Source organism: Lactobacillus sp. LL6 (assembly GCF_007570935.1).
In the GTDB taxonomy this organism is placed as follows: domain Bacteria; phylum Bacillota; class Bacilli; order Lactobacillales; family Lactobacillaceae; genus Lactobacillus.
Genome location: NZ_VLLR01000001.1, coordinates 1499462 through 1614804, shown reverse-complemented (window position 1 = coordinate 1614804; position 115343 = coordinate 1499462). Strand labels below are relative to the sequence as shown.

Here is a 115343-nt window from a genome sequence, read left to right as displayed (position 1 = left end):
ATGTTGCTAACAAGTTACGTCTTTTAAAATTAAGTCAAAAAGTTAAGGATGCTTTAGTTGCTGGTAAGATTTCTGCTCGTCATGGGCGTGCTTTAGTAAATCTTGATGAGAAAAATCAAGCAAGAGTTTTAGATGAAATTATTAATAAGAAATTGAACGTTACAGAAACTGAAGCTATTACTGCTGATGTTGATGCATACTTTAATCCAAAGCCTGAAAATAAAACAGCTGAAAAAACTAGTAAAAGAGCAACTTCTGCTACTAAGAAAACAGCAACTAATAAAAAAGAATCTAAGACTCGTGCAATGACTAAGATGCCTAAGGATCTTAAGGTTCAAATTAATACAATTAAGCGTGCCGTTAAGTTAGCTGAAGAATCAGGAATCGATGTTAAAGTTACTGAAAATGGCGACCCTAATGATTATAAGATAACTATTGAACTAAAGAGAAAATAGGAGGGCAGCATGAAAAATATGGTAAATGTAATTTCGGTTGCTAATCAAAAAGGTGGTGTTGGTAAAACCACAACCACTATTGATTTAGCGGCCTCAATTGCCGACCGTGGTTATCGTGTTTTGATTGTGGACATTGATCCGCAGGGAAATGCGACTTCTGGTTTAGGAATTGAAAAATCAGAAATTGACCAGGACATTTACAACGTTTTAATTGATGAAATCCCTTTAAAAGATACCATTCATCATACTTCCACAAAAAAGCTAGATATTGTTCCTGCAACTATTAATTTATCTGGTGCTGAAACTGAACTTATCAGTATGATGGCTCGTGAAACTCGTTTAAAATCAGCTCTTGATTCAGTAAGTCATGATTATGATTTCATTTTTATTGATTGTCCGCCTTCACTTGGCCAATTATCAATAAATGCTTTTACTGCATCTAATTCAATTTTGATTCCAGTTCAAAGTGAGTATTATGCATTAGAAGGATTAAGCCAGCTTCTTAATACAATTAGACTTGTGCAAAAACACTTCAATAAAGATTTAGGTGTTGAGGGCGTTTTGCTTACAATGCTAGATGCAAGAACTAACTTGGGAGCAGAAGTTGTAAAAGAAGTTCAGGGATATTTCAATAAAAAAGTTTATAAAACTATTATTCCTAGAATTACCAAGCTTGCAGAAGCTCCAAGTTATGGGCAGCCAATTACTGAATATGCACCAAAATCTCGTGGTGCTAAGGTGTATGATGATTTAGCAAAAGAGGTGTTAAAGGCGCATGGCAAGAGACTCAAAAAGTAATGAACCTAGAAAAAAAGGTGGCTTAGGAAGAGGTATTGAAGCTTTATTTGAAGAAACTGTCCCAGAGCCAGAAGCAGAAGAAGTTCATGAAATTTCACTTGATGAAATTCGTCCTAATCCTTATCAACCAAGAAAAACCTTTGATGATAAGTCATTAGAAGAATTATCTGCTTCAATTAAAGACAATGGTGTCTTTCAGCCAATTATTGTTAGAAAATCAATTAATGGCTATGAGATTATTGCAGGTGAGCGACGTTTTCGTGCATCAAAATTAGCTGGACAAACAACTGTCCCAGCAATTATTAGAAAATTTGATGAGAGCGAGATGATGGAAGTTGCAGTTTTAGAGAATTTGCAACGTGAGGATTTAACTCCACTTGAAGAAGCGCAAGCTTATGAAATGCTTCAAAAGAATCTTGGACTTACTCAAGAAGAAGTTTCAAAAAGAATGGGAAAATCTCGTCCATATATCGCAAATTATCTAAGATTGCTTACTTTGCCTAATAAGACTAAGCGTCTTCTTCAACATGGAGAGCTTTCTATGGGACAAGCGAGAACTTTGCTTGGTCTTAAAAATAAAGATAAGATTGATTCTTTGGCAAAACGTGTAGTCAAAGAAGGGATGCCTGTAAGAAAAGTTGAGGCCTTAGTTGCTTCTTTGAATGCTAAGAAAACTCGTAAAAAAGTATCTCAAAAATCTGCTTTTATTAGAGCAAGTGAAAGTCGTTTAAGTGAAAAATTTGGCTCAAGTGTAAATATCTCTGAGTCCAAAAAGGGTAAAGGACATTTATCTATTGATTTTGCTTCAGAAGAAGAGCTTAATAGAATTCTTGATATTTTAGGCGTTGATTTAGATGATTAAACAAGATTATAATTTGGCTGATACGGTTTTGATGAAAAAGCCCCATGCTTGTAAAACCAATGATTGGGAAATTATGCGTATGGGAGCAGATATTAAAATCAAGTGTTTGGGATGTGGAAGAATGATTATGATGCCAAGAGCAGAATTTTCTAAAAAGCTAAAAAAGGTTTTAACTAAAGCATCTGATCCTGTAAACTTGAAAAAGAAGTATTATATTCCTAAAGATCGTATTGCTAAACCAAACTTATTACAATAAAAATTATTAAAGAAAAAGAGGAAAAATATGTCACTAACTGCCGGAATCGTCGGTTTACCAAATGTTGGTAAGTCAACTTTATTTAATGCAATTACTAAAGCTGGTGCTGAAATGGCCAATTATCCATTTGCAACCATTGAACCAAATGTTGGTATGGTTGAAGTCCCAGATAGTCGTTTAGCAAGAATCCAAGAATTAATCCCTGCTAAAAAGATTGTTCATACTACTTTTGAATTTACTGATATTGCTGGGCTTGTAAAAGGAGCTTCAAAAGGTGAAGGTCTTGGTAACAAGTTCCTTGAAAATATTCGTCAAACTGATGCAATTGTTCACGTAGTTCGTGCTTTTGATGATGACAATATTACTTCAGTTACTGGTAAAGTGGATCCAGAAGAAGATATTAATACCATTAATTTGGAATTAGCAATTGCTGACCTTGATGCAGTTAATCGTCGTATTAATAAGGTTAAAAAGATTGCTCAACAAGGCGATAAGGATGCTAAAGCTGAAATGGCTGTTCTTGAAAAGTTGCAACCAGTTTTAGAAGAAGGAAATGCAGCTCGCTCAATTGACTTTAATGAAGATGAACAAAAAATTGTGAAAGGTTTATTCCTTTTAACTTCTAAGCCAGTTATTTATGTTGCTAATATTGCTGAAAGCTCAATGGCTGATCCTGAAAGTGATAAGTACTTCCAAATCGTTAAAAAACATGCTGAAAGTGAAAATGCAGAAGCTTTAGGAATTAGTGCAGCAACTGAAGAAGAAATTGCTGCAATGGATGAAGATGAAAGAAAAGAATTCCTTGAAATGGAAGGAGTAGAAGAATCAGGTCTTGATCGTTTAATCAAGGCAGCTTACCACATTTTAGGTCTTAGAACATTCTTCACTGCAGGTGGCCCAGAAACTCGTGCTTGGACCTTCCATGAAGGAATGAAGGCACCACAAGTAGCTGGTGTTATTCACTCAGACTTTGAACGTGGATTTATTCGTGCAGAAGTTGTTTCATATGATGATTTAAATAAATATGAAACTATGCAAAAAGTTAAAGAAGCGGGTCGTCTTCGCCTTGAAGGTAAGGATTATGTAGTTGAAGATGGCGATATTATTGAATTTAGATTCAATGTCTAGGAGAAAATATGGCAGAGGAAAAACAAGATAAAACTGCAAATATTAATCAAGATAAGCAAGAAAAATTAAAAGCCAAAACTGAAACCGAAGAAAAAGACAGCGAAATTAAAGCTGAATCTCCTGAAAAACTTCGTTCAATGCTCTCTAATAAGAACTCTGACTATGTTTTTCGTCTTCAAAAAGAATTAGTTTTACAAGGAAAAATGGATTCTGACCAAGCAACAGAAAAAGTTAATAAGCTTTTGCCAGAGATTGTGATTGCTCAGCGTCATGGTCAACCAGCAAATGGTTTATATATGGCTTCACCTAAAATTAAAGCGCAAGAAATGCTTCGTCCAAAAGATGAAGCCGAAATTGATCATCCATTTTGGCAACGTGCAATTGATGGGGCACTTTTATATATGGTATTCTTCATTGGGATTTTTGGTGTGATTGCATTATTTACTCCTAATACTAAAGATAATGGTCAAATGGGAATTGTGACTTTAGCTTCAACTGGTGCCTTGATGGGGTTATTCATGACTAAATACAATGATTGGATTATGCCAGTTGCTGGAAAACGTCAAAAGTTGCCATTTGGAAGAATGATCTTCGGAATTATTGGCTTACTTGCGATATTGATGGTGTGGATTTGGCTATTTAATTTACCAGGTCTTCGCACGATAAATGTAGTATTGCCAGGTGGAATTGATTTAGTAATTGCAGCTGTAATTTTTGGTATTCGTTACTTATTTAGAAAACAATATAAAATTACTGGTTCAATTTTTGCACCAACCCCTCGCAGAAAATAACTTGCTAATTTTTTAAAAGAGGTATACTCTTAAATATAAGTCTTTGAAAGGGATGAATAGATTTTAATAGTCTATTTGTCTCTTTTTTATGTAATAGAAAGGGGCATCTATTTGATAAAAACACTGAGTAAATCAATTCGCCAGTATAAAAAATTATCAATTCTTTCTCCATTATTAGTTATAGGAGAAGTAATTATCGAAATGCTTATTCCGTATTTAGTAGGTGTTTTGATTGATAAAGGAATTATGAAAGGGAATATGCCTTATATTCAAAAGATGGGGCTAATTTTACTTGGCTTGACAATTGTTTCATTATGTTTAGGAGCAAGTGCAAGCTATGTTTCAGCACATGCTGGAGCTGGTTTTGCAGCAAATTTACGTAAAGATATGTTTGATCATATGCAAGACTATGCTTTTGAAAATATAGATAAATTTTCAAGTTCAAGTTTAGTGACACGTCTTACTACGGATGTAACTAATGTTCAAAACGCTTATCAAATGTTAATTAGAATTGCGGTAAGAGCTCCAATGATGTTAATTGTAGGAATCATAATGTCAGTTATCATCAGTCCACGTTTATCGCTTATCTTTTTGGTAATTGCACCAATTTTTGTCTTTCTTTTGGGAATTATTATTAAATCAGTTTATCCATATTTTCCTAGGATTTTTAAAGGTTATGACAAAATGAATCAGGTCGTACGTGAAAACGTGCGTGGTATTCGTGAAGTTAAGACTTATGTTCAAGAAAAACCTCAAATTGAAAAATTTGAAAAATCATCAGGATTTATTTATAAATTATTCTCTACTGCACAAAAAATCTTGTCACTTAACGCTTTAGTGGTTGCCGCAGTTTTAAATATTGCAACTTTGGCTATTTGCTGGTTTGGTGCTAAAGAAATTGTAGGTGGAACTCTTCAAACTGGACAATTAATTTCAATGTTTTCATATTCAAATTCAATTTTATTTAGTTTAAATATTTTAGCTATGATTGCAACCCAATTGATTATGGCTGGAGCTAGTGGTCGTCGAATTGCAGATGTCATTAACGAAAAGCCTGCAATTGAGAACCCACATAAGCCTCTTAAAGATATTACTAATGGTGAAATTGTTTTTGATCATGTAGGTTTTAAATATGAACCTGGTGATAAAGTAGCTGCCTTAACTGATATTAATTTACATATTAAACCAGGTGAAACCATTGGTATTATTGGTGAGACAGGTTCTTCTAAATCAACACTTGTTTCAATGATTCCACGTTTATACGATGTAACAAATGGTGCAGTTCGTGTTGCAGGTCATAATGTTAAATCTTATGATTTAAAGACACTTCGTGATAATGTAGCTATGGTGTTACAAAAGAATATTCTATTTTCAGGAACTATCAAAGAAAATCTTAAGTGGGGTAATGAAAATGCAACTGATGAAGAAGTAATTGAAGCTGCTAAGATTGCCCATGCTGATAGTTTTGTTCGAGAAATGCCAGATGGCTATGACACAATGGTTGAACAAGGAGGAGCTAATGTTTCAGGTGGACAAAAGCAGCGTTTAACTATTGCTCGAGCCCTTCTTAAAAATCCTAAGATTTTGATTTTGGATGATTCAACTTCTGCAGTTGATACAAGCACCGAACGTCAAATTCGTGAATCTCTTGCAAAGGATATGCCAGAAACAACTAAGATTATCATTTCTCAGAGAATTGTTTCAATTAAAGATGCGGATCGTATTATTGTAATGGATCATGGACACATCCAAGATATTGGAACTCATGATGAACTTATGAAGACTAATGAACTTTATAGTTCAATTGCTAAATTCCAAGAAGAAAATTCAAAGTAAGGGGGGAGTTTTTTGAATCAAACAAATACTAATCAAATTAAAGGACATCGTTCTCAAACCCTTAAGCGTCTTTTAAAGCTTGTGCTAACGACTAGTCCATGGATGTTTATTATATCGATTATTTCAATTATTTTAGCAGCTGCTTCTAATGTTATTGGAACTCTGTTTATTGAAAAATTGATCAATAATTACATCACCCCTCTAGTTAAGCAAGTTCAAAATCATCAATCACCAAACTATGGTCCTTTAGCATATGCAATTGCTGTTATGTTTGGTATTTATGCGATTGGTTTTATTGCTAATTATCTCTTTAACATGTTAATGGGAGTTTTAGCACAAAAAGTTCAATATCGTGTTCGTAATGATATGTTTACTCATATGGAAAGTTTACCAATTGCATATTTTGATCAAAATGACTATGGCGATATCATGTCGCGTTACACTAATGATATTGATACTTTAATGCAAATGATTTCGCAATCAATTCCACAATTTACAAATTCATTCTTGAGTTTAGTTTTTGTAATTAGTGCAATGTTCATTTTGAGTTGGCAATTAACCATTTTTTCATTTATTGTCTTTGCTTTATCATTTGGTATTGTTCGCTACTTAACTAAAAAGTCTAGTTACTATTTTAGTGTCCAACAGAAAAAACTAGGTGAGATTAATGGTTATAACGAAGAAATGCTTAATGGTTTAAAAGTTATCAAAGTCTTTTCTCATGAACCAGAAAGTAAGGCTGGATTTGAAAAATACAATGAGCAGTTGAGAATTGCTTCAGGAAATGCCAACACTTTTGCGACTATTTTATTTCCAATCATGGGTAATATAGGTAACTTACTCTATGTTTTAATTGCTTTTGTTGGAGGTGCAGTCGCAATCAATAATTGGGCACCTTTGACGCTAGGTGCAATTGCATCATTTTTGCAACTATCAAAACAATTTAGTATGCCAATTGCACAAATTTCCCAACAGTTAAACTCAATTGTTATGGCTTTAGCTGGTGCTCATCGTATTTTCCAATTAGAAGATGAAGCTTCTGAAACTGATACTGGAAACGTAACTATTTCTAAAAATAAGAAAGTAGAAGGAGCATGGAATTGGAATGTTCCTCAAAAAGATGGCTCAATTAAAGAAGTTCCAGTACGAGGTCACATTGTATTTAACCATGTCAACTTCTCTTATGTTCCAGGACATCAAATTTTATACGATATTTCAATTAATGCAAAACCTGGTATGAAAGTTGCCTTAGTTGGTGAAACTGGTGCAGGTAAAACAACCATTTCTAATATGCTAAATCGTTTTTATGAGATTGATTCAGGCACTATTACTTATGATGGTATTGAAATTGATAACATTAAAAAAGATGACTTAAGACAATCACTTTCTATAGTTTTACAAGAAACTCACTTATTTACCGGAACGATTATGGATAATATTCGTTTTGGTAATCCTGATGCCAGTGATGATGAGGTTTACCAAGCTGCTCGTTTATCACATGCTGACGAATTTATTCATGAACTGGAAGATGGGTATGAAACTGTAATTGATGGAGATGGCGGAGATTTATCTCAAGGTCAAATGCAACTACTCAGTATTGCAAGAGCCATGATTGCAGATGAACCGGTTATGATTTTAGATGAAGCAACCTCAAGTATTGATACTCGTACTGAAAAAATGGTTCAAGCAGGAATGGATAACCTTCTTGCTGGTAGAACTAGTTTTGTTATTGCTCACAGACTTTCTACTATTGTAAATTCAGATCTTATTTTAGTATTGGATCACGGTCACATTATTGAATCAGGAAATCACGATGAATTACTTGCCAAAAAAGGTTATTATTATGAACTTTATACTGGTAAGAAGGAAATTCAATAATTTAAGTGCAACTATTAGGACTTAATGTGTGAATAGTGTTACGATGGTCATAAGAAAGAAGGCTGTTATTATGAAAAAAGGCAGTTTATGGCTTGTATCCGTATTATTAGTTCTTCTTGGCTTAATGGTTTATTGGGATCATAGTTTTAAAGATTTTGGTAAACCGGCGATGATTGTAACCACAATTTTGATTATTGTAACTATTTTGATTGCAATTTTTGGCACATTCAGCACTACTTTCAATTCTTGGATAGGTGCCTGGTGGGTCGTTCCAGATGGTATTTTATTTGGCTTTGCCAGTATGCTTGATTATGCGTCAGCAGCCAAGATTTGTTGTTTTGCACTTCTTATGATCGTCTGCATTTATGTAGAAACTAAACTTTATGATGATAAGAGGATTGGAAAATAGTTAGTATTAAAAGGTTGAGATTATTCTCAGCTTTTTTTATTTTTGTTAAAAATTTAAGCAGAATTTTGTGACTTTGCTTAAAAATAGTTAAAATAGTAAGCATAGACTCTGGTAAACTATACTAGGATGAATAATATTTTTAAGTAAAGAAGGAGGACAAATCCTCGTGAAAATCTTAGTTGTTGATGACGATAAAGAAATCGTTGAATTATTAAGCATTTATTTAAAAAATGAAGGTTATGAACCTGTAACTGCCTACAGTGGAAAAGAAGCAATTACTAAACTATCTACTACACCTGATATTGCCTTAATGATATTAGATGTAATGATGCCGAATATGACAGGAATTGATGTTATTAAAGAAGTAAGAAAAGATTCAGATATTCCTATTATTATTGTTTCTGCCAAAACTGGTGATATGGATAAAATTCAAGGCTTGATTACGGGTGCTGATGACTATGTGTCTAAACCATTTAATCCACTGGAAGTTATGGCACGCGTTAGATCACTTCTTCGTCGTAGTCAAAAGCAAGTCAAAGATGATGAGCCAGATATTTTAGAAGTTGGTCCGCTTGTAATTAATCGTGATTCACATGAAGTGAAGACAATTGATGGAAAGATTATTCAGTTAACTGCTTTAGAATTTGGAATTTTATATCTCTTGGCCAGTCATCCTAATCGCGTATTTTCTGCAGATGAGATTTTTGAAAGAGTTTGGCAACAAGAGTCAATTGTTTCTGCCAAAACTGTTATGGTTCACGTATCTCATCTTCGAGATAAAATTCAAAAAGCTACTGGCGGTGAAGATGTAATTCAAACTGTCTGGGGCGTTGGCTATAAGATTGAGGCATAATTTGTGAAAAAAGAGCGTGTAAAATTAACTGGCGCTGAAAAAAGTGAATTATTTGCTGAAGCAGTAGTCACAATTGTTTTATTACTTTTGCTTAACTTGTCCATTATCATCTTAATTCATCTTGCAATTTTACAAGATGAAAATCTAGTCAATGGTATTTATTTTTTAAAGAAAACTATGACTTTTGTCGGAGGACGACATTTATGGTCTTGGCAAAACTCTTTTATTTTAATTATGGCCTTAGGTGACTTAATTGTTTTGTATTGGAGATTGATTCGAAGATATCACCAAATGCAATTAAGACATGTTATTTCTGAGCTTCATTATATTGCAAATGGTCACTTTGATCATCGAATATCTTTTGTTGTAAGAACAGATTTACAAAGGGTAATTGATTCTATTAATTCATTAGTTGATAGTACTGTGAGTTCAATTAATGAAGAACGAGCTATTGAAAAAAGTAAGGATGAATTGATTACTAATGTTTCTCATGATATTCGAACACCTCTAACTTCAATTATTGGATATTTAGGTTTATTAAAATCAGGTGCTGCAAGTCCAGAAGACCAAATGAAATATATTAATATTGCTTATACAAAAGCTGAGCAAATGAAGTCTTTAGCAAATGACTTGTTAGAATATACAACCCTGAAGTCTACAAATACTACTTTAAATTTAGCTCCGCTTCACATTTATTCAATGCTTGAACAAGTTGAAGCTGGATTTGAACTTGAAGCTGAGAAAAAGGGAATTACTTTTGAAATAGAAGCTAGACCAAAAGATTTAACAATTAAGGCGGATCCAGAAAAATTAGTTCGGGTTTACAATAATTTAATTACCAATGCCTTAAAATACGGTACTGGTGCAACTAAGATAAAACTGGTTGCTAATTTAGTGAATAATGAACAAGTTGAATTAAGAATTGAAAACAATGGTGAGAAAATTCCTCAAAAATCTCTTGATAAAATTTTTGAAAGATTTTATCGAGTGGAAACTTCTCGTAATACCAAAACTGGTGGAACGGGATTAGGACTTTCAATTTCTAAAGGAGTTGTTGATCTCCACCATGGTACAATTCGTTGTAAATCAGATGACAATTGGACAAGTTTTATAATTCGTCTGCCATTAGATCCAAGCAAGTCAGCGCAACATTAATAGCTGTGCTATAATTTACTTATTCATTCAGCAATAACAAATTTGAGGAGATAAGGCTTATGAGTATTTCTCTAAATACCTGCATTTTAATTTTAAAAGAACACCACTTGCTAAAATCAAGTGCAGTTCAAGATACTGTCGCAACTAAAATGGAATATGTATCCTATGATTCACGCGACATTGAAACTAATACTTTATTTTTCTGTAAAGGTGCTGGTTTCAGACCAACTTATTTATCAATGGCCAAAGATAATGGTGCAATCTGTTATGTGGCAGAGCAACCATATCCAGAAGGAAAAGGGATGCACGCTTTAATTGTTCGTGATGTTTCTAAGGCGATGGCACTTCTTTCTGCTGCATTTTTTGGTTTTCCACAAGACGATTTGTTTGTTGTAGCATTCACTGGAACTAAGGGAAAGACTACTTCTGCATACTTTTTAAAAGGAATGCTTGATAAGATGAATGGTGGACGTACTGCCCTTATTTCTTCAGTAAATGATGTGGTAGGACCAAAACCAGAAGATACCTTTAAGTCAAGTTTGACTACACCAGAAAGTTTAGACTTATTCCGTGATATGCGTACTGCAGTTGATAATGGAATGACCCATTTGGTAATGGAAGTTTCAAGTCAAGCTTACAAGAAGAATCGTGTATTTGGACTTACATATGATTTGGGATTTTTCTTGAATATTACTCCAGATCACATTGGTCCGAATGAACATCCTAACTTTGCTGATTACTTACATTGTAAACTACAATTACTTGTAAACTCTCGTAAATGTATTATTAATGCGGAAACTGATCACTTTGATGAAGTATATGCTGCTGCAACCACTACTACAAATCCAGATAGCATTTACTTGTTTGCAAGTGAAAACTTTGAAAACCCTAATCTAAAAGTCCCAATTGATTTCAGATATGCTTCACAAGAAACTGATATGCGTGAAACTAAGTTCAAGCTTTTCTGTGCAACAGATAAGGCAAAGGAATTACCAATTAATGGTGACTATACTCTCCAAATGATTGGTGACTTTAATGAATCAAATGGGACTGCCGCAATTATTGGAGCTGGCCTTGCTGGCATGAGTCATGATGAATGTGCTAAGGGCATTCGCCATGTTACAATTCCGGGTAGAATGCAAAATGAAATGACTAAAGAACATGGAATGGTTGTGGTCGATTATGCTCACAATAAAGCTTCTATGATGGCTTTGATGCGTTTCATGCAAAAAGAATTTGATAATCCGAAAATCATTGTTGTTGTAGGTGCTCCTGGAGACAAAGGAGTATCGCGTCGTCCAGGCTTTAGTGAAAGTCTTAGCGCATATGCTGATAAGGCATTTCTTACTACTGATGATCCTGGATTTGAAGATCCACAATCAATTGCAGAAGAAATTGATTCAGGAATTGATCATTCTAAATGTGATGTTACTATTGAACTTGATCGTGAAAAAGCAATCCATGATGCAATTAGTATGGCTGGCAAGGATGATGTAGTTCTTATCTGTGGTAAGGGTGCAGATGCATTCCAAAAAGTTCGCGGAGTCGATAATCCATATCCATCTGATATTGTAGTTGCACAACGTGTAATTAATGAACTTGAAGGCAATCAAGAACATTTTAATTAAAGTGTGATAATATGAAGCATTTTTTTAGTATTATTGGTGGGATGGGAACTATCGCTACAGAAAGTTATGTTCGTCTCATTAACCACCGTGTAAAAATCAATCGCGATCAAGATTATCTTAATTATTATTTAGTTAATGATGCTCAAGTTCCCGATAGAACTGCTTATATTAAAGATCATTCAAAACCAAATTTCTTTTATGATTTAAAAGATGATGTAGAAAATCAGGCAAAAATTGGAACTGATTTTTATGTTATGCCATGTAACACAGCGCATTATTTTTATGATGATTTAAATAAGTTAAATGATATTCCGTTCTTGCATATGATGAGAATTGCTGTTCATAACTTTATTGAAAATTATCCAAATGAAGAAAAAATTGGTTTGATAGCAACAGAAGGATCAATTTATGATCATTTGTATGCTGATGAAATCAAGAAAGTTGGACGTAAGGTCGAGCTTGGTGGCCCAGAAATTCAACCAATGGTAAATGAATTAATATACTCTGACATTAAAGAAAAGGGACGCGTTGATCACGATTTGTATCATAAAATCTTGAAGACTATGCATGACAAATATGGGTGCAATGTTATTTTGCTTGGATGCACCGAATTGTCATTAGCTCAAGAAAAAGCACCAGACCATCCATATAACGTAATTGATCCGCAATCAATTATTGCGGATGTGTCAATTGAATTGGCATTGAAGATTCGTAATGGCATGGATCCAAAAGAGGCTTGCGCCAAATATATGTATAATTAATAAAACCCTCCAGTTTGAAGCTGGAGGGTTTTTGTGTGACTTTTAGGAATCTTTTAGTAGACTTTTAAAAAGTAATAAAATATTATTAATAAATAAGGAGGTCTTAATTATGTTAAAAACATTAGATGTTCCAACTACCAATATTTCTAATTTAAAAAAGAATCCTAAGCAAATTTTTAATGATGCACAAGCTGAGAAAACTGGTATTTATGTGTTTAATCGAGATACTCCAGCAGGAATTGTGATGTCAGTAAATGATTATGAGGGAATGGTAAAAAAATTAAATGACCTTGAAGAAAAAATTCTAGATTTACAAATTGAAAAAGAAGTTCAATTTAGAATACAAAATGATAGTGGTGAAAGATTCTCTGATAAAGAAGTTAGAGGAGAAGAAGTAGCTAATCAAAAACCAATAATTGATGAAGATGATGGCTGGGAATAATGTTTGAAATTAATTATTGGAAAGAAGCAAAAAAAGAATATCAACATTTAGATGGTTCTCAACGATTATTTGTTGATAAGGCTTTAGATAGATTAAAAATTCAAGGAATGCAAGCAGGAGCTCAATTGCATGGAGAGCTTCATAATTGTCGAAAATTGAAAAATAGAAAGATGGAATTACGAGTAGTATTCACTCAAGAAAACCAAAAAATAAGTATAATTTCAATAATTGCAATTGGTAAAAGGTCTAATGAAGAAGTTTATAGGGATGCTGAAGAAAGAATAAAGAAAAGACATTAATAAAACCCTCCAGTTTGAAGCTGGAGGGTTTTTGTATAATTAAATTTGATTGCGGATAAATAAAATTAATCCTAAAAATCCTGTGAAAAGCATAATTATATAAGTTAACCAAAGATGTGGCCAACAAATTGCCAAAACAATTGAACAAATCATAATGCCAATACTTGAGTTGCGCACCATTCTTTTATAGCCCATCAGCAAGCCTGTTAAAAGATCAAAAAGAAATATTTGATTTGCCATGTTAGTGTATAGAGCGAAGCTATCAAAAACATCAAAATTATTAGTAGGAGAAGCTAAATCTTGAAAAACAATTACTAAGCTTATAACGAAATATGTTGCAGAAGATAAAATTACGATTAATCCTAAAAAACGATAAAAACTTTTCTTAAATGTATAATGTGGTAGCAGGTTAGCCAGTTTATCAGCTAAAGATTCACGTTTTCGATAATGCTGAGAAACATATTGACCGGAAACTTTAAGGTGAAGAACATAAATCCAGCCGGTTAAAAAGTAGGCAATAATAAGAAAAAACTGACCTACGATAAGATGAGCAAAAAGAGAGAAGTTAAATAAAATAGAGTACAGAAGTAAAACGACGTAAGCTAGTTCAATGAATAAAGCGAAGTGGTTGATATTTTTAGTAAGAATATGTTTATTGGAGTTCATAGTTTTAAAGCCTTCTTAAACATTAAAATTAAATTAATAATATCATTAAATGATAAATAATCAAGAAAATAATTAATTTTGGTTAATTAACTTAGTTGGTAGTAGAATTGAGTTAGATATTAGGAGGTATAATTATGAGAAAACCTGATGAGGGTGTGGGGATGCACCAAGACCTCACCCCGGAAAACAATGAATTTATGACTAAGTTAAGATGGATGGTTAATCGTGATCCAGATTTATTAGGAAATAAAGATATAATGAAGTTTGTTGAACTTGCTCTCTTTAAAGCAAGTAAAAATGAACCCAGAGATGAAATTGCTAAAGAACTTGATGAAGAATTGTCAGACTATTTAGTTAAGACTGATTTTAAGGCGCCAGCAGGAGTTAAGAAATTGCAGGCAGAGCTTAAGAAATATACTGAAGTTTTATAGTGAAAGAAGTGCTGTAGTAGGCGCTTTTTTTGTTGTAAAGATTTTTTTCTATCGTTATAATTATTGCAAAACTAATTGGAGAAAATAATGAGAGATTTCATCTTAGCCGTTATTGGCTTTATAATTATAATCTTAATGCTTGCAGCAATCCTTGCACTTCCTAAAACACTAAAAGCAAAACAGGGTTCTGATTATATTTATGTCTATTACAAAATAGAAAATGGTAAACGCAAAAAGTATGAAATAAAATTTGAATCATTTTGGCAAGTTTATTGGAGATGTTGGGTGAAAGTTTTAGCTGGATTTGTTAACATGACAATTCCTTTATAAAAATAATGGACTGAAAGCAAAATCAGTCCAAAAATAAGCAAGATTGGTCCATTTTTATAAAAAGAACAGTTTATTTGTTAGCATTAACAGTAGTAGAAACGAAAAGGATAAAAATGTATAAAAAAATTATGTCTATAATTGCTCCACTAATAACTTTAACTTTGGGATTAAATGACTTAATTTATATATTAAATGGATATTCATTTATAGATAGCTTTATTAAATTTATTGGATTTTCAAATGGATTATCCTCGGTCCCTTATGCAATTAAATTGTGCATTAGTATAATATTAATATTTATAATGCTAAAATATGATTATATTTTTATTAGAGATAAAAACAAAAATTATAGATAGTGAAAGATAAAAGTGACTTTTAAGATGTTAAAAATTATTTTTGAATTAATATTAGCTTTTGTAGCAATATACTTAATTTCAGGTGGATGGATTGAAAATGTAGTTGAGTGGATTAAAAGAAATTCTATAAGTATAAAAAGTTTTTGGAAATATCAGATTAATAAATTTAAATAGAGGACTTGTATTATGTTACTGGGAAAAATCGGTATTGTAGTTATTGGCTTATTAACTATTTTAGGTGGCATTTTTACTTTTCATGAATCAAATAAATATTTTGCTTTAATAAAAACAAAAGGCACTGAAAATTTATTTTCTAGCTTAGGTTTATGGTCGGGATATGTATTTGGAATTTTAATAGTATTTTTAGGAATTGGTTTTATTTCTGCAGCATTTATAGTTAATTAAAAATAATATATTCAAAAATCAGTCAAACCATAAAAAGTTAGACTGATTTTTATCTTTTAATGCAAAATCAGTCCAAAAATGAGCAAAATCGGTCCACTTTCACAAAAGTAGAGTAAAACATGATATTATTTTTGTTGAAAAAAGTTAAGGATTTCAGAAAGAAAATTATTATGAAAAAGAAAACTGTAAAAAAGCAAGTTGTTAAGTTAACTGAAAAAGAACTTACTAAAGTTGTAGGTGGTAGAGGAGTAAGTTCAAGAATGTCAAAAAATAAATTCGCTCATGATATTTATAAAAGGATATTTAAGTGGAAGTAAATTATACCTTAGATGCTTTTATAGGCATCATTACAAGTTTTTTAGACATTGTGTACTTTCAAAAGATTACACAAGTCAAGCTAGATTTAAAACATAAAGGATTTCTTTTATTAATTGTTCTAATAGTTGGAGAGATTATTAATGAAAGTGTATCGGGAGCATTATCTACATTTTTAGCCGATATGTTTGTTCTTTTAGGATTGTTACTTTTGTATAAGAATAAATTAAACATTAATCTCTTAGTAGGTAGTTTGATTACTGTGTACTTTTTAGATTTAATGTTGGACTACATTAATTCAATTATTACTAGCTTAAGCAATTCGCTATATGTTCAGGATTTTAGTACGATTGTTTTAATTGCACTAGAGTATTGTCTTATATTTAAATATCATTCATTTTTTAAAGAACAATTAACTAATAAAAATAAAAAAGTTTTTATTTCCTTATTGATTTACTTATATATAATTGAGACCATTATAGGAATAATTTTGGGTAAAAGCAAAGTTATTCCACCAGTATCCAAGTTCTTAGCTGAAACTTTATTGATTCAAGGTGGATTTGCGATAGTAATATATATTTCACTAATAAGGTTACAAAAAAATATTCTGAACAAACAGCAACAAGAAAAATTACAAGAAGAACTACTCCAACAAAAGGAATATGCTGAAACTTTAGAAAAAGAAGAAGATAGTTTGCGTAGATTTCGACATGATTACAAAAATATGCTAACAGCTGTGAAGTACAGTGTTAAGAAGGGCAATTACGATGAAGCAATTGCTGAATTAGATAGATATTCAGAAGAAAATCTAGATAAAAATGCTTTGTTAAAATATAAAGATGTTAATCATGTAAAAGATGAATATGTTAAGAGTCTTTTAATTGCAAAAATATCTAAAATGGCAAACGATGGTATTAAATATAATTTCGAATGTCGAAAAGATATTCCATCTTTATTAGAAGATATTGAAAAACTAGACTTAATTCGTATATTAGGAATAACGATTGATAATGCAATTGAAGAAAACGAGAAGATTTTAGCTGCTTCTAATAAAAATGATACGGATATTCAGATAATGATGAATACATCAGAAGACGTTAAGTTAGAATTTGAAATTAGAAATAAAATTTTAACTGATGATATAAGTTTAGCCCAAATGAAGAAGCGCGGATATACAACTAAGAAAGATCATGATGGTGTAGGCTTAGCCAATATTGAGCAGATAAAACAAAAATATCCTGCAATGGAGATTTCATACAGTATTGAAGATGGATATTTTGACTTTTATATGGTAATTGAAGAGGATGAGAATTATGACGAAGATAATTATTTGTGATGATAATGAACACTTAGCTAATCAATTAGCAGACCAAGTAAATATTACTCTTCAAAATATTAAAGATGATAATCAAAAATATGAACAACTAGATACTGAAATTGAAGTATTTACTGATTCTTTGAGGCTTATTGGTTATACCGAAGTTGTGGATGTATCTCGTGCTATTTTTTTCTTAGATATTGAACTTAATCAGAATCAAAATGGTGTAGATATTGCTGAAAAAATTCGCAAAAATAATCCCGATGCACAAATTATATTCGTAACTGCATATGATAAGTATGCTCCATTAACTTATCGTAAGCGAATTGGGGCAATTGATTATATTAATAAAGTAGATTCTGAGAATGTCTTACCTCGTTTAAATGAAACTATTATTAATGCACTTAAAAATTTAGAAATAGCTAAAAAGAATGAGGGTAAATATTTTATTTATCAAATTAGACGCAGAACCCAACGACTTCCTCAATCAGAGGTTATCTATGTTATGAATAGTGGAATTCAGCACAAAGTTGTAATGGTTCATAAACATGGTGAAGCTGAATTTCGTGGAAATGTTAGCAAAATAGAAGCTGAAAATCCATTCTTAGTTAAAGTATCTCAATCTTGTTTAATTAATCCTGAAAACATCAAAGAAATAAATACTCTTAAAAGAACAATTATAGTTTCAAATGAAGAAACGATTAATTACACTAGAACATATTCTAAGGTTGTTAGGAGTTTGAAGAAGAAGTTAGAAAAATAGGAAATATTTATGCTGTTCAAATATAAATCAATCTATATCCCTCAAGTAGATGAAGCTGATTGTGGAGTAGCGTGCTTAGCAATGATTCTTAAGCAGTATCATTCTCGGGTGTCTCTTGCACATCTGCGACATTTTGCTCAGACCAATTTAGATGGAACAACTGCTCTAGGACTTGTGGAGACTGCAGAGCACTTTAATCTTAAAACGGATGCTATTAAGGCAGATATGTCGCTGTTTGACCTTGATGATATTCATTATCCTTTTATTGCTCATGTGTTAAAGCAAGGTGAGTTGCTGCACTATTATGTAGTTCTTAAAAGCGATAAGAATTATATTACAATTGCTGATCCAGATCCTGATAGAAGAGTAGTAAAAATGCCACGAGCTACTTTTGAGCAAGAATGGACTGGCATTGCACTATTAATGCAACCTAATGAAGATTTTAAGCCGATTAAAGAAAAGAAAAATAATCTACTGTCCTTATTTCCTTATATGTTCAAACAAAAGCGACTAATGATGAATATCATCTTAGCCGCTATTTTAATGACCATTATTAGCATTTCTAGTTCATATTTTTTACAGGGAATAATCGATACTTATATTCCTAGTAGAACTTATCAAACTCTATCTATTTTGGCGATTGGTTTATTAATTGCATATATTTTTAATTCGATTTTCTCTTATGGACAAGATTTGCTTTTAAATATTTTAGGTCAAAGATTAAGTATTGATCTTAACTTGCGTTATATTCGACATATTTTTGAATTGCCAATGGAATTTTTTGTAACGCGTAAGACTGGTGAAATTACTTCTAGATTTTCTGATGCAAGTAGAATTATTGATGCATTAGCTAGCACCGTTATTTCTTTGTTTCTTGATCTTTCAATTGTGATTGTAATGGGAATAGTGCTTGTAATTCAAAACGTTACTTTATTTGTTATTACACTTATTGCATTACCTTTTTATGCAATTGTAATTTTAGGTTTCACTAAGAAATTCGATAAATTAAATAATGAGCAGATGGAGAGTAACAGTGTAGTTAGTTCATCTGTAATTGAAGATATCCAAGGTATTGAGACTATTAAGGCGCTTAATAGCGAAGAAGTCCGTTATCGCAGGATTGATAGTCAATTTGTTGATTATTTAAAAAAATCGTTTAAATATAGTAAAACTGAAAGCTTACAGACAGCTCTTAAAACATTTATTCAACTTTCTCTTAATGTAGTAATTCTTTGGCTTGGTGCAAAGATTGTAATGAATGATCAGTTAAGTATCGGACAACTGATGACTTTTAATGCATTACTAGCTTACTTTATTGATCCCTTACAAAATATTATTAACTTACAGCCTAAGCTTCAATCAGCAAATGTTGCCCAAAATCGTCTTAATGAAGTTTATTTAGTTGAGAGTGAGTTTAAAAAGTCAGGTATTACTGATATTAAGAAGTTAGACGGCTTAATTAAATATAACCATGTTAATTATTGTTATGGATATGGACGAAACATCCTTACTAATATCCACTTAACCATTAAACCAAATGATAAATTAGCAATTGTTGGTATGAGTGGTTCTGGAAAATCTACAATGGTTAAGTTATTAGTAGATTTCTTTTCTCCGACTGCTGGAGAAGTGACATTAAATAATATCAAGACTACAGATATTGATAAGCACACTTTGCGTTCATATGTGAATTATGTACCGCAAAGTCCATATATTTTTTCTGGAACTATTAAGGAGAATTTATTATTAGGTAGCAGAGAAAATATTACAGATGAAGATATATTTAGAGCTTGTCAATTAGCAGAAATTGAACAAGAAATTATGAATCTACCGCTTAATTTTGATACTAAGATGGATGAAAATGCCAAGATTCTTTCAGGTGGTCAAAAGCAGCGTTTAACGATTGCTCGCGCATTGTTGTCTCCAGCGCAAGTATTAATCTTTGATGAAGTAACTAGTGGATTAGACACAATTACTGAGAAAAAAGTAGTTGATAATTTGATGAAACTTGATAAGACAATAATTTTTATTGCTCATAGATTAGCAATTGCAGAAAAGACTAATAATATTATTGTAATTGATCATGGTGAAATTGTTGAAAAAGGAACCCATGATGAGTTGATAGAAAAACATGGCTTTTATTATGAGTTGGTTAAGAACTAGGAGTAAAAATGAAAAGACAAGAGTATGAAAGTAATAAATTCTATTCTACTAAGTTCAAAAGTTTATCAACGATTATTATTTTGCCAGCAGCTATTTTGGTTTTCATCTTATTCATTGGGTCTTTTTTTGCAATTAAGCAAAATACTGTAACAGCTATAGGCTCAATTGAACCTAGAAAGGTAATAAAAACTAAATCCCAGTATTCTGAAGGACAAATTGTTAAAAAGAATAGTAAAGTTAAGTTAACTTCTGGCAATATAATTAAACTTCAAGAAGATAATATTGCACATTTAGATAGTAATGAAAAGTATTTAATTCCAAAAATTAAGGCAAACAAAAATTTGCATGTTGTTATGTATTTTCCAGAAAGTACTATTCCTTTAATTAAAAAAGGACAAGATGTACAAGTAAATATTGCAGCACAAGCTGGCACTACAAGATTAAGTGGAAAGATTGAAACGGTGACTGTTTATCCTACTGTAGTGAAGAAGCATAATATGTATAAAGTTGTAGGTAGTGTAAGAACTAAAAATGTAGAAAATTTGCGATATGGGATGCAGGGTGAAGCAACTATTATTACAAGTAAAGTAACTTATTTTGAATATTTAAAAGATAAATTAATAAATAAAAGATGAACTTTAAGCTAATACAGTCATTTTGATTGTATTAGTTTTTTTGTAAATATACTGATTCTGCACTTTAATGTAAAATCAGTACAAAAATGAGCAACTTTGGTTCACTTTTACTATTAAGGTAAGTAAGTTGGTATTATTAATCTTGTAAATAAGAGATGTAAAAATAGGAGGATTCAAATTATGAATAAGTTTGAAACAGTTGATGTTGCAGAATTATCAGAAAATGACTTAAAAAGAGTCACTGGTGGTTTTATTCCTGTGGCTGTTTGGGCAATTTGGGGCGGAGCTGCAGCAGCTGGATTTTCAGGTGGAATAGCTGTAGGTTTGAATAAAGTGAATCGTATAAATGACAGTAAAAAGAAAGGAAAGTAAAATGGATTCATTTTATAAATATAGGTACTGGATCTTGTTTACAGTACTATTTATTATAGGCTTTCTTAGTGGAATAGCTGTAGGATTAAATTATGTCAATCATTAAATAAGGAGATTAATATGGAAACAGTTAATACAACTAAATTTGTAAAATTATCGGAAAACGAATTATTAGGTATACACGGTGGAATTGCTCCCATACTGATTGGAGTAGGAATAGTTGGTGGTTTAGGTGGTGGCTTTGCGGCCGGCTATGGTTTAGCAAGAGCTTTTGGATAAAAATATTATGTTGAGTAAAAAATATGTAGAGTAGATATTTTTTATATTACTTACATATTTTTTATTTATTATAAAAGGAAGTTTTAGGGGTTATGCTTAATAATGAAAAAAAGATTACTAAAATAGTTGGAACATTGGTTGCAGTATATGGAATAATTTTAATCCCATTAATTGGTATGGATAACATCTCACAGTTTCGGTTAGGTGCTATTGCTTTATTAAGTGTAGGAATGATAATTTCTGTAATTATTGAAATCAAAAAAATAAATAAGGAATTTGATTAGAGAAAAATGCTCAAAAGAAAGGTTTAAACAAAATGACTTCAACAAAACCAAATATCATAAAATGGTTATGGATAGATAGTATTTCAATTTTGATATGGACGCTTTCTTGCATTTCGTTAGATGGATTACAAAAACTAAATAGTGAGATTGGTATATACTTGATAATTCTTACAGTTGTATCATTTATCTTGGTTGCCTTAGGGATGAGCAATTTAAAATTAAGAAATAAATTAGCTAAATATATGACTAATTGGGCTACATTAGTATATTTTGCTTATGTAATTTATATTTCATTTGACTATGGTCAAAAGTTTGATATTAAAAATATTATTGTAACAATAATATTTTTAATAGTAGAAATTGGATTAGTTATATTTAATTTTAAAAGAAAGTAAATTATTGTTATAATTATTTTCTCTTTAATAGTGACTTTTAATTAAAGACCTCAAAACTAATTAATTTGGTTTTGAGGTCTTTGTTAAATATTCTGTTAGGTATAAAAATGAAGCTTAAACAACAAGAAATTAAAGAATATTCTTGGATAAATAGTTTGGGAATATTAATTTGGACATTTGGATATTGCGCAAGTCAGGGATTACAAAAATTAAATAGTGAGATTGGAATATGTTTATTAATTCTAATGGTATTGCCAATTTTTTTATCGATAATGATAACAATCAATTCAAAAATAAGAAAATATGTAGCTAATAATACATCTAAAGAAATGTGGACTTTATATTGGTTTTATGTTGTAATTATTTGCTTAAATTATAGGCATGATTTTAGATTAATTAACATAGTTATTACAGTAATTGCTATGATTTTAGAAATACTGTTGTTCCATTCTTTAAAAGATGCAAAATCAGTCCAAAAGTAAGCAAAATCAGTCCATTTTGACAATTCTGATCAAATATTTAGTATAATAACTGTGAAAAACTAAATAAGTTCCTATATTTTTTGAATGAAATAAACGAGGTATTCATCATGGAACATATTATTTATTTAATTATTGGTATTATTGTTGCAGTTGGAGGAGTTTATGCTTTTAAGCGAACTCAAAGTTATTTGAAGTTAAATACTACTCGAGGCAAGACAACTGATAATCAGTTCTGGGGTTTTGCTTTATGGGCAGGCTACATTAGTGGAGGAATAATGATTCTAGCAGGCATTATTCTTGTGTGTGTAGGAATCTTTTAGATTAATGATCTTGAGGTGAGATTGCCCCAAGATTTTTTTGTAATAGCGAGCTTAAAGGGAAAAATATGGAAAATAAAAAGTTTAGTATCAAGATTTATCTAATTACAATGGTAATTTCTATAGTTGTGTTGAGTTTATTTTTATGGCTAGTTGGTGGTGCAGAACTAGCGTATTTTTCAGATACTAAGAAAGTATTAATTAATCTGGGAATGTCGTTTGGATTTAGTTTGTTCTTCGTACCATTAATAGTATTTAGTATTTTTAATTGGAAGAAAAGCGACAGTTTTTCAATCAAAGGTAAATTCGTAGAATTTTTAGTTGTATTTTTAGTCATATTAATGCTGGATTTCTTATGGTCGCATTTTTTAGGTGGAGAACCTATAACTTGGAGAAGCATAGTTATCGCTATTTTAGGATCGTTAGGAATGACATTGATTTTTTAAGGAGAAAATTATGGCAAAGCAAAAGAAATTATATTTAGCAATCAGCGCTACTGCGTTAGTAGTTCTATTATTATTGATTTTTTCACCAAATGGTATAGTACGCTTAATTACACCAACTGGAATTGGAGCTGCAATTTTCTTATTAATAGGTTTTGTAATTTCACTGATGTTTGCATTAAATGAAAATTGGCAAGTAAATATTAAAAATTATCGAGGAACGCTTGTATTGTATGCACTATTAACTGCATTAATGATTACAAAATACGGTACTCAAATGAGTAGAAGTAGTGCTGTTGCAACTTTCTTAGCAATAGTCTGCTTAATTAATGCGGCAATTTTAGAATACAGAAAAAGCCGTGAATAATTATTTCCTAGGAAATATGCAAAATCAGTCCAAAAATGAGCAAGATCAGTCCACTTTTACATTTTTGACCATTTTTCAAGTAAAATAATCAAAAAAGGAGAGGATAAAATGTTAAATTGCGTATTAAGTGGATTCATGATGCTTAGAAGAGGATTTGAAAAAGTTGATTTCGATTTTTCATCTTTAAAAATCACAGATCAAGATATAAAAAATATAATTATAGTTTTTGGAATACAAATAATTTTCATACTGGGACTATTTTGGATTGGAAGGAAAATGTAACAATGGGTGAATGGATTGATATTATTTTGCAAGTAGTAATTGAGTGTGGTGCAGAAGTTCTAGGCGCTATTTGGGATAAACTTACCAAATAGGAAGCAAAAATGACAAAATGTGAGTGTTTTGACTGCAATTAGAAATTGTTTGTTACAATGAAAAACAGTTGACAAAAGACTAGCTCTATATTACTGTATTATATAGATAGTACAGTATATAAAAAGGGATACATAACAGATTATGGAGGGGTAGAAATGCTTTACATTTTATACATTATTATTGGAATTTTGATTGTGCTAGGTGTTAATATTGCAGTTACTGCATTTTGGGCAATCCATGATACTTATAAGTATAGAAATGAAGACAAACTAGACTTCCAAGATAGCTTCAAGAAGTACTTTGCTAAGAATAATAATTTACCAACTAAGATGTAAGATTTGTTTAATTTTTAAGTCTAAATATTTGTCCTTCTTTCTCAAACGCGCAATACTTAAGGTAGAGCTTTTGATAGAAAGAAGGATTTTTCTATGAGTGAAGTTAAAGATTACATTGAAAAAAGAAGAGATAGAAGCAGTGAAAAGAGACAAGAGTTTGTTTCTAAAATGAAGGAACTTGAAAAACTTAATCTTAAAAGAGATGAATTAGTTGCTAAAATGAAGAAAGAATTTGGCGATAAGTTTACCGATGCTGAGATGGAAGAACTCTTGAGAAAATAATTGAATATCGAAAATCCGTTAGAGCATGAATGTTCTAGCGGATTTTTTTGCGCTTTTTTGAAGTAAAATGAATTATTTTGAACAAAAATGAATAAAGCTGAAGAAAAGTGATTGATTTTAAAGTTGAAACCGTCTACAATATTAAGCGAGGTGAAAAAAATGCTGACCGAAGAACGTCAAGCCCGTATTGCAGATTACATTAATCAAAATGGTCTATGTAAGGTTTCGGAGCTTTGCAAATTAACTGATACTTCTGAATCAACTATCAGACGTGATTTGATTCAGATGGAGAAGCAAGGGATGCTCAAGCGAGTTCATGGTGGTGCTCGATCAGTTAAGTCATTCTCTCGTGATGTGTCGCAGCATGTACGTTTTAGTTTGAATCATGAAGATAAACTGAAAGTTGCACGCTTTGCGGCAGAACACTTTGTTCATAGTGGTGATGACATCTTTATTGATGCTGGAACAACTACTTATGAAATGGTGCCATTTTTAGCAGGAATTGCTGATTTAACAATTGTAACTAACGGTGTTGAAACAGTTTTATGCAGCTTAAATCATGGTATCAATACAATTTTAGTTGGCGGTAAGATTAAGGATGATACGCATGCCAGTGTTGGACATAGTGCTCAGGACCAAATCAAGAGTATGAATTTTACAGCAAGTTTTATTGGAACCAATGGCATAGATAAAGATGGTAAATTATCTACGCCAGATCCTGAAGAAGCTGCAGTAAAGCGTACTGAAATTGCTCAAGCTGAACATGCTTATGTTTTGGCAGATAAGTCAAAGATAGGTGAGCAGAATTTTGCTGTTTTTGGCAATATAAAAGATACGGTACTTATTACGAATAAACTTAATCAACGTGAAAAAGCGGCTATGCCAGCCGATATAAAAATAGAGGAGGTATAAGATGATTTATACTGTCACTGTTAATCCAGCACTTGACTATGTTATGCAACTTGAAAAAGTTAATGCTGGTGAAGTCAACAGAACAAATAATTATTCATTTTTAGCAGGAGGTAAGGGAATCAACGTTTCTCAAATCCTCAATCAATTAGATATTGATAATACTGCTTGGGGCTTTGTTGGAGGCTTTACTGGAAAAGAATTGATTCGTCAATTGAATCAAAAGAGAATTGTTAGCGATTTTGTTACTATTTCAGATGTAACTCGTGTTAACGTTAAGATTCATGCTCAAAAAGAGACTGAAATCAATGCAGCTGGTCCACAAATTACTGATCAAGAAATTACTGCATTTAAGTCACGTTTAAGTGATCTTAAGAAAGGCGATATTGTAGTAATGAGTGGTTCACTTGCTCCAAGTTTGCCAACTAATTTTTATCAAGAACTTCTTCCTACCATTAAGGAAGCTGGTGCAGAATTTGTTGTTGATACTACTGGTCAAGCTCTTCTTGATACGTTGGAATACAAGCCATTAGTAATTAAACCAAATCACCATGAATTGGCAGATCTTTTTGATACTACTTTTGACTCAAGTGATGTAATGCTTGAATACGCACAAAAACTTCTTAAGATGGGTGCACAAAACGTTATGATCTCTATGGCTGGTGATGGTGGCTACTTGTTAACTCAAGATCATGTTTACCATGCAAAAGCTGCTGTAGGTACTGCTGTTAACTCAGTTGGTGCAGGCGACTCAATGATTGCTGGTTTTGTTGGTACTTACTTTAAGACTCATAACCCAGAAGAAAGTTTCAGAATGGGTATGGCTTGTGGTGCAGCAACTGCATTTACTAAGGATATTGCTGTTAAGAGCCAAATTGAAGCAGTCCTTCCACAAATTAAAGTAGAACAAATTTCCTAGGAAATAATCATATAAAAGAGAAGAAAGGTTTAGATAAATGAGAATCAAGGACATACTAAGCACCGATTCCATGATTATGGACCTCAAGGCTACTAATAAAGAGGATGCCATTAAAGAAATGGCTGACCTTGAAGTTGCAACCGATATTGTTAATAACGAAGAAGAATTTATCAAGTCTATTTGGGCTCGTGAAAATGAATCAACTACTGGTATCGGTGGCGGAATCGCTATGCCTCATGCGCGTAATAAATACATCAATAAAGCGCGTGTATTATTTGCAAAAAGTAAAGAAGGAATTGATTATGACTCCTTAGATGGTCAACCAGTTCACTTATTCTTTATGATTACTGCTCCAGATGGTGCTGACAATACTCACTTACAAGCTTTAGCTAAGCTTTCAGGATTGTTAGTTCACCCAGAACTTGTTGAAGCACTAAAGAAAGCTCAAACTCCAGAAGAAGTTATTAAACTTTTTGAAGATGCTGAAGCTAAGAAAGATGCCGAAGATAAAGCAGCGGCTGAAAAGAAAAAAGCTGAAGAAGCTAAAAAGGCTGCTAACCCTTCAAAAGAAGATGAAAAGCCTTTAATTGTTGGGGTTACTGCATGTATCAACGGTATTGCCCACACTTATATGGCTCAAGAAGCTTTAATTAAAGCTGGTGAAAAGCGCGGAATTGAGGTTCGTATTGAAACTAATGGTTCTGAAGGTGTTAAAGATAAATTAACTCCAGAAGAAATCAAACGTGCTAAAGGTGTTATTATTGCTTCTGATAAAAAGGTCGATATGCCACGTTTTGATGGTAAAGAATTAACTAACCATCCAGTTGTTGACGGAATCAACAAACCAGATGAATTAATTGACATTATCATGAATGATAAAGCCCCAATTTATCATTCAGAAGGTGGTTCAAATTCAGACTCCTCAACTACTTCTGAAGCTAAGCCTGGTGTATGGGCAAGCATCTACAAGAACTTAATGAGCGGTATTAGCCACATGCTTCCATTCGTTATTGGTGGTGGTATCTTGATGGCTATCTCCTTCATCGTAGAAAACTACGCTGGGGGTGCCAAATCTCCTGCCTTTATCTTCTTGAACAATGCCGGTAATATGGCGTTTGCCTTCATGGTACCTGTTCTTTCAGCATATATTGCTGAGTCAATTGGTGATTTGCCAGCATTGATGCCAGGTTTTGTTGGTGGATTTATGGCAACTGTTTATACTGGTGCATATGGTGGAGCATATACTGCTAATGTAATGGCAAATGCCAAATCACCAGCAGGATTTTTAGGTGGTCTTGCTTCTGGTTTTATTGCTGGTTACTTAATGGTAGGTCTTAAGAAGCTCTTTAGTAAGCTTCCAAAGAACTTAGAAGGTATGAAGCCAATGCTTCTTTACCCAATTCTTGGATTGCTTATCATTGCAGCAATTATGTACTACATCATTAACCCAATTTTCAGTGGTATTAACTTGGCTATTACCAACTTCTTGAACCACATGGGTACAGGTAACCTGGTAATTTTGACTATGATTTTAGCTGGAATGATGGCTATTGATATGGGTGGTCCTTTCAACAAGGCAGCTTACGTCTTTGCTTCAGGTGCTTTTGCTAACGATCCTCATTCCGCAACTGCTGCTGTTATGATGGCTGCCGTTATGGTTGGTGGTATGGTTCCTCCATTTGCTACTGCTATTGGTACTACATTCTTTAAGAATCGTTACACTAAAGAAGAACGTCGTGCTGGTGTATCAAACTGGATTTTAGGATTCTCATTCATTACTGAAGGTGCAATTCCATTTGCTGCTGCAGACCCTGGTCGTGTTATTCCATCATGTGTTATCGGTTCAGCTGTTGGTGGACTTTTAGTAGGTCTTTGGCACATTCAAGTTCCAGCTCCTCACGGAGGTCTCTGGGTATCACCGCTTGCTAACCACATTTTACTTTACTTTGTAGCTACTATTGTTGGCTCAATTGTGGCAGGTCTTATTATGAGTTTCTGGAAGAAACCAGTCAGCGAAGATCCAGATGAATAGAATTTAAAAAACGCTAAAGAATAATAAAATAATGCAAGTTATGTTTTAAATGACTATAATTTTAAGAAAAAACGTATTATAATATAGATATCTTGATGATCTCTACTTAAATCAAGATACTCTGTTATGTTTTGCGTCACCTTAGGGTGACGTTTTTTTGTACTCATTTTTGAATGAATCTAAATTAAAAATACAATTAAAACTAATTTAGAAAAAATGTTGACAATTCTAAATTAGAACGCTATTCTAAATGTAATTTAGAAAAACAATCAAATTTTCTAAATTAAAACGATTCTAAATTGGAAAAGAAATATGGAGAATTAAAAATGAAATTTAAAAAATTATTATCTGTTGCAGTACTTGTTGGTTTTGCCACTGTAGCACTTTCTGCTTGTGGTCAAAATCAAAAAGCAAGTAATGGCAAAATTAATATCGTAACCACTACTAATGTTTATTCTGATATTGCAAAAAATGTTGTAGGAAAATACGGTACTGCAGAAGCTATCATTACTAAGTCAAGTATGGATCCACATGACTTTGAACCAACTACAGCTGATGCAAAAAAAGTCGCAAATGCCAATATTATTGTAGAAAATGGCTTAGGTTATGACGATTGGATGAACAAACTTGCAAGTTCCGTATCTAAGAAGCCTGTTTCTGTTGGTGAAGATTTGATGAATTTAAAAAAGGGCGATAATCCTCATATTTGGTATAATTTATCTATGCCAACAAAGTATGTAGATTATTTGGTAAAACGTTTATCTAAAATTGATAAAAAACATGCCGCCTACTTTAAAGAAAATGGTGATAAATATTTAGCGAAAATTGCTCAAATTAAGAAAACAGCCAAATCAATTGATGGCAGAAATAGTAAGCCTGTCTTTGTAAGTGAGCCAGTTTTTGATTATGCACTTCAAGAAGCTGGTTATAAAATAGGCGATAAGTCATTTGAAGAAGCTGTTGAAAATGGCACTGATCCAAGTCCAAAGACTATTAATCAAATGACAAATGATATCAACAATAAGAAGATTGCTTTCTTTGTGAACAATACTCAAGCAAGCAGCTCAACAGTTAATACTTTTGTAAAATTGGCAAAGAAGAAGAATATTCCAGTATTGAACGTTCGTGAAACTATTCCAGATAATACAACTTACCTTAATTGGATGAGAGAAAACTATAATAATTTGGCAAAAATTTCTAAAGAATAAGATGTAAAGAAAAAAGGTGATTTAATGTGAAAGATGTCTTAGAAGTAAAAGACTTTACAATGAGATTTGATGCTAAGACAGTTTTTAAGGATTTGAATTTCAAATTAAAAAAGGGATCAATGACAGCTCTTCTTGGACCAAATGGTACAGGTAAAACTACATTAATCAATATTTTAATGAAATTATTAATTCCTACTAGTGGTAGTTTTAAATTTGAAAATGGAATTAGACTTGGTTATGTACCACAATTTAGGAATATTGATGCAGAATACCCATTATCAATTAAGGCATTTGTAGGTTTAAATGCGCCTCTTTTCAAAACAAGAAAAATTAGAGCTAGAATTAATCAGCAGCTGGAAGAAACTAATTTATTGAGCATTCAAAACACTCGTATGGGTGAGGCTTCTGGTGGTCAAAAGCAGCGTGCATATCTAGCTCAGGCTCTTCTTGATAATCCTAATATGATAATTTTAGATGAGGCAACTGCAAGTTTGGATCCTTCTGCTAAAGAGGAATTGATGAATTTGATTCAGCACTTAAATCAAGAACATAATATTACAGTATTATTTGTAACACACGATGTTCCTCTTGCTCGTAAATATATGAAAGACTATCTATATTTGAATCATGGTAGTATTAGACAAGGAAAAATGAGTGAATTTGAGGGGGATTACGAATAATGTTTCAATTTGAATTTATGCGTTATGCCTTCTTAGCAAGTACTTTTATTGCTATTACGTGTGGGGTAGTTGGAGTGTATGTTGTAGCAAGAAACTTCAGTTTTTTAGCTCATACTTTATCTGAAATTGGTTTTGCTGGGGCAGCTTTTGCGGTATTTTTAAATATGGCTCCTTTATGGGGAATGCTCTTTTTTACATTGTTAGGATCAATTGGGGTTGGAGAACTTTCTATGCATAGTGATCAAAAAGAAAGTTCAATAAGTGCAATTTCTGCTCTGTTTATTGGATTAGGGGTCTTATTTTTAGCGATTTCTAATTCTAATAGTCGCTATGCTACAAGCATCTTATTTGGTAGTATTATTGGTGTTGATAAACATGGCGTAATTCAGCTGGTAATTTTGTCTATTATTGTTTTGTTATTAATATTTATTGTTCAAAATCAGCTGAACTTTGATTCTTTTGATCATATTGGAGCTTTAGCTCACGGAATTAAAACTGGTATTATTGGAGTTGTATTTTTAGTAGCTTTGGCAATGTCAGTTTCAATTGGTTCACAAATTGTAGGTTCATTATTGGTATTTATTTTATTAACTTTACCATCATCAACTGCTCGTTATATTGGAAAAACAATCCCAGCAATGATAGCTTGGTCAGTTGGAATTGCTTTATTTGGTGTATGGGTCGGTCTATATTTAGGCTTTGTGACTAATTGGCCGGTAACTTTCTTTATTTCACTAATTGAAGTAGTTATTTATCTAACGGCATATTTTGTACATATAATTAAACACAAACTTTAATTTTTAAGCAGATTGGTTTTCCAATCTGCTTTTTTAACTTTAAAGAGATACTTATTATTAACTTTTGTAAGCGATTACTAGTATAATGAAAATGAAACAGGCATTTTATATAAAAAAGGGAGGAAAATTGTATGACACATTATTATGAAGGTTTTCCACAAAGTGATCGCAATCAATATTTACATATGGTCAACTTGGATCAATTAGAGCAAGATGTTAAAAAAGTTATGCCGGAAGGTGCATATTACTATATTGCTTCAGGTGCAGAAAATGAATGGACTTGGCGCAATAACACAGCTGCTTTTAACCATTATCAAATTGTTCCACGAGCATTAACTGATATGCAAGATCCTGTAACGGATACTGAGTTTATGGGAATGAAATTGAAAACTCCAGTAATGATTTCTCCAATCGCTTGTCATGGAATTGCTCATATGGATGCAGAAGTTGCTACTCAAAAAGGCGCAGCTGCTGCAGGAGCACTTTTTTCATCAAGTACTTATGCCAATAAGAGTGTAGCAGATATTGCAAAAGCGGCTCCAAATGCTCCACGATTTTTCCAATTATATTTAAGTAAAGATTGGAAATTCAATGAAATGGTCTTTGATGAAATTAAAAAAGCTGGTTATAAGGGTATCTTTTTAACGGTTGATGCATTGGTATCAGGATATCGTGAAGCAAATATTAGAACTCATTTTACTTATCCAGTTCCTCTAGCTTTCTTCCAAGAATATATGGGAGCAAAAGGAAAAGGACAAAGTGTGGCTCAAATGTATGCATCTAGTGCTCAAAAGATTGGTCCAGAAGATGTTCGCCGAATTAAGGAAGCAACCGGTCTACCGGTTATTGTAAAAGGTGTTGAATGTGCTGAAGATGCTTTTAAAGCCATTGGTGCAGGTGCAGATGGTATTTATGTAACAAATCATGGTGGTCGTGAAGTTGATGGAGCACCAGCAACTATTGATGTATTACCAAGTATTGCTAAAGCAGTAAATCATCGAGTTCCTATCGTATTTGATGGGGGAGTTCGTCGTGGCTCACATGTTTTTAAAGCTTTGGCACTTGGTGCAGATATCGTCGGGTTTGGTCGACCATATCTTTATGCACTAGCTTTAGGTGGTGCAAAGGGTGTTGAGAGTGCAATTAATCAACTTAACAAAGAACTTAAAATTGATATGCAGTTAACAGGCTGTAAAACAATTGATGATGTCAAGCATGCCAAGATTGATCAATTCCGTTATTCTGCAGATAATCTAGATTCAAATACTTCTTTTGATAGAATGAAACCATATCCAAAAACTAGTGAAAATCAAATCAAAACTGGTTCACAAGCAGATGCAACTAGTGGTGCATCTGAACATTAGATGATTTTTATCAAAAAATAAACCGTTCCTAACGCAGGAACGGTTTTTTGATGTGAGAAATTACTTTCCTTAATATGTTATATCTGTAGTTGGCTAAGTAGTCAAATAAAATCTGCATAAATTCCAAAAAAATTTAAATAATTTTATCTAAACCTATCTATTATGTCTGATTTTTTAGTTTTCTTAGTAAATCATTGGTTTTATTAACTTGATGAATTAAAGCAATAAAATTTTGGGGATGGTGAACATCATCTAAAAACTTATCATAATTGAGGATTTCTTCGTTAAAGTTATCCATTACTTCTAATGCTTCTGGGCTGGAGTCTTTGAGATAATTAGGAAATCCGTATTGCTTAGTGTCAGTAGTTATTTCAAAAGCGACCTTATGATAATTTTTAATCAAATATTGGCATTTATCAAAATGCTTTTCAATGATTTCAGCCCACTGTTTTTGGTTTTTCTCAATTTCAGCAATCATCTTCTCAAATTCAACGTGAACATTATATCCAGTCCTTAATAATGCTTTGTCAGTTGTTTCAGCCATCATAAAAACTCCTTCCTTTTTAAGACTTTATCACCTTAACTGTAACCCGATTTAGTTAATAAGGTACAAAAAAGCCTCGAGAATTATTTCCCGGGGCATAAAATTAGATTTTCTCAATTAAGTTTTCAAATTCATCAAGGCGCTTTTCAAAAGTATTGAAAGCATCTTCTAAATAATCAGGCTTAGTCATATCAACGCCAGCTTTTTTCATAATTTCTACTGGATAATCACTTGAACCAGATTTTAAGAAACTAATATAAGCATCGAGGTCTTTTTGACTGCCATTTACAATTTTATTGCTAAGAGCGGTTGCTGCCGCAAACCCAGTGGCATATTGATAAACATAAAAGTTGTAATAAAAATGAGGAATTCGGGACCATTCTTTAGCGATATCGCCACCAGGTGTTACACTGTCGCCATAATAACGTTGATTTAATTTTCCATAAAAGTCATCTAGCACATCAGCAGTCAAAGGCTCTCCTTTGGCATCTGCTTCATGGATAAATTGTTCAAACTCCGCAAATTGTGCTTGTCTGAAAAGAGTTCCCTTAAAGGAATCAAGATAATGATTTAAAATAAAGGCTCTTGCTTGAGGTTCTTGAATATTATTTAAGAAATACTCAGTAAGGATATTTTCGTTAGTTGTTGAAGCAATTTCTGCTACAAAAATTGGATAATCTCCGTAAACATACGGCTGAGTGTTACGAGTGTACCATGAATGAACTGAGTGACCTGTTTCATGTACTAAAGTATAAAGTGAATCTAGGGTGTTTTCCCAGTTTAAAAGTTCATAAGGGTCTGTATCATAAGAGCCGCCAGAATATGCTCCAGTAACTTTATTTTGGCTTTCTACACTGTCTATTATTCGATTGTTGAAAATATAATCTACATGGCTTAAATAATCTTCTCCAAGAGGAGCTAACGCTTCTTTGGCCATCTTTTTTGCATCATCAAACTTAACTTCAAGTAGTGGCTGTCCTGTTAAAGGCACATACATATCCCACATTTGCAAATCTTTAAGTCCAAGTATTTTTTTGCGTAATGAAACATAACGATGAAGAAGATTTAAATGCTTATTTACTTCTTTTAATAAGGTATCGTAAACAACAGTAGGCACACCATTTGAATTTAATGAAGCATCTCGAGCGCTATTATAATGATGAACTGAGGAGTAGTAGTTATGTTTTTTTACAACGCCAGAAAGAGTAGATGCTAGTGAATTTTCAAATTGACCGTAGCTAGCATACAAAACATCAAAAGCATTTTTTCTTATTTTTCTGTCTTGGGATTGGATAAGTAAGGAGTAAAGACCGTCGGATAACTGTACCATTTCACCGTCTTCATCCTGGACATAACCGTATTCCATATCAGAATTTGTAAGAACGTTAAAGGTGTTTTCGGAAATACTTAGAGCATCCATGGCATTTGCGACAAGTTTTTCTTGGTCAGCTGGTAAAGTATAGGGACGTTTTTTTAATATTTGGTCAATAAAATGATCAAATTCATGTAATCGGGGTTCAGATTCAAAATAAGAAGCAAGTTTTTGTTGAGAAATTGCTAAAATTGCTGGATTGAGAAAAGAAGTAGTAGCTTCAAAACTATTGGCTAAACTTTGTGCTTGGCTAACGTAGGCTAAGTAGTGCGAATTTGAAGTATCTACATCACTAGACATGGTTGCGTAAACAAATATTTTTTCAACGACTTGTTTAACTGCAAGTACTTCTTTAATTCCGTTATAGAGATTTTGAGCAGAATTAGTAAAATCATTCTTTAAATTAGATAACTTTTGAATATCAGACTTAGCAGATTTATAAGCTTTTTCCCAATCTGCATCAGTTTTGAAAATACGGCTTAAATCCCATTTGAGTTCTTCTGGAACTTCGTTTCTAGTTGGTAATGCCATTTTATTATGGTTCCTTTCTTTTTTGAATATCTATTATCTTAAATCTGTATAAGTCAAATAGCAAAAAATAAGTTATTATTAAAATATTGACAATGAGGTTTTTTTGTCAATTGAAAAGTGATACAAATGAACTTAAACAACTTTTGAAGGGAAAAGATGTAAAGTATGGATCCTAATTCGAGTCAAAGAGAAAATTATCGCAAAAATCATTCATCATTAAATCTCCACCGTAATCGAGCTTTTGCAGCTAAAGAAAATACATACAAAAAAGGAAATACATTTGCTCGCTTAATTGGTGTAATTGCTTTATTTATGGCGTCTTGTGGAGTTGCATGGGGAGCTCATATGTATTTTACAGTGCATAATGCAATTGATAGTGCTAGCGGAAGTAAGACTGCAACCAGTGGAAAAATTGCTGCTAAACAGCCAATTTCAGTTTTAGTACTTGGAGTTGACCAAGGAATTGAAGGACGTCATGAACAAGGTAATTCCGATACCATGATTTTAGCAACTGCCAATCCTGCTAAAAATAAAGCGACAATGACTTCTATTCCGCGAGATACTTTAGTTGATGTATTGGGAGAACCTGGAAATAAATATTTTATGTTCCGTGTTAATTCCGCATATGAAGTAGGTGGCAGTAAGGCTGCTATGAAGACTGTTTCAACTATGCTGAATGTTCCAATTAATTACTACTTAGAAGTTAATATGAAGGCTTTAAAGAGTTTAGTAAATGCTGTAGGTGGCGTGGACGTTCAAGTACCATTTTCATTTAGTTATGATTGGTGTGATTTCCACAAAGGTAAGCAACATTTAAATGGTCGGCATGCAGTAGCTTATGTCAGAATGAGAAAAGAAGATCCGCGTGGTGATTATGGTAGACAATTACGTCAGCGTCAAGTGATTGAAGCTGTAGCCCAAAAGGCGATGAGCGTTAATACTATTTCAAATTATCGCGAACTTGTGACAATCTTTAATAAATATGTCAAAACTAATCTTACATTTAATGATATGTTTGCCTTAGCAATGAATTATCGTGGTTGTATGAAAAATTTAGATAGTGGTTATATTCAAGGCCACGATGCATGGATTAATGGAGCTTCTATTCAAGTAGCTTCAACTAAAGAGCTTCAAAAGACATCTGATAAAATTAGGAGCAATTTAAACTTAGAAAAAGAAACTTTAAACAACGAAGAAACGCGTCAAAATGAGCTGAATGAGCAACGAAACAAGATTGACTGGACTAATCCTAATGCCTTTACTAATTATCAAATTTTCAATGAAGATTCTGATACTCCTGAAACTGGTAAATCTGGAGATTCATCTTCCTCTTTCACAGGGGAAAGACAGTCCTCCTCAACTTCTTCGGCGTCAAGCAGTAAAAATAATTCTAATTGGGATATATTTAAAAACTTAAAATAAAGCATTCTAGCAGGAATGCTTTTTTTAGTTTTTAATAAAATTACATATGGAATAAATTACTAAAAAAATATTTTCTTTTAATAAGAATGGTACAATAAAAGATGTAAGTGTTCACAAAATTTAAAAAATAACAGCTGTGTAAGCGCATTACTGAGCGCTTGAAAGTTTTATTATATAGATATACACTTAAGATAAAGAATAAATGCTATCTATGAAAGGAGTAATATCCTGTTAGTTTAGATGGAGGCGTAAACAATGAATATTGTTAGTTTAGCGCGATTCCAATTTGCTATGACAACTGTATTCCACTTCTTTTTTGTACCGTTTTCTATAGGTACAGTTTTTGTGGTTGCCATCATGGAGTCGATGTATGTAAATACAGGCAATAGCCTGTACAAAAAAATGGCAAAATTTTGGGGAAATATTTTTCTTTTAAGTTTTGCTGTGGGAGTTGTTACTGGTCTTATTCAGGAATTTCAATTTGGGATGAACTGGTCAGACTATTCAAGGTTTATGGGAGATATTTTTGGAGCTCCGCTTGCTTTTGAAGCATTATTATCATTCTTTATTGAATCTACTTTTATTGGGTTATGGGTCTTTACTTGGAATAAAGTTGGTAAAGGTCTACACCTCTTCTTTATTTGGATGGTAGTATTTGGGACAATGACATCAGCTCTTTGGATTTTAACTGCGAACTCATTTATGCAGCACCCAGTAGGTTTTACTATTAAAAATGGTCGTGCTGTAATGGTTAACTTTGGAGCACTTCTTACAAATAAACAATTGATGTTTGAATATGGACACGTAATTATGGGGGCTCTTTTAACAGGAGCAACTATCTTTTGTGGACTTGCAGCATTTCAATTACTTAAAAAACGCAAATTGTCAGAAATCAATAAAACAATTTATAAAAAGACAATGCGTCTAGGTTTAATATTGATGCTTATCTTTTCTCTTGGAGCCATTACAATGGGTGATCTTCAGATGAGATACTTAGTTCATGAACAACCAATGAAATTTGCAGCTACTGAAGCTGTAATGAAAACTACCGGTAAGCGTGCACCATGGAGTGTGATTGCGTTTGTTGATCCTAAAACTCATGAAGTAAAGGGAAATATTGATATTCCTGATATGTTAAGTATCCTTTCTTACCATAAGACAACTGGGTCAGTTAAAGGTATGGAAGAAATTAATAAAGAGATGAAGAAGCAATATGGTACTAAGATTGCTGGTCAAAAAATGGACTATTATGTTCCAGTGAATACACTATTTTGGTCATTTAGATTTATGGCCGGCTTTGGTACATTGCTTGCTTTAGTTTCAATTGTCGGACTTATTATGACTAGAAAAGGTCATGAAAGTTTATACAAGCATCGTTGGTGTTTATGGGTTATTGCAATTTTGACTTTTGCACCATTTATTATGAATACATGTGGTTGGCTTATTACAGAACTTGGTCGTCAGCCTTGGACTGTTTATGGGATTTTTACAACAGCACAAAGTGTATCACCAAATGTTTCTGTAGCATCCCTGCTCACCTCGAACATTGTATATTTCTGCTTGTTCTTGAGTTTAGCAATTATTTTAATCGCTTTAATCGTTCGCTACTTGCATAATGATCCAGAAGAGTTGTGGATGGCAGAAGATAGTAAAAATACTGATCCATTTGCAAAGGGGGCCTTTTAAATGTCGTTTCTTCAAATTTTATGGTTCATATTAATCGGCGTTTTATTCTCTGGCTTCTTCTTCCTGGATGGCTTTGATTATGGAGTAGGAATGGCAGTTGTAACGCTTGCTCATAATGAAAGAGAACGTTCTCAAATTATTGAGACAATTGGTCCTGTTTGGGATGGAAATGAAGTTTGGTTAATTACTGCTGGGGGTGCAATGTTTGCATCTTTCCCATATTGGTATGCAACCTTATTTTCAGGATATTATTTAATTTTACTATTGATTTTGGTAGGACTTATTATTCGCGGAGTTTCATTTGAATTTCGTAAACAAAGTCCAAACTATAGAAAACCTTTCTGGGATAAAATGCTTGCACTTGGTAGCTTTATGGCACCGTTTTTCCTTGGGATAATGTTTATTTCAATGATTAAAGGAATGCCGATTGATGCTGCAGGAAATATGTCAGCACAATTCTTTGATTACTTTAATTGGTTTTCAATTGTAGGTGGAATTGCATTAACGCTATTAACATATCTTCACGGACTTAATTACATTACTTTAAAAACTAAAGGTGTGATGAGTGCACGTGCGCAAAATTATGCTCAAGCTTTATATTGGGTACTTTATGTTGGTGAAGTTATCTTTGCTCTACTTTTGATTTTCCAAACTGACTTTTTAAGAGTTCATCCAATTCTTACTTGGATTTGCTTAGCATTAATAGTTGGTTTTTCAGTGGCTGCTCATGTTTCAACTTTCAGAAATGCTCAAGGTGCAGCCTTTACCTTTAGCGGTTTAACTTTGGTATCATTAGTAGCACTTATCTTTTGTGGATTATTCCCAAGAGTAATGATTTCATCAATTAGTAGTAAATTTAACTTAATGATTCAAAGTGCATCATCATCTAATTACACTTTAGTTGTGATGACGATTGCAACAGTAATATTAGTACCATGTATTTTGGCATATACTATTTGGGCTTATTGGATTTTCCGTAAGCGAATTGAAATGCCAAGAATTGGCGAGGTTAGTAAATGATAGATCGACAGCTTTTTAAGCTTGCTGGTGCTAGCTCGATTGTAAAAAAACTTGCAGTGCTTGAAGTTCTGCAAGCTTTTTTCATAATAGGACAGGCATATGCGCTTAGTGCAGTATTGACGATACTTTGGGCTGGAAAAAATTTAGATATAACATTGTTAATCGCTTTTGCAGGGTGTTTTATTATGAGGCAGTTAATTAATTGGCTTCGTGATAAGATCCTAGATCATTATTCTAGTTCCGTGGTAGAGAATTTAAGAGAAGAACTCCTAAATAAAATTTTTCAAGAAGGACGTTTGCTTGTGCAAAAACAAGGTACAGGTAGCCTTATCACGATGACGCTAGATGGAATTGATGAAGTTAGACAATATATCAAGCTTACCTTTAGCAAAGTCTTAACAATGATGATTGTGCCAGTCTTTGTATTTATTGCTATGCTGTTTTTGAATTGGCAATCTGCTTTGATTTTATTGGTCATGTATCCTTTGATTGTTTTATTTATGATTATTTTAGGATATGCGGCACAAGAAAAAGCAATTAAACAGTTTGGTAATTTTCAAGTTTTATCAAATAATTTTATTGATTCATTGCGTGGAATAGATACTTTGAAATATCTTGGATTAAGCAAACGTTATTCTAAGAGTATCTTTAGTTTAAGTGAGAACTTTCGTAAAAAAACGATGGCTGTTTTACGTGTGGCAATGCTTTCAACGTTTGCACTTGATTTTTTTACAACTCTTTCAATTGCGGTAGTAGCAGTGTATTTAGGGTTTGGACTTTTGAACGGAAAAGTAAGCTTGTTTCCAGCTTTAGGGATTTTGATTTTAGCTCCAGAATATTTCTTGCCAATTAGAAATTTTGCTGGAGATTTTCACGCTACTTTAAATGGGAAGAATGCTTATCATAAAATTTGTGAATTACTTGATGAAAAACCTGAACTTGAAACTCAAGCTCAGCTTCATGAGTGGCAAGATGATGATGATTTAGAAGTAGAAAATTTGCTTTTTAATTATCCAAAAGGTGCAGAAATTGGACCGGTTTCTTTAAAAATACATGGTTATGAAAAAATTGGAATTATTGGAATGAGTGGTTCAGGTAAAAGTACCTTGATAAATTTATTGAGTGGTTTTTTGACACCGACTAGTGGAAAAATCAATATTCAAAATCAAACTTCTGTAACTCTAAATATTCCAGATTGGCATAAGCAATTAATTTATATTCCGCAAAATCCTTATGTTTTTACTCAAACCTTGCGTCAAAACATTGCTTTTTATGCGCCAACGGCAACTGATAATGAAATTAAGCAGGCTATTCATGCAGTAGGACTTGATGATTTACTCAGAGATTTACCTGAAGGGTTAGATACGGTAATCGGCCAGGGTAAAAGAGTCTTGTCTGGTGGACAAGCGCAAAGAATCGCACTCGCACGTGCATTTTTAGATCAAAAACGAAAAGTCCTAATTTTTGATGAGCCAACAGCTCACTTAGATATTGAAACTGAAGTTGATTTGAAAAAGCAGATGTTGCCATTAATGGAAAATCGGTTAGTTTTGTTTGCTACACACCGCTTGCACTGGCTTAAGCAAATGGATTATATTCTTGTAATGAATCATGGCGAGTTAGTAGAACAGGGCAAGTTTGATGATTTAGTTAAAGAGAAAGGTTATTTTGCACAATTAACAAAAGAAATGAGAGGCGGCGAAGATGTTGAATAAACTTCCAATTTTTAGAGCTTTAAAACAAGATCGCTGGATCAAACCATTTCTTAAACGTTATCGAGTAACACTATTTTGGGCTATCTTATTAGGAATTTTAACCTATGTTTGTGGTGCTGGATTGATGTTTTGTGCTGGCTTTTTAATAAGTAAAAGTGCTACGATGCCAGAAAATATTTTATTGATATATGTCCCTATTGTTTTAACTAGAGCTTTTGGAATTGCTAGACCAACTGTAAGATATTTTGAACGTTTAGTTAGTCATAATTGGGTTTTTAAAATGACTTCCAAATTACGTCAAAAACTTTATGATTCACTCGAACAAGATGCAGTTATTTTTAATAGTAAATATCAACTTGGTGATATTTTAGGATTATTATCAGATGACATTAGTCATATCCAAAATCTTTATTTACGATCAATTTTTCCAATGATGGTTGCTTGGGGACTCTATGCAATTATAGTAATTGCTTTAGGAATCTTGTCTCCTTTGATGGGAATTTGGATGCTGATAGTATTTGGATTAATGATTTTTGCAATTCCTATTTGGACAATTATAGTAAATGGTGCACGACAAGCTTATGAAAAAAATCTACAAGATAAACTTTATACTGATTTAACTGATGATGTTATGGGAGTTACTGATTGGGTACTTTCAGGACGTGGGCAAGAATATTTAAGCTTACATAAAACTAATGCCCAAAAATTGCGTGAAGTTCGTCAAAAAATGAATAAATTTGGTCGGATACGCGATTTTCTATTTCAGATGCTATTTTTGTTAATTATTTTAAGTTTGATTATTTGGGGATGGCAAAAATTCGGTGGAGCAAAAACGCCGGCTACTAATTGGATTGCAGCATTTGTTTTAGCAGTTTTTCCAATGGTTGACGCGTTTGCTCAACTTCCTGTGGCTGCTCAAGAAACAGATATATATAAAGATTCATTAGACCGTTTAAATGATTTACCAATTCCTAAAAAAGAAAAAACGCATGAAATAAATATTTCTGCGCCATATGAAATTGATTTAAAAAATGTTCATTATACTTATCCTAAGACTCAACAAGCGGTTTTAAATGGAATTAGTCTAAACATTAAGCCAAAAGAAAAAATTGCTATTTTAGGTAAAAGTGGTGCGGGAAAATCTACTTTAGCTTCACTTTTGAGAGGAGATTTTATTCCGCAAGTAGGTTCAATTACCTTAAATGGAATTGAAGTGAGTGAGTTTGGCGATAGTATTTCTGATTATTTTAGTGTTATTAACCAAACTCCTTACCTCTTTAATACTACAATTGCCAACAATTTACGTTTAGGAAATGAAGAAGCTACAGATACTGAACTTTGGCAAGTATTGCGCCGGGTTGGTTTAGATAAAATGGTAGATAATTTACCAGACGGTCTTGATACAGAAGTAGATGAGGCGGGATTGCGTTTTTCAGGTGGAGAACGGCACAGATTAGCGTTAGCGAGGATTTTACTTAAAGATACACCAATTGTCTTATTAGATGAACCAACAGTTGGCTTAGATCCAATTACTGAGCAAGCGGTTATTGATACTTTTATGAAAGAACTCAAAGGAAAAACTTTAATTTGGATAACGCATCATCTACAAGGAATTGATAAGATGGATCAGGTAATTTTTATAGAAAATGGAAAAATTGAAATGCAAGGTAGTCCGCAAGAACTATGGCAGATAAGTAGTCGCTATCGTCAATTAAAAAAGGCCGATCAGGGAATTTGAGACTACATTTTACGACTAAGCATTTCTTTAGTCATTTTGGTTAATAGTTTGGTAGCTGAATTTTGAGGGAGTTGGGTCAAGTTATCTATAGCTGCTAGAGAGTAGCTTTGTGCTAAACTACGACTTTGATTAATGGCGTTTGAATTTAAAATTATTCTTTGAATATGTTCGATATCGATTTTAGTCATTTGATATTTTTTATTCAAAATTGATGTAAGTTCTTGATGAAGATCCTCATCTTGAAGAGCAAACAATAATGGTAATGAGTATACCCCAGTAGTTAAATCTTCCAACACAGGCTTATTCATCTTTTGACTGCCGGTGTAATCTAAAATATCATCTATGATTTGAAAAGCAACACCTAAGTTTTCTCCAAAATTTGCCATTATTTGAGCAAATTGATTTTGACCACCAAAATATGCTCCTTCTTTAGTAGCTAATTTAAAAAGAGCAGCCGTTTTACCTTTAACATTATTGATATAATCATCTATCTTTTGTTTATTGTTAAAACGTTCATTCATTTGACCGAGTTCGCCATTTAAAATAGCACGCATAGTTGTGGCATTTTCTACTAAATATTCATGCTCATTGGTAGTTTGAAGCATAAGGTCAAAAAAGTTGGTAAAAAGTAAATCTCCAGCATAAACTGCAGTATCTTTGCCAAACTGAGCTTGAATACTGATAGCGCCTCTACGCTTATTTGAATCATCAATGATATCATCATGAATCAAAGTAGCCATATGTAAAATTTCAATTGCGGAAGCAAGTTTGATAATTTTGTCAGTGATTTTTCCTTCGGTGGCTTTAGTAGATAAAATTAAAAGGCTTGGTCGAAGATATTTACCTCCATTATTAGCCATTGTAAGCAGAGCCTCTTGAAGAGAGCGATGTTTAGTCTGGATTGTTTGATTAATACAGTCGTTAACTAAGTCGAGTTCTTTAGCAATTAATGGATATTTACGATATTCTTTATTATTCATTTGAAAAGTTTCCCTTATGATACATAATTAAATTGAAGATAATTAATTTACTTTGGAAGGATGTGACGTGAGTGTCACTAAGTGTATTTTTAGAACTAGTTGAAATTAAAGCTAAAACTGCAAGTGTTGCGCCCTTTTTATTAGGGATGTGTTTTAGCGTCTATTATTTTAAGCATTTAAATTGGAGTGTTTCTCTGGTATTTTTTGTTGCCATGTTTTTGTTCAATATGGTTGTTGATATGTTAGACAACTATAATGATTACTATCATGCTGATAGCAAAGATTATCAACAAAATACTAATATTATTGGTCGGGAAAACATTTCTCCTAATCTTGTTTTAGGACTAATAATTGGTTTTAGCATTTTATCAGCTTTAATGGGGCTCTGGCTCGTTGTAAAGGCAGGATTACCAGTATTATGGATGGGAATTTTTTGTTTTGCGATTGGGTTTTTGTATTCATCTGGTCCCTATCCAATTTCTAATCTGCCATTGGGAGAACTATTTTCCGGATTTACAATGGGTTTTATGATTGTTTTGCTTAGTGTGTATTTAAATACCTATCAAGTATTTATTTGGAATTTTGATACAATTGGCAAAATATTCTTGGTAGCCCTAGCTGATGAATTATGGATTTCTAATTTGATGCTTGCTAATAACTTATGCGATGCTCAAGAAGATGAAGATAATCATCGTAAGACTATCATTCATTTTATTGGCAAAAATGCTGGATTAGTATTTTTCAGCCTTAAAAATGTTTTAGCATTTTTAGTCATTATATTACTGCCATTTCTTGGACTAGCACCAAAGTTTGTGTGGTTAACAATTATTATTGTACCGTTCGTCTGGCGTCAGAACAAGATATTAATTAGTAAACAAGTGAAGACTCAGACCTTTATTGCAGCAGTTAAAACGCTCTTAATTGGTTCGATGACTTATTTGCTGACTTACTTTATTGGTTTATTGATAAATTTAAAATGATAGGAGGATAATCATGAAAAAAATAGTAGTTTTAGGAGCTGGATACGCAGGCTTAAAGACAGTAGTAGCTCTTCAAAAGAAAATAAAAGGTGAAGCTAAAATTGTTTTAGTTAATGATGTACCATATCACTATGAAGCCATGCGACTTTATGAAGTTGCTTCAGGTAATGGTCCATATACAGGGATGTCTTATGAATTAAGTGATGTACTTGATCCAGCTGTTACTGAATTAGTAGTTGATGAAGTGACTAAGATTGACATTAACAATAAAAAAGTAGAATTGAAGAATTCTGCTCCAATTGACTATGATTACTGTGTTGTGGGGTTAGGGTTTACTCAAGATAGTCTTGGAATTGAGGGAGCCAAAGAAAATGGCTTGCCAATGTATAATGTTCCAACTGCCCAAGCAATTGATAAGCATATTGAAATGCAAATGAAGCGTTATAAACAAAAACAAGATCCAAAAGATTTAAACATTATAATTTGTGGAGCAGGATTTCAAGCTGTTGAAGTTTCTGGAGCTATTTCTGAAGCTCGTCCACGCTACGCTAAACTTGCTGGTGTTGATCCAAGTCAAATCAAGATTCAAATGTTTGATGGGTCTCCTCGCTTATTGCCAATGTTTAGTGATAAGTTAGTAAAATATGAACTAAATGTAATGAATAAGAGAAACATCAATGTTTTATATCCTGCTTATATTCAAAAAGTTACTGCGGATAGTGTCTACTATAAAATGGCAGATGATAAAAAAGAAGACGATCCAAAAGAATTTAAAGCAGGTACCATTATTTGGCTGATGGGTTTTGGTGGCAGTCCAGTTATTGAAGCTTCTGGTTTTAAGAATCGTCGAAATCGTGTAATGGTTGGTGAACATTTAACAGCTCCTGAAAGTGATGATATTTATGTATTAGGAGATTCTTCAAGCGTTATGGTTCCTGGTAAAAAGTGGCCATATCCAAACACTGGTCAAATGGCTCTTTCAATGGCTAATTACACCGCTAAAGATATTGCAGCTAGAGTTTTAGGGCATTCTCGTCCAACCGCTTATACTTATAAGTCATTAGGTGAAGTAGCAACTGTAGGTGAGGATCAAGCGGTAGGAAAGGCACTTGGAATGTCTTATAAAGGTTATTTAGCAAGTGTATTGAAGAAAATTATCATTGATAAATCTTTGATGGAGACTGGTGGTTTGAAAGAAACTTTAGCTGTTGGAAGATTTGACTTTTATCGGTAAAATTTAACTTAAAAATATAAAAAATAGACAACAATTTTATTTTTTGATTATTGTTGTCTATTTTTGACTTTTATATTTTATAAATGCAAGTTAAGATGGTAGATAAGTGTTTCAGTTTCAGGAGGAAAATCATGAAAAAAGAAAAGATCTTTCCCATAATTTATGGCATAATTTCTGCAATCATTGCGTATATTGCAGTATTTTTTATTTGTATTCGTAGTTTTAATCTTAACTTGCAAATATCAATTTTGCTAGCGGGAATTTTAGCCTTAATATTCTTTGTTATATCTTGGTTTCGCGGACATGCAAGTATGGAAATTAAGCGAATTGTTTATAAATATAAATTGACTGATCAAGAATTAGCTAAAATTACCGGATTAAGGGCTAGTGATTTTCCAATTTATCATGATAAGTTGCAATTAATTTTGCCAAAACGTTATTGGCCTAGGATTTTAAATGAATTGCAAAACTATGAAAAAAAGCGTGAGGAAGGTAATTAGGAAGTTAAAAAATGAGTTTATTAACTGTAAAAGATTTAAGTCAAAGTTTTATTGATAAGACTTTATATGAAAATGCTAACTTTGTATTAAACAAAGAAGATCATATGGGTGTAACTGGTCAAAATGGAGTAGGTAAATCTACTCTTATTAAGATTTTGACTGGAGAAATTTTACCTGATGAAGGACAAGTAAAGTGGCAAAATAAAGTTAGTGTTGGGTATTTAGACCAATATGCAAAACTTGCCCCAGGTGTAACGATTCGCGGTTTTTTGCGAACTGCTTTTGATAATTTATATAAAAAAGAAAAAGAATTAAATCAGCTTTATGCAGACTATGCTGAGCAAGGGGATGACCAATTATTAGAAAAAGCAGGAAAGGTTCAAACATATCTTGAAGAAAATAACTTCTATGATTTAGATACTGAAATTGAACGTGTTGCTTCTGGTCTAGGACTTGCAGAATTGGGGTTTGATCATGATGTATCTAAACTTTCTGGTGGTCAACGTTCAAAAATAATTTTGGCTAAGCTTTTGTTGCAAAGCCCAGATGTTTTAGTATTGGACGAGCCAACTAACTACCTAGATGTAAGTCATATTGATTGGCTAGTTGAATATTTGAATAATTTTGAAGGGGTCTACATAGTTGTAAGTCATGATTACGATTTCTTAGGTCAGATCACTAATTGTATTATTGATATTGATTTTGGCACTATTACACGCTATACCGGAACTTTAAAGCAAGCTATGCGTCAAAAAGCTGCTAACCGCGAGACTTATCTTAAAGCTTATGCTAACCAGCAGCGCAAAATTGCTAAAACTGAAGCCTATATTCGTAAGAATAAGGCTGGTACTCGTGCCAAAAGTGCAAAATCTCGTCAAAAACAATTAGATAGAATGGATGTTTTGACTCCGCCCAAGAATAATCATCGAGCAAAGTTTGACTTTCCATATGTAGCTACAGCATCTAATTTATTGCTTCAAACCCAAGACCTAGTTATTGGTTATGATAAGGCCTTAGTTAAGACAGCATTTAATTTTTCTGTAGGTGGCAATGAAAAAGTTGCGATAACTGGATTTAATGGAATCGGAAAAACCACCTTGCTTAAAACATTACTTGGAAAATTAAAACCAATTTATGGTAACTATGAATTGTCTGTTACTGCTAAGCTGGCTTATTTTAAGCAAGATCTCGCTTGGCCAAATGGTAATATGACTCCTTTGCAATATTTGCAAGAAGAGTTTGAAAGAAAGAAGCCTAAGGAATTAAGACAAGCTTTAGCTAAGATGGGATTAACAGCCCAACAAGCTATGAGTCCATTAAAAGAATTATCTGGGGGCGAACAAGAAAAAGTTAAACTTGCTAAGATGCAATTTGAACCAGCCAATCTTTTATTCTTGGATGAACCAACTAATCACTTGGATAATGACACAAAAGATGTCTTGAGAAAGGCCATTGTTAATTTTCCAGGAGGAGTGATTATTGTAAGTCACGAGCGTGATTTTTTCCGTGGAGATTGGATTGATAAAACAATCGATTTAGAAAAATTAAATTAGTAGGTAAAATAATGGCTGAAACAAAAAATGCAGAGTTTTATCAAGAAGTGCTTGATATTTGCTTAACAGCAGGTAGATTAATGATTGAAGGCGGCAGTGAAATGTACCGAGTTGAAGATACAATGCTGCGCATCGCTCGAAATGCAGGGATTATGGATCCACGAGTATTTGCGACTCCAACTTGTGTTTTTATGAGTTTGGATGGTGGGAAATTATCTCAAATGAAGCAAATCCGTGACCGTAATATAAATTTGGAGCTTGTAGATAGAGTTAATGCACTCTCTAGAAAATTTGCGGCAAAAAAAATTAGTTTAAAAGATTTAAAGTCAAGAGTCTTAGCCCTTCAAACTGAGTTACCAACTTTTCCGTTATGGCTTCAAGTTATGGGTGCAGCTGCTCTTAGTGCGACTTTGCTGGTTTTATTTATGGATGACTATGATTGGGTTGACTTTCCGGCTGCCGCAATCGTGGGTGCGCTTGGATATTTAGCGTATGTCTTTTTTAAGCGATTTACCAGAGTGCGCTTTTTATCAGAATTGGTTGCTGCAATGGTGATGAGTGTGATTGCAATTGGAATTGCGCATTTTTTTCCCGAGATGGTTGTTGATAATATCTTAATCGGTGCGCTAATGACTCTTGTTCCGGGCTTAGCTTTTACGAATGCTTTAAGAGATTTATTTATGGGTGATTTATTATCTGGAATTGTGCGTCTTTTTGAAGCAACTTTAACTGCGCTAGCTCTTGGAGGCGGAGTGGGTATTGTTATTAAGTTTTTAGGAGTTTAAAGTATGCAGCTTTGGTTAGAAGTAATTATTAACATCGCTTTTTCTTATATTGCTTCTGTTGGATTTGCTTTAACCATTAATGTTCCTCATCGCGCATTAAATTTATCAGGAATTAGTGGCGTGATTGGTTGGATGGTATATTGGGTAGCGGCCCGTGCTGGAATGGGGAGGATGTTATCTAATTTGATGGGAGCTTTTATAATTGGAATTTTAGGACTAATGTTTGCCAGGATAAAAAAATGCCCTGTTACAGTTTTTAATATTCCCGCTTTAGTTCCCTTAGTTCCAGGTGTTCCAGCTTATCAAGCTGTAAGAGCTTTGGTAAATGGACAAACTATGGAAGCAGAAACGGCAATTTTGCGTGTGGGAATCGTAACTTGTGCCATTGCGCTTGGGATACTGCTTTCTACAATGTTTATTGAAATGTTTTATAGAAGCAAAAGATTTTACAGAAAGCGTCATAATAGGCTATAATAACAAGTGACGAGTCGAGAAAACAAACGCGAGATGCGTAAAATTTTTGAGATAGAGGACATCTACCTTAAATGGCAAGCACGGGAAGTGCTGATGTTGGATAAGCCTGATGTGAACAGGAACTGTCCTCACATGTATATGTGCCTTGAGTTAAGAGCGAATCCATTTGGATTCGCTCTTTTTGTTTAAAAATTATTTCCTAGGAAATAAGAGCAAAAAAACACCTCATAAATGGTATCGATTACCGTTATGAGGTGTTTTTATTTTGAATAATTATTTATTTTTCTTCATGTTTGAAAAGTCTTTAGGAGCAACTCGCTTAATGTAAGATGGATTTGGTCGTCCCAAAATAAGTGGTACGCGTTCTACAACTGTATCTGCATACTCTAAGCCAAACCATGAAGCTGGATTAGAAGACAAGTTTTGAAGCCATACACGTGCTTCAACTAACCATTTTTCATAACCTACAAGTTGAGTTTGAGGACTAATTACATCATTAACAATAACAAATGAGAAGTCTCCAACATCTCGTCCAGGTGTAGTTGTATATTCTTGTGGTTGTGGTTCAATTGTACCATCAGCAATTAAGTCATGAACAATTTGACGAATATACACATTCACACTAGTTTGCTTCTTGAATCCTAGATAAAGCTGAATATTAATTACGTTCTTGGTGCCATAAGTGTTAACTGCATATTCGGCAGTAAAAGGTTCATTAGTAACATTAACTGTTACAAACCAATATGCTTTGGCGCGTTTGGGACGTTTATCTAAAATTGAATAAAGAATTTCTCGCTTAATAAACTTATTGTATTTAACTTTTGCCATGTATACCAAGTTAGTAGCATAAGTTGGATAATCTTCATCATGACTTAAATTAGTTAGCATACTTGTATATTCATCAAGACGAACGTAAGCGTTGCGAGATTCACGTTTATCACGAATCTTATTACCATAGAACCAAACATACATAATCATCAAGATAAACCCAGTAATGACTAATGATACATAACCACCATGAGTGAACTTGCTCAAACTTGAAAGCATAAACATGATGTTAAGTGCTCCGAAGAATATTAAGAATAGCAAATCCCAAATCATTGGAATTTTTTCTTTTCTTAACCATTCATAAAGCATAATAGTTGTCATTAACATTGAAATGGTAATTGACAAACCATACGCTGCTTCCATGTGGGCGGACGTTCTAAAGTAAAGAACTAAGGCAATTGTTGCTGCACAAAGCATTTTGTTAACAGAAGGAATATAAATTTGTCCTTTTTCATTTGATGGATAAAGAATATTCATTCTAGGTAAGAACTTAAGTCCACTAGCTTCTGCAACAAGTGTAAATGATCCAGTGATTAAAGCTTGTGAAGCAATAACTGCTGCAATTGTTGCTAATACAATTGCAGCTAATCTAATGTTTGCTGGGATAGTTTCATAAAATGGGTTAAAGTCCCCAGTAGTGTGGTAGCCAGGATTTTGTAAAATCCATACCCCTTGACCAAAGTAATTAAGAGATAAACAAACAAATACGTAAGGCCAAGAACCCACAATATTATTCTTACCAACGTGACCTACGTCAGAATAAAGTGCCTCGGCACCAGTAGTTGCCAAGAAGATAGAACCTAAAATGAAGATTCCTGCTTTATTATATGGACTGAATAAAAGCTTGATTGCGTAATAAGGATTAATGGCTTGGATGATTGACCAGTCGTTGCTCATATTCATCAAACCAATGATACCTAAAAATGTAAACCAGACAAACATAATAGGACCAAAGGCTTTACCAATAATGCTAGTACCCATTCTTTGAATTCCAAATAAGAATAAAAGAATGACCACGGTAATAATGATTACCATTTCCTGTGTGTTGACCGGAATGTTTCCTGAACCAAACTCCATTCCCTTGAGCCCTTCAATAGCAGTTGTAACCGTAACTGCAGGTGTCAAGGTACCATCAGCAAGGATTGCGGCTCCACCAATTAGAGCAGGTAATACGAGCCATTTAGCACGTTTCCTAATTAATGCATACAAAGCAAAGATTCCGCCTTCTCCATGGTTAGTAGCACGAAGAGCGATAATCACAGTTTGCAAAGTGGTGAGTAGAGTAACAGTCCATAAGACAAGTGAAATGGAACCGACAATAAAGTCGCGGTTAACATTGGCGATTCCGCCGTTACCTGCAACAATCGACTTCATAACATATAAAGGACTTGTCCCAATGTCACCGTAGACGATTCCGATGGCGATTAATAATCCTGCCGCCGACATCTTTTTACGTGTATTCTGTGTCATGTTAGTACTTCCTTAACGAAAATAGATATTTAGTAAAAAAAGATGCAAGAAGCATCTCTTTTATAAAACATATCTATTTTCAACTATTTTGGCTTAACTTTCAAGTATGAAATTATATTAATATATACAAAAATACCTTTACCCTAAAAATGAGCAAAGGTATTTAAAAAATAATTATGAAAGTGCGTTTTGGATTTCGCTACGACGCTTTTCGTACCACTTATCCCAATCTTCGTAAGTAACCATTGATTCTGGATCAATATCTTCTGTTTTCTTCATTTGGTCAAGTAAGTTATTGAAGTTGTAATCATGCCATTGAAGAACATGCTTAACCAAAGTCTTGCGTGGGAAGTGAATATTGTTGCGCAAGTAATTGTTAATATCAACAATGTTGTGGTCAGTGTCATATAAGTTCATAATTTCTAAGTCGCGTCCGTCGAAATGAGCAATGTAGAAATTAGCAAAAACCTTCAAATAATCAGGTTGTTCCTTAAACACTTCTGGTTCCATAACAACGCGGTTAGCTTCAGGCATTACGACCTTTAAGTCATCGTTTTCTTCAGTTTCTTCGATATTTTGATTAGTCTTTTTTTCTTCAGTCAACGTAGGTACTCCTTTAAGCAATAGAAAATACTAAAAAGTCAATAGTAATTTTACCGAGTTTTTGCGATAAAAGCAACCATGGCTACTTTTTTAGGTAATTTTCAATATCTTGTTTGGTAATTGAGCTTGGTTTTTTGTGACCATGCTTATAAGCATAACGATATAAATTAATACTATCTTGCGGACTCCAGGAACTAGAGTCATAGCCAGCTTTATTGATCTGCTTGTTTATCACTACTCACAGTATTAGAGTCAACTTCTTTGCCATCAACTGATTGATCTTGCTTTGCACCGGCTCCATCTTTTACTTTACCAGCATTGCCAGTATCTGAATTATTAGTATCTTCCTTATTATCTTCAGCTTGGTCTTCACTAGAAGAACTAGATTCTGCAGAACTAGAAGAGCTGGAAGTTTTAGAAGATTGATCATTAGAATTTACATCACTTGAGGAAGATTGTTGATCAGAATCGTCTGGCTTATCAGTATTATTAGTAGAAGAAGTTGAATTTGAATCTTCAGGTTTAGAAGTTTTGTCTTCTGATTGTTCATCTGAATTAGCAGAAGATTGAGAATTAGATTGTGCTTTCTTATTTGAAGAAGTTGGGATGATGTTTTGAGTAGTAGCAACCATTCCACCGCCTCCAAAGGCAATTGCTACGGCTCCTATAATGACTCCGATAGTAGATCGTTTCATAAAAAATTACTCCTTGAATTATTTTTTCTATATTATAGCAGACAAGTATTTGCGAATTGGTAAAGTTTTTTTCAAAAATAGTTTACATTTATTGAGCTAATTTCGTTAGTAATAGTGTAAGTCATCAAGGCGCGCAGGTGACTTACAGATCTAATATATCCAAAACAATATTATAAGGTAGGTTTTAAAAATGAATTACGAATTATTAGAACAATCAGTGCAGTTTACTTTTGGTAATGAAAAATATGGTGAAAATGGTAAGAAGAAAATTTATAAAAATGTGAAAAAAGATACTCAAGCAGAAAGTCTTAAAAAAGTGGGTGAAGCCATCAGCTCACTTCAAAAAGATTCGCTTGATGCAATTGTCCTTATTCAGAAACATGGTGTAGCGTTAGTTTAATAATTATAGGAAATAAAAGGAGAATAATAATGACAGAAACTACAAAATCTTTAAAGATGACTTTTTTAAATAGCAAGAATAAAAAGACTAGTATTACTTTGAATAATGCAGCGCCGGGTTTAGAAGAAGCGGCGGTGAGGGATGCAATGAGTATCATTTCTCAAGAGAATATCTTTAGTAAGGAAGAAGTTGATTTATATAAGACTCCTCAATCTGCTCAATACATTGAACGAACTGTTACTAGTGTGTTTGACGATACTGAATCTAATAAGGATTAATTTTGAGTACTTGAGAATAATAATTAACTTTGGAAAAACAACCTCGCGTAGAGGTTGTTTTTCTACGTAAAGTCAAGTATATCAAGATGTTTAATTATCTTATTTTGATATATTTGGATTTCTTTGTTTTAATGGTGCGAATTATTTCAATTATGAAAGTACTGCAAAAGACTTCAAAGAAATTACCTCTTTGAAGCTAAGTTAGAGTATAATGAAGCTGATCAGTTAATTACGATTTACGTCTTTGATTTTGTTTGGCGACTTCGTAACTATACAACTGATCATTTTTGATTAGTGCATAAATAGTACGGATTAGCTTATGCACTGAAGCTATTGCAATCTTCTTGAAGCCTTTGCTTTGAGAAGATTTTTTATTTTCATAGTAATCCGCAATATGGCAAGGATTGGTCTTTGAAGCATTGTCTATTTGACCAACTGCCCGATAAAGAATCTTACGTGCAATAGCGTTACCATGTTTAGTGATACCAAGGCGGGAATCCATTTGGCCTGACTGGTATCTGCCCGGATCAATTCCAATAAAAGCATCAATCTTGTTAGGGTTGTCGAATCTCCTGATATCTCCGAGCTCTGCCAAAACACGTACTGCAGTAGTCTGGGCGAAGCCAGGGATACTTGTGAGGATTTCTAGATCACGATTAGGCAGCTTTTTAGATATATCAACCATTTGCTTAAGCCGCTCATCTCTGTCCTGATCAAGCTGGATGAGACGTTGGGCATAGTAAATTACATCGCTGGTTTCAGGACTATCAAGCTCTGCTACGGGATATGCTTTATTGGCAAGTTCTTTTAATCCTTGAGCAATTTTTTGAGCACGTTTGATGCCATAGCCTTTAAAATCCTTGATTTTATTGATAATATCTTCTGCTTCAATCTCTCTGACCGTTTGGCAATGCGGAAATAGTTTAACTAATTCCCAATAATTGCGGTTCTTGGGTGTAGAAACCACTGTTTCAATTTCAGGGAAAGTCAATTGCAAGATACGGTGAAGACGATTCTTGGCACTGACAATGTCGGAAGTCAATTCTTCATAAGAGCGGCTTAAGGCACGCAATCTATGATAATCTTCGGCTTCTTGTTTATTTGCCTTGTGTCTGTTTTGAAGCTGAATTCTGGCTAAATTATAGGCATCTGTTTTGTCGGTTTTATTATGACGAAGTCCCTGATCCATTTCTTTCTTAGCTTTTAAAGGATTAAGGATCACGTAATCATAGCCATAGTCTTCTAGAAACTTCTGCAGTCTTCTTGAATAGACCCCGGTAGCTTCAAAAATGATCTGAGGATGCTTTGAGAATACTGCAAGATTCTTGAGCAGCTCTTTAAATCCAAATGAATCGTTAGAGATCTTAAACTCTTTCCTGGTATCATCCATTAACATACAAATACTGGATTCACGGCTGCTTACATCAATTCCAAAAACAATATCCATCTTCAATACCTCGCTGTTTCTAAGTGATAAAACTGATTTATCCAGGCAGTCAGACTTAATTTTCTAAACTCGGCATCAGGTGCCCACATTCTTCGAGGAAGCTACTAACTGCAAGATAAAACTGCCAGTTTTTTATTCGGCGTCATGCGCCTAAACACCTCTCGGCATATTGTTTTATCACTATTTAAAGTTTACGGCTAAACGAAAAATAGTGAATCAATTATCCCGTCGGATAATCAATCCACTATTAAGCTTAGAATGTTTTTTATAAGAAAAAACGACTACACATTTGTAGTCGTACAAAAGATTAATCTTTTTGATTTTGGTGCCACTGAGCATAGTGATGTCTTTTGCGACAAGTTCGTCGTTGCTGAAAGTTGAAGTCGAATTTAGATTGATGGTGGTTAATCAACAATCTAAACTGCTTTATGACCTCAGCTACATATTTAAGAACATAACCCAGTGAAAATAGAATCAATGGAGTAATTAATTGTTTAAATATATCAATCACTGTACTACCTCCTTTCTATTATTTGATCTCACTTGGTTAGGGTGAGTTATAATAAAAAGTGTGCTAGAAAGCACCTGTCATATTGTATCAATCTTTGATGCAGTGTGGTATACTAGCGTTAGAATTAATGAAATATATCAATCACTTGTGCTATTTTGCTTTAGTTGGTTACTAGAGCTGTTAGTTAGTATAAGTTGCAGATGGGCTGGTTACTCAGATGCGTATTATTAAAAAACAACCTCGCGTAGAGGTTGTTTTTTTGTTGTTCAAAGCAATACGAAATATTTAAGGAGGTAGTAAAAAGAGTACTTAAGTGTTACAAAAGCAGAAAATTTCGTCAAAATTTTGTAAAATTTGAGATTTTTTAAAAAAAGAATAAATAAACTGTAAAGATAATTAAAAGCTTATCTTTTATTGTTAGATTGGGCTTCAAGGAGTGTAAGTAAATTTCGTTTGTTATTTTTTTGCACAAAAAGTTTATTACAAATAGCTTTTAGACGTGTTTTGAGCTTGCGTTTTTTGCTTAAGGTTAGTACAATATGAATCGTGGTAAGCAATCGGACAATGCTTCAGGCGTGTGGCCTGTACGCATGCTGACCCTTCAGCAAGACTTACTACCTCAGAAGACTTATAACCTTCTGGTTCTTGTCTTGAAGTGTTTTGTACATTATAGGCTATTACACTTGCTGAAGCTTTCGTCCTTTTGCATTTTTTGTTTTTTCAAGGAGGATTAGACCACATGAAGAAAAATTTACGTATCGTTAGCGCTGCTGCTGCCGCTTTACTTGCTGTTGCTCCGGTCGCTGTTTCTACTGTTTCTACTGCTAATGCAAGTAACTTTGAAGTTACTAGCACTAACTCAGAAGGTGCTAAAGTTTTAAAGAAAGACTTAGCTCTTAAAACTGTTACTATTACCGGTTCAACTTTAGATAGCCTTTTCAACGAAAACAGCATTAACTCAACTGAAATGCAAGCTCTTGGCTTTGACGCTGGTACTGTTGCTCGTAACAACAAAGTTTCAGCTGTAACTGCTGGTAACAATGGAGTATTTACTCAAACTCTTCAATTCAAGGCATACTGGCCAAAGAATTTGAATACTACTCCAGCTTTACAATCAGGTTACAAGTTATCAAACAAGACTTGGGGTTATGTAGTTCCTGAATCATACAATGCACCTACTAAGGGCACTGAAGCACAACTTATGGCAGACGCTGAAAAGAATGCCGTAACTTTCGTAACTAGTCGTGATGTAACTGGTATCAATGAACAAGGTACCCCTTACTTCTACAACAAGACTAACAACAAAGTTATCGAAAATGGACAAGCTGAAATCAACCTTCAAACTGTTCAAACTTCAACTTTCTCAGCACAAGACTTATTAAACCAATTCAACAAGGTTTATGGTTTTGGTCACAACGCTGGTAAGTCACAAGTTTCAATGGAAACTACTTCATCAGATATTGAAAAGCAACTTGTTGCTCAAAATATTAAGAGAACTTCAAACGGTAACTTTGATTACCCATCTTCAAACTTCCACTTTACTGTAACTGTTAAGGCAGAAAATGGTAAGACTGCAAGCTTGAACGTTACTGTTCGTGCAGACAAGTTCAACATTAACTACCCAACTTTCAAGATTGCTGGAGTAAAGGGTAACCTTGAAAACTCAGACAGAATTGTTAATGGTACTGCAATCCCAGCAGCTGCTGTAACTAACTACTTCTACACTTCAGGCAACAAGAATGAAGTTCGTCCAGCAAGTGCTATTGTAGCAGATATTGAAAAGAACACTACTGCTTACGTTTCAGGTAACACTTCAAACAACAACACTATTTCTGCTAAGTTTGATGATTCAGCAATTAAGAATGCTACTCAAACTGGTTTCTACCCATTAGTGATTACTGCTACTAACCCAGCTGGTGATACTTCAAAGATCACTGTTAGTGTATTTGTATTGAAGAATGCCGTTGACGTTCAAAGTACTCAATGGTTGAAGAACGACACTAAGACTGTAACTATCAATGGTAACAAGGTTACTGAAGACAACAATACTTTGAAGAAGGGTGATGCTGTTCAAACTTTCGGTACTATTACTGTAGATGGTAAGAGCTACACTCGTCTTAACAATGCTGGTTCAAACACTTTCGTACCATCAGACGCATTAAGCAACACTAAGGTTGACACTACTCCAGCACAACCAGCTTCAGTTGCTCAAACTGGTACTAAGTACGTTATGACTAACTCAGCTGTTTACAACGACAAGGGTCAAAGTGTTGGTAAGAAGATCTACGCATTCACTGACAAAGCTGTATACGGTGAAAAGACTATCAACGGTAAGAAGTACTACCGTGTAAGTGGAACTGCTGAAGAATACATCAAGGCTTCAAACGTTCAAGGTGAAGGTACTAAGCGTACTTTGAAGCACAATGCTTACATCTATGCAACTTCAAAGAAGCGTGCATCAAAGAAGGTTCTTAAGAAGGGTACTACTGTACGTACTTACGGTTACGCACATACTTTCAAGAACGGTAAGAAGTACTACCGTATTGAAGGTGCAACTGCAACTAAGAAGATGTACGTTAAGGTTGCAAACTTTAAGTAATTAGCTATTCCCTACTAGTTTCAAAGGATCAAAAATATCTAATTATTTAGTTTTGTGAAGATTTATTCTTCACTTACTCAACTTTTCCAAAAAAAGAAAGTCCAGACTTTTTATAGAAGGTCTGGACTTTTTTCGTTAAAAAAGAACCATTAGAAATGTTTTTCTAATTTGGTATAATATTAATCGGCAAGTTTTATGAGCGGTGGCAGTTTTTGTCTCCTGGATGTGAGGCCTATGGCACAATCACTTACAGAAAGGTTTCTGCCAGATGTCTGTTTACGAGGCTTTAAGTCTTGCAATTATGTTTGGTTCTTTTATCATTGCGCTTTTGTCGTATATTGATAACCATCACGATAAATAGTTTATCAAACAAAAAACGCCGCTCACATATATAACTTTGGGGAAAGTTATGAGCTGCGTCTAACTACTCGTAATATAACCACCGCTCTTAAAGCGGGCCTGAAGAGTAGCTATTAGCTACTCTTTTTTCTTTATCTCATTATAGCATAAAAATAACAAAAAAAACGAGCATAAGCTCGTCTTTTTTGTTTGGTGATTACATTAAACTAGTAACAAATCAATATATTGGAATTAGTTAGAAAACATGTTATTATACTTGTAAATTGTCAAATAGAGTTATGTTCTTCATATCTTTTTACCTCCTTGTTCATGAAGGAGGGGTATGTAGTGCCAAAAATTATTATAGCAAGTACTAAAGTTTAACAATAGATAATTTTTTAACACAAAAAAACCGCAGATCCTTAATATTGAGGACCTGCGGTTTTCGTTTGTATTTTGGAGAAATGAATTGAAAGAAAAAGTGAGAATATATCTCACTTTTTCTCTTTATAATTAAGTTCTAATTAAAAGTTAGCAACCTTAACGTACATCTTCTTAGTTGCAGTTGCGCCTTCAATACGGTAGTAACGCTTACCGTTCTTGAACTTGTATGAACCGCCGTAAGTTACAACAGTTTCACCCTTCTTAAGAACAGTCTTAGTTGCGCGCTTAGTTGAAGTTGCGTAGATGTAAGCGTTGTGCTTCAAAGTACGCTTAGTACCGTCAATGTTTGAAGCCTTAACGTAAGCGTCCTTGTTAGCAATCTTGTAGTAGCTTGCACCGTTGATAGTTACAGGCTTAGCAACTACTGAAATAGTGCTGAATGAAGCAGCAGTCTTCTTGCCGTCAAGAGTAGTAGCCTTACCATCCTTGTCGTAGTAAGCAGCTGCGTGCATAACAGTCTTGTCTACACCAACTTCTTCAGTAAATACTGAAGATTGTACAAATTCGTCTGAGCTTGCGCTGTTGATACGAGTGTATTCAACACCGTCAATAGTTACAGTACCGAAAGTTGCAACGTTTTGACCAACAGTTACAGTGTTGTTAGTTTGAGTAGCCTTGTTACCATTTACAGTGTAAATGTTACCTGCAGTCTTAACAGTCTTGTAAGCAGCATTCTTAGCACCAACAGTTAAGTTGAATACAACGCTTGAAGTCTTGCCTGATGGGTTAGTTGCACTTACAGTTACTGGGTAAGTACCAGCTACTGCAGTGTTAACCTTAGAAGCGTCAACCTTAACATTCAACTTAGTAGAGTTGTCTGATGAAACAACAGCAGTAAATGCTTCTTCAATAGCCTTAGTGTTAACACTTGAGTTAAGTGGCATGTAGTTGAATGAAGCGTCATTTGCTAATGACAATGCTTGGTTAGCACCTTGGTAGTTCTTGTTGTTGTAAGTAATTACTGGGTAAGTCTTAGCTTCTGCATCAGTCAATGCTTGAGTATTGAATGAAACAATAACTGGAAGAGTTGCACTCTTTTCGTTGTTTGCAGTAGCAGTTAAGTTAACAGTAAATACATTTGAACTTGGAATAGTGAATGAACCATTCTTAACTTCGATACCTGCAGCTGATAATGCTGAGTTTACAGCAGCTTCAACGTTAACGTTGTTCATAACCTTAGCTGAAGCACCGTCAGTCATCTTAACAGTGTAGTTTTGAGCGTTGATAGCCTTAACAACATCTGAAACGCTAACAGTCTTAGTTGAAGCAGCAACTGAAACGGCACCGTTAGTTACAACAGTGTTATCCTTAACGAAGTATGGAGTACCAGTTAAGTTCTTGTCAGTTAAGTGGAATGAGTCACTAGTGAATGCTTGGTTTTGTGAAAGTTCACTTGCCTTGTAAGCAGTAGTTGCTGGCTTACCTGCTAAAGTACCGCCTGCAATAGTGTATTCCTTACCAGTAGTCAAACCAGTCAAGTTAAAGTTCTTAACAACAACTTGGTATGAGTCTTCAGCGTTTAACTTAGTGTCGTTTGAAAGTGCAGTAGTAGTACCAGCCTTAACGATTTCAACGTTCTTAGCACTAACAGTAGCACCATCTACAGATACCTTAACTGACTTGATTGCGTCAGCAACTGTAGTTTGACCAGCAGTAGCATTAAGTGATACGTTAACAGTAAGTGCGTTAGCCTTAACTGGAGTTTGTTGTGAAGCAGTAGCGTTGTTTACAGTAACAGCTGCATTAGCAGTAGAAACAGTAGAAACAGCGACCGGAGCAACAGCAAGTAAAGCGGCAGCAGCAGCGCTAACGATACGTAAATTTTTCTTCATGTGGTCTAATCCTCCTTGAAAAAACAAAAAATGCAAAAGGACGAAAGCTTCAGCAAGTGTAATAGCCTATAATGTACAAAACACTTCAAGACAAGAACCAGAAGGTTATAAGTCTTCTGAGGTAGTAAGTCTTGCTGAAGGGTCAGCATGCGTACAGGCCACACGCCTGAAGCATTGTCCGGCGTGGGAGGGTGGGGAAAGAAAACAGGCCTTTAAAAGAAAGTACAAAAATGATAACGATGTTTTTAAGGTATATTATATAAAGGAAAAATATTATGTTTATAAAACTAATTCAATAAGGTGCTGTTAAATATACTTAACAAAAATACATTGTTTTATTAAATATACCTAATAAAACATGCTAAAATTATTAAGTATAATTAACAGGGTAGACAAAATATGGAATTCGCATTACTAAAGTTGTAAATTTGACCCAAATAATAATTATGTCTTAGTAGAAATGGCGCAGTAAGTAGTTAAAACAATTATATAAGCGACAAAAAAGTCCAGACCTTCTATGAAAAGTCTGGACTTCTTTTTTGGAAAAGTTGAGTAATGTGGGGATGGTGGGTTTGACAAAAAACACAATTGACAGTTTTTTGAATACTTTAAAAATGATAATTTCCCGGGAAATAAGATTACTCTGGCAGAATTAATTAGTCATTTTTTATTTTTAGTTAAAAATTTAGTAAAATAGAAGCTAATTATTCAATTTTTTATTTGTAATAAGACAAATTATTATACAATACAATAGGTAGAAATTGTGTGCATTAAATTCAGATGATTAGGAAGATTGGTAACAGATGAGAGAACGCAGAGAAGATAGGCGGAGAAGTTTTAGCTTAGTATGGCTAGGGATGCTTATCATTATTATTTTTAGTGGATTGTTTTTTCCAGAGATACCTAATATCAATACTTATATCAGCACAAAAGCAGCACATAACTTATTGATTACTAAAGTTAAAGATAGCAATACAGGACTACATTATCATAATAACCGTCCTGCAGGAATTGTAGTTAGTGAAGGACGAGGTAATGCAGATGAGGTACATGCTTATGTTGATAAATATGGCGTGATTCAATTTCATAATCCTTCATCTTCTTTTGAAGATCACAAATATATTTATGTAGAATTAAAAGAAGAAGATGACCCGGTAAATTTTGCTCATAGTATTGATAATGCAGCAATTTATGTAGCTCGTTTAATGCATGAATATAATTTAAAACCTAATAATACAAAATCTCTTCAAAGTAAAAGTAATGTTTCTAAAAGTAAAAAAGATCAGATGAATCCTAATGAGTACTTTGAACATTATGGATATAATAGCAGTCAGTTTTATGATCTTGTTGAGCATTATTATTATGGGAATTTGCCTGCTTCCCCGCTTGGTCTAACTTTCTTTGAGGAATTGATGATGGTTTTAAGAGTAATTGCAATTGCTGTAGGAATTATTATAACTGTGGGAGGATTATTTTTACCGACAAAACGCTGGAGCATATGGTGGGATAAATAATCTTAATAGAGTTTATTAATTATAGTAAAATGGAAGTATAGAAGATAAAACCACGGAGGAAGTGAATTTGATGGCTGTTAATAAAGACTTTGATAAGGAGATTCTTACCAAGCAGCGTGAATTAGTTGGAGATCAAGCAGCTAATCAATCTAAAATATACCAACAGATAACTGATAAAATTACGACCATCTCAGAAAGCAAGGTTAATCGAGTTGAAACTAAAATGCCCCAAATTTGGGTACCACTTCTCATTACTATTTTTATTATGTGTGCAATGGGAACAGTATTGAGTTTTAATGGGGGAAAGTTTTGGCTGATGCTCGTATTGAGTATTGGTATTCTGCTGGCAGAGTATGCTATTTATACAGTGTGGCATAAAACACGCTTAGAAAAAACGTATAATGAATTATTACAAATTAAATCTAAAGTTGAAACAATTCAAAAGAAGTTTACACCAGAATATAAAACTTTTAATGATAAGATAGTTGATTTAATTGACAAAATAGATGGTTTTGTTCAGCCAGATTCAGATGGTCATGATGATTATCGAATACTTAAAAGTGAACGTGGAGATTTATTAATCAGAGATATATATGATAAGGGTGGCTTTCGTCATTATCAATTAGTTTATGCTATAACTGGTGAACTTACACAAGTGCGAGAGTTTTCAATTAGCAGGGCTGGATATTTATTAACAACATACAAAAATGGCAAAATTGTACAACGCTTATTTTGCGGAGAGAGCGGCGAAGTCTTTTCTTTAGAAAAATATAGTGATTTCTATAGTGTCCCTAGCAAAGTAGAACAAGTGCGAAAGAAGTATGACAACATTATCTCTGCCAAATTGAAGCAAGTTGAAAAAATTAAAGATGGTGCTCCAACTGGAACCTATAATTGGTTTAATTATCAAAAAGTGAGTGATTCTAAAGCTATTGATACTCTTCAGCAAGCCGAATATGTTGGACGTAAGCGAAAAGGAAAAAAAGAGAGTAAGCAAGATCAAATTTCTCATGATTTATCAATGAATAATCTTACAGGAATTGACCTTATTAATAGTACTTTTGCTGCTTATAATAATGAAGTAAATGATTTATATAGTAAAATTGCGGTATTACGTCAGCCGGATTCAGCTATTTATAAAAAAATTGCTGATTTACAATGGTATTTAAGACCTGTTGAAATTTTTAAAGGTAACAGTAAACAAGACGCTTATAAAAAATTAAGTGCTATGCTAGCAGAAACAGCTGGTGAAGCAGAAGCAATTGAAAAGCTTAAGGGTGATTCAACAGTTCAAATTTTGAATAATGTTACTTTACCAACTAAAAATGGTGATTATATTCAAATTGCTCATATTGCTATCACTCCAGCAGGAATTTTCTTAATTGAAGTTCAATCTCGTGATATTGAGGAAGGACGAATTTATCGAGCAAAGAGTGAATTAGATAAAGCTAAAATTCGTAATCAAATTGCTCTTCATAAAGATGCAGTTTATCAAAAATTAAAATTAGAAACTCGAGGATTATTTGCTGACCATCTAGTTGAAAAACTTTTGCGAGCAGATGCAATTAGAAGTTTGTTGGTAATTGTTAATCGAACAAATCCTGAAAAACAGGATTTCTTAATTGATAATCCAAATTATTATCGTGATTATAATCGAACTCTAATTGTTAATCCTGCAGAATTAAATCATGCAGTTCATCGTGATACTGCCAACATGGAACTAGATGAACAAGGAATTGAACGAATTACGCGAGCATTAGAGTCGAATGCAATTGTTTATGAAAAAGCACATGATAATTATGAGTTTTTCCCATATCTTGATCAATATTCAGGTGCTGAATTAAGTCAGAATATTTGGAATCAATTACATAGCATCGAAGAGCTAGAAAAAGTAATAGCAGAGCTAAATAATGCTGTGAATGAGTTGATTGAATTTGAACAACAATTCCAAAAGTACAACTCTCTTTCATCAATTTTGCCTTACTTTATGAGTCGCTTGACTGATGCGGAGATTCAATTAAGTGGTGAGATTGGCTTAAACGTGGAACATCTTGCTACCATTATTCAAGATGAGGATAAGCTATTGAAGGAAAATGAGCAAACAATTAACTCTTTAGCTTTGTCCTATAATGATGGAGATAAAACCTTACAAACTCTTGAAGAAGGTAAGCTGGATGCAGTAGTTCCAATTGCTATTGCAGTAGTTGTAAGTACTTTGCTTGGAATAACCATTCTATAAAAAAAGGACCTTGAATTAACAAGGTTCTTTTTTTATTTTAAAATATTTAGTTTTTGCTTTAATTTAAGAATTCTTTTGACAGATTTATTAATTTGCTTTTCGGAAATTTGTCCTTTTCTTATAGCTTCTTTAATGGCAGGGATGCCACTTTGATAATCACCGCCTAACAAAAGGTCATTTCCAGCCTGTAATGCTAAAACATCAACATTTTGATGACTCATACGACCATATTCGGTAATGGCACCCATTTGTAGATCATCGGTTATGATTAATCCTTGATATTGTAAGTTATTTCTTAGAAGCTGGTGAGTTTTTAGAGAAAGAGAAGCTGGTTTCTTGCTCTCTAAAGAGTTAATGATAATATGTGAAACCATAATACCGCTAACTTTTGAATTTATACCTGCTTTAAATGGAAGTAAGTCTTCTTTTTGGTATTTAGAAAGACTTTTGTCGATTTTTGCAAAACCATTATGAGTATCTTTTGCATCCCCATATCCAGGAAAATGTTTTAGAACGGCCGCTACATTCTTGCTTTGTATTGCTTTAACAGCTACGGGAATATATTCAGCGGTTTTTTGATAATTTTCTCCCAAAGTTCGGTCATAAATAAAACTTGAAGGTTTTAGTGCAACATCGGCAACCGGAGCAAAATCCATATTAATACCATTTTTGCGAAGCAATTGTGCAACTTCTTTATTTTCTTGCTTGATTTTTTTGAGACCGCCTTTACGATATAGTGCCTGTGGACTGAGAAAGTCACGTCCTTTGGCAAGACTAGTTTTTGATAATCGAGAAACACTTCCGCCTTCTTGGTCGGTAGCAATTAGTAAGCCATGTTGGCTAGCTTTTTGATAATTTTGCATTTCATGTTGAAATTGTGATTGACTTCTTCTTTGATAATCTGGACTGAAAAGAGTAATACCACCAAGCTGATATTTTTTAACATCATGCAGCATTTGCTTGTAGTTACCGCTGCTATGTGCGAAGTAAAGCTGTCCAATTTTTTGATCAAGAGTCATTGATTTTATTTTTTTATCGATTACTTCTGGTTTTTGAACTGCTCTTTTAGAGTTAGATTTTGGTGTTGAGATTTTCTTTTGTGCACATCCTGCAAGAAAGGCAGATGCGACAAGTAAAATACAAATAAATTTCATCTTTTTCATCTTTTTCATCTTTTTCTCCTTACTACTAGAATACTATAATTAATACAAATAATTTGCTTATTTTTGGTAAATTGTTAGGCTAAATATGTAGAGGATAAATTAATAAGGTAGAGGATAAATTAATAAGTAGGAAGAAAAATGAAAAAAAGAGAAACGATTCTAAAAAATAAAAAGAAAAAATGGTCAACTAAGCATAAATGGCTGATTGCAATTACAGTGGTTTGTTTAGTGGCAATTGGATGTGGTTATATTTTTGGAAAATATTATTATCAAAAAGATAAACAAATTGATCGTATAATAACTAGTATGAAAGCTTCAGACAGGGGATTAGATAAATTAGTCCAACCCGTTGATCCAGATATAAAAGTAACTAAAGAGAGCTTAGAGCCTTTGCAAAATTATTATCGCAAGCATCCACAAGAATTAACGGAATTATCAAATGATTTGCATGATGGACAATATAATGGACAGATTCAGCTGGTTCAAAATGGAGAATATTTTATGATTTTTCCAAAATATCAACTGCGCATTAAAGTTTATCAACCTCAAGTTGAAACAAATAATCCTAATTCATATTTGACTGTAAATGGAAATAATCGTGGAACTATGAAGGGAGGAGGTCAAAACTATTATCAAAATTTAGGTTTAATATTTCCTGGGGAATACCATTTAGTAGTAAATACTAAAGTAGACGGTCGAACACTTAAGTCAGATTCTTTAATTGATGTATGGTCAAATAAAACTATCGATATGTTAATAAAAACAGCAACTTTTAGAATTAAAAGCGTTCCCAAGAGTGAAGTCTATATTAATGATAAAAAAGTTGCTAATTTAGATAAATCAGGACAATATATATTTAAAAATTATCCAATGTCAAAGAATATGACACTTTATGTGCAAACTAAATATAAAGATAAAATTATTAAAAGTGAAGCAGTAGATAATTTAGCTCAAGCTATTAAACAGCAGATTCCTAATACTGCAGAAGGTAGTAGAGATTATTCTCATACTAAAAGTTATTTAGGTAATAAAAAAGTCGCTGTTTATCGCGATACTGATGGTAATTATATTGTTAATCCATTATGGCCAGGGCTAATTCAAGCTAAAGAAGCTTCTAGTATTTTGGCGCATACTTTTTTAAAAGTTGATCCTAATAATTTTGTAAAAGGTGATAAAAATAAAAGTTATAAAAAATTGAAAAAGGAAGTTAAAGAGGCACGTAAAGAATATAAATCTAAAAAATTGAGCGTTCAAGTTACTGTGCAGTCAGTTTTACCAACTGGGGTAAATCATAGCGAAGTTAAATTTGATGCAATTTACAAATATAAGCATAAAAAAATGGTCATCATGGAAGACTATGCTAGTTTTGAAAATAAAGATGGCAAACAATTAATTAAGAGTGTTGAAATTAAATAAAAGCTCCTAAATTGGAGCTTTTATTTTTTTCGTAAGAATTTCTTTAATCGACTTGAAAAATGGTGCTTTTTCTTATTTTTTACTAGTTCACGAGCTTGAGAAACTTCAGAATGATGTTTTTTAATTGCTAACTTTTTAGGTGAATTAATAATGTTGCGCTTATTGTATCGTTTATTACTTGCTGCATCCATTGCGATATCTGGACGCATATAATAGAGTTTTTTATCAGTATAAGTATTTAATATAAAAACAAAAATATCATTAATATCGCAAATGGCGCGCCATGCTTGTCCTTTAGAAAATTTATAATTTTGATCATGAACTGCATCATTACCAAAACGCCTTACTTCGTTAAGTAAGTTAATAATACTTAATGGATAATCTAGTTCAGTTTGCAAGTACTTAGTATTGCTACGTAAAGTACGTCTTTCCTCACCATTTGTGAGAGGATAATACTTATTTAAGTTTTCTAAATCAAAAATTTTTTTGACGATATTTTCTGCTAATAAGCGAGCATTAATCATTACTTCACGATAATATTCTAAATTGTAGAGTTTCAGTAATTTATTAGCAGGCTTATACTCACTTGCAAAAATTGAATTATTTTTTAAATAATTGAAATTTAATTCTGCCATATTTTTCCTCCAAATCTAATTAAAGTTTACAAAGTTTTCTGGATTTAAGCAAAAATTTATTGACAAAATCTCCAAATCATAATACTGTATTATATAAATAATACAGTATTATGATAGCTTAAAAGAGAGGAAATAATTATGTCTAAAGTAGTAAATGTTGATGCAGTAACTAAAACATACGGTAAAAAAGGTGAAAAACAATACCAAGCTTTAAAAGGCGTTGATTTTTCAGTAGAAACAGGTGAATTTGTAGCAATTATGGGTGCTTCTGGTTCTGGTAAAACCACCCTTCTTAATATTTTGTCTACTTTGGATAAGCCAACTACTGGAAATGTTTTTATTAATAATCGTGATATTAATACCCTTAAAGCAAATGAAATGGCAGATTTTCGTAGTAAAGAAATAGGTTTTATTTTTCAAGATTTTAATTTATTAGAGAATTTAACTAATCGAGAAAATATTGCCCTCCCTCTTAGTTTGCAAGGTGTATCTTCTTCTAAAATTGACAAACTTGTTGATCAAATTGCTAAAAAACTTGATATTGAAAATATTTTAAATAAGTATCCGGCAGAGATTTCCGGTGGTCAAAAACAGCGTGTTGCTTCAGCTCGTGCGCTTGTTCATGAACCAGCTATTTTACTAGGAGATGAACCGACTGGTGCTCTTGACTCTAAGTCAGCTACTGAGTTATTAGAAACTATGAAGACTTTAAATGAACGTGATAAAGTTTCTATTTTGATGGTAACTCATGACCCTTATTCTGCTTCTTATGTTCAAAGAATTTTATTTATTAAAGATGGGAAAATTGGTAAAGAATTGAAGCGTGAAGATAAGACACGTGAGGAGTTTTATCAAGATATTATTGCAGAACTTGGTAGAAATTAAGGAGGAAAAATATGTTGTGGAAACTTTCTTTTACAGGACTAAAAAGTCGTTTTAAAGACTATGCGGTCTTGTTTTCAGGGTTGACTTTATCGGCGGCTGTTTTCTACATGTTTTTGACTTTGGCACTTAATCCAAGTTTTCTGAAGAAAAATTTAGTCATCGCTTTTCAAACAACCCAAATTGTATTTGGTGTAGGAATTGTATTGCTATCTTTAATTACTTTGGTCTATGTAGTCTATGCCAATAGCTTTTTATTAAGTATGCGTAAGCATGACTATGGAATATACATGATGCTTGGGGCACGCAATTCTAAGATTGGTCGATTGATTTTTACTGAAACTTTAATTATTGGTATTTTAGCAACTATGTTAGGAGAAATTATTGGTATTTTCTTAACACAAGGGGTTTCAACTCTTTTAGTTAATCAACTTGGCTTAAAAATATCAAAATTTGTTGGTATTTATATTCCAGCTCTTATTTGGACTTTAGTATTCTTCGTGATTTTATTCTTTTTAGCTGCAATTTGGAACAGTATTAAATTACGTAAAACCAAGGTAATTGATTTAGTTCATGAAGATCAGACACCTGTTAAATTAGCTAAACATCCAGTATGGCGCGGAATTGAAGCAATTAGTGGTATTGTTCTTTTAGCACTAGGATATTGGTCAATGGCTAATTATAAGGAATTGAAGACTAATTCAATCTTTATTGGTTTTGTAACCATTACTTTAGGTTCTTACTTCTTATTTGCATCTTTATCAACTACTGCTATTGCATTTTTAGAAAGACAACACACTTTTTCTTATAAAAAACTTCGTGTATTTACACTTGGTCAATTAAAATTCAGAATTCACGATTACAATCGAATTTTAACAGTTGTTTCTTTGCTTTTTGCTTTGGCACTGGGTGCAATTACTGTTGGACTTAACTTTAGTAATCTAACTGACCAAACTATGAAGGCGAATTATTATGATGTAGTTTTATTTAATAAAAATAAAACTGTTGATAAAAAATTGAAAGAAGTTAATGTTCAACAAAAGACAACACTCGATTATAAAGTTTTAACTCAAAAGCAAAAAGGAACTGATGACAAGCAAATAGTATATGTAAGCAGTAATGAAATTGATAAAGATAAAATCAAAATTCAAAATTATAATATGAAAGAAGCAACGCCATCATATACTACAATTACTTTAACTACTAAAAACTTAAATCAAAAAGATGAGGTAAAACGTTATAGTTTGCAACGAGGATTATTAAGTTTACTGCCAGTATCTTTTGATGCAGACTTAAAAATAGTTTCTCAAAAAGAATTTAACAGTTTAAAATTTAAAGAGGAGCAAGTTGATTTACTCTTGGTAAATGACTTTAAGAAGAATTTTAATAATATAGAAAGCTTGCAACAAGCTGCTCTTCCACAAAATATAAGTTCAGAGATGAAAGATATATTATTAACTGGAACTAAGTCAGGTTCATATCGTCCTGTCTTAATGATTGCTTCTGGATTTGAATTTATGGGATTTTTCTTAGGAATTGCATTTTTGGCAATGCTTGCTTCCACACTAATGTTTAAAGTTTTATCAGGAGCAGGTGCTGATAAGCCACGTTATAAGATGTTATGGAAAATGGGAACGCAAAAGAAATTACTTAAGAAATCTATTTCCCAGGAAATAGGGGTATTGTTTGCACTTCCTGCAATTTTAGGAATTGTAGATGTATTATTTGGATTACAGTTCTTTAAGAGCTTGCTTTCTAATCCATATGATAAAATTTGGATTCCATTCACTATATTCTTAGTACTATATTTCCTTTATTACTTAATTACAGTTAAGCTGTATGAAGGAATTGTATTAGAAAAAGACTAAAAAATCTCGGCTATTGCCGAGATTTTTGTTTATACATGCATTTTGTTATAAGAGGTAATTTTCATTTTACCGTTATCATTCATAGTCATAATGGTAATTGAAGCATTACGTGGTCCTTGACTAATATCAATGTCACTTCCATAATGATCAACAATACTACGAATAGTAAAGCCATGAGTAACAAGTAAAATATTTTCTGCCCCATCAAGTTCACTAATCATTCTGAATCCTTGGTCAACTCGCTCCCAATATTCTTGAGCGTTTTCTGCTTCATGGTAAGGATCAGCTTCTTTGATCCAATTTTTAATAGTGTCAATCCGCTCTTCTTTAAGCATTTTATGACGGTCATCATATCCATGTGGTCCGCCAATCATTCGCCAAGCCATTTCAGATTCCATTCCTTCAAAATAGCCATAAAATTGTTCACGGAAAAATGGACTAGCAATGTGTTGCAATTCATTTTTATTTACATTGTGCTTCATGATTAATTCACAAGTATCACTAGCACGTTTTAAATCACTTGAAATAGCAATATCAAATGGAATTTGGGCTAAATTTTTTCCAGCTTCTTCAGCTCCTTCAACTCCCAGAGTGGTTAAAGGAGTATCGCACCATCCTTGCATCTTATTATAGCGGTTAATGAAAGTTTGTCCGTGACGAACAATATATATTTTTTTCATAGTTTTCTCCTTAAATAAAAACAATCACTTCTATTGTAATGGAAGTGATTGAAAATGAAAATTAGCTTTCTTGATAGATTTTTTTAACAGCAGTGATATCGCGAGGCTGAATAGTATAGATAGAACCTTTAGGATACATAACTGAAACGCCATTATTATGATCTAGGCCAATGGCGTGCCCTAACTCATGTTCAGCAGTATTAATAATGCGGCTATCACTATAACCATACCAGTTATTCTGAAGATAATAGCGATTAAGGTGCACTCTTGCTTTTAATAAGTGCCCTGTAACAGGATTATAAGTAGTTGAAGTAACTCCGGCAGCACTTGTGGAGCTATCATCAATTACACTTACTGTAATTTGAGCATTTGATTTATCATTTGTTTCTCTAAAAGTAAAAGCTCCAGTTCTATTCCAAGCATTTATTGCATCAATTGTGGCAGAGCGTAACTGAGGATTATTTTTTATATTTATATACACGTTAGCCTCAGCCTTAGCCCAGCTACCAGAATTTTTGGTACTTGTTTTTTCTTCAATAGAACTTTGTTTATTATTTGAATTAGTTGCTGAATTGTTAAATTTGGGAAGATTTAAATCTCCCGTTGTAAAAATTTGCTTGATTCTAGTATTTAAAGTAGTAAAAGAATCATTGGTTGCAGTTCTAACATTTGCGTCATTGTTATAAGTCCAAATTCCAAATGCTAAAACTAGTAAAAATAAAAGATTCCTCAAAAAACGGAAAAATGATTTCATATTTTTATCAACTCCATTTTTAGAATTATAAACCTAAATAGTGAAATTTTTATAAATATTTGCTTATGTTTTGTTAGCAAAGTGTTAAACAGTAGGATGGCAACGTAAATAATGATAAAATATTATACAAGCTTTTTTTGGAAGGTGACAATATGACTGAAAAAACAAGTGAAGAACAATATGAACAATCCCATCTTGATTATGTAATGGGTCTTATTGAAAATAAAGAAAAAGAACTTAAAAAATCGATTAAATCAGCAGAAGGTGAAGCACGGGATCTTAATTCTCATTTCTTTGATGATGTGAAACTTGACTATGATGGATATTCTACTTCAATGGAAACAGCCCTATCTATTCACCAGCAACAGCAACTCTTAAGCGAGCGTGAACATGCTTGGCAGCATTCTGCAAAGCAACTTGATACAATTGAACGTTTAGAAAAGAAACCATACTTTGCACGAGTAGATTTTACTGAAAAAGGTTCAAAACCAGAAACAATTTATATTGGGTTAGGATCTTTTGCGGATACTGAGGATCATTTTTTGGTTTATGATTGGCGTGCTCCAATTTCTTCAATTTATTACGATGGAAAACTTGGCAATGTTACTTATAATTCACCAGCTGGAGAAGTAACAGTTGACATGACTAAAAAACGTCAATTTATGATTGAAAATGGTAAAATTATCAACATGTTTGATACCAATGAATCTATTGGAGATCAGATGCTTTTAGAAGCTTTATCTGAAAAATCAAGCACCCAAATGAAGTCAATTGTAACCACGATTCAGCAAGAACAAAATAAAATTATTCGTAATACTAGTGCTGACTTGTTATTTGTCCAAGGAGCAGCTGGTTCTGGAAAGACAAGTGCAATTTTACAAAGAATTGCTTATTTATTGTATCGCTATCGTGGTAATTTAACTTCTAGTGATGTAATCATGTTTAGTCCTAATCAGTTGTTTAATGATTATATCAAGAATGTGTTACCTGAAATGGGTGAGCAAAACATGGTTCAAATGACTTATTGGCAATTTGTATCCAGACGTTTACCGGGAATGAATGTTGAAAATCTTTTTAAACAATTTGAAGATAAAACAGCAGATACAACAATTGGGGCCTTTAAGGATTCTGTTAACTTCTTTAACTTAGTTACTCGCTATGCTAAACATTTAAATAAGCGAGGAATGGTATTTAAGAATATTTATTTCCGCGATAAGAAAAAGCCATATTTTGATAAAGAAAAAATCAAAGAAATATACTATTCTTTCAATGATAATTACAAATTAGCTAATAGAATTGATGCAACTCGTGAAGAATTAGTTAAGTTGCTTAATCGTAAGATTGCTCCAGAAGTAAAGAAAAAATGGGTATCTGAAACAATTGAAGGTTTAAGTAAAGAAGAATTGAACAATTTGTATGACCGTCCAGATCAAGAATTTTCTTCAGAAACTGAAGAAGAAAAATTTTTAGGCAGAAAAATTGTTGTTAAAGAATTGAAAAAGGTTAATCAAAGAATTAATCGTAATCAATTTATTAATATGCGTGCTCAATACTTGCGCTTTTTACGTGCCGTTCCAAAGATGACTGATTTAAGTAAGTGGGGAATTTCTGAAACAGCATGGGATAAACATGTTGAAGAAGTTAAAGAAGGTTTTAAACAGCATGATATTCATATGAATGATGTTTCTGCTTACCTATATCTTTATGATTTAGTAATAGGACGTAGAACTAATTATGAAATGCGTTATGCCTTCATTGATGAAATTCAAGATTATACTCCTTTCCAATTAGCATATCTTAAGTTTAACTTTCCCCGAGCTAAGTTCACAATGTTAGGAGATTTGAATCAAGCGATTTTTACTAAAGATGAAAGCCGCAGTCTTTTAAAACAAATTTCTGGTTTGTTTGATCCTGAAAAAACGGATGTAGTGCAACTAACTAAATCATATCGTTCAACTAAAGAAATTACAGACTTTACTAAGCAAATTTTGCGTGAAGGTGAAAAAATTGAATCCTTCAATCGTCGTGGTCCAAAACCTGCAGTTTGGGGAAGAGCAAATGATGAACAAGCAATTAATGTAGCAGTGCAAATTTTAAATGATAATAATAAAAATAAGCAAACTACTGCTATTATTACTAAAGATTTAGCCAGTGCAAGAGAAGTTAGTGAACAATTAAAAGAGCACGGTGAAAAGGTTACTTTAATTGCAACTGCCAATCAGCGTCTAGTACCTGGAACTATAGTAGTTCCTTCTTATCTTGCTAAGGGTTTAGAATTTGATTCAGTAATTATGTGGGATGCTTCTAAAAAGAATTATCATAAACTTGATGAAACTCAATTAGTTTATACGATAACTTCACGTGCGATGTATAAGTTGGACATTATTTATACTGGCGAAAAGAGTCCTCTTCTTGATGTAGATAAGCAAACTTATGTTAAAAAGTAAGTAAAATTATTGACAAAGATGGTGCTATCGGATAATATTGAAGAATATTAAAACAACTTGGAACAGAACTAGTAATTCACTGACCGCTAATAGAGAGTCTTTGATGGTGGAAATGAGATAACGGCGTGGATGAATCACATCTGTGAGTTGACTCCTTGAAAAAACAGTAGAGCAGTCCGGGTAGCCCGTTACAGCTATAGGTTTATTAACAAACTTATTAAGGCAGTTTGATGTGAATCAGCTGTAAATATGAGGTGGAACCGCGGAATAATTCGCCCTCTTAGACTATGTGTCTAGGAAGGCGTTTTTTGTTAGTAAACCTAGTGAGACAGTCTAGTGTGAGCTAGCTGTGAACACGAGGTGGGAACACGCAATTTTACGTCCTCTTGATTAACTTCAAGAGGACTTTTTTATTGAAAAAAGTAGGTGGAATTTATGGAATATATTATGCAGATTATGCCGGCACTTTTGGCTGGAGTTTGGATGACATTAAAGGTTTTCTTTTGGACTTTAGTATTGGCAATGCCATTAGGAGTTTTGGTTGCTTTGGGAGAAATGAGTAAAATCAAACCTGTTAAATGGTTAGTAGAATTTTATGTTTGGATAATGCGTGGAACACCATTATTACTGCAACTAATATTTGTATTCTATGGTTTGCCAATTTTGCATATTGTTTTTCCGCGTTATCAAGCTGCACTTTTAGCATTTGTACTTAATTATGCTGCATATTTTGCTGAAATTTTTAGAGGAGGATTGCAGTCGATTAGCGAAGACCAATTTGAAGCAGCACAAGTTTTGCGGTTGAGCCGTTTTCAAACGATGACTCACATTATTATTCCCCAGGTGATAAAAATTGTATTACCATCAATTGGAAATGAAGTTATTAATTTAGTCAAGGATTCATCTTTGGTTTATGTAATTGGCTTGGGAGATTTACTTAGAGCCGGAAATGTAGCAATGGCAAGGGATGTAACCTTAGTTCCTTTAGTAATTGTGGGAGCTATTTATCTGCTTTTGATTAGTGGGTGTGCATTTTTACAAAAGAAAGTAGAAAAGCACTTTAGTTATTATAAGTAGAGGTAAAAAACATGTTAGAAGTTAAAGATTTATGTAAAGCGTTTAATGGACGTGAAATTTTAAAAAATATTTCTTTTACATTGCAAGATGGTGAAATTTTAACAATTGTTGGTCCATCTGGTGCCGGTAAAACTACTTTGCTTCGGATTATTGCCGGACTAGAAACTAAAGACAGTGGTGAAATTTTAATTGATGGAAAAAGTTATGATTCAGGTAAAGTTGGAGTAGTTTTTCAAGATTATAATTTATTTCCTAATTTAAGTGTGATGCAAAATATTACTTTAGCACCTAGGCTTGTTTTAAAGAAAACTGAACAAGAAGCCGATAAAGAAGCAGAACAATTATTAAAAACTTTGCAAATGATGGGACATGAAAAACAATACCCATATCAATTATCTGGGGGCCAAAAGCAGCGAATTGCAATTGCAAGAGCACTGGCAATGAAGCCAAAAATTCTTTGCTATGATGAACCAACTAGTGCTCTTGATCCAACTTTAAGAAAAGAAGTTGAAAAAATGATTTTGAACTTAAAAAAGACCGGATTGACTCAAGTAATTATTACTCACGATTTAACTTTTGCAAATAATGTTGCTGACCAAGTATTAAAGGTTAAACCACTAAGCGAGGGATAGTCATGAAGAAAATTATACTTTTATTATCTCTAATATTAGTATCTTTAGGTCTTGCAGGATGCAGCAGTGTACAAAAAGAAGCTAATACTCAAGATAGTTGGAATAAAATTATCAAAAAGAAAACTGTAGTGGTTGGGCTAGATGATTCTTTTGTACCGATGGGTTTTTCTCAAAAAAATGGTCAACTTGCAGGTTATGATGTTGATTTGGCAAGAGAAGTCTTTAAGCAATATGGCATTAGGGTTAGTTTTCAAACTATTGATTGGTCAATGAATGCAACTGAACTTCGTAACGGTACAATTGACTTAATTTGGAATGGCTATAGTATTACACCAGAGCGTGAAGAAAAAGTTATGTTTAGTAGACCTTATTTAAAAAATCGACAGGTTCTCGTAGTTAAACGTGACAGTAATATTCATAATTTTAAGCAGATGAAAACTAAAGAACTTGGTATGCAGACAGGGTCTACTGCTGAACAATGGTATGAAGGAAAGCAAAATGTACTTCATGCAAAAAAAGCAGTTTTGTATGATCAGGTGCCAAATTCTTTCTTAGATTTGAATGCTAATCGTATTCAAGGAATACTTTTAGACGAAGTGTATGCTAATTATTATATTGCTCATCAAGCAAATAAAAATGCGTATCGAGTGATTATTAATGACAAGGTTCCAGCAGATTATTTTGCAGTAGGGATGCGCAAGGGCGATAAAACACTGCGTAAGAAAATTAACTATGCTTTAGGTCAATTACAAAAGAATGGCAAGTTAGAAAAATTAAATAAAAAATGGTTTGGTAGACAGTCAAATTATTTAGGAAGAGACTAAAAGACTAGCATGAAAGCTAGTCTTTTAGTTTAGATAAAATTGTTGGGGCTATAGTTTTGACTAAAAGCTCGTTGCCTTTATCAGTTAAGTGTTGACCATCTGCTTGGTAGTAAGAAGAAATATCAGATAAACCAGAAAAAGCAGAGATCATATTAATGAATGGAATATGATTTTGCTTAGCAATATGTTTGGCAGCTTGATTAAAATCTGCAATGTTTTGATAAAATTGGTTAATTTCAAAATTATTTGGATCAGGTGGAAAAGGTCCAACAATAATGCACTTTTGAGGACTGATATAATCAATCATACTTTGTAAATTATTAGAATAATTTTTAAGACTTACACCCCATCCACTTGAAGCATCATTAGTGCCATATTCAATGACAACTAGATTGCTACTAGAGTCTAATTGATTTAATGAAATTTGCCCGGAAATCCACCTATTTTTAATGGGTGGATGGATAGGGCTTTTTTTCTTTCTGGGCATTATATATTTGATCATTGATGTACTTTTCCACTACTTCCTTTGACATATTGCCTACAGTGCCAAAATAATAGCTTGAAGACCACAGGTGTCCGCCCCACATCTGTGATTTCTTTATTTCTGGATGATTTTGGAAGAATAAAAATGCGCTTCTGCCTTTTAGTGCCTTGATAACGCTGGAAGCAGCTTTATACGGCTTGAACGAAATAAGCAGATGAATATGCTCGGGCATTACCTCCATTTTTTCAATAAGAATGTCATTGTCTTGGGCAATTTGCACAAGCAGCTCTTTCATTTCATCAGCTAATTTTTGGTCCTTAAATATCTGGTTGCGATATTTAGTACACCAGATTAAATGATAGTGGGTGCTATAAACATATCTTCTCTCATAAACTGCATCTTTTATTTTATCTCTTCTTATATTCATTGACATATAATTTACTCCTTGTTATTAAAGTGATTCATAACTATATTGTAACATACATTGACAGATGATATAATTAATGTTATTCGCAAAGGAGGTGAAAATAATGCGCAAAACAGAAATGAAATACATGCTTGGTCTTAAAATGAGAGCCTTTCCCAACCACAAGCAAAAGAAGATCATTAAAAAGAATACTGATGCTTCTCGCTTTGTCTATAATCAGCTTTTAGCTAATTCTTATACTGATAGTGCAATTCATAGAAACAAGCTGGACAAAAAATATCCAATTCCTAAATACACAGTAAGATTCAACCGAATCAAGAAGTGTTTTATTGTACACCAGAATTGGCGCTACAACAAAAAAGGTACTTTGATAACTAAGTCAACTAAGCGTAAAACTGGCTTAGACAGGATCACTGCAGATAAGTATCCTTGGCTAGGCGATAAGGATTTGGATTCTTTGACTGCTTACAATGCTCAGATAAATTATCAATCTGCATGGAAAACGTTCAGACAGGTTCATGATGCTGGAGTGCCTAAATTCAAGCGCAAGTCTGCTTCTAAGCAAAGCTATTCCACTAATTGTCAGTATGTAGGATTAGACAAGAAGCATGGCGAAGTGCCTAACTTATTCAACGGTACAGTTAGATTTTTAAAGCAGAATCCGCATGGCTATTGTCATATTAAGCTGCCTAAGCTTGGCAAGATTAAAGTTTATTTGTCTAAAGAACTGCCAAAAGCTAAGGAAATCAGAATTGCCAGAGTTACGATTTCTGTTCATTCTTCGGGAGAATACTATATCTCAATGCTTATCAAGTCTAATGATCCTTTGGCTTCGCTCTATCCTAAAACAGGCTCGGCTCTTGGTTATGACTTAAACATCAAGAACTTCTTGATAGATACGAACGGCAATGAAGTAGCTAATCCAAAGTATTATCGGAGAATGAGAGACAAACTGGCTAAAGAGCAGCGCATCTTGTCTAGAAGGTGTCGCAGAGCCAAAAAGACCAAGCATAAATTATCTGAATGCAAGAACTACCAAAAGCAAAAGCTCAAAGTAGCTCAATTGTATCGCAGAATATATAGGCAGAGGAATGCTTTTCTGCATAATTTGTCGACTGCACTTATCAAGAACCACGATTTGGTAGTCGGAGAAAATCTGAAAAGCAGGAACATGCTTAAAAATCACGCCTTGGCAATGAGCATCAGTGATGTAGGCTGGAGAACGTTTATCGGTATGCTTGAATATAAAGCACCGCTTCACGGCAAGACCTTTGTCTTGGTCAATCCGGCTTATACTACCCAAACTTGTTATGACTGCAAGTTCGTGATGGGTAAGAAAGGCACGAAAAAACTCACGCTGCAAATGCGTGAGTGGGATTGTCCTAATTGCAACGCGCATCATATCAGGGACTACAATGCAGCTAAAAATATCCTGGGCAAAGGATATATGGCATTGAAGATTCCTGATTATGAATATAAATTTTCGTAGATTTTCTTGCAAAATCTTACTGGCACAGCAACTTGTGTCATTAGTTTGGGGCGATTTGGCGTAGATATCTTTGCCGATAGAAGCTTGCTTCTTGAGCGAGGATATCGCAGTCTCATCCAAACATATTGGTGCTAGTAACAAATAAGTGATGAGCTTATTTGTGAAGTCACCATGCCATTCACTTTAGTGAATGGTAGTTGACATAATCTAGTCCCTCAACCGTAGTGGCACCGCTTTTAGAAAGATTGATTACTTGGATATTATTTCCCAAGAAATTTTGAAAAAGATTAGTAACTAAATTAGTATTTTGACGATTACGAAAACCATTGAAAATAGAATCACCGAAAAGAATCGTTTTTTTCATATTTTGCTCCTTTTTTTATGAATGATAATTTAAGTTGACAATAAAATTAAAAGCACTATAATTTTAAGAAAATCTTTGCTCTAAAACAGGAGTATTATTAATATTTATTTTTAAGTTATAGGTATGAAAACAAAGAAGCAAACAATAATTTTTATTAGTATATTATTTCTTATAGTATTTGTTAGTTTTTTTGTATATAAAAAATTAACAAGTATGCAAAATTCTTCAAGTATTTTGCAGGCTGAAATTTCTTATCCTGATTCTTCTAAAAAACAATACATTGAAATACTTTCTAATGGAAAAGTAAAATCTATCCATTCTTTTACACAAAGTGATAGTGATGCTATAAGTGTTGATCCATGGATTTTTGAAGAATATGTAAATAAAAATAAAGAAATTTATTTAACCTTAAAAAAGTATACGTTGAAAGATAATAAAAATAATAAAGTACATGATGAAAACTATTATAAGCTTGTTGATAAAATTGCTAAAGATAGTAAACATTCAATTGGAATATTAAATCTATTTAAAGTAAGAAATAAATATTATGCATTTGTAAAAGATAATGCTGGTTTGTCAGATGAAGGAAATCTTTATAAATTTAATTCGCGTACAAATAAATTAATAAAGATTTGTACGATAGATTCTGGTGAAATTATAAAGTTAAAACATACTGCTTAGGTAGTATGTTTTTTATTTCCCAAGAAATTTTGAAAAAGATTAGTAACTAAATTAGTATTTTGACGATTACGAAAACCATTGAAAATGGAATCGCCGAAAAGAATCGTTTTTTTCATATTTTGCTCCTTTTCCTCTATAATAAACTAAATAGAATTAATTAAGAGGAATTTTTATGAAAAATTATACATGCTTTAATAGAGATGAATGGGCTGCATTGGCTCCTAAGAATAAGGCCGAAATTACTAAAGAAGAACTTTTAAGTATTAAATCATTAGGGGATGTTGTTGATTTAACTGATGTTCATGAAATATACACTAGCTTAATTAGTTATCTTTATTTAGTCTATAAAGAAAAGCGTCATACTCAACATGCTCAAGAAAGTTTTTTGCATAAAAAATTAAAACTTGCTCCTTTCATCATTGGTATTTCTGGCTCGGTTGCCGTTGGAAAATCAACAACTGCTAGACTTTTGCAATTATTGTTAAGTAGAACTTATCCAGAATTAAAAGTACATTTAATGACTACGGATGGTTTTATTTATCCTAATCAAGAATTACGTCGTAAAAATTTAATGTCGCGTAAAGGTTTTCCAGAAAGCTATAATATGACAATGCTAAGTGACTTCTTGAAGGATGTTTTAAGCGGGAAAGATGATATTGTATATCCGTTATATTCTCAAGAATTGAGTGATATTGTTCCTGGAGAATATGGTCATGTACAAAATCCCGATATTTTGATTATGGAGGGTATTAATACATTACAATTACCCAAGAGTGGTCAAGTTGTGACAAGTGACTTTTTTGATTTTTCTTTATATATTGATGCTGAAGAAGATATGATTGAAAAATGGTACTTGCAACGATTTGAAAAAGTTCTAGACCTAAATAAAAATAATAAGAATAATTACTATTATAAAATGGCAAATGGACCAAGAGAAGATGCCTTAAAATATGCTGAAGAAGTGTGGCAAATGATTAATTTGGTAAATTTGCGCCAATATATTGCCCCAACTAAACAGCGTGCAAGCTTAATTTTGCATAAAACAACAGGACATTTAATAGATAGCATATATTTACGTCATTTTTAAATTAATTTGGTACAATTGAATTAAAGGAGAATTTTTATGGTACAAGCAATTAATTTAAAAAAGGGTATGGTATTTACCCAAGAAGGAAAGTTAATCAGTGTTATTAAAGCAAATCACCACAAGCCTGGTAAAGGTAACACCGTTATGCAAATGGATTTGCGTGATATAAAAACAGGTGCAGTTGTTCATAAGACAATGCGTCCAACTGAAAAGGTTGACTTGGTTGAAATGACTAAAAAGAAGGCTCAATATCTTTATGGTGAAGGTGATCTTTACACCTTTATGGATACTGAAACTTATGAACAATATGAAGTGCCAAGTGATATTTTAGGTGATGATAAGTTATATCTAATTCCAAATATTGTTGTTGATTTAGACTTTGTTAATGATACTGATTTAATTGGGGTAAATCTTCCAGCAACTGTTGCTTTAACAGTTAAAGAAACTCAACCAGAAATTAAGGGTGCTACTGCTGCTGGTGGTGGTAAGCCAGCAACTATGGAAACCGGTTTGGTTGTAACAGTTCCTGACTTCATTAAGGAAGGCGAAAAGATTATCGTTAATACTGCAGAAGGTACATATAAGTCTCGTGCCGATAGTCAAGCTCACTAATAAAAAAACTAGCCAATCGGCTAGTTTTTTGTTTCTATAAACTAATTAAACCTAGTGCAACAATTGCTGGTAGCATTTGTACTACAAAAATCTTTTTAGTTGCAGTAAAACCACCAAATGCAGCTACTACAATGATAAATCCCATCAATAATTGCCAAATGAGAATAAGTGTTTCTCCTTTTAACATGAAGAATACAAGGATAATCATTAGTCCTAGCATCCCATTATAAACTCCCTGATTAGCCATTGATAAACGAGCAGATTCTTGTTTGGTAAAGTCAGGTGACATATCAAAAGCTTTAGCTTGAGTTTCTGGACTTGCAAAAATTTCCAAGTAACAAATTGCGATATGTTCAATTCCAACTAAGAAAACTAAAATTATTCCGAGATTATGTAAAATATTCATTTATATAGTTCCTCCATTATTTATTACTATTATTATCTCACAGCTTTTCTGATTATTGTTGCAAATACAACAAAATCATTATAAAATTATTTTTAAGGATGTGAGAAAATGACCGAAGATATTTTGCATCAAATAGGTACTATTGCAAGAGCACTTGATTCGATTGCTAATATTGAATTTAAAGATATTAATTTGAGTCGAGGGCAATATTTGTATTTAGTAAGAATATATGAAGAGCCTGGCATTATTTCTGATCATTTAGCAAGTATTTTGAATGTTGATCGAACTACTGCTGCTCGAAGTATTCAAAAGCTTGTAAAAGAAAATTTAGTAAGTAAAGAAAAAGATGATAAAAATAAAAAGATCCGACATCTTTATGTAACAAATAAAGGTAGGGAACTTGCTAAATTTATTCAGAAAGAAAATATTTATTCTAATGAAATGGCTTTAAATGGTTTGAGTAGTGTTGAAAGAGATGAATTAAGAAATCTCTTGCAAGTAGTTGAAGAAAATGTCAGTGAAAATTGGAATTTTGTAAAAAATGGAGGAAAGAGGACATATTAATGGATTATTTAATTAAGAATGTAACTAGTGATGATCTTAAGGATTTACAAAGTATTTCCCAGGAAACCTTTAAAAAAACTTTTGATCCATTTACTGCTCCAGATGATATGGAGCGATTTTTAGAAGAAGCATATGCCGATGAAAAATTATTGGCAGAAATTAATAATCCACATAGTAGATTTTTCTTTTTAATGGTAGAAGATGAAGTTGCAGGATATTTAAAGATTAATGATGAAGATGCTCAAACAGAATCTGTAAAGCCAAATGCACTTGAGGTAGAAAGAATCTATTTAAGAAGTAAGTTTCAGCATAGAGGTTTAGGCTTAGTTTTAATAAAACTTGCAGAAAAAATAGCTCGTGAAGAAAAACGTGACTATATGTGGCTTGGAGTGTATGAAAAAAATATAAATGCACAAAAGTTTTATAAACGAGATGGCTTTGAGAAAGTAAGTCAACATGTTTATCCAGTTGGAGATGATCCCCAGATCGATTATATTTTAGCTAAAAATTTGCATTAAAAAGACAGTTCAATTGAACTGTCTAGTGTTTAATCATCGTCATGTTCAGTGTCGATGATTTTTTTATTTTGAGCATCAATTTTTACTTCTGTTTTTTGATGACCATCATTGACTTTTACTTCCCAGTAAGCATTATTATTATCTTGTTCTAATTTCCATTCAGTACTTGTACTATTTTTGACATGATTTTCAGCAAGTTTGCTTGCTTCATCTCGAGAAATCACTTTATCAAAATTAAGGCCTTGTTTAAGATGTTCATCTAAATCTAGAGTTTCAGAATGTTTGTTAATTATCTTGCCGCTATTGGCATCGATTGTCATAGTATATTCTTTTGTAGAATCAAAGCCTTCAATTTCATAGACATAATTACCATTTTCTACTTTTAAATCAATATCTTTGATTTTCTTATCATTATAATCTTTATAAAAAATATTAAGAGCTTTAGTTTGGCTGATATTAATTTGAGAAGTCTTTACTTTAGCTTTGGTTTTGTTAACGGCTTTTTCAGTTTTACTTTTTGTGCTACTGCTACTTTGAGTACTTGATTTTGAAGAAGTGTTATTTTCGGATTTGTTAGAACAAGCTACCGTACTAACAGACAGAATTCCAAGAAGAGTAAGGGATGATGTTAAACGAATTAATTTGGTTCTTTTCATGATTTTCTCCTTAAAAATATAGTTATAATTTTAAAATAATTATATCTGTAAAGAGACACTGTGTCACTTTGCTTGAATTGATATTATCAAATTCTTAAATTTTAGAGTGAAAAAATAAGCCACTAATTGTGACTTATTTTCAATTATTCGCCTTTAAAAGAACCATCTTCAACTTCTCTAATAAAGTCAGCTAAATGTTTATAATAAATATCTGGATTATCAACCATATGATGGTGACCGCCATCTGGAGTTGTAACTAAGCGAGAATTAGGAATTTCTTTTTGCATAGTTTTAGCCGTTGCAATTGGCATAGTTTCGTTTTCACCGAAAGTAATTAAAGTAGGAACTTTAATATTCTTCAATTGATCACGGAAATGCCAATCTTTAAGTTTGCCAGTAATTACAAATTCATTGTCACCTTGAAAGGCGTTATAAACAGCACTGCCACCAATATCTTTTAAGTGATAGAGCTTAGAAGGTTGTTTTCTATCAACAAAATTAATATTTAAAATTTGAACATCATCTTGATAACGTTGGTTGTCATAGTCGTTATTTTTTTCGCATTCATGCATAAAGTCAATTTCAGTTTGTGGAAGGACTTCTTGACGGCGGCGATTAACACTGGCTACATATTCGTCAATTTCATCAACCATTGAAGAAATAATAGCACCTTTTAAGTGCTGACCATATTTAACAGCGTATTCTTGAACTAAAAGACCGCCCCAACTTTGACCAATTAAATAAAAGTTATCTAGACCAAGTTTTCTGCGAACTTCATCAACTTCATCCAAAAAGTATTCATATGTTAAATACTTTTTAGCGATTGCTGGATCAGAATAGTCAGGTTGGTCTGAATAAAGCGAACCTAATTGGTCATACATGGTGACTTGAACATTTAAGCGTTGCTTTTTTAATTGTTCTGCAGCATCTTCCCAGTATTCATGATTACCGCCAGGACCGCCATGAAGAGCAAGTAAATGAATATCACCTTCACCTTGGGTATTGGTCCATAAGTGATAACCATTATCTAAAGTGATAATTTTACTACCAGTTTGCATAATTTTCTCCTTTTTTTGTAATCTTTTACATTTTATTTTAACTCATAATGTAATTTCTAGCCAATTTGTGAAAATGACTATTTTTTGCGTATAATATAGAATATCCCAAACTTTTAAGGAGATTTTGATGAGTTTAAAATATGCTAAAAAGAGTCAAGTAATTTTGTTTACTATCTTAGCTGCAATAAAAGCCTGTAATATAGTTTTTGTTGCCTACATGATTAAGATTATGTTGAATGTGGCATCTTCTGGCTCACATGATTATATGTATTTAGTTAGATTAGCCATTTTTACTGCTATAGGACAGTTGTGTTTTATGGCAAGTAATTTTGTTTATGAAACTGTAAAAATGACAATTGTTCGCGATGTCAATATGGTTTTTAAACGTGCAAATCTTATGTATTTAGTAGATCAAGGGGAACCCGATATTAAAAATGGCTTGTCCTTGATGACTAATGATTTAAAACAAATTGAAACGAATCGAGTTAATGCCCAACTTGATATGATTTTACAAGCACTTACCTTTATTGGAGCAATCAGTTTTGCTTTTTATAGTTCATGGCAAATGACAATTGTATTTATTGTGGCAATGATTGCACCTGCACTTGTTCAATTAGTTACTAGTCCAATTATTACTCGCAAGTCTGATATTTGGGCAGAAAAAAATGCAGTTTATACTCAAAATGTTTCTGATTCATTAAATGGCGCTCAGTCGGCTAAATTATATAATGTTCGCTCAAATATTGTGACCAGAGCTGCTAAAGCTGCTCAAAATATGGAAAATGCTTTACGTAATATGTCTTTGACACAAGCATGGGCACTTGAGCTAATTTATTCTGCAGCAGAGCTATTTTGTTTTATTATTCCATGTACAATTGGTGGGATTTTAATGATGCAGGGAAAATTAGAAGTCGGAACGCTGGTTATGATGGTTGACTTAGCAATGAATTTTATTACACCGGTTGTAACGCTCTTTAATGAATTTAATCAAGTTAAATCAACTGTTCCAATGTGGAAAAAGACTTTGAAGGCACTAAATTATCAAGCTAAGTATGATAAGAGTAAAGTTAAGGAATTTAGTGGGATGCAAATTAAAGACTTATCATACGTCACTAATAAAGATCATAAGCAGATTTTTGATAATGTTAATTTAACTATTAAACCTGGAGAAAAAGTTCTCCTGATGGCACCAAGTGGATGGGGAAAGACTACTTTATTGAGATTAATGCTTGGACTTAAAAAGCCAGAAGGTGGTGAGATTTTGTTGAATAAACAAAATGTAACTGGTAATTGGGAAAAAGCGCATAACTACTTTTCTTATGTAAATCAAAAGCCGTTTATGTTTGATGATACTTTACGTTTTAATATCACATTAGGTAGAAAAGTAGATGACAAATTACTCGATAGTGTAATTCATGAAGCGGGCCTTGATGAATTAGTGAAAGAACAAGGTTTAGATAAAAATGTTGGTGAAGATGGCAATAGCTTATCAGGGGGACAAATTCAGCGTGTAGAAATTGCGCGAGCTCTTTTGTCACAGCGACCAATTTTACTTGCTGATGAAGCTACCAGTGCTCTTGATCCTAATTTATCGTTAGCCATTCATGAAACTCTACTTAAAAATCCTAAAGTAGCGGTAATTGAAGTAGCACATAAAATTTCGCCAGAAGAAAAAGAAATGTTTGATCAAATTATTCATCTTGATAAGCATCGTATAGAAACTAGAATGTAATTAATATTTAAAAAAATATATAAAAAATTACTTCTTCTTGTTTTGAAAATGCTTACATAATAAAATTAGCTTATTAAGATAAAAATTAAGTAAAGGAAGATGAATAGCTATGGCAGAACCAAAGTGGTTAGAGGACATGAATAAAGATGAATATCTAAAAGAGGACTTTGATGCATCAGGTAAGTCAATTGCTGGTACAACTATTGATAGTATAGATAAAAATGATCCTGAATGGCTGGATAAAGCAGCTAAAAAGGTTAATGCTGCAGAAGGTGATGATTACGTTAAGCTTGATTCCGGATTAATGACAGTTAATCAATTGAATTGGATGCTTCAAAATACTATTGGTGAATTAACTTTTGTAGATGATAATAATCAATTTTTATGGTATAACCGTCCTAAAGACCCCAATTATAAAATGAAAGCTGGAAGAAAGCCTGAACAAGTCGGTGATACCATGAAAGCTATTCACCCTGATGTTAGAGATGTTATTCCTAATGCCAAAAAAGTAGTTCATGCTCTTCGCACTAAAGAATCAGGTCATGATGATGTGTACATGCCAGTCCCTACGGGCAATTTAAAACAACTTATTTTGCATTACTACAAGCGTGTAGAAGATGATAAAGGAAATTATGTTGGTATTTATGAATGGGTACAAGATTTGTATCCACTAGTTAAATATTTCTGTGAAACTACTGGTCAAAAGTTAGTAATTGATCCTGATGCAGTAAGTGGTGCCACTTACCGCCGAAACTCGGATCCTGATGCAGCAACAGGTGCTTCAACAAAAGCAAAAGAAGTTAAAGAAAAACATAAAGAAAAAACTGATGCAACTAGTAGTGCATCCGAACATTAATATTTTAAGCGATGAAGAATCGCTTTTTTTATTAGATTTTTTTTGAAAATAAAAAATGGTGTCAATGCCTGTTATAAACACTATATGTAGGGATTAATATTTTTATCTACCACAATATCTAGAAATGTAAATTCTTGAATCTGAATAATTTTTAACTTATTATAGTTAACGTTGATTTACAAGATGTTCTGTTTACAGAACGGATAAGGCACAATATCTTGTATTGTGACCTAAAGAAAAGGAGATAAGAATTAATGGATTCTAGGAATGAGAATTATTTTGTATGGCTATTTAACCAATTAAAGGGTTGGCCAATTCAAAACTACATGTTGTGGTTTTTTGCTTTTGGATTTCAACTTGCACTTTTAATTCAAGGTAAGTTTGACATGGTTACTTTAGTTACATTTATTGGGACACTTTTAGGTACGCTTTGTGTTTTAGCAATTAATGCAACTAAAGCAATTAATGGCTGGCTTGGACTTATTTCTGCGGCATGTTTTATCTATGCTGGACTTGAAGCTAAGAATTACTTATCAATTTTTGAACAGATTGCTTATATTGCAACTTTAGATTTACCAGTTATTCTTTCAGTTAATTCATGGAATGATGATACTAAAAATCACTTAAGAAAGTTTGGAGCTAAAGAATGGATAATTGCTATTGTAGGCACTTTAGTAGTTTATGCAGTTTCTGGATTTTTAATTGGTAAGTTTACTAATGATCCTCGTCCTTGGATTGATGCGATTAGTTTTGCTATTTCTCTTACTGCTGGAATTATGTGTTTTATGCGTTATAACAATCAATACTTCTGGTGGACAGCAAGTGGTATTTTCCAACTTATTCTTTGGGGAATTACTTATGCTCAAGGTGATGCTAGTTTAGCTATGGCAGTTAACTCATTAATATATGTTGTTAATGATGTGTTAGCTTTTACTGTGTCACCATGGTTCAATCATGGCCGTAAAAAGGCTGGGCTTGCTGAAATTAGAGATTAATAATATTACAAAAGGCCGCAAAAATTGCGGCTTTTTTCTATGGTAAAATAAAACAAACTAATAGAGGTGAGACTATGACTTTTTATACGATTAAATATATTCAAGAAAATCAAAAAAGCAACCAGACTCTTTTTTACGTACTTATGATGGTGGCAGCGATTTCCATGATTATTTTTGCTTTTTTATATTTAAAAAATAGATTTGCTACAAGATATCGTGATTTAGGAATAATTGCACTTTTATTTTTGCTTTTATTTGCTGGAGTTCAATATGAAAAATATACCCAAATAAATGCTCAAAAATCGCAAGCAACTCAAATTATTCCTTTTTTAAAATCTATCGCACGGGATAATAATGTTAAAGAAAGTGATGTTATGGCTAATGCCACTACACTGCAAAATGGTATGATTGTCCGCATTGATTCCAAAAATGAAGATTATCAGTTAAATCTAAATGATGATAATAATAGTTATTCTTTGACACGAGCACATGTTATCGATCATAAAGTGGAGGTAAAGTAGATGCAGTTAGACTACACAGAATTATTTATTAAATTTGCTTTGGGAATATTAACTTTGATTATTCAAATTAATATTTTTGGAAAAACAAATCTAGCACCTACTACTGCTTTAGATCAATTACAAAATTATGTGCTTGGTGGAGTAATTGGAGGAATAATTTATAATCCTTCAATTAAAGTATTGCAATTTTTACTTGTATTAATTGTTTGGACTTTAGTTGTATTTATTTTGAAGTTTAGTCGTGAGCATAATACTTGGGTGCGAAATTTAATTGATGGAAAGCCAGTTCAAGTAATAAAAAATGGTCATGTTCTAGTTGATAATTGCTTAAAAGCTGGAATTTCTGCTAATGAACTAATGTTTAAGCTTCGCAGTCGTGGTATATATTCAGTCAGTAAAGTGAAAAACTGTATTTTTGAACAAAATGGTCAATTAACCGTTATTGAAAATGATGAAGCAAATATTCGTTTTCCAATAATTAGTGATGGGCAAATTAATTATGATGTCTTAGAGCTGATTCATAAAAATGAAAATTGGCTCAAAGAACAAGCAAAAAAAGCAGGTTTTAATGATATTGGTGATGTATTTTTAGGAGAGTATAACAGCGGTAAATTAAATTTTACAGGTTATGATGAATAGAAAAGAGATATTAGATGAATAATTTTAATAAGGCAAAAACTTGGCTTGAAAATGCTGATGCGATTATTGTAACTGCTGGCAATGGCTTTAGTAAGCAAGAAGGATTAGATATTTTAAGTGAGAAAGACTTTGATAAAGAATTTAGTGAAGTAGCTCAAAAATATAATGTACATACTGTTGGGGATGCTTTAGATAAGCAGTTTGGTTCATGGAATGAGCAGTGGAAGTTTTGGAGTAATTTAGTTAATAAATATTCTTTGAATTATCATCCTAGTGACACAATGGATCAATTAAAGAGTTTATTAAAAGGTAAAGAATATTTTATTGCAACTAGCTCATTTGGTCACTTTTTTGAAAAAGCTAATTTTGATAAAAAAAGAATCTTTAATATTTTTGGTGATTGGACTCAAATGCAATGTTCAAGTGGCTTGAACCATGGACAAAGAAGTGCAATAAAGGAAATTAAAAAAATTATTTCGGCAGAAGAACAAGGAAAAGAAATAAATGATGAATTTGTTCCCAAATGTGAAGATTGCAATAGTCCTATGGAACTTTATATGCCTCTTAATAGCCACTTCTTTCCTGATGAAAATGCTAATACACGTTTTCGTTGGTTTTTAACTAATAATGAAAATAAAAATGTAGTAGTTTTAGAATTAGGAGTTGATATGACCAGTCCACAACTCTTAGATCCAATAGCTGCGCTAGTTATGCAATTTGAAAATTGGAATTATGTAGCAGCTGATTTGGCTACTGAAGATATACCAGATGAATTAAAAGAAAAAACAGTCACTTTTAATGCGAATAGTCATGAATTAATTAAAAAACTTTGTAAGTAGGAGATAAAATGAGTATTTTTATAAAAGAAGGCATTTTATATGTTTCAGGAAGTCAAGATAAGTTACGTCATAAGGGAAAAGAAATTATAGATTTTATAAGTGATTATACTTTGATTGATATTGAAACAACGGGCTTAAGTCCATTTAGAGATCGGATTACTGAACTTGGTGGAATAAAGGTTCGAGATGGAGAAGTTGTTGATAAATATAGTCATTTAATAAAATATCCTCAAAAAAATACGGTTCCAGCTTTCATCACTAAATTAAATGGCATTACCCAGGAAATGATTGAAAAAGATGGAATTCCTGTTAAAGAAGCGATTCATGATTTTCGTGAATTTATTGGCGATGATGTTATTATCGGTTACAATATAAATTTTGATTTGAATTTTGTTTATGATTTAGCCAAAAAATATAATGAAGTAGAACTAAATAACGATTATGTTGATGTATTTAGACTAGCTCGGGCATTTTATCCTAATGAACGTCATAATCGTTTGCTAGATTGTATGCAAAGAATTGGAATTGCTCAGATTGAACAACATCGTGGATTGGATGACTCACTTGATACTAAGAAGGTTTATGATTATTTTCACGAAAACTTTACAAATAAAATGTTCGACGTAGCGAAATCCCAAATTAAAGATGTAAATTTAGTTAATGATAAATTGGAAGCATGTCAAGTTAGTTTTCGCAATCCTTTAAATTTTAAAAAAGTGGTTTTATCAGGAAATTTACACTTTGAAATTGCTGAAATGGAAAAAGTCATTAGTAATATGAATGGTCAAATTCAGGAAATAGTAGATTCGAACACAGATTATTTAGTAATGGGTGACCATGATTTCTTCAGACATGATAATGAAAATCTAGAACTTGCTAGACAATATATTAAAGAAGGCGCAAAAATTAAACGATTGTCTGAAAGCTTCTTTTTAAGCATGTTAGATGATTGGGCAAGAAGCTAATAAAGGATATGAATAAGAGATGACCAAAAAACGTAACAATCAAAAGAAAAAGACCAATACACTTTATACAATTATCGCTGCTATAGTAATTATTGCCTGGGGAATATATTCTAAAAGTGATAGTTTTAATTTTGGGCAAAATAATTCTATTAAAACGGCGCAACGTGCCAATACTCCTTATGGGGGTTTGTCAAAGTCAGATTATGAAAAGTTAGCCAAATTAGACTTTAAAAGCGGAGATAAAGCCTATATTACTGTTAACAATGATAAATCAACTTTGATTAAAAATGCTTGGAAGGTCAATAAAGTAATTTACTCTAATTTAGATAGTTTAAATAGAACGTCACATTCTAATACTGCCTTTTTAGAGCGCCGTAATGTTGCAAATGATAATTTAAGAGTTCGGCAATTTATTGAACCAACTGGTTGGCACTATAATCGACGTAATGGCACTCAAATTTATAATCGTGGACATTTAATTGCTTATTCTGTCTCGGCTGGGATTGATCAAAATGGACAATATAATCCAAGTAATCAATCAGGAGATCAAAATAATCCAAAGAATTTGTTTACTCAATCGGCATATTCTAATCAAAAAGTTCAAACAATTTTTGAAAGTAAAGTTAGAAAGGCACTTCGTGAAAATCAACGTGTGATTTATCAGGCGACGCCAGTATTTAGAGGTAATGAATTAATGGCACGTGGTATAAATTTACAAGCGATTTCTACAAGTGGGACGCTAGATTTTAATGTATATCTTTTTAATGTTCAGCCTGGTTATGTCTTTGACTATAATAATGGACGTGCGCGCCGAGATCGTCAGATGAAAGTATCTGAATAGCAAAAATATACTGCTAGGTGTAAAATAGAAATATATTTTTAACGTATGAGTAAGTAAAGAAGGTACAAAATGAAAAAAGATAACTGTACTGCAATTCTTGTAGGTAAAGATGCCTCTCTTGATGGCTCTACTATGATTGCTCGTGACGAAGATGGTTATGGTGGTATTAACGAAAAACTTTTTGTAGTTAATAAAGCTCGTCATTACGATGAAGAATATATTTCTAAATATAACGGCTTTAAGATGCACTTAGAAGGTGAAGGCTGCAGATGGACCGCTTCCCCAACTGCTGATGAAAGTGAAGGTAGATGGGATGAACAAGGAATCAATGAGTATAACGTAGCGATGAGTGCAACTGAGACTGAAGCAACTAATCCTCGTTGTCTTGGACATGATCCCCTTGTAAAGAATGGAATTAATGAAGACTCAATGGTTTATTTGGTTTTACCATTTGTCAAAACGGCTCGTGAAGGTGTAAAACGTTTGGGGCAATTAATTGAAAAATATGGTACTGGAGAAACAAATGGAATTGCCTTCTCAGATAATGAAGAGGTTTGGTATCTTGAAACAGCTGCAGGTCATCAATGGGTAGCAGCCCGCATTCCAGATGATTCATATGCAATTTGTCCAAATATTATGGTAATTCAGAATGTAGATTTTTCTGATGAAGATAATTTTATGTATGCTTCTACAATTCGTGATTTTGTAGATAAATATCATCTTAATCCTTCTCAAGATGGAACATTTAATTTCCGTGATATTTTTGGAACTAAAGATGAAGCAGATAGCTACTACAACACTCCAAGAACGTGGTATGGTCAAAAACTTTTTAACCCAAGTATTGAACAAGATCCAACTAGTCAAGAAATGCCATTTACTCGTGTTCCTGAAAAGAAAATTAGTGTTGAAGATGTTCAAAAGTTTTTAACCAGTCATTATAACGGCACTCAATATGATCCAATGGATACTTTTGCATCAGGAAATGAAAAAGATCAAAAGAAGTTTCGTTCAATTGCTCTTGATAGAAACCAAGAATCAAGTATCTTACAAATTAGAAATGATGTTCCAAAAGAATTAGCAGGGATTCAATGGTTAAATATGGGATTTTATGCTTATTCGCCATATGTTCCTTTCTATACTAATATTGCTGATACCCCACAAAATTATAAATTAGCCAATCATACAGTTAATCCAGATCAAAGTGCCTACTGGCTTTATAAGACCTTGCAAGTTATAGTTGAACCGCGTTACCATCAATATATTTATCAAATCAACAATTATCGTGATAACTGTCAAAGCTATAGTGTCGGTCGTATTTCTGAAATTGATGATAAGGCAAAAGACTTTTCAAATGAAAAATTGACTAACTTTTTGACTAAGCAAAATGAAATTACAGCAAATGAAATTACAACTAAAACTAAGAATTTAATGAGTGATTTGGTACGACAAGCTTTGAATAGTTCTAAATATCAATTTGAACGCGGAGATAATTTATAATAAAAACACATTGTTCGGATAATTTTTTTCATAAAAGTTACATATTACTTAAAAAGACTATTGCTAAGGCAGTAGTCTTTTTTTATTGGTCTAGATGAGTCTAACACAATATGTTGTATTTAAGAACATTTAATCAAAAAAATATAATATAGTTAAGAAAATCACCTAAAAAATATCTGGTTTCACAGTTGATTTTATAAAGTTTCACGGAAACCACGAATTTTTTCATAAAAATCATTTGTACTTTTTGCTATTTTATCTTAAAATTGATGATGAAATTTTATAAGTATAACAATATATAGTGGTGCGTGATTTTATGAATGAAAATAGTTTTGTTGAAGTAAAGAATCTGAAGAAGGTATATGATAATGGACATCAAGCTATAAAAAATGTTAGTTTTTCAGTAAAAAAGGGCGATCTTGTATGCTTATTGGGACCATCCGGATGTGGAAAGACAACTATGTTAAATATTTTAGCAGGTCTTCTCAGTCCGACTGAGGGTGAAATTCTTTTTGATGGAAAATCTGTAGTAAAAACTGCCCCAAAAGACCGTCAAATTGGATATGTCTTCCAAAACTATGCTCTTTATCCTCATATGACGGTACTTCAAAATGTAATGTTTCCGTTAACTGTAGGAAAGCAAAAAAAGTCAAAAGATGAAGCTAGAAAAATAGCTGAAAAATATATGGAAATTACTCAAATTACTGAGTTTGCTAATCAAAGACCTGGTCAATTATCTGGTGGTCAGCAACAACGTGTTGCAATTGCACGTGCGCTTGTTCAAGAGCCTAAAATATTATTAATGGATGAACCTTTATCTAATCTTGATGCTCGACTTCGCCTTAAGATTCGTGAAGAAATTCGTTCTCTTGTTAAAGAAGTGGGTATTACAACTTTATTTGTTACTCACGACCAAGAAGAAGCACTTTCTATTGGAGATAAGATTATTCTGTTTAACGAAGGTGTGATTCAGCAAGATGATTTAGGACAAAACTTCTATTTAGAACCTAATAATTATTTTGTTGCTAACTTTGTAGGCAACCCTGTAATTGATAATTTTAAAATTAAGTTAGCGAATGGTGTAATTACTGCATCAGATTTTGAAATTAAAGTGAGTGATTTAGATCAAAGTCGCTTTAAACGAGACATGCCAGATGGAGATTACATTTTGTCTGTTCGTCCAGAAAATATTTTGCCAGATGAAAATGGATATGTTTCTGCAAACATTAAAGATGTTGAACTTATTGGACGTGAAAGAATTTTGAAGTTTGACCATGATGGAGTCCAAGCTCGTAGCTTAGTAAGTCTAGAAACTCCAATTAAAACTGGTGACAACATAAAACTAAAAATGAGACTCGATCGAGTATTTATCTTTACTCCGGAAGGAGAGCGTGTCTACTAATGAAGCAAAACCAAAAGAAAGCATGGCTATTTTTAGCACCAACAATCATTTTCGTAACTTGCTTTAGTATTTATCCAATCTTAAGAGCTTTTGTGATGAGTTTTCAAGGTGGTTCTCTTATTAATTTAGATTGGGCTGGATTTAGTAATTATCAATATATTTTTAAAGATCCAGAGTTTTGGTTGGCTATCAAGAATACGGTTTTATATGCTTTAATTTCTGTACCTGTTGGATTAGCAATTTCAGTGATGTTAGCATGGTTAATTTTCAGCAAAGTTAAACATAAGTCATTTTTTGAAACAACATTTTTCATGCCATATGTAACTTCTACTATCGCTATTGGTATTGTTTTCCGCTATATTTTTAATGGCGATTATGGGATGCTCAACTTTATTTTACGAGCTTTTCATTTGCCAGCACCTAATTGGATTGATGATCCAGCAATGTCATTGACTACGATTATAATTTTCGGTATTTGGACTTCTTTAGCTTTTAACATTGTAATTTTAATGGGGGCTCTTCGAAATATTGATCCAAACTATTACACTATCGCAGATATGTATGGTGCAAGTAGTATTGAAAAGTTTTGGCGAATTACCATTCCTCAATTAGTTCCAACTTTAGCATTCTTGCTCACAATGAATATTATTGCTGCTTTTAAAGTTTATACTTCAGTATATGCTTTATTTAATGGACAAGCAGGAGTCGGAAACTCTGGAACAACCGCAGTGTTCTATATTTATAATAAATTCCAAATTGTCGGCACTCCAGGTGTTGCAATGGCTGCAACTGTTGTATTGTTCATCATTATTTTGTTTGTAACTTTCTTGCAACGTAAAATGATGAAGAAAATAGGGGGACGTTAATAATGAAGAAAATTCGCTGGGGAGTTTTAGTTGGCTACATTATCCTAATTTTATTTGCAATTATTACAATTTTCCCGTTTATCTACATGATTTTGGGAGGGTTGATGAGTTTTCAGGAAACTACAAAAATCCCACCAACCTTAATTCCAAAAAGTCCGCAATGGGGAAATTTTGCAAAAGTATTTGCCCAAGCTCCATTTGCTAGATATTTCCTTAATACTTTTATTACAGCAAGTGTGACCACGATTGTAAGTTTATTCAATGCCCTTTTAGGAGCATTTGCGATGGTTAACTTACACTTTAAGGGAAAGCATTTTATTCAAATAATTCTTTTATCCTTATTAATGGTTCCTGGAGAAGCAATTATTTTTACAAACTATAATACAATTGCTCGAATGGGTCTTCTTAATACTTATATTGGTTTAGTGCTTCCGTTTTTGACTTCTATTTTTTATATGTATTATCTTCAAAGCTACTTTGGTTCAATTTCACGCACTATTTATAAAGCTTCCATGATTGATGGAGCAAGTGACTGGGAATATATTTGGAAAATTTTAGTTCCAATGTCAAAAGGCGGTCTCTTTACTGTGGGTTTGCTTAGCTTTATTTCTGGATGGAATTCATTCTTGTGGCCATTATTAGTAACCAATGAAGATTCAATGCGTCTTCTTAACAATGGTTTAACTTCATTTGCAAGTGATGCAGGTAGTGAAACGCAATTGCAGCTTGCAGCGGCAACTTTAACAGTTTTACCGATTTTGATTCTATATTTTATCTTTAGAAAACAAATTATTCGAGGAGTAGTACGTAATGACCTTAAAGGATAAAACTACTGTAACTTTTTATAATGGATTAACTACTATTGGTGGTCCAATGATAGAAGTTGCTTATAATAAGTCTCATGTTTTGTTTGATTTAGGAGAAGTTTATCGACCGGAATTAGGCTTAAAGATGGAAGATGAAGATTATGATACTTTAATTAAGTATAAATTGATTGGAGATGTTCCTAATTTTTATGATCCTGTTGTTACGGGAAAAGCTATTGATACAAAGAGATGGGAACATGCAGCAGCTTATATTTCTCACTTACATTTAGACCACAGTAAGGCACTTAACCTACTTGCACCAGAAATTCCTTTATATGCAGGGCCAATTACGGCGCATTTACTCCCCGCTTTAAACGAAAAAGGCGATTTCTTATTGCCCGCTGCTAACCATAAAAAGAGCTACACTCGTAAAATTATTGCAGCTGAATATAAAAAACCAATTCAAGTAGGTGATATTACTTTAGAGATCTGGCCTAGTGACCATGATGCTTATGGAGCAACAGGTTTAATTATTCGCACACCTGATAAAATGATTTCTTATACAGGAGATATTCGCCTTCATGGTTATAATCCTGATAAGGTGCATGAATACTTACAAGCTTCAAAAAATACTGATTTATTTATTGTTGAAGGAACTGGTGTATCTTGGCCAGAAGAGAAAAATATTGGAAACAGTGAAGAATTCACTGGACCTAAGAATGAAAAAGAATTAACTGAAAAAATTGTTGATCTACAAAAAGAGAACCCTAATCGACAAATAACATTTAATACTTATCCCACGAATGTAGAACGTTTGTTAAATATTATTAAGCTTTCACCACGTAAAGTGGTCCTTCATGCTAAGCGAGCTCATCTTTTAAAAGCAAGTTTAGATAAGGATGTTCCATATTATTACTTGCCAGGGGAGAAAATATTTGCGGATCTTGATCCTAAATTGGAAGTTTCTTATCAAGATTTGCTTCAAGATACTAACAAATACCTCTGGCAAATTGATAGTAATTATGATGAACTCATGGAAGGCGGATTGTATATCCATTCCAACGCTGAACCTTTAGGTGATTTTGATCCAGCGTATAAACCATTTGTAGATAGTTTTTCTGAAAATGGTATTGAATTTATTGCTCTTCGTTGTTCAGGTCATGCTGGCGAAGAAGAATTGAAAGAAATCATCAGCGAGGTTCAACCCCAAATTTTAGCTCCGGTGCACACATTGCATCCGGAATTGGAAGAAAACCCTTATGGAAAACGGATTTTACCTAAGCGTGGAGAAACTATCACGCTTTAGTGAATCAAAAAAATTGTTGTTTAGTTTTATTTTTGGGAGGATATAATCCAAATGAAGTTTAGTAAAAAACTTGCTATGGCAGCTGTTGCAGGCCTAGCTTTAGTTGGAACTGCAGCTTGTTCTAATGGAAAGAGCAATAGTTCAGAATCAACAAAGATTCCATCAAAAATTACTAAAAAGACTAATGTGGTCTTTTGGCATGGAATGACTGGTGTGCAACAAGCAACATTGCAAAAGCTGACTAAGGAATTTGAAAAAGAGAACCCTAAGATTACTGTAAAGTTAGAAAATCAAGGTTCTTATAATGATTTGCAAGCAAAAATCAACTCAACATTGCAATCACCAAATAACTTACCAACAATCACTCAAGCATATCCTGGTTGGCTTTATACAGCTGCACAAAACAAGATGCTTGTTAATTTAACTCCATATATTAATAATAAGAATGTAGGTTGGGGGAGTAGCAAGAAATCTGATATTCGTCAAGAATTGTTAGAAGGAGCTCAAATTAAGGGTACGCAATATGGTATTCCATTTAATAAGTCAATTGAAACTTTGACTTATAACAAGGATATGTTTAAGAAATATGGCATTAAGAAAGTTCCAACCACTATGGAAGAACTTAAAGAAGCTTCAGAAACTATTTACAAAAAGAGTAACCATAAAGTAGTAGGTGCTGGATTTGATTCACTTTCAAATTACTATGTATTAGGAATGAAGAATGATGGGGTTAACTTCTCAAATAAGATTAACTTTAATGGCTCAACATCTAAGAGTGTAATTAATTATTATGCAGATGGTATTAAGAAAGGTTACTTCAGAGTAGCCGGTTCAGAACATTATTTATCAGGACCATTTGCTAATGAAAAAGTGGCAATGTTCATTGGAACTTCTGCAGGTGAAGGCTTTGTTAAGCAAGGTGTAGGCAATAAATTTACTTATGATGTGGCAGCACGTCCTGGTAAATACACTATGCAACAAGGTACAGATATTTACATGTTTAATCATGCAAGTGCTGACCAAAAGGCTGCTGCATTTAAGTACATGAAGTTTTTGGTATCTAAATCAAGTCAGCTTAAATGGGCAAATGCTACTGGTTATATCCCAGTTAATAATGGTGTAATTAAGTCTAGTGAATACAAGTCCAATAAGGATCTTAAGCTTCCAGCTAAGCTTGATGATGCTATGAAGAATTTATATAGTGTTCCTGTTGAAAAGAATTCAAATGCTGCTTACACTCAATTGAATAGTATTATGCAAAACATCCTTTCAGCAGCTCAAAAGAAGCAAAACATTAATAATGCAATCAATGCTGGTAAATCTAAATTTGATGCAGCTTGGAAGCAATAAAACTGAATGACAAATTTTGTTAAAGAAACAGGTCGGAGGACCTGTTTTTTTGCGCATGAAAATTAAAAAAATGGTAAGATGGTTAATGTTAAAAAATAAATGTAGAGGTGAGATTGGTTGATTAGACAGCAAAATTTTCCAATAGAAACAAAATATAAGTGGTATGATATTAGTAACTTAAGTGAGCAAGATAGTGAACGACTTCAAGATGAGTTCAATTTTACGCCAGATATTATTTCATATATTTCTGACCGTCATGAACGTCCTCACTATGATTATGACATTCGCACACACAGTCACTTGCTTGTATATGATGTTCCTATTTGGCCGACTAATTCAATTAAACACTTTACTTCTCGTCCAATTACTTTTTTAGTTGTTGGAGAAAATGTATTTACTTTTCATACTGAATCAACAAGTTATGTATTTGATGAATTTAATGATGAGCATATGAGAGAGCGCTTATCAGAAGCAAAAGATGTTACAGAATTATTGATGATTTTTTTGTTATATGCTTCTCAATATTTTCAGCGCGCAGTTACCCAGCTTGATTCAGAAAGAAATAGTCTAGATCAAAAATTATCTGATGATATTAATAATAAAGACTTGGTAGAATTATCTAATATTGAAAAAAGTTTGGTTTACTTATCTAGTTCTATTCAAACTGACTTAATGATGTTACACAGTTTAGATCATTCAAAATTGCAATTTACTAAAGAAGCTCGAGAACGTCTTGATGACGTGCTTATTGAATCTAGCCAGTCTGCGGAAATGGTGCAGATTTCACAACAAGTTACTAAAACTTTGTCTCAAACTTCAAATAATATGATGAATAATAATTTGAACGATACTATGCAGTTTTTAACTGTATGGTCATTGGTTTTAACAATTCCAACGATTATGACAGGTTTTTATGGGATGAATGTTGATTTACCAATGTTCCATAGTGGATTTGACTGGATTTTCATTACAATCTTAATGATTTTATTGATGGTCTGGCTTGTAGTTTTAATGCGCAAGCATCACTTTTTCTAGATTGAGGAAAAATTATGAAAAAGAATGTAGTTATTGGTTCGATTGTAACAACGATAATTGCTTTTGGATTATATTCATGGAATATTGAACGAGTAAATAATGCTCAAGTTAATGTGATTGAACCCAAGTCTAAGTTGAATAAATCTAAAAATACAATAAATAAACCAAAACCCAAGCCTAAAAAAACTAAGGAAAAAGAACCTAAGATTGATTCTGTTGAATATTCAAACCATGTAAAAATGGCTAAGGGTAGTCAAAAAACTTTGGCTAATAAAATTAAATCTGTGATGGGAATTGAGAATAGCTATCAAGTGGCAGTACAAGATTTAACAAATTCTTCTAAGTTTGCTAGAGTTGCAAATAGTAGTAAAACCCATAATGCAGGTTCAATAATGAAAATGTATGTCTTGTTAGGACTTTTTGAACAAGAACAAAAAGGAAAAATTAGTTCAAAAACAGCAATTAAAATCACTAAATCAGATAAGGCTGACGGTGATAAAATGCTAAAAACTGGGATGTCATATGGTGTTTTATATTTGAGGCAAGCAATGATGAGAGGTAGTAAAACTGCAACAAATGCCTTAATTAGGAAAATTGGACGAAATAATATTAATGCAGTTGCTAAGAAATTGGGTGCTAGTCAAATTACAATTTCTGAAAACTTTGACAAAGAGCCATATGGAAAAATCACTGCAGCTGATTTAACTCAAACAATGGTTGGAGTGTATCAAGGCCGAGCTTTAAACAGAAATTATGCTAGTCGTTTCTTGACTTCACTAAGTACTAATCCTACAAAAACACCTTTAGTGAAAAAATTAAACAGCGCCTCTTATTCAATTGGGGATGATAATTCTGCTGTTGCTATTGTCCAAGGTCGTAATCATGCATATGCAATTTCTATCTGGAGTGAAAATAATAAAAAATTTGCTGATTTAGGTGAAATTGTTTATAAGTATTTTGCAAAATAATACTTATAAAACAAGGCTTACACAAGTAAGGCTTGTTTTTTTGTGTACTTATTTTACACTTTGTAGATTGTAATCTTCACTTTGTAGTGGTATAGTATCTATTATGCTATTAAAAGGAGGGGTGAAATTGGCGCAAAGAAGGAGAAGCCTTGATTTGGATAAAATTATTGAGAAAGCAATTGAACTGATTCGTGATGAAGGATTGTCCCAGACTACTTTGCCAGCTTTGGCTAAGGCATTAGGTGTTAGGTCGCAATCACTTTATCACTATGTTTCAGGTAGAAAGCAGCTGCTTTCCTTGGTAGGAGCAAGTCGAATTAAGCTTTTAAACCAACATTTGGTTGAAAATTTAATGGGGCTTTCAGGAAAAGAAGCACTTTTGACTTTCGCTGATGTAATAAGAGACTTTATTTTAAATGATCCGGCACTTTCTAGCATTTTGTATCATTTAAATGAATACTCTGAACAAGATGCGATTAATCAGGAAATTCTCAATATTATTAATTTAGGTGAGAGGCTTAATTTAAAAAAAGATAATGCCATTTCACTTCATGCTTTGATTGGTGCGGTACTAGGCTATGTCTTTTTAGATAAGTCATCATCTTTTTCAAATGAAAATAAAGATGAAGCAAATCGTAATTATCATGAAATGATTTTACGGCTTGTCCAACCAATTGCAGTTACACAGAATTAGGGAGGAAAAGGAAAAGTGCAAAAATTTCTGAAAAACCATGTATTTTCATTAATTGCATGGATTTTAATTTTGCTAGTTTCAGTAATTGCTTTGCCGAACGTTAGCCAATTGACTAGCGAGCACTCTACAATCTCGCTACCTAAAAACGTTCAAAGTGAAGTTGCACAAACAATCCAAAACGATTGGGGTAAAAAGAAAAAGAATACCTATGAAGTTGCGGTTGTTTTTAATAAGGAACATGGCAAATTAACAGATGCTGACAAGGCTGCAATCAACAATACTGTTAGCTATCTGGAAAACCATAAAAAGAAATATGGAATTACGGACGTTTTAGCTCCTGATTCTAATGTTGCAACCAGAAAGAAATTGCAATCAAAAGATGGCACAACTTGGGTAATGCAACTAAATATTTCTAAAAAGCATGGTCGAATCAGTGATGTTGATAAGCAAATTAACAATGCAGTTAAGACGCAAGGTGTTCGTACTTATGTAACTGGTGCAGATATTTTGCAAAATGCTTTCTCAACTTCAATTCAAGAAGGTATTAAAAAGACAGAAGCAATTACTGTTGTCTTTATCTTTATTGTATTAGTTATTGTCTTTAAGTCACCAATTGTTCCGCTTATTTCATTACTAACAGTTGGGGTATCATTTATTACTTCATTCTCAATTGTTACTAACTTGGTAGAACATTCAGGTTTCCCATTTTCAAACTTTACGCAAGTATTCATGGTTATTGTTCTCTTTGGTATTGGGACAGACTATAATATTTTGCTGTATGATAAGTTTAAAGAAGATTTGGGTAAGGGAATGGATAAGTATGAAGCGCTTAGGGATGCGCTTCGCAATGCTGGTAAAACCATTCTTTATTCAGGAAGTTCAATTTTAATCGGATTTACAGCTTTAAGTTTAGCTAAGTTCTCAATCTATCAATCTGCAGTTGGTGTAGCAGTTGGTGTTGCAGTCCTTTTAGTTGTACTTTTAACTTTGAATCCATTCTTTATGGCAGTTCTAGGCAAAAAGATGTTCTGGCCTGCTAAAGAGTTTAACGGCGAAAGTGAAGATAAACTTTGGCATGGAATTTCTGCTTCAACTTTGAAGCATCCATTTCTTTTCTTAATTATTTTAGCAGTTGTGGTTACGCCATTTATGTTAATGTATAACGGCAACTTGAATTATGACGATACTGATGAAATTGCTGATAGTGTTCCTGCAAAGCAAGGACTTTTGATTGTGCAAAAGCATTTTTCAAAGGGAATGGCAGAACCTTCCTACTTATACATCAAGAGTAATCATAAGCTAGATAATGAAGATAATTTAAAGTTGATTGATCAATTAACTAATCAGCTTCAACAATCAAAAGATGTATCTTTTGTAACTTCAGTTACTCAACCATATGGTGAAAAGATTGATGCGCTTTATGTAAATAATCAATTAAATACTGTAAATGATGGTGTTGATGATGCGCGTACAGGTCTTGGAAAATTAAGTAAAGGAAGTCAAAAGGTAACTAGTGGTGCTAATCGTTTAGCAAGTGGTGCTGATCAATTAAAGAGTGGTACTAGTCGTTTACAAGATGGTGCTGATCAATTAAAGAGCGGTACTAGTCGCCTTCAAAACGGTGCAAGTCGTCTTCAAAGTGGAGCTGAACGTCTTCAAAATGGTGCAAGTAGTTTGCAAAATGGTACAAGTACTCTTGCTAGTGGAGCAAATCGTCTTCAAAGCGGTGCTGGTAGTTTGCAAAATGGTACTAGTTCTCTTGTAAGTGGTGTAGCTCGTTTACAAAACGGTGCTGGTCGTCTTGAAAGTGGTACTTTAGCACTTCAAAATGGTGCAAGTTCACTTCAAAGTGGTGCTGATCGTTTACAAAATGGAGCAGGCAGCTTAAAGGATGGTACTCAACAATTAGTTAATAGTTTGAATCAAATGAGTTCACAATTGTCTGCTCAAATGAATGGTTCAAATAAATCACAATTGGCTCAGCTTCAAACTGCTTTGCCACAAATCAATAGCGGCATTCAACAATTAAATTCAGCTTTAAATGGTTCAGTTGACACTAGTTCTCTTACTTCAAGCTTGCAATCAGCACAAGCAAATGCTGCTAAGCTTGAAAGTAGTTTAGCTAAACTTCAAAGTGCTGCTGGTAGCTTAGGTGGTAGTTCATCAAATGCAAGTCAAGCTGCTGGTCAAATTGGTAGTGCTGTATCAAGTGCAGTTGCAAGTGCATTAGCTGACTCAGATGCTACAGATGAACAAAAGAGTAAGGCTGTCGCAGCTGGTGCTGAAGCTGCTCAAAAAGCAGTTGCAAGTGCAATGTCTAGTTCTAATACATCAAGTGCAGCTTCTTCATTAAGTGGCACTATTGCAGAAGCTAGTGAAGCTGCAAGAGGTCTTCAAAGCTCAATGGCTGCTGTTCAACAAACTAACATGTTAACTCAACTTCAAGCATTAAAGACTCAAGTTAACACTTTAGCAGCAGCTTCTAACCAAGCGCTTCCTGGTGCTGTTCAAGCCCTTAATCAATTAAATTCTGGTTTAAATCAAGTTCAAAATGCTGTTTCACAAGGTGTGAATGGTGCAACTAGTTTGAATGCTGGAGCAAGTCAACTTTACAATGGCTTAGGTTCACTTAGTGCAGGAGCAAGTCGTCTTAACTCAGGCGCTGCCCAACTTAACTCTGGTGTAGGTACTTTGAATACAGGTCTTGGCTCACTTAGTGCAGGAGCAAACCGTTTGAATTCAGGAGCAGGTCAGCTTTATAGTGGTCTTGGAAGTTTAAGTTCAGGTGCAAGCCGTCTTAATAGTGGAGCAGGCCAGCTTTACAGTGGTCTTGGTACATTAAGTTCAGGTGCTGGCAGCCTTAACTCAGGCTTGGCACAAGGTGCAAGTGGGGCTGACCAATTAGCAAATGGTGTAGGTCAATTATCATCAGGAGCAAGTCAATTGTCATCAGGAGCAAGTCGTTTGGCAGATAGTACTCCTAAGATTACTTCAGGTATTGATAGAGTTAATAGTGGTTTAGGTCAAGGTGAAACTTACCTCAAGGGCTTAAGTGCCTCTGCTGCTGCTAAGACTTTCTACATTCCTAAGGAATTTATCCAAAATGAAATGTTCCAAAAGTCAATTGATGTTTACTTAAGTCCAGATAAGAAGGCAGCCATGCTCATTATTGTCTTCAATTCAAATCCAAGTGCTGAAGAAGCAACTAAGCGTTCACAAGAACTTAGTGCAATGGCTAAGAAGTCGCTTCAAGGTACTAAATTAGGAAACGCTACAGTTGCAATGGGTGGACAAAGTTCTAAGATTGAAGATACTAAGAATGTTGCAAGTAGCGACTTCTTAAGAACAGCAGCTATTATGCTTATTGGTATCGGAATTGCCCTTATGTTTGTAACTCGTTCACTTCTTCAACCAGTTTACATTTTAGGAACTCTTCTTATTGCTTACCTATGCTCACTTTCAATTAATCAATGGATTGTTAAAGCAATCTTGGGTCGTGATATGCTTACTTGGAACACTCCATTCTTTAGTTTCATCATGTTAATTGCTCTTGGGGTAGATTACAGTATCTTCCTTATGACTCGTTATCGTGAATTAGAGACTGAAGGATTGACTTCACCAAGTGAACGAATTTTGAAGGCATGTGGAATTATTGGTACAGTTGTAATTTCTGCAGCTGTTATCTTAGGTGGTACTTTTGCTGCGTTAATTCCATCAGGTATTCCAACTTTAATTGAAGTTGCTTTGACTGTTATTGTCGGACTTCTAATCTTGGTATTTATTATGCCAATTACTTTGACTGCTGGGGTTAAGCTTACTTATGAAGGATTTTCAGGCTTTAATTTAGGCAAACATAAGCATTCAAAGAATTAAATATGAAAAATAAAGCAGGCTAAATTACTAAGCCTGTTTTATTTTTGCTTTTAACAATAAATTTTGCCGTTCTGAGAGCTTTTTAACCTTAAATAGTATAAGTTTATCTCAAATATATAATCAGCTGATACTTCCTTTCAATGCATAATGTTATAATTATTAAAAATAGTTGAGGAGGAATAGTATGTCAACTTGTCCTAATTGTGGTCATGAAGTTTCAAAAGAAGATCAACTGTGTCCTAATTGTGGTTTTAATTTAGAAAAATATCGTAAAGAATTTTTGAATGATATGCCTAAAGTTAGACGAGCACAATATAGAGAAGAATTTAACCCTAAAAGACAGAACTCAACTGTTCAAAAAATGATTGATTGGGTACGGGCAAATGCTACGATTGTATTTGTAGTAGGTGTTATCTTATTGGTAATGATGAGTTTTTCTAGAGCAGCTGGGTGGATTAGTTTTTTGCTTTTAATGGGATGGCTTTATATTGTTTGTGATCGCAAAGAAAAAATTGAGCAATATACTGCTGACAAGCGTTTAACTCAAAAAATCAATCAAGTTGGTTCTGATATGTTTAACCATGTTGAAGTTCATAGCGAAAAGGTTAAACGTCGAAGTAAAAAGTTTGAAGCTTCACATCCCGATGTAGCGAAAAAAGTAAAAAGTGTTAAGGAAAAAAAGATTCATCGTTTTGGATATATTCCTTTATCTGTGGTGTTAACATCTACTATTAATTTAGTTGTTTTCTTTACAGGTTCAGGTGCAGCGGTCTCAAATATTACTTATACGGAACATTTATCAATTTCCAAAGTGATTTTAAATTTAGCTTCCAAATTATTAGCAGGACAAAATTGGATGACAGCTATTGTTTTATATTTAGTATGGCTTTTATTAATCGTTTTTCCAATTTATGTGATTTTTAATACTTTAAAAAATACTTCTCAAAGCAAAACTACTGCATTTATTTTGTCATTATTAGAAACAATATTCTTAATTTTTGTTGTATTTAAATTATCTGCTCCAGTAAGAGCAACAAGTGGTATTTTAGGGCAAGTTACGAGTCAACTTCTGACTTATGCGGTATCAATTGGGGCATCGATGTATTTCTTAATTTTGATAAGTATAATGACTACTGCTTTGGCAGGATATAATTTATTTAAAAAAGCAAAAAAGATTGAGCGCTAATACAGCTCAATCTTTTTTATATGGTTAGAAATAATTATCTAAATTATTCATTAGATTTAGTAACATCAATGACTAAGTGTTCATTCACAAATGCCATTAATCCTAATTTGCTCAATTCACGTCCATACCCAGATTTTTTAACACCACCAAACGGTAAGTCGCCTGAAGTTACCCAGCGACCATTAATTACAGTCATTCCAGTTTCGATTTCGCTAGCTAATTCTTGAGCGTGTTCAATATTGCTACTGATAATTGAAGAACCTAAACCATAACTTGAATCGTTTGCTAAAGCAATCGCTTCATCTTCATTTTCAACGCAATATACTTCTGCAACCGGACCAAACATTTCTTTATCAAAAACTGGATTATCTTTTCCAAGATGTGTCAGAATAATAGGTCTAAAGAATGCACCTTTGGATTCGATTTCAGGATATTGGTAAAATACTTCTGCACCATTATCAATTGCTTCATCAACAAGTTTTTCTAATTTTTCTTTAGAATTCATTGAGTTCATTGGTGAAAGAGTAGTGCTTGAGTCAAGTGGATCCCCAGGCTTTAAATTAGAAAAGACATTTTTAAGTTCATGTAAAACTTCCTCATAGCGAGATTTAACAACAATAATTCGTTTAGAAGAAGTGCAGACTTGTCCATCATTATAAGTTCTTGCATCACTTAACACATTTCGTAAAACATCAGGATCAGCATCATCTAAAACGATAAAGGGGTCATTACCGCCAAGTTCCATAGTTGACTTCTTTAAGGCTTTTCCCGCTTCTGCAGCAACTGAACTGCCTCCTCGTTCTGACCCAGTTAGAGCAACTCCTTGAATACGATTATCAGCAATTACATCAGCTAATTGATCATAACTTAAATAAAGATTGATCAAACTACCTTCAGGAGCACCGGATCTTTTTATAACTTTTTCAATTAAGGCAGCACTTGATGGTACATTATGAGCATGTTTTAAAAGCATTGGATTACCAACTATAAAGTTAGGTGCAAATACACGAATAACTTGATAAAGTGGGAAGTTCCAAGGCTCACAAGCCATGATAACGCCTGTAGATTGCTTCAAGTAGTAAGCATTTCCTAAAGTGGAATCTAATTTTTGTGGTTTCAGCATTTCTACACCATGCTTTGCATAAAATTCACAAATTTGTACACAAAGTTCTACTTCTTCTTTGGATTCCTTAAGCAATTTTCCCATTTCCAAAGTCATCATTTTAGCAAGGGAATCTTCATGTTCTTTTATGCCTTGAGCGACTTCATGAAGTTGTTTTGCACGAGTTTCAGGTTTTTCATGACGCCATTTTTTGTATAGTGCATGAGCTAAACTAAGTGATTCTTCAATTTTTTGTTTATCTGGATTTTCAAATGTGGCGAAAACCTCGCCGTTATATGGATTAATAGATTCGTATTTTGACATATTTTTCCTCGTTATAAAACTATAATTACGCTTTTATTATAAAACGCTTACACTGGATTGACTAGTTTTTTGCAAAACTGAAAAAACTAGTCAATTAGTAGTTTTGTTTTCAACTTGTTTAATTAAGTTACGTGCTTTTACTAAAGTTACGTGGTTTTTATTGATACGAGCAAATGCACATGCATCATAAAGATGCTGCAAGATAATATCAATTCGTTTGTCTTGTTCAATATCGTTGATTCCCATTTGAAGAAGGATCCTAGCTAAAAAGTAGACGGTGTGATGCTCACTGGCAATCTTATAACCATAATTTAGCAAGGAGTTAGATTGCTTAAATTCTTCTTCTTGTCCATAAAACTCACCAGCATTGCACAAAATTGATAAAACTTGCAAAGTAGATAATTCATCATCAATGGGAACATCCTTAATGTATTTCAATATTTGGTCATAGTAATGATGTGCTTTAGCCATCTCTTTTTCTTCAAAATAAATTTTGCTGCAGCCATTAAGAGCTAAAAGACGATAGATATTATTTTTGGTTAAAGTACCATCGTTTAAAATGCTATTAAAGTAAAAGAGCGCAGTCATGCTGTTTCGGTCACTTTCAAAGGCAAACATCCCTTGCAAATAACTGTAATGTAGCTGGTCGGTTTTATGCTTTAAATCTTTAGGATCAATTTCTTGTAGTAGTTTATAAACTTTGGTGTAGTTATAGGTAATAAAGGCAAAATCGGCTTCAAACATTTTTTGAGTGGTAACATTATCTTTACTAGTAGTCATAATGTCTCCGACTTCGATACTCATGCGATCACATAAATTTTGCAAAATTTTGAAAGAAGGGACTTGTCCATTATTTTCAAATTTGCTCAAAGTAGATTGTGTGCAAATGTCTTTACAAAGTTCATTTTGAGAAATTTTTTGAGATTTTCTGATTTGAATAAATTTTTGAATGTTAATCATAATTATTTTTGGCGCTTAATAGTCTGATATAAAAAATCGAGAGATTCGTCAACATAATCGCTGGCATAATCCATCGCATGTCCGTAACCTTTGATAACAAGAAGTTCTACTCCTAGATTTTTCTGAGCTAAAAAATCAACAAAGTTTAAAACGCTCTTTAATGGAGTTAGTTCATCGGCAGAATTTATCATCATCAATTCTTTTAAATTGCTGTAGTCATAAGAAGCAGCATCCATCTTTTTGAGGATTTTTGGATCATTTGCTCCAGCATAAGTAAGAGTAAAGTATTTATAAAATGCATTATTGATTTCGTGAGGTTCAGTAAGACCTAGTTCATCTTTTGCTTCAAAAGAAGGCTTAACATCTTTATGTTTTTTCATCCAATCAGAAAAATCAACCGGTGCTGACCATGTAACAGTAGGGAAACCATATTTTCCGGCAATATTTAAAGCCATAGTGCCACCGACACTAGCACCAATTTGAACGATATTTTTTTGATCATCGTCATCAGTGTATTCTGATTTTAAAAGCCATTTAACAAACTGATTGGCATCATTATGTGCTTCTGGAAAAATTTGGCTTGGTGCAAGACTATATTCAGGAATAAAAGTCATAAAACCTGCATTAGCAAAACGAATTCCCATCTTTTTAGCAGCAACTTTGCTTCCGCGGAACCAGCCGCCACCATGCCAAAAAATCAAAATTTTTGTGTCTGATGAAGTATCATTTGGAAAATAAATATCAGTTTTTAAATTTTTGTCTGTGTCATAGACAATATCATTTTTTCTTACGACCATAATACACACCCTTTCAAAATATTATTCATACTCCATTATATATTAAAAATCTTCAAAATATGTGTTAGACAATTGCTAATGCTGTTCTAAGTATGTAATCATAGTTAAAATATAATTAGACGTTTTTTACCTTGGAGGCGAACAGAGATGCATTTATCAGCAAAAACTAGTAGAAAGTTGATTAATTATGCCACGATAATTTGTGGAATTATTATTGTTTTGCTTGTGATTTATTGGTATAAATTGGGAATTTTTACCGATCAAGAAAAAATGAAAGCCTATTTAGCGAATAAGCAAATTATTGGACCGATAGTTTTTGTCTTGATTCAAATTGTACAAGTAGTTATTCCAATTATTCCTGGAGGAGTTTCTTTATTAGGTGGGGTTGTATTTTTTGGACCAGTTGCAGGATTTATATATAATTACATTGGTATTTGTATTGGCTCAATAATCAATTTTTTCTTGGCACGTTATTATGGTAGGCCTTTTATTTTGCATATTGTGTCCGAAGAAACACTAGATAAGTATATGAAATGGACAAAAAATCAAAAGAAGTTTAATTGGTTTTTTGCATTGTGTATTTTAGCGCCGGCTGCTCCAGATGATGTTTTATGTTTGTTAGCTGGATTAACAAAGATGAAATTCTGGACATACTTTTGGATTATAATTTTATGTAAACCTTGGACAATTGCGGCTTATAGTATTGGATTGGTTTATGGAGCTAACTGGCTTTTAAAGATAGTAGGTAAATAAATGATTGATGATGAAGAAATATATTTGAGAAATTTTGAGTTGGGGGATGCAGCTGTTTTATATAAATGGGGGCAAGATGCTCATTTTCATAAGCTAGCTGGATTTAATCATTTTAATAATTATGATGAAGCTCTTCAGGCTGTAAAACAATATGCTAAGAGAAAATATAGTTATGCTATTTGCCTAAAAAATGACGATAAAGTGATTGGATTGATTGAACTTTATGAACGTGGCCTAGATGAGCGTAGCGGGTTGCTGAATACTAAAGAAATAGGTTTTTTGATTGATTCATCTTATCAAGGACAAGGTTTAATGAAAAAAGCTATTAAGTTAGTTTTGAATTATGCTTTTATAAAATTAAATCAAACAGAGATTTGGGCAGGAGTTTTTGAAGAAAATGTTCGCAGTCAAAAATTATTAGAAGCTTTAGGCTTTAAATATATTTATGAATATGATATGAATCAGATTTCAGAAATTTTTTCATATAAAGAAAAATATTATTTGCTCAAAAAGGCAGAATGGCTTAAAATAGACGAAAACACGAAATCCTAAGACTGCTTAAAGAGAGTCTGCTAGTGTGGTGAGAAGCAGGTGCGGTCGCTTCCAGATTTCTAAATGTGGGCAATTAATAGTTGCACGGTCTGACGCCGTTATCAGTCATTTTCAATGAAGTGCAGTCATTACGACTGAAGTTGGGTGGTACCGCGAAAGACAGTGTAAGAGCCGATTCGTCCCAAATATAGGGATAATTCGGCTCTTTTTGTATGGAGGTTTTTTAATGTTAGATATTAAAGTGATTCGTGAGAATCTTGATTGGGCTAAAGATAAGCTCGCAACACGCGGCATTGAGCCTGAAGAATTAGATGAATTAGTTGAAATTGATAAAAAACGTCGTGAAGATTTAACCAAGAGTGAACAACTTAAGGCTGAAAGAAATGATGTTTCTAAAAAAATCGGTGAAGCAAAGCGTAATAAAGAAGACGCAAGTAGCGCTATTAAGCAAATGCAAGAAGTAAGTGCTCAAATCAAGGATTTGGATGAAGAAATTCGTGATTTAACTGAAAAACAAGACTACATTTTGCTTCGTTTGCCTAACTTCCCAGCAGACTCAGACCCAATTGGTCCTGATGAAAGCTACAATGAAGAAGTTCGTAAGTGGGAAGAGCCAACTAAGTTTGACTTTAAACCAAAAGCACACTGGGATATTGGAACTGACCTTGATATTTTAGATTGGGATCGTGGTGCTAAAGTTTCAGGAGCTCGTTTTGTTTACTATAAAGGTGCAGGAGCTCTTTTAGAGCGTGCTGTATTTAACTTCTTCTTGGATGAAAATACTAAAGAAGGATACACTGAAATTATCCCGCCATACTTAGTAAATGATGCTTCAATGCAAGGAACTGGACAATTCCCTAAATTCCACGAAGATGTTTATACTATCGTTGATAATGATGATCCAGATAAGCCAAGAGACTTAACTTTAATTCCAACTGCTGAAGTTCCTTTGGTAAACTATTTCCGCGATGAAATTATTCATGATGAAAAGTTGCCTATTAATGTAACTGCTATGTCACCAGCATTTAGAAGTGAAGCTGGTTCTGCTGGTCGTGATACACGTGGTTTAATTAGAATGCACGAATTTAGAAAAGTTGAAATGGTCAAGTTGTGTAAACCAGAAGAATCATGGGATGAACTTGAAAAGCTTACCCATAATGCAGAACACTTATTACAAAAATTAGGTTTACCATATCATGTTGTGGCCCTTTCTACTGGAGATGCAAGTTTTACTAGTGCTAAAACTTATGATCTTGAAGTTTGGATGCCAGCACAAGATAAGTATCGTGAAATTTCAAGTTGTTCAAACTGTACTGACTTCCAAGCTCGCCGTGCTAAGATTCGTTATCGTGGTGAAGATGGTAAGCTTCACTTAGTTCACACTTTGAATGGTTCTGGACTTGCTGTAGGTAGAACTGTAGCTGCAATTTTAGAAAATTATCAAAATGAAGATGGCAGTGTAACTGTACCAGATGCATTAGTACCATACATGAATGGTATGAAGAAAATTACTAAACAAGAAAGCTTGATTTAGTTGATATAAAGAGGACTTCGGTCCTCTTTTTTATTTAATTTAAATTTTTTGCAAAAAAAGCTTGCAATTTAATAAAAAGTCCTGTATTCTAATAAAGTCGCTTGAAGCGATAAAGAACTTCTGAAAAAGGAAGAGACAGCTCAAGAAAACTTTTTAAAAAAAGATTCAAAAAAGGGGTTGTCAAAAAGAAGAAAAGCTGGTAATATATTTAACTGTCGTCAGGAAAAAGGCAGAAAGCCAAAGAGAGATGACAGCCAAGCTCAAAAATCTTTTAAAAGAAATTGAAAAAAGTTCTTGACAAAAGAAAATGAGCCTGATATAATATAAAAGCTGACTTCTAAGTCAGAAGGTAGTACATTGAAAACTGAACAAAGTTTCGCAAAGTGTGCGGGTGTAATAACCCAAACAAATGAGCGAAGTCAATTCGCAAGCAATAAATTTTGAGACAAAGATCTTAAAAAAACGATTATTTATAAAAATGAGAGTTTGATCCTGGCTCAGGACGAACGCTGGCGGCGTGCCTAATACATGCAAGTCGAGCGAGCGGAATTAGCAGATTTACTTCGGTAATGACGCTTTGGAAGCGAGCGGCGGATGGGTGAGTAACACGTGGGTAACCTGCCCTTAAGTCTGGGATACCACTTGGAAACAGGTGCTAATACCGGATATGATCTATAGCTGCATGGCTGTAGATTGAAAGGCGGCGTAAGCTGTCGCTAAAGGATGGACCCGCGGTGCATTAGCTAGTTGGTGAGGTAACGGCTCACCAAGGCGACGATGCATAGCCGAGTTGAGAGACTGATCGGCCACATTGGGACTGAGACACGGCCCAAACTCCTACGGGAGGCAGCAGTAGGGAATCTTCCACAATGGGCGAAAGCCTGATGGAGCAACGCCGCGTGAGTGAAGAAGGTTTTCGGATCGTAAAGCTCTGTTGTTGGTGAAGAAGGACATGAGTAGTAACTGGCTCATGTTTGACGGTAATCAACCAGAAAGTCACGGCTAACTACGTGCCAGCAGCCGCGGTAATACGTAGGTGGCAAGCGTTGTCCGGATTTATTGGGCGTAAAGCGAGCGCAGGCGGAAAGATAAGTCTGATGTGAAAGCCCTCGGCTCAACCGAGGAATTGCATCGGAAACTGTGTTTCTTGAGTGCAGAAGAGGAGAGTGGAACTCCATGTGTAGCGGTGGAATGCGTAGATATATGGAAGAACACCAGTGGCGAAGGCGGCTCTCTGGTCTGTAACTGACGCTGAGGCTCGAAAGCATGGGTAGCGAACAGGATTAGATACCCTGGTAGTCCATGCCGTAAACGATGAGTGCTAAGTGTTGGGAGGTTTCCGCCTCTCAGTGCTGCAGCTAACGCATTAAGCACTCCGCCTGGGGAGTACGACCGCAAGGTTGAAACTCAAAGGAATTGACGGGGGCCCGCACAAGCGGTGGAGCATGTGGTTTAATTCGAAGCAACGCGAAGAACCTTACCAGGTCTTGACATCTAGTGCCATCCTAAGAGATTAGGAGTTCCCTTCGGGGACGCTAAGACAGGTGGTGCATGGCTGTCGTCAGCTCGTGTCGTGAGATGTTGGGTTAAGTCCCGCAACGAGCGCAACCCTTGTTATTAGTTGCCAGCATTAAGTTGGGCACTCTAATGAGACTGCCGGTGACAAACCGGAGGAAGGTGGGGATGACGTCAAGTCATCATGCCCCTTATGACCTGGGCT

At 33.3% G+C, this 115343-nt stretch carries 113 protein-coding genes, 1 rRNA gene, 2 pseudogenes and 1 other annotated feature (2 of these 117 running past the window's edge); of the genes and pseudogenes, 93 read left to right on the top strand and 23 right to left on the bottom strand.

All coding sequences use genetic code 11. The features are described from left to right. From noc to FOD82_RS07710, 15 genes are all read left to right on the top strand, one after another. A protein-coding gene (noc, locus tag FOD82_RS07780; RefSeq protein ID WP_144355865.1) for a nucleoid occlusion protein crosses the window boundary here: on the top strand, window positions 1–455 show its 3' portion. 436 nt of this gene lie to the left of the window's left edge; 455 of the gene's 891 nt are visible here — the last part of the coding sequence; its start codon lies off the left edge, out of view; the stop codon is at window positions 453–455. Window positions 456–473: 18 nt separating this feature from the next. Then, complete coding sequence (locus FOD82_RS07775) at window positions 474–1253, top strand: AAA family ATPase (RefSeq protein ID WP_144356037.1); 780 nt, start codon at window positions 474–476, stop codon at window positions 1251–1253. After that, window positions 1231–2115 (top strand): ParB/RepB/Spo0J family partition protein, encoded by an 885-nt coding sequence (locus FOD82_RS07770; protein ID WP_144355864.1) that lies wholly within the window; start codon window positions 1231–1233, stop codon window positions 2113–2115. Before FOD82_RS07775 ends, FOD82_RS07770 begins: the two co-directional genes overlap by 23 nt. Further along, on the top strand, window positions 2108–2371 hold the full coding sequence (locus FOD82_RS07765) for a DUF951 domain-containing protein (protein WP_144355863.1): 264 nt from the start codon (window positions 2108–2110) through the stop codon (window positions 2369–2371). Before FOD82_RS07770 ends, FOD82_RS07765 begins: the two co-directional genes overlap by 8 nt. 27 nt (window positions 2372–2398) lie before the next feature. Then, window positions 2399–3499: a redox-regulated ATPase YchF gene (gene ychF, locus FOD82_RS07760; protein WP_144355862.1), complete on the top strand. Its 1101-nt coding sequence runs from the start codon at window positions 2399–2401 to the stop codon at window positions 3497–3499. Between the two features lie 8 nt (window positions 3500–3507). Beyond that, complete coding sequence (locus FOD82_RS07755; protein WP_144355861.1) at window positions 3508–4290, top strand: DUF1129 family protein; 783 nt, start codon at window positions 3508–3510, stop codon at window positions 4288–4290. A 111-nt stretch (window positions 4291–4401) separates the two neighbouring features. After that, window positions 4402–6126 (top strand): ABC transporter ATP-binding protein, encoded by a 1725-nt coding sequence (locus tag FOD82_RS07750; protein WP_144355860.1) that lies wholly within the window; start codon window positions 4402–4404, stop codon window positions 6124–6126. A gap of 12 nt (window positions 6127–6138) precedes the next feature. Beyond that, window positions 6139–8004, top strand: coding sequence for an ABC transporter ATP-binding protein (locus tag FOD82_RS07745; protein ID WP_144355859.1), 1866 nt, complete (start codon window positions 6139–6141; stop codon window positions 8002–8004). A 70-nt stretch (window positions 8005–8074) separates the two neighbouring features. Beyond that, window positions 8075–8413 carry a hypothetical protein gene (locus tag FOD82_RS07740; protein ID WP_144355858.1) on the top strand — a complete coding sequence of 113 codons (339 nt, stop codon included), beginning with the start codon at window positions 8075–8077 and terminating at the stop codon, window positions 8411–8413. 166 nt (window positions 8414–8579) lie between these two features. Next, a complete protein-coding gene (locus tag FOD82_RS07735; RefSeq protein WP_144355857.1) occupies window positions 8580–9266 on the top strand; it encodes a response regulator transcription factor in 687 nt (228 codons plus the stop codon). A 3-nt stretch (window positions 9267–9269) separates the two neighbouring features. After that, on the top strand, window positions 9270–10421 hold the full coding sequence (locus FOD82_RS07730) for a HAMP domain-containing sensor histidine kinase (RefSeq protein WP_144355856.1): 1152 nt from the start codon (window positions 9270–9272) through the stop codon (window positions 10419–10421). A gap of 59 nt (window positions 10422–10480) precedes the next feature. Then, window positions 10481–12049 (top strand): UDP-N-acetylmuramoyl-L-alanyl-D-glutamate--2,6-diaminopimelate ligase, encoded by a 1569-nt coding sequence (locus FOD82_RS07725; RefSeq protein WP_144355855.1) that lies wholly within the window; start codon window positions 10481–10483, stop codon window positions 12047–12049. A gap of 11 nt (window positions 12050–12060) precedes the next feature. Beyond that, on the top strand, window positions 12061–12810 hold the full coding sequence (locus tag FOD82_RS07720; protein ID WP_144355854.1) for an amino acid racemase: 750 nt from the start codon (window positions 12061–12063) through the stop codon (window positions 12808–12810). Window positions 12811–12919: 109 nt separating this feature from the next. Next, window positions 12920–13252 (top strand): type II toxin-antitoxin system Phd/YefM family antitoxin, encoded by a 333-nt coding sequence (locus FOD82_RS07715; protein WP_144355853.1) that lies wholly within the window; start codon window positions 12920–12922, stop codon window positions 13250–13252. Next, window positions 13252–13551: an addiction module toxin RelE gene (locus FOD82_RS07710; protein ID WP_144355852.1), complete on the top strand. Its 300-nt coding sequence runs from the start codon at window positions 13252–13254 to the stop codon at window positions 13549–13551. Before FOD82_RS07715 ends, FOD82_RS07710 begins: the two co-directional genes overlap by 1 nt. Window positions 13552–13590: 39 nt before the next feature. Here the strand turns inward: FOD82_RS07710 and FOD82_RS07705 are convergent, their stop codons facing one another. Continuing rightward, the gene (locus tag FOD82_RS07705; protein ID WP_144355851.1) at window positions 13591–14217 is read right to left on the bottom strand and encodes a hypothetical protein; all 627 of its coding nucleotides are present in this window, start codon (window positions 14215–14217) and stop codon (window positions 13591–13593) included. A 134-nt stretch (window positions 14218–14351) separates the two neighbouring features. Here FOD82_RS07705 and FOD82_RS07700 point away from each other — a divergent pair, with 134 nt between their 5' ends. The 25 genes from FOD82_RS07700 (at window position 14352) to FOD82_RS07580 (ending at window position 32773) form a co-directional block, all read left to right on the top strand. Then, window positions 14352–14648 carry a bacteriocin immunity protein gene (locus FOD82_RS07700; RefSeq protein ID WP_144355850.1) on the top strand — a complete coding sequence of 99 codons (297 nt, stop codon included), beginning with the start codon at window positions 14352–14354 and terminating at the stop codon, window positions 14646–14648. Between the two features lie 87 nt (window positions 14649–14735). Continuing rightward, the gene (locus FOD82_RS07695; RefSeq protein ID WP_144355849.1) at window positions 14736–14978 is read left to right on the top strand and encodes a hypothetical protein; all 243 of its coding nucleotides are present in this window, start codon (window positions 14736–14738) and stop codon (window positions 14976–14978) included. 542 nt (window positions 14979–15520) lie between these two features. Beyond that, window positions 15521–15739, top strand: a complete 219-nt coding sequence (locus FOD82_RS07690) for a hypothetical protein (RefSeq protein WP_242450207.1) — start codon at window positions 15521–15523, stop codon at window positions 15737–15739. 170 nt (window positions 15740–15909) lie between these two features. Continuing rightward, window positions 15910–16056, top strand: a complete 147-nt coding sequence (locus tag FOD82_RS07685) for a bacteriocin (protein ID WP_144355848.1) — start codon at window positions 15910–15912, stop codon at window positions 16054–16056. Between the two features lie 50 nt (window positions 16057–16106). Further along, window positions 16107–17390 carry a GHKL domain-containing protein gene (locus FOD82_RS07680; protein WP_144355847.1) on the top strand — a complete coding sequence of 428 codons (1284 nt, stop codon included), beginning with the start codon at window positions 16107–16109 and terminating at the stop codon, window positions 17388–17390. Further along, a complete protein-coding gene (locus FOD82_RS07675; RefSeq protein ID WP_144355846.1) occupies window positions 17368–18135 on the top strand; it encodes a LytTR family DNA-binding domain-containing protein in 768 nt (255 codons plus the stop codon). Before FOD82_RS07680 ends, FOD82_RS07675 begins: the two co-directional genes overlap by 23 nt. A 9-nt stretch (window positions 18136–18144) precedes the next feature. Next, window positions 18145–20298, top strand: a complete 2154-nt coding sequence (locus FOD82_RS07670) for a peptide cleavage/export ABC transporter (RefSeq protein WP_144355845.1) — start codon at window positions 18145–18147, stop codon at window positions 20296–20298. Between the two features lie 8 nt (window positions 20299–20306). Beyond that, complete coding sequence (locus FOD82_RS07665) at window positions 20307–20933, top strand: HlyD family efflux transporter periplasmic adaptor subunit (RefSeq protein WP_144355844.1); 627 nt, start codon at window positions 20307–20309, stop codon at window positions 20931–20933. Between the two features lie 180 nt (window positions 20934–21113). After that, complete coding sequence (locus FOD82_RS07660; RefSeq protein ID WP_144355843.1) at window positions 21114–21305, top strand: class IIb bacteriocin, lactobin A/cerein 7B family; 192 nt, start codon at window positions 21114–21116, stop codon at window positions 21303–21305. A 120-nt stretch (window positions 21306–21425) separates the two neighbouring features. Then, entirely contained in the window at window positions 21426–21584 is a 159-nt protein-coding gene (locus tag FOD82_RS07655) for a class IIb bacteriocin, lactobin A/cerein 7B family (protein WP_144355842.1), read from the top strand. A gap of 92 nt (window positions 21585–21676) precedes the next feature. After that, window positions 21677–21868 (top strand): hypothetical protein, encoded by a 192-nt coding sequence (locus FOD82_RS07650; RefSeq protein ID WP_144355841.1) that lies wholly within the window; start codon window positions 21677–21679, stop codon window positions 21866–21868. Window positions 21869–21900: 32 nt separating this feature from the next. Next, window positions 21901–22263, top strand: coding sequence for a hypothetical protein (locus FOD82_RS07645; protein WP_144355840.1), 363 nt, complete (start codon window positions 21901–21903; stop codon window positions 22261–22263). A 107-nt stretch (window positions 22264–22370) separates the two neighbouring features. Then, window positions 22371–22745 (top strand): hypothetical protein, encoded by a 375-nt coding sequence (locus tag FOD82_RS07640; protein WP_144355839.1) that lies wholly within the window; start codon window positions 22371–22373, stop codon window positions 22743–22745. A gap of 107 nt (window positions 22746–22852) precedes the next feature. Beyond that, the gene (locus tag FOD82_RS07635) at window positions 22853–23065 is read left to right on the top strand and encodes a hypothetical protein (protein WP_144355838.1); all 213 of its coding nucleotides are present in this window, start codon (window positions 22853–22855) and stop codon (window positions 23063–23065) included. A gap of 65 nt (window positions 23066–23130) precedes the next feature. Continuing rightward, window positions 23131–23508 carry a hypothetical protein gene (locus FOD82_RS07630; protein ID WP_144355837.1) on the top strand — a complete coding sequence of 126 codons (378 nt, stop codon included), beginning with the start codon at window positions 23131–23133 and terminating at the stop codon, window positions 23506–23508. Window positions 23509–23518: 10 nt separating this feature from the next. Further along, complete coding sequence (locus FOD82_RS07625; protein ID WP_144355836.1) at window positions 23519–23872, top strand: hypothetical protein; 354 nt, start codon at window positions 23519–23521, stop codon at window positions 23870–23872. Window positions 23873–24402: 530 nt separating this feature from the next. Then, on the top strand, window positions 24403–24582 hold the full coding sequence (locus FOD82_RS07620) for a hypothetical protein (RefSeq protein WP_144355835.1): 180 nt from the start codon (window positions 24403–24405) through the stop codon (window positions 24580–24582). 93 nt (window positions 24583–24675) lie between these two features. Next, the gene (locus tag FOD82_RS07615) at window positions 24676–24864 is read left to right on the top strand and encodes a hypothetical protein (protein WP_144355834.1); all 189 of its coding nucleotides are present in this window, start codon (window positions 24676–24678) and stop codon (window positions 24862–24864) included. 159 nt (window positions 24865–25023) lie between these two features. Further along, complete coding sequence (locus tag FOD82_RS07610) at window positions 25024–25776, top strand: DeoR/GlpR family DNA-binding transcription regulator (protein ID WP_144355833.1); 753 nt, start codon at window positions 25024–25026, stop codon at window positions 25774–25776. A gap of 1 nt (window position 25777) precedes the next feature. Further along, window positions 25778–26692: a 1-phosphofructokinase gene (pfkB, locus tag FOD82_RS07605; RefSeq protein WP_144355832.1), complete on the top strand. Its 915-nt coding sequence runs from the start codon at window positions 25778–25780 to the stop codon at window positions 26690–26692. Between the two features lie 37 nt (window positions 26693–26729). Then, window positions 26730–28724, top strand: coding sequence for a fructose-specific PTS transporter subunit EIIC (locus tag FOD82_RS07600; protein ID WP_144355831.1), 1995 nt, complete (start codon window positions 26730–26732; stop codon window positions 28722–28724). Between the two features lie 326 nt (window positions 28725–29050). Next, window positions 29051–29932: a zinc ABC transporter substrate-binding protein gene (locus tag FOD82_RS07595; RefSeq protein ID WP_144355830.1), complete on the top strand. Its 882-nt coding sequence runs from the start codon at window positions 29051–29053 to the stop codon at window positions 29930–29932. A gap of 59 nt (window positions 29933–29991) precedes the next feature. Continuing rightward, on the top strand, window positions 29992–30612 hold the full coding sequence (locus FOD82_RS07590) for an ATP-binding cassette domain-containing protein (protein ID WP_144356035.1): 621 nt from the start codon (window positions 29992–29994) through the stop codon (window positions 30610–30612). Continuing rightward, window positions 30612–31409 carry a metal ABC transporter permease gene (locus FOD82_RS07585; protein WP_144355829.1) on the top strand — a complete coding sequence of 266 codons (798 nt, stop codon included), beginning with the start codon at window positions 30612–30614 and terminating at the stop codon, window positions 31407–31409. Before FOD82_RS07590 ends, FOD82_RS07585 begins: the two co-directional genes overlap by 1 nt. A gap of 131 nt (window positions 31410–31540) precedes the next feature. After that, on the top strand, window positions 31541–32773 hold the full coding sequence (locus FOD82_RS07580) for a lactate oxidase (RefSeq protein WP_144355828.1): 1233 nt from the start codon (window positions 31541–31543) through the stop codon (window positions 32771–32773). 160 nt (window positions 32774–32933) lie between these two features. Here FOD82_RS07580 and FOD82_RS07575 read toward each other — a convergent pair whose 3' ends face one another. Both FOD82_RS07575 and pepF read right to left on the bottom strand, forming a co-directional pair. Continuing rightward, window positions 32934–33320 carry a hypothetical protein gene (locus FOD82_RS07575; protein ID WP_144355827.1) on the bottom strand — a complete coding sequence of 129 codons (387 nt, stop codon included), beginning with the start codon at window positions 33318–33320 and terminating at the stop codon, window positions 32934–32936. A gap of 100 nt (window positions 33321–33420) precedes the next feature. Next, window positions 33421–35220, bottom strand: coding sequence for an oligoendopeptidase F (gene pepF, locus FOD82_RS07570; RefSeq protein ID WP_144355826.1), 1800 nt, complete (start codon window positions 35218–35220; stop codon window positions 33421–33423). Window positions 35221–35385: 165 nt separating this feature from the next. On the opposite strand from pepF, the gene FOD82_RS07565 reads away from it, so the two are divergent. From FOD82_RS07565 to cydC, 5 genes are all read left to right on the top strand, one after another. Continuing rightward, on the top strand, window positions 35386–36642 hold the full coding sequence (locus FOD82_RS07565) for an LCP family protein (RefSeq protein WP_144355825.1): 1257 nt from the start codon (window positions 35386–35388) through the stop codon (window positions 36640–36642). 255 nt (window positions 36643–36897) lie between these two features. Next, a complete protein-coding gene (locus FOD82_RS07560; protein ID WP_144355824.1) occupies window positions 36898–38328 on the top strand; it encodes a cytochrome ubiquinol oxidase subunit I in 1431 nt (476 codons plus the stop codon). Then, a complete protein-coding gene (cydB, locus tag FOD82_RS07555) occupies window positions 38329–39348 on the top strand; it encodes a cytochrome d ubiquinol oxidase subunit II (protein ID WP_144355823.1) in 1020 nt (339 codons plus the stop codon). It begins immediately after the preceding gene. Further along, a complete protein-coding gene (cydD, locus tag FOD82_RS07550; RefSeq protein WP_144355822.1) occupies window positions 39345–41063 on the top strand; it encodes a thiol reductant ABC exporter subunit CydD in 1719 nt (572 codons plus the stop codon). The genes cydB and cydD overlap by 4 nt, the downstream gene beginning before the upstream one ends. Continuing rightward, window positions 41053–42801, top strand: coding sequence for a thiol reductant ABC exporter subunit CydC (gene cydC / locus FOD82_RS07545; RefSeq protein WP_144355821.1), 1749 nt, complete (start codon window positions 41053–41055; stop codon window positions 42799–42801). The genes cydD and cydC overlap by 11 nt, the downstream gene beginning before the upstream one ends. A 2-nt stretch (window positions 42802–42803) precedes the next feature. Here the strand turns inward: cydC and FOD82_RS07540 are convergent, their stop codons facing one another. Then, window positions 42804–43781, bottom strand: a complete 978-nt coding sequence (locus FOD82_RS07540) for a polyprenyl synthetase family protein (protein ID WP_144355820.1) — start codon at window positions 43779–43781, stop codon at window positions 42804–42806. A gap of 71 nt (window positions 43782–43852) precedes the next feature. Here FOD82_RS07540 and FOD82_RS07535 point away from each other — a divergent pair, with 71 nt between their 5' ends. From FOD82_RS07535 to FOD82_RS07510, 6 genes are all read left to right on the top strand, one after another. Beyond that, window positions 43853–44761, top strand: a complete 909-nt coding sequence (locus FOD82_RS07535; protein WP_144355819.1) for a prenyltransferase — start codon at window positions 43853–43855, stop codon at window positions 44759–44761. Between the two features lie 13 nt (window positions 44762–44774). Further along, window positions 44775–45995, top strand: a complete 1221-nt coding sequence (locus tag FOD82_RS07530; protein WP_144355818.1) for an NAD(P)/FAD-dependent oxidoreductase — start codon at window positions 44775–44777, stop codon at window positions 45993–45995. Window positions 45996–46123: 128 nt separating this feature from the next. Beyond that, complete coding sequence (locus FOD82_RS07525) at window positions 46124–46495, top strand: hypothetical protein (protein WP_144356034.1); 372 nt, start codon at window positions 46124–46126, stop codon at window positions 46493–46495. 11 nt (window positions 46496–46506) lie between these two features. Beyond that, entirely contained in the window at window positions 46507–48048 is a 1542-nt protein-coding gene (locus FOD82_RS07520) for an ABC-F family ATP-binding cassette domain-containing protein (protein WP_144355817.1), read from the top strand. Window positions 48049–48059: 11 nt separating this feature from the next. Further along, window positions 48060–48833, top strand: coding sequence for a threonine/serine exporter family protein (locus tag FOD82_RS07515; RefSeq protein ID WP_144355816.1), 774 nt, complete (start codon window positions 48060–48062; stop codon window positions 48831–48833). A gap of 3 nt (window positions 48834–48836) precedes the next feature. Further along, on the top strand, window positions 48837–49307 hold the full coding sequence (locus FOD82_RS07510; RefSeq protein WP_144355815.1) for a threonine/serine exporter family protein: 471 nt from the start codon (window positions 48837–48839) through the stop codon (window positions 49305–49307). 273 nt (window positions 49308–49580) lie between these two features. Here the strand turns inward: FOD82_RS07510 and FOD82_RS07505 are convergent, their stop codons facing one another. The 3 genes from FOD82_RS07505 to FOD82_RS07495 form a co-directional block, all read right to left on the bottom strand. Continuing rightward, the gene (locus FOD82_RS07505) at window positions 49581–51605 is read right to left on the bottom strand and encodes a KUP/HAK/KT family potassium transporter (protein ID WP_144355814.1); all 2025 of its coding nucleotides are present in this window, start codon (window positions 51603–51605) and stop codon (window positions 49581–49583) included. Between the two features lie 174 nt (window positions 51606–51779). Beyond that, on the bottom strand, window positions 51780–52208 hold the full coding sequence (locus FOD82_RS07500; protein ID WP_144355813.1) for a hypothetical protein: 429 nt from the start codon (window positions 52206–52208) through the stop codon (window positions 51780–51782). 212 nt (window positions 52209–52420) lie between these two features. Further along, on the bottom strand, window positions 52421–52903 hold the full coding sequence (locus FOD82_RS07495) for a hypothetical protein (RefSeq protein WP_144355812.1): 483 nt from the start codon (window positions 52901–52903) through the stop codon (window positions 52421–52423). Between the two features lie 190 nt (window positions 52904–53093). Here FOD82_RS07495 and FOD82_RS07490 point away from each other — a divergent pair, with 190 nt between their 5' ends. Next, window positions 53094–53303, top strand: a complete 210-nt coding sequence (locus FOD82_RS07490; protein ID WP_144355811.1) for a DUF1659 domain-containing protein — start codon at window positions 53094–53096, stop codon at window positions 53301–53303. A gap of 29 nt (window positions 53304–53332) precedes the next feature. Continuing rightward, window positions 53333–53581 carry a DUF2922 domain-containing protein gene (locus tag FOD82_RS07485; RefSeq protein WP_144355810.1) on the top strand — a complete coding sequence of 83 codons (249 nt, stop codon included), beginning with the start codon at window positions 53333–53335 and terminating at the stop codon, window positions 53579–53581. Window positions 53582–53810: 229 nt separating this feature from the next. Here the strand turns inward: FOD82_RS07485 and FOD82_RS07480 are convergent, their stop codons facing one another. Then, a complete protein-coding gene (locus FOD82_RS07480; RefSeq protein ID WP_144355721.1) occupies window positions 53811–55028 on the bottom strand; it encodes an IS110 family transposase in 1218 nt (405 codons plus the stop codon). A gap of 1250 nt (window positions 55029–56278) precedes the next feature. Between FOD82_RS07480 and FOD82_RS07475 the strand changes: the two genes are divergently transcribed. Further along, window positions 56279–58138, top strand: a complete 1860-nt coding sequence (locus FOD82_RS07475) for an SLAP domain-containing protein (RefSeq protein WP_144355809.1) — start codon at window positions 56279–56281, stop codon at window positions 58136–58138. Window positions 58139–58406: 268 nt separating this feature from the next. Beyond that, window positions 58407–58499 (top strand): putative holin-like toxin, encoded by a 93-nt coding sequence (locus FOD82_RS09950; RefSeq protein WP_347337947.1) that lies wholly within the window; start codon window positions 58407–58409, stop codon window positions 58497–58499. A gap of 502 nt (window positions 58500–59001) precedes the next feature. Here the strand turns inward: FOD82_RS09950 and FOD82_RS07470 are convergent. Beyond that, window positions 59002–60753: an SLAP domain-containing protein gene (locus tag FOD82_RS07470; RefSeq protein ID WP_144355808.1), complete on the bottom strand. Its 1752-nt coding sequence runs from the start codon at window positions 60751–60753 to the stop codon at window positions 59002–59004. An 803-nt stretch (window positions 60754–61556) separates the two neighbouring features. On the opposite strand from FOD82_RS07470, the gene FOD82_RS07465 reads away from it, so the two are divergent. Both FOD82_RS07465 and FOD82_RS07460 read left to right on the top strand, forming a co-directional pair. Then, complete coding sequence (locus tag FOD82_RS07465) at window positions 61557–62267, top strand: hypothetical protein (protein ID WP_144355807.1); 711 nt, start codon at window positions 61557–61559, stop codon at window positions 62265–62267. 70 nt (window positions 62268–62337) lie between these two features. Further along, window positions 62338–64506 (top strand): nuclease-related domain-containing protein, encoded by a 2169-nt coding sequence (locus FOD82_RS07460; protein ID WP_144355806.1) that lies wholly within the window; start codon window positions 62338–62340, stop codon window positions 64504–64506. A gap of 32 nt (window positions 64507–64538) precedes the next feature. Here the strand turns inward: FOD82_RS07460 and FOD82_RS07455 are convergent, their stop codons facing one another. After that, entirely contained in the window at window positions 64539–65678 is a 1140-nt protein-coding gene (locus FOD82_RS07455) for a glycoside hydrolase family 3 N-terminal domain-containing protein (protein ID WP_242450206.1), read from the bottom strand. A gap of 129 nt (window positions 65679–65807) precedes the next feature. Here FOD82_RS07455 and FOD82_RS07450 point away from each other — a divergent pair, with 129 nt between their 5' ends. After that, on the top strand, window positions 65808–67085 hold the full coding sequence (locus FOD82_RS07450; protein WP_144355805.1) for a hypothetical protein: 1278 nt from the start codon (window positions 65808–65810) through the stop codon (window positions 67083–67085). A gap of 20 nt (window positions 67086–67105) precedes the next feature. Here FOD82_RS07450 and FOD82_RS07445 read toward each other — a convergent pair whose 3' ends face one another. Continuing rightward, window positions 67106–67720 (bottom strand): hypothetical protein, encoded by a 615-nt coding sequence (locus FOD82_RS07445; RefSeq protein ID WP_144355804.1) that lies wholly within the window; start codon window positions 67718–67720, stop codon window positions 67106–67108. A gap of 138 nt (window positions 67721–67858) precedes the next feature. Here FOD82_RS07445 and FOD82_RS07440 point away from each other — a divergent pair, with 138 nt between their 5' ends. Beyond that, window positions 67859–68605 carry an ABC transporter ATP-binding protein gene (locus FOD82_RS07440; RefSeq protein ID WP_144355803.1) on the top strand — a complete coding sequence of 249 codons (747 nt, stop codon included), beginning with the start codon at window positions 67859–67861 and terminating at the stop codon, window positions 68603–68605. An 11-nt stretch (window positions 68606–68616) separates the two neighbouring features. After that, entirely contained in the window at window positions 68617–70470 is a 1854-nt protein-coding gene (locus FOD82_RS07435) for an FtsX-like permease family protein (protein ID WP_144355802.1), read from the top strand. 29 nt (window positions 70471–70499) lie between these two features. Here the strand turns inward: FOD82_RS07435 and FOD82_RS07430 are convergent, their stop codons facing one another. Both FOD82_RS07430 and FOD82_RS07425 read right to left on the bottom strand, forming a co-directional pair. Then, a complete protein-coding gene (locus tag FOD82_RS07430; protein WP_144355801.1) occupies window positions 70500–71150 on the bottom strand; it encodes a histidine phosphatase family protein in 651 nt (216 codons plus the stop codon). A 61-nt stretch (window positions 71151–71211) separates the two neighbouring features. Then, window positions 71212–71904, bottom strand: coding sequence for a matrixin family metalloprotease (locus tag FOD82_RS07425; protein ID WP_144355800.1), 693 nt, complete (start codon window positions 71902–71904; stop codon window positions 71212–71214). 152 nt (window positions 71905–72056) lie between these two features. Between FOD82_RS07425 and helD the strand changes: the two genes are divergently transcribed. The 4 genes from helD to FOD82_RS07405 all read left to right on the top strand — a co-directional run bounded on the left by helD (window position 72057) and on the right by FOD82_RS07405 (window position 76884). Continuing rightward, on the top strand, window positions 72057–74351 hold the full coding sequence (gene helD, locus FOD82_RS07420) for an RNA polymerase recycling motor HelD (protein WP_144355799.1): 2295 nt from the start codon (window positions 72057–72059) through the stop codon (window positions 74349–74351). 49 nt (window positions 74352–74400) lie between these two features. Next, window positions 74401–74634: a binding site (T-box leader), on the top strand. Window positions 74635–74786: 152 nt separating this feature from the next. Beyond that, the gene (locus tag FOD82_RS07415) at window positions 74787–75428 is read left to right on the top strand and encodes an amino acid ABC transporter permease (protein WP_144355798.1); all 642 of its coding nucleotides are present in this window, start codon (window positions 74787–74789) and stop codon (window positions 75426–75428) included. An 11-nt stretch (window positions 75429–75439) separates the two neighbouring features. Next, window positions 75440–76060 carry an amino acid ABC transporter ATP-binding protein gene (locus tag FOD82_RS07410; protein WP_144355797.1) on the top strand — a complete coding sequence of 207 codons (621 nt, stop codon included), beginning with the start codon at window positions 75440–75442 and terminating at the stop codon, window positions 76058–76060. 2 nt (window positions 76061–76062) lie between these two features. Next, window positions 76063–76884, top strand: coding sequence for an amino acid ABC transporter substrate-binding protein (locus FOD82_RS07405; protein WP_144355796.1), 822 nt, complete (start codon window positions 76063–76065; stop codon window positions 76882–76884). Window positions 76885–76900: 16 nt separating this feature from the next. On the opposite strand, the gene FOD82_RS07400 is transcribed toward FOD82_RS07405, so the two are convergent. Together FOD82_RS07400 and tnpA are read right to left on the bottom strand one after the other, a co-directional pair. Further along, entirely contained in the window at window positions 76901–77386 is a 486-nt protein-coding gene (locus FOD82_RS07400; RefSeq protein ID WP_144355795.1) for a GDSL-type esterase/lipase family protein, read from the bottom strand. After that, complete coding sequence (tnpA, locus tag FOD82_RS07395) at window positions 77331–77795, bottom strand: IS200/IS605 family transposase (RefSeq protein ID WP_144356016.1); 465 nt, start codon at window positions 77793–77795, stop codon at window positions 77331–77333. Before tnpA ends, FOD82_RS07400 begins: the two co-directional genes overlap by 56 nt. Before the next feature lie 103 nt (window positions 77796–77898). Here tnpA and FOD82_RS07390 point away from each other — a divergent pair, with 103 nt between their 5' ends. Beyond that, complete coding sequence (locus tag FOD82_RS07390; RefSeq protein ID WP_242450195.1) at window positions 77899–79284, top strand: transposase; 1386 nt, start codon at window positions 77899–77901, stop codon at window positions 79282–79284. 199 nt (window positions 79285–79483) lie between these two features. Here FOD82_RS07390 and FOD82_RS07385 read toward each other — a convergent pair. Continuing rightward, window positions 79484–79648 (bottom strand): annotated as a pseudogene (locus FOD82_RS07385) (SGNH/GDSL hydrolase family protein); the annotation flags it as partial. 123 nt (window positions 79649–79771) lie between these two features. On the opposite strand from FOD82_RS07385, the gene FOD82_RS07380 reads away from it, so the two are divergent. After that, a complete protein-coding gene (locus FOD82_RS07380; RefSeq protein ID WP_144355794.1) occupies window positions 79772–80329 on the top strand; it encodes a hypothetical protein in 558 nt (185 codons plus the stop codon). 29 nt (window positions 80330–80358) lie between these two features. On the opposite strand, the pseudogene FOD82_RS07375 reads toward FOD82_RS07380, so the two are convergent. Continuing rightward, window positions 80359–80445: pseudogene (locus tag FOD82_RS07375) on the bottom strand (SGNH/GDSL hydrolase family protein); the annotation flags it as partial. 56 nt (window positions 80446–80501) lie between these two features. On the opposite strand from FOD82_RS07375, the gene coaA reads away from it, so the two are divergent. Further along, entirely contained in the window at window positions 80502–81416 is a 915-nt protein-coding gene (coaA, locus tag FOD82_RS07370; protein ID WP_144355793.1) for a type I pantothenate kinase, read from the top strand. A 36-nt stretch (window positions 81417–81452) separates the two neighbouring features. Further along, complete coding sequence (efp, locus tag FOD82_RS07365) at window positions 81453–82028, top strand: elongation factor P (RefSeq protein WP_144355792.1); 576 nt, start codon at window positions 81453–81455, stop codon at window positions 82026–82028. A 34-nt stretch (window positions 82029–82062) separates the two neighbouring features. Here the strand turns inward: efp and FOD82_RS07360 are convergent, their stop codons facing one another. Further along, window positions 82063–82434 (bottom strand): DUF1304 domain-containing protein, encoded by a 372-nt coding sequence (locus FOD82_RS07360; RefSeq protein ID WP_144355791.1) that lies wholly within the window; start codon window positions 82432–82434, stop codon window positions 82063–82065. A gap of 108 nt (window positions 82435–82542) precedes the next feature. Between FOD82_RS07360 and FOD82_RS07355 the strand changes: the two genes are divergently transcribed. After that, window positions 82543–82998, top strand: coding sequence for a MarR family transcriptional regulator (locus FOD82_RS07355; protein ID WP_144355790.1), 456 nt, complete (start codon window positions 82543–82545; stop codon window positions 82996–82998). After that, window positions 82998–83516, top strand: a complete 519-nt coding sequence (locus FOD82_RS07350; protein ID WP_144355789.1) for a GNAT family N-acetyltransferase — start codon at window positions 82998–83000, stop codon at window positions 83514–83516. The genes FOD82_RS07355 and FOD82_RS07350 overlap by 1 nt, the downstream gene beginning before the upstream one ends. Before the next feature lie 29 nt (window positions 83517–83545). On the opposite strand, the gene FOD82_RS07345 is transcribed toward FOD82_RS07350, so the two are convergent. Then, on the bottom strand, window positions 83546–84172 hold the full coding sequence (locus tag FOD82_RS07345; RefSeq protein WP_144355788.1) for a PepSY domain-containing protein: 627 nt from the start codon (window positions 84170–84172) through the stop codon (window positions 83546–83548). A gap of 143 nt (window positions 84173–84315) precedes the next feature. Then, on the bottom strand, window positions 84316–85230 hold the full coding sequence (locus FOD82_RS07340) for a prolyl aminopeptidase (protein ID WP_144355787.1): 915 nt from the start codon (window positions 85228–85230) through the stop codon (window positions 84316–84318). A 127-nt stretch (window positions 85231–85357) separates the two neighbouring features. On the opposite strand from FOD82_RS07340, the gene FOD82_RS07335 reads away from it, so the two are divergent. From FOD82_RS07335 to FOD82_RS07245, 19 genes are all read left to right on the top strand, one after another. Beyond that, window positions 85358–86962 carry an ABC transporter ATP-binding protein gene (locus tag FOD82_RS07335; protein WP_144355786.1) on the top strand — a complete coding sequence of 535 codons (1605 nt, stop codon included), beginning with the start codon at window positions 85358–85360 and terminating at the stop codon, window positions 86960–86962. Between the two features lie 109 nt (window positions 86963–87071). Then, window positions 87072–87818 carry a PAS domain-containing protein gene (locus tag FOD82_RS07330; RefSeq protein ID WP_144355785.1) on the top strand — a complete coding sequence of 249 codons (747 nt, stop codon included), beginning with the start codon at window positions 87072–87074 and terminating at the stop codon, window positions 87816–87818. A 254-nt stretch (window positions 87819–88072) separates the two neighbouring features. Further along, window positions 88073–88813 (top strand): nicotinamide riboside transporter PnuC, encoded by a 741-nt coding sequence (gene pnuC / locus FOD82_RS07325; protein WP_144355784.1) that lies wholly within the window; start codon window positions 88073–88075, stop codon window positions 88811–88813. A gap of 74 nt (window positions 88814–88887) precedes the next feature. Further along, window positions 88888–89334, top strand: coding sequence for a DUF3290 domain-containing protein (locus FOD82_RS07320; RefSeq protein WP_144355783.1), 447 nt, complete (start codon window positions 88888–88890; stop codon window positions 89332–89334). Next, window positions 89335–89973, top strand: coding sequence for a DUF421 domain-containing protein (locus FOD82_RS07315; protein ID WP_144355782.1), 639 nt, complete (start codon window positions 89335–89337; stop codon window positions 89971–89973). It abuts the gene before it with no gap. Between the two features lie 14 nt (window positions 89974–89987). Next, window positions 89988–90812, top strand: a complete 825-nt coding sequence (locus tag FOD82_RS07310; RefSeq protein ID WP_144355781.1) for a Sir2 family NAD-dependent protein deacetylase — start codon at window positions 89988–89990, stop codon at window positions 90810–90812. A gap of 8 nt (window positions 90813–90820) precedes the next feature. Next, window positions 90821–91777 (top strand): exonuclease domain-containing protein, encoded by a 957-nt coding sequence (locus tag FOD82_RS07305; protein ID WP_144355780.1) that lies wholly within the window; start codon window positions 90821–90823, stop codon window positions 91775–91777. Window positions 91778–91796: 19 nt separating this feature from the next. Beyond that, window positions 91797–92618: a DNA/RNA non-specific endonuclease gene (locus FOD82_RS07300; protein WP_144355779.1), complete on the top strand. Its 822-nt coding sequence runs from the start codon at window positions 91797–91799 to the stop codon at window positions 92616–92618. A gap of 69 nt (window positions 92619–92687) precedes the next feature. After that, complete coding sequence (locus FOD82_RS07295; RefSeq protein WP_144355778.1) at window positions 92688–94115, top strand: C69 family dipeptidase; 1428 nt, start codon at window positions 92688–92690, stop codon at window positions 94113–94115. A gap of 316 nt (window positions 94116–94431) precedes the next feature. Further along, a complete protein-coding gene (locus tag FOD82_RS07290) occupies window positions 94432–95517 on the top strand; it encodes an ABC transporter ATP-binding protein (RefSeq protein ID WP_144355777.1) in 1086 nt (361 codons plus the stop codon). Continuing rightward, window positions 95517–96383 (top strand): sugar ABC transporter permease, encoded by an 867-nt coding sequence (locus FOD82_RS07285; RefSeq protein ID WP_144355776.1) that lies wholly within the window; start codon window positions 95517–95519, stop codon window positions 96381–96383. Before FOD82_RS07290 ends, FOD82_RS07285 begins: the two co-directional genes overlap by 1 nt. 2 nt (window positions 96384–96385) lie before the next feature. Continuing rightward, entirely contained in the window at window positions 96386–97210 is an 825-nt protein-coding gene (locus FOD82_RS07280) for a carbohydrate ABC transporter permease (RefSeq protein ID WP_144355775.1), read from the top strand. Further along, window positions 97194–98495 (top strand): MBL fold metallo-hydrolase, encoded by a 1302-nt coding sequence (locus tag FOD82_RS07275; protein ID WP_144355774.1) that lies wholly within the window; start codon window positions 97194–97196, stop codon window positions 98493–98495. Before FOD82_RS07280 ends, FOD82_RS07275 begins: the two co-directional genes overlap by 17 nt. A 51-nt stretch (window positions 98496–98546) precedes the next feature. After that, entirely contained in the window at window positions 98547–99845 is a 1299-nt protein-coding gene (locus tag FOD82_RS07270) for an extracellular solute-binding protein (RefSeq protein ID WP_144355773.1), read from the top strand. Between the two features lie 117 nt (window positions 99846–99962). After that, on the top strand, window positions 99963–100880 hold the full coding sequence (locus FOD82_RS07265) for a magnesium transporter CorA family protein (protein ID WP_144355772.1): 918 nt from the start codon (window positions 99963–99965) through the stop codon (window positions 100878–100880). A gap of 14 nt (window positions 100881–100894) precedes the next feature. Then, entirely contained in the window at window positions 100895–101848 is a 954-nt protein-coding gene (locus tag FOD82_RS07260) for a serine hydrolase (RefSeq protein WP_144355771.1), read from the top strand. A 127-nt stretch (window positions 101849–101975) separates the two neighbouring features. After that, window positions 101976–102542 (top strand): TetR/AcrR family transcriptional regulator, encoded by a 567-nt coding sequence (locus tag FOD82_RS07255; RefSeq protein WP_144355770.1) that lies wholly within the window; start codon window positions 101976–101978, stop codon window positions 102540–102542. A gap of 15 nt (window positions 102543–102557) precedes the next feature. Further along, window positions 102558–106415 carry an MMPL family transporter gene (locus FOD82_RS07250; RefSeq protein WP_144355769.1) on the top strand — a complete coding sequence of 1286 codons (3858 nt, stop codon included), beginning with the start codon at window positions 102558–102560 and terminating at the stop codon, window positions 106413–106415. Window positions 106416–106599: 184 nt separating this feature from the next. Then, complete coding sequence (locus tag FOD82_RS07245) at window positions 106600–107601, top strand: zinc ribbon domain-containing protein (RefSeq protein WP_144355768.1); 1002 nt, start codon at window positions 106600–106602, stop codon at window positions 107599–107601. A 43-nt stretch (window positions 107602–107644) separates the two neighbouring features. On the opposite strand, the gene FOD82_RS07240 is transcribed toward FOD82_RS07245, so the two are convergent. The 3 genes from FOD82_RS07240 to FOD82_RS07230 all read right to left on the bottom strand — a co-directional run bounded on the left by FOD82_RS07240 (window position 107645) and on the right by FOD82_RS07230 (window position 110784). After that, window positions 107645–109027 (bottom strand): NAD-dependent succinate-semialdehyde dehydrogenase, encoded by a 1383-nt coding sequence (locus FOD82_RS07240; RefSeq protein ID WP_144355767.1) that lies wholly within the window; start codon window positions 109025–109027, stop codon window positions 107645–107647. A gap of 90 nt (window positions 109028–109117) precedes the next feature. Further along, window positions 109118–109987, bottom strand: coding sequence for a helix-turn-helix transcriptional regulator (locus FOD82_RS07235; protein WP_144355766.1), 870 nt, complete (start codon window positions 109985–109987; stop codon window positions 109118–109120). Between the two features lie 2 nt (window positions 109988–109989). Then, a complete protein-coding gene (locus tag FOD82_RS07230) occupies window positions 109990–110784 on the bottom strand; it encodes an alpha/beta hydrolase (RefSeq protein WP_144355765.1) in 795 nt (264 codons plus the stop codon). 147 nt (window positions 110785–110931) lie between these two features. On the opposite strand from FOD82_RS07230, the gene FOD82_RS07225 reads away from it, so the two are divergent. From FOD82_RS07225 to FOD82_RS07210, 4 genes are all read left to right on the top strand, one after another. Continuing rightward, the gene (locus tag FOD82_RS07225) at window positions 110932–111537 is read left to right on the top strand and encodes a TVP38/TMEM64 family protein (RefSeq protein WP_144355764.1); all 606 of its coding nucleotides are present in this window, start codon (window positions 110932–110934) and stop codon (window positions 111535–111537) included. Then, on the top strand, window positions 111538–112089 hold the full coding sequence (locus FOD82_RS07220) for a GNAT family N-acetyltransferase (protein ID WP_144355763.1): 552 nt from the start codon (window positions 111538–111540) through the stop codon (window positions 112087–112089). Between the two features lie 226 nt (window positions 112090–112315). Beyond that, on the top strand, window positions 112316–113623 hold the full coding sequence (gene serS / locus FOD82_RS07215) for a serine--tRNA ligase (RefSeq protein WP_144355762.1): 1308 nt from the start codon (window positions 112316–112318) through the stop codon (window positions 113621–113623). A 474-nt stretch (window positions 113624–114097) separates the two neighbouring features. Next, a 16S ribosomal RNA gene (locus tag FOD82_RS07210) occupies window positions 114098–115343 on the top strand (it continues 319 nt past the right edge of the window).

What these genes read in the sequence shown, in the direction of transcription:
- FOD82_RS07600 (WP_144355831.1), top strand. Translation starts at nt 26,730, where the DNA reads ATGAGAATCAAGGACATACTAAGCACCGATTCCATGATTATGGACCTC.
- FOD82_RS07700 (WP_144355850.1), top strand. Translation starts at nt 14,352, where the DNA reads ATGAGAAAACCTGATGAGGGTGTGGGGATGCACCAAGACCTCACCCCG.
- FOD82_RS07490 (WP_144355811.1), top strand. Translation starts at nt 53,094, where the DNA reads ATGAATTACGAATTATTAGAACAATCAGTGCAGTTTACTTTTGGTAAT.
- FOD82_RS07765 (WP_144355863.1), top strand. Translation starts at nt 2,108, where the DNA reads ATGATTAAACAAGATTATAATTTGGCTGATACGGTTTTGATGAAAAAG.
- FOD82_RS07485 (WP_144355810.1), top strand. Translation starts at nt 53,333, where the DNA reads ATGACAGAAACTACAAAATCTTTAAAGATGACTTTTTTAAATAGCAAG.
- ychF (WP_144355862.1), top strand. Translation starts at nt 2,399, where the DNA reads ATGTCACTAACTGCCGGAATCGTCGGTTTACCAAATGTTGGTAAGTCA.
- cydD (WP_144355822.1), top strand. Translation starts at nt 39,345, where the DNA reads ATGATAGATCGACAGCTTTTTAAGCTTGCTGGTGCTAGCTCGATTGTA.
- FOD82_RS07770 (WP_144355864.1), top strand. Translation starts at nt 1,231, where the DNA reads ATGGCAAGAGACTCAAAAAGTAATGAACCTAGAAAAAAAGGTGGCTTA.
- FOD82_RS07290 (WP_144355777.1), top strand. Translation starts at nt 94,432, where the DNA reads ATGAATGAAAATAGTTTTGTTGAAGTAAAGAATCTGAAGAAGGTATAT.
- FOD82_RS07445 (WP_144355804.1), bottom strand. Translation starts at nt 67,720, where the DNA reads ATGGCAGAATTAAATTTCAATTATTTAAAAAATAATTCAATTTTTGCA.
- FOD82_RS07430 (WP_144355801.1), bottom strand. Translation starts at nt 71,150, where the DNA reads ATGAAAAAAATATATATTGTTCGTCACGGACAAACTTTCATTAACCGC.
- FOD82_RS07635 (WP_144355838.1), top strand. Translation starts at nt 22,853, where the DNA reads ATGGAACATATTATTTATTTAATTATTGGTATTATTGTTGCAGTTGGA.
- FOD82_RS07330 (WP_144355785.1), top strand. Translation starts at nt 87,072, where the DNA reads ATGGCAGAACCAAAGTGGTTAGAGGACATGAATAAAGATGAATATCTA.
- FOD82_RS07610 (WP_144355833.1), top strand. Translation starts at nt 25,024, where the DNA reads ATGCTGACCGAAGAACGTCAAGCCCGTATTGCAGATTACATTAATCAA.
- FOD82_RS07580 (WP_144355828.1), top strand. Translation starts at nt 31,541, where the DNA reads ATGACACATTATTATGAAGGTTTTCCACAAAGTGATCGCAATCAATAT.
- cydC (WP_144355821.1), top strand. Translation starts at nt 41,053, where the DNA reads ATGTTGAATAAACTTCCAATTTTTAGAGCTTTAAAACAAGATCGCTGG.
- FOD82_RS07245 (WP_144355768.1), top strand. Translation starts at nt 106,600, where the DNA reads ATGTCAACTTGTCCTAATTGTGGTCATGAAGTTTCAAAAGAAGATCAA.
- FOD82_RS07235 (WP_144355766.1), bottom strand. Translation starts at nt 109,987, where the DNA reads ATGATTAACATTCAAAAATTTATTCAAATCAGAAAATCTCAAAAAATT.
- FOD82_RS07520 (WP_144355817.1), top strand. Translation starts at nt 46,507, where the DNA reads ATGAGTTTATTAACTGTAAAAGATTTAAGTCAAAGTTTTATTGATAAG.
- FOD82_RS07655 (WP_144355842.1), top strand. Translation starts at nt 21,426, where the DNA reads ATGGAAACAGTTAATACAACTAAATTTGTAAAATTATCGGAAAACGAA.
- FOD82_RS07275 (WP_144355774.1), top strand. Translation starts at nt 97,194, where the DNA reads ATGACCTTAAAGGATAAAACTACTGTAACTTTTTATAATGGATTAACT.
- FOD82_RS07460 (WP_144355806.1), top strand. Translation starts at nt 62,338, where the DNA reads ATGGCTGTTAATAAAGACTTTGATAAGGAGATTCTTACCAAGCAGCGT.
- FOD82_RS07380 (WP_144355794.1), top strand. Translation starts at nt 79,772, where the DNA reads ATGAAAACAAAGAAGCAAACAATAATTTTTATTAGTATATTATTTCTT.
- FOD82_RS07455 (WP_242450206.1), bottom strand. Translation starts at nt 65,678, where the DNA reads ATGAAAAAGATGAAAAAGATGAAATTTATTTGTATTTTACTTGTCGCA.
- FOD82_RS07415 (WP_144355798.1), top strand. Translation starts at nt 74,787, where the DNA reads ATGGAATATATTATGCAGATTATGCCGGCACTTTTGGCTGGAGTTTGG.
- FOD82_RS07725 (WP_144355855.1), top strand. Translation starts at nt 10,481, where the DNA reads ATGAGTATTTCTCTAAATACCTGCATTTTAATTTTAAAAGAACACCAC.
- FOD82_RS07660 (WP_144355843.1), top strand. Translation starts at nt 21,114, where the DNA reads ATGAATAAGTTTGAAACAGTTGATGTTGCAGAATTATCAGAAAATGAC.
- FOD82_RS07285 (WP_144355776.1), top strand. Translation starts at nt 95,517, where the DNA reads ATGAAGCAAAACCAAAAGAAAGCATGGCTATTTTTAGCACCAACAATC.
- FOD82_RS07540 (WP_144355820.1), bottom strand. Translation starts at nt 43,781, where the DNA reads ATGAATAATAAAGAATATCGTAAATATCCATTAATTGCTAAAGAACTC.
- FOD82_RS07400 (WP_144355795.1), bottom strand. Translation starts at nt 77,386, where the DNA reads ATGATCAAATATATAATGCCCAGAAAGAAAAAAAGCCCTATCCATCCA.
- FOD82_RS07670 (WP_144355845.1), top strand. Translation starts at nt 18,145, where the DNA reads ATGCTGTTCAAATATAAATCAATCTATATCCCTCAAGTAGATGAAGCT.
- FOD82_RS07585 (WP_144355829.1), top strand. Translation starts at nt 30,612, where the DNA reads ATGTTTCAATTTGAATTTATGCGTTATGCCTTCTTAGCAAGTACTTTT.
- FOD82_RS07390 (WP_242450195.1), top strand. Translation starts at nt 77,899, where the DNA reads ATGCGCAAAACAGAAATGAAATACATGCTTGGTCTTAAAATGAGAGCC.
- FOD82_RS07360 (WP_144355791.1), bottom strand. Translation starts at nt 82,434, where the DNA reads ATGAATATTTTACATAATCTCGGAATAATTTTAGTTTTCTTAGTTGGA.
- FOD82_RS07480 (WP_144355721.1), bottom strand. Translation starts at nt 55,028, where the DNA reads ATGGATATTGTTTTTGGAATTGATGTAAGCAGCCGTGAATCCAGTATT.
- FOD82_RS07240 (WP_144355767.1), bottom strand. Translation starts at nt 109,027, where the DNA reads ATGTCAAAATACGAATCTATTAATCCATATAACGGCGAGGTTTTCGCC.
- FOD82_RS07530 (WP_144355818.1), top strand. Translation starts at nt 44,775, where the DNA reads ATGAAAAAAATAGTAGTTTTAGGAGCTGGATACGCAGGCTTAAAGACA.
- FOD82_RS07650 (WP_144355841.1), top strand. Translation starts at nt 21,677, where the DNA reads ATGCTTAATAATGAAAAAAAGATTACTAAAATAGTTGGAACATTGGTT.
- FOD82_RS07350 (WP_144355789.1), top strand. Translation starts at nt 82,998, where the DNA reads ATGGATTATTTAATTAAGAATGTAACTAGTGATGATCTTAAGGATTTA.
- FOD82_RS07470 (WP_144355808.1), bottom strand. Translation starts at nt 60,753, where the DNA reads ATGAAGAAAAATTTACGTATCGTTAGCGCTGCTGCTGCCGCTTTACTT.
- FOD82_RS07620 (WP_144355835.1), top strand. Translation starts at nt 24,403, where the DNA reads ATGCTTTACATTTTATACATTATTATTGGAATTTTGATTGTGCTAGGT.
- FOD82_RS07630 (WP_144355837.1), top strand. Translation starts at nt 23,131, where the DNA reads ATGGAAAATAAAAAGTTTAGTATCAAGATTTATCTAATTACAATGGTA.
- FOD82_RS07685 (WP_144355848.1), top strand. Translation starts at nt 15,910, where the DNA reads ATGAAAAAGAAAACTGTAAAAAAGCAAGTTGTTAAGTTAACTGAAAAA.
- FOD82_RS07645 (WP_144355840.1), top strand. Translation starts at nt 21,901, where the DNA reads ATGACTTCAACAAAACCAAATATCATAAAATGGTTATGGATAGATAGT.
- FOD82_RS07775 (WP_144356037.1), top strand. Translation starts at nt 474, where the DNA reads ATGGTAAATGTAATTTCGGTTGCTAATCAAAAAGGTGGTGTTGGTAAA.
- serS (WP_144355762.1), top strand. Translation starts at nt 112,316, where the DNA reads ATGTTAGATATTAAAGTGATTCGTGAGAATCTTGATTGGGCTAAAGAT.
- FOD82_RS07450 (WP_144355805.1), top strand. Translation starts at nt 65,808, where the DNA reads ATGAAAAAAAGAGAAACGATTCTAAAAAATAAAAAGAAAAAATGGTCA.
- FOD82_RS07675 (WP_144355846.1), top strand. Translation starts at nt 17,368, where the DNA reads ATGACGAAGATAATTATTTGTGATGATAATGAACACTTAGCTAATCAA.
- tnpA (WP_144356016.1), bottom strand. Translation starts at nt 77,795, where the DNA reads ATGAATATAAGAAGAGATAAAATAAAAGATGCAGTTTATGAGAGAAGA.
- FOD82_RS07320 (WP_144355783.1), top strand. Translation starts at nt 88,888, where the DNA reads ATGACTTTTTATACGATTAAATATATTCAAGAAAATCAAAAAAGCAAC.
- coaA (WP_144355793.1), top strand. Translation starts at nt 80,502, where the DNA reads ATGAAAAATTATACATGCTTTAATAGAGATGAATGGGCTGCATTGGCT.
- FOD82_RS07230 (WP_144355765.1), bottom strand. Translation starts at nt 110,784, where the DNA reads ATGGTCGTAAGAAAAAATGATATTGTCTATGACACAGACAAAAATTTA.
- FOD82_RS07335 (WP_144355786.1), top strand. Translation starts at nt 85,358, where the DNA reads ATGAGTTTAAAATATGCTAAAAAGAGTCAAGTAATTTTGTTTACTATC.
- FOD82_RS07475 (WP_144355809.1), top strand. Translation starts at nt 56,279, where the DNA reads ATGAAGAAAAATTTACGTATCGTTAGCGCTGCTGCTGCCGCTTTACTT.
- FOD82_RS07625 (WP_144355836.1), top strand. Translation starts at nt 23,519, where the DNA reads ATGGCAAAGCAAAAGAAATTATATTTAGCAATCAGCGCTACTGCGTTA.
- FOD82_RS07280 (WP_144355775.1), top strand. Translation starts at nt 96,386, where the DNA reads ATGAAGAAAATTCGCTGGGGAGTTTTAGTTGGCTACATTATCCTAATT.
- FOD82_RS07340 (WP_144355787.1), bottom strand. Translation starts at nt 85,230, where the DNA reads ATGCAAACTGGTAGTAAAATTATCACTTTAGATAATGGTTATCACTTA.
- FOD82_RS07435 (WP_144355802.1), top strand. Translation starts at nt 68,617, where the DNA reads ATGTTGTGGAAACTTTCTTTTACAGGACTAAAAAGTCGTTTTAAAGAC.
- FOD82_RS07310 (WP_144355781.1), top strand. Translation starts at nt 89,988, where the DNA reads ATGAATAATTTTAATAAGGCAAAAACTTGGCTTGAAAATGCTGATGCG.
- FOD82_RS07440 (WP_144355803.1), top strand. Translation starts at nt 67,859, where the DNA reads ATGTCTAAAGTAGTAAATGTTGATGCAGTAACTAAAACATACGGTAAA.
- FOD82_RS07690 (WP_242450207.1), top strand. Translation starts at nt 15,521, where the DNA reads ATGTTACTGGGAAAAATCGGTATTGTAGTTATTGGCTTATTAACTATT.
- FOD82_RS07755 (WP_144355861.1), top strand. Translation starts at nt 3,508, where the DNA reads ATGGCAGAGGAAAAACAAGATAAAACTGCAAATATTAATCAAGATAAG.
- FOD82_RS07575 (WP_144355827.1), bottom strand. Translation starts at nt 33,320, where the DNA reads ATGATGGCTGAAACAACTGACAAAGCATTATTAAGGACTGGATATAAT.
- FOD82_RS07410 (WP_144355797.1), top strand. Translation starts at nt 75,440, where the DNA reads ATGTTAGAAGTTAAAGATTTATGTAAAGCGTTTAATGGACGTGAAATT.
- FOD82_RS07515 (WP_144355816.1), top strand. Translation starts at nt 48,060, where the DNA reads ATGGCTGAAACAAAAAATGCAGAGTTTTATCAAGAAGTGCTTGATATT.
- FOD82_RS07510 (WP_144355815.1), top strand. Translation starts at nt 48,837, where the DNA reads ATGCAGCTTTGGTTAGAAGTAATTATTAACATCGCTTTTTCTTATATT.
- FOD82_RS07405 (WP_144355796.1), top strand. Translation starts at nt 76,063, where the DNA reads ATGAAGAAAATTATACTTTTATTATCTCTAATATTAGTATCTTTAGGT.
- FOD82_RS07715 (WP_144355853.1), top strand. Translation starts at nt 12,920, where the DNA reads ATGTTAAAAACATTAGATGTTCCAACTACCAATATTTCTAATTTAAAA.
- FOD82_RS09950 (WP_347337947.1), top strand. Translation starts at nt 58,407, where the DNA reads ATGTCTGTTTACGAGGCTTTAAGTCTTGCAATTATGTTTGGTTCTTTT.
- FOD82_RS07710 (WP_144355852.1), top strand. Translation starts at nt 13,252, where the DNA reads ATGTTTGAAATTAATTATTGGAAAGAAGCAAAAAAAGAATATCAACAT.
- efp (WP_144355792.1), top strand. Translation starts at nt 81,453, where the DNA reads ATGGTACAAGCAATTAATTTAAAAAAGGGTATGGTATTTACCCAAGAA.
- FOD82_RS07300 (WP_144355779.1), top strand. Translation starts at nt 91,797, where the DNA reads ATGACCAAAAAACGTAACAATCAAAAGAAAAAGACCAATACACTTTAT.
- FOD82_RS07505 (WP_144355814.1), bottom strand. Translation starts at nt 51,605, where the DNA reads ATGACACAGAATACACGTAAAAAGATGTCGGCGGCAGGATTATTAATC.
- FOD82_RS07295 (WP_144355778.1), top strand. Translation starts at nt 92,688, where the DNA reads ATGAAAAAAGATAACTGTACTGCAATTCTTGTAGGTAAAGATGCCTCT.
- FOD82_RS07705 (WP_144355851.1), bottom strand. Translation starts at nt 14,217, where the DNA reads ATGAACTCCAATAAACATATTCTTACTAAAAATATCAACCACTTCGCT.
- pnuC (WP_144355784.1), top strand. Translation starts at nt 88,073, where the DNA reads ATGGATTCTAGGAATGAGAATTATTTTGTATGGCTATTTAACCAATTA.
- FOD82_RS07720 (WP_144355854.1), top strand. Translation starts at nt 12,061, where the DNA reads ATGAAGCATTTTTTTAGTATTATTGGTGGGATGGGAACTATCGCTACA.
- FOD82_RS07220 (WP_144355763.1), top strand. Translation starts at nt 111,538, where the DNA reads ATGATTGATGATGAAGAAATATATTTGAGAAATTTTGAGTTGGGGGAT.
- FOD82_RS07695 (WP_144355849.1), top strand. Translation starts at nt 14,736, where the DNA reads ATGAGAGATTTCATCTTAGCCGTTATTGGCTTTATAATTATAATCTTA.
- FOD82_RS07595 (WP_144355830.1), top strand. Translation starts at nt 29,051, where the DNA reads ATGAAATTTAAAAAATTATTATCTGTTGCAGTACTTGTTGGTTTTGCC.
- FOD82_RS07345 (WP_144355788.1), bottom strand. Translation starts at nt 84,172, where the DNA reads ATGAAAAGAACCAAATTAATTCGTTTAACATCATCCCTTACTCTTCTT.
- FOD82_RS07590 (WP_144356035.1), top strand. Translation starts at nt 29,992, where the DNA reads ATGAGATTTGATGCTAAGACAGTTTTTAAGGATTTGAATTTCAAATTA.
- cydB (WP_144355823.1), top strand. Translation starts at nt 38,329, where the DNA reads ATGTCGTTTCTTCAAATTTTATGGTTCATATTAATCGGCGTTTTATTC.
- pfkB (WP_144355832.1), top strand. Translation starts at nt 25,778, where the DNA reads ATGATTTATACTGTCACTGTTAATCCAGCACTTGACTATGTTATGCAA.
- FOD82_RS07495 (WP_144355812.1), bottom strand. Translation starts at nt 52,903, where the DNA reads ATGAAACGATCTACTATCGGAGTCATTATAGGAGCCGTAGCAATTGCC.
- FOD82_RS07315 (WP_144355782.1), top strand. Translation starts at nt 89,335, where the DNA reads ATGCAGTTAGACTACACAGAATTATTTATTAAATTTGCTTTGGGAATA.
- FOD82_RS07260 (WP_144355771.1), top strand. Translation starts at nt 100,895, where the DNA reads ATGAAAAAGAATGTAGTTATTGGTTCGATTGTAACAACGATAATTGCT.
- pepF (WP_144355826.1), bottom strand. Translation starts at nt 35,220, where the DNA reads ATGGCATTACCAACTAGAAACGAAGTTCCAGAAGAACTCAAATGGGAT.
- FOD82_RS07270 (WP_144355773.1), top strand. Translation starts at nt 98,547, where the DNA reads ATGAAGTTTAGTAAAAAACTTGCTATGGCAGCTGTTGCAGGCCTAGCT.
- FOD82_RS07355 (WP_144355790.1), top strand. Translation starts at nt 82,543, where the DNA reads ATGACCGAAGATATTTTGCATCAAATAGGTACTATTGCAAGAGCACTT.
- FOD82_RS07225 (WP_144355764.1), top strand. Translation starts at nt 110,932, where the DNA reads ATGCATTTATCAGCAAAAACTAGTAGAAAGTTGATTAATTATGCCACG.
- FOD82_RS07740 (WP_144355858.1), top strand. Translation starts at nt 8,075, where the DNA reads ATGAAAAAAGGCAGTTTATGGCTTGTATCCGTATTATTAGTTCTTCTT.
- FOD82_RS07425 (WP_144355800.1), bottom strand. Translation starts at nt 71,904, where the DNA reads ATGAAATCATTTTTCCGTTTTTTGAGGAATCTTTTATTTTTACTAGTT.
- FOD82_RS07565 (WP_144355825.1), top strand. Translation starts at nt 35,386, where the DNA reads ATGGATCCTAATTCGAGTCAAAGAGAAAATTATCGCAAAAATCATTCA.
- helD (WP_144355799.1), top strand. Translation starts at nt 72,057, where the DNA reads ATGACTGAAAAAACAAGTGAAGAACAATATGAACAATCCCATCTTGAT.
- FOD82_RS07560 (WP_144355824.1), top strand. Translation starts at nt 36,898, where the DNA reads ATGAATATTGTTAGTTTAGCGCGATTCCAATTTGCTATGACAACTGTA.
- FOD82_RS07665 (WP_144355844.1), top strand. Translation starts at nt 20,307, where the DNA reads ATGAAAAGACAAGAGTATGAAAGTAATAAATTCTATTCTACTAAGTTC.
- FOD82_RS07465 (WP_144355807.1), top strand. Translation starts at nt 61,557, where the DNA reads ATGAGAGAACGCAGAGAAGATAGGCGGAGAAGTTTTAGCTTAGTATGG.
- FOD82_RS07305 (WP_144355780.1), top strand. Translation starts at nt 90,821, where the DNA reads ATGAGTATTTTTATAAAAGAAGGCATTTTATATGTTTCAGGAAGTCAA.
- FOD82_RS07615 (WP_144355834.1), top strand. Translation starts at nt 24,676, where the DNA reads ATGAGTGAAGTTAAAGATTACATTGAAAAAAGAAGAGATAGAAGCAGT.
- FOD82_RS07640 (WP_144355839.1), top strand. Translation starts at nt 22,371, where the DNA reads ATGAAGCTTAAACAACAAGAAATTAAAGAATATTCTTGGATAAATAGT.